70 protein-coding genes, 1 pseudogene and 1 riboswitch (1 of these 72 cut by a window edge) are annotated in these 87,903 nt (G+C 41.9%); of the genes and pseudogenes, 32 read left to right on the forward strand and 39 right to left on the reverse strand.

The annotated features are described in order from the left end of the window. Together HWQ40_RS17435 and HWQ40_RS17440 are read right to left on the reverse strand one after the other, a co-directional pair. Positions 1-769, reverse strand: partial view of a protein kinase family protein gene (locus HWQ40_RS17435; protein WP_292779890.1) — the 5' portion only. The gene continues 116 nt to the left of window position 1, outside the view; the window shows 769 of its 885 coding nt (coding positions 1-769); its start codon is at positions 767-769; its stop codon lies beyond the left edge, outside the window. Between the two features lie 584 nt (positions 770-1,353). Further along, the gene (locus HWQ40_RS17440) at positions 1,354-3,567 is read right to left on the reverse strand and encodes a phosphoketolase (protein WP_292779891.1); all 2,214 of its coding nucleotides are present in this window, start codon (positions 3,565-3,567) and stop codon (positions 1,354-1,356) included. Between the two features lie 186 nt (positions 3,568-3,753). Here HWQ40_RS17440 and HWQ40_RS17445 point away from each other — a divergent pair, with 186 nt between their 5' ends. The 4 genes from HWQ40_RS17445 to crtO all read left to right on the forward strand — a co-directional run bounded on the left by HWQ40_RS17445 (position 3,754) and on the right by crtO (position 9,650). Beyond that, entirely contained in the window at positions 3,754-5,136 is a 1,383-nt protein-coding gene (locus tag HWQ40_RS17445) for a cytochrome P450 (RefSeq protein ID WP_292779892.1), read from the forward strand. A gap of 481 nt (positions 5,137-5,617) precedes the next feature. Continuing rightward, the gene (locus HWQ40_RS17450) at positions 5,618-6,994 is read left to right on the forward strand and encodes a cytochrome P450 (protein ID WP_292779893.1); all 1,377 of its coding nucleotides are present in this window, start codon (positions 5,618-5,620) and stop codon (positions 6,992-6,994) included. A gap of 98 nt (positions 6,995-7,092) precedes the next feature. Continuing rightward, entirely contained in the window at positions 7,093-7,851 is a 759-nt protein-coding gene (locus tag HWQ40_RS17455; RefSeq protein ID WP_292779895.1) for a DUF2993 domain-containing protein, read from the forward strand. Between the two features lie 104 nt (positions 7,852-7,955). Then, positions 7,956-9,650: a beta-carotene ketolase CrtO gene (gene crtO / locus HWQ40_RS17460; RefSeq protein WP_292779897.1), complete on the forward strand. Its 1,695-nt coding sequence runs from the start codon at positions 7,956-7,958 to the stop codon at positions 9,648-9,650. Positions 9,651-9,888: 238 nt separating this feature from the next. Here crtO and HWQ40_RS17465 read toward each other — a convergent pair whose 3' ends face one another. Continuing rightward, positions 9,889-11,649, reverse strand: coding sequence for a trypsin-like serine protease (locus tag HWQ40_RS17465; RefSeq protein ID WP_292779899.1), 1,761 nt, complete (start codon positions 11,647-11,649; stop codon positions 9,889-9,891). Positions 11,650-12,295: 646 nt separating this feature from the next. Here HWQ40_RS17465 and HWQ40_RS17470 point away from each other — a divergent pair. From HWQ40_RS17470 to HWQ40_RS17485, 4 genes are all read left to right on the forward strand, one after another. Next, positions 12,296-13,039 (forward strand): tetratricopeptide repeat protein, encoded by a 744-nt coding sequence (locus HWQ40_RS17470; protein WP_292779901.1) that lies wholly within the window; start codon positions 12,296-12,298, stop codon positions 13,037-13,039. Positions 13,040-13,117: 78 nt separating this feature from the next. Next, positions 13,118-13,990, forward strand: a complete 873-nt coding sequence (locus HWQ40_RS17475; protein ID WP_292779902.1) for an NAD(P)-dependent oxidoreductase — start codon at positions 13,118-13,120, stop codon at positions 13,988-13,990. Positions 13,991-14,581: 591 nt separating this feature from the next. Beyond that, complete coding sequence (locus tag HWQ40_RS17480; RefSeq protein ID WP_292779903.1) at positions 14,582-15,133, forward strand: PEP-CTERM sorting domain-containing protein; 552 nt, start codon at positions 14,582-14,584, stop codon at positions 15,131-15,133. Positions 15,134-15,360: 227 nt separating this feature from the next. Next, on the forward strand, positions 15,361-16,947 hold the full coding sequence (locus HWQ40_RS17485) for an alkaline phosphatase (RefSeq protein ID WP_292779904.1): 1,587 nt from the start codon (positions 15,361-15,363) through the stop codon (positions 16,945-16,947). A 119-nt stretch (positions 16,948-17,066) separates the two neighbouring features. On the opposite strand, the gene gcvP is transcribed toward HWQ40_RS17485, so the two are convergent. The 3 genes from gcvP to gcvT all read right to left on the reverse strand — a co-directional run bounded on the left by gcvP (position 17,067) and on the right by gcvT (position 21,860). After that, positions 17,067-19,997 (reverse strand): aminomethyl-transferring glycine dehydrogenase, encoded by a 2,931-nt coding sequence (gene gcvP / locus HWQ40_RS17490; RefSeq protein WP_292779905.1) that lies wholly within the window; start codon positions 19,995-19,997, stop codon positions 17,067-17,069. A gap of 212 nt (positions 19,998-20,209) precedes the next feature. After that, positions 20,210-20,599, reverse strand: coding sequence for a glycine cleavage system protein GcvH (gene gcvH / locus HWQ40_RS17495; protein ID WP_069072677.1), 390 nt, complete (start codon positions 20,597-20,599; stop codon positions 20,210-20,212). 124 nt (positions 20,600-20,723) lie between these two features. Continuing rightward, entirely contained in the window at positions 20,724-21,860 is a 1,137-nt protein-coding gene (gene gcvT, locus HWQ40_RS17500; protein WP_292779906.1) for a glycine cleavage system aminomethyltransferase GcvT, read from the reverse strand. Between the two features lie 283 nt (positions 21,861-22,143). Between gcvT and HWQ40_RS17505 the strand changes: the two genes are divergently transcribed. Further along, positions 22,144-22,641 carry a pentapeptide repeat-containing protein gene (locus HWQ40_RS17505; protein WP_292779907.1) on the forward strand — a complete coding sequence of 166 codons (498 nt, stop codon included), beginning with the start codon at positions 22,144-22,146 and terminating at the stop codon, positions 22,639-22,641. 69 nt (positions 22,642-22,710) lie between these two features. On the opposite strand, the gene HWQ40_RS17510 is transcribed toward HWQ40_RS17505, so the two are convergent. Then, positions 22,711-24,477: a tetratricopeptide repeat protein gene (locus HWQ40_RS17510; RefSeq protein ID WP_292779908.1), complete on the reverse strand. Its 1,767-nt coding sequence runs from the start codon at positions 24,475-24,477 to the stop codon at positions 22,711-22,713. Between the two features lie 239 nt (positions 24,478-24,716). Between HWQ40_RS17510 and HWQ40_RS17515 the strand changes: the two genes are divergently transcribed. Then, positions 24,717-24,920 (forward strand): hypothetical protein, encoded by a 204-nt coding sequence (locus HWQ40_RS17515; RefSeq protein ID WP_292779910.1) that lies wholly within the window; start codon positions 24,717-24,719, stop codon positions 24,918-24,920. 267 nt (positions 24,921-25,187) lie between these two features. On the opposite strand, the gene HWQ40_RS17520 is transcribed toward HWQ40_RS17515, so the two are convergent. From HWQ40_RS17520 to HWQ40_RS17530, 3 genes and pseudogenes are all read right to left on the reverse strand, one after another. Continuing rightward, positions 25,188-25,322: a hypothetical protein gene (locus HWQ40_RS17520; protein ID WP_292779911.1), complete on the reverse strand. Its 135-nt coding sequence runs from the start codon at positions 25,320-25,322 to the stop codon at positions 25,188-25,190. After that, positions 25,312-25,566 (reverse strand): annotated as a pseudogene (locus HWQ40_RS17525) (UPF0175 family protein). The gene HWQ40_RS17520 and the pseudogene HWQ40_RS17525 overlap by 11 nt, the downstream one beginning before the upstream one ends. 206 nt (positions 25,567-25,772) lie before the next feature. Continuing rightward, complete coding sequence (locus HWQ40_RS17530; protein WP_292779912.1) at positions 25,773-28,163, reverse strand: tetratricopeptide repeat protein; 2,391 nt, start codon at positions 28,161-28,163, stop codon at positions 25,773-25,775. 134 nt (positions 28,164-28,297) lie between these two features. On the opposite strand from HWQ40_RS17530, the gene HWQ40_RS17535 reads away from it, so the two are divergent. After that, the gene (locus HWQ40_RS17535; RefSeq protein ID WP_292779913.1) at positions 28,298-28,546 is read left to right on the forward strand and encodes a hypothetical protein; all 249 of its coding nucleotides are present in this window, start codon (positions 28,298-28,300) and stop codon (positions 28,544-28,546) included. A gap of 534 nt (positions 28,547-29,080) precedes the next feature. Here the strand turns inward: HWQ40_RS17535 and HWQ40_RS17540 are convergent. The 3 genes from HWQ40_RS17540 to nfi all read right to left on the reverse strand — a co-directional run bounded on the left by HWQ40_RS17540 (position 29,081) and on the right by nfi (position 32,520). After that, positions 29,081-31,039 (reverse strand): FHA domain-containing protein, encoded by a 1,959-nt coding sequence (locus HWQ40_RS17540; RefSeq protein WP_292779914.1) that lies wholly within the window; start codon positions 31,037-31,039, stop codon positions 29,081-29,083. A gap of 156 nt (positions 31,040-31,195) precedes the next feature. Then, positions 31,196-31,747, reverse strand: coding sequence for an FHA domain-containing protein (locus HWQ40_RS17545; protein ID WP_292779915.1), 552 nt, complete (start codon positions 31,745-31,747; stop codon positions 31,196-31,198). A gap of 107 nt (positions 31,748-31,854) precedes the next feature. Further along, positions 31,855-32,520: a deoxyribonuclease V gene (gene nfi, locus HWQ40_RS17550; RefSeq protein WP_292779916.1), complete on the reverse strand. Its 666-nt coding sequence runs from the start codon at positions 32,518-32,520 to the stop codon at positions 31,855-31,857. Between the two features lie 242 nt (positions 32,521-32,762). Between nfi and HWQ40_RS17555 the strand changes: the two genes are divergently transcribed. From HWQ40_RS17555 to HWQ40_RS17570, 4 genes are all read left to right on the forward strand, one after another. Beyond that, the gene (locus HWQ40_RS17555) at positions 32,763-33,284 is read left to right on the forward strand and encodes a hypothetical protein (protein ID WP_292779917.1); all 522 of its coding nucleotides are present in this window, start codon (positions 32,763-32,765) and stop codon (positions 33,282-33,284) included. Positions 33,285-33,467: 183 nt separating this feature from the next. Beyond that, on the forward strand, positions 33,468-34,628 hold the full coding sequence (locus HWQ40_RS17560) for a hypothetical protein (protein ID WP_292779919.1): 1,161 nt from the start codon (positions 33,468-33,470) through the stop codon (positions 34,626-34,628). A 312-nt stretch (positions 34,629-34,940) separates the two neighbouring features. Then, entirely contained in the window at positions 34,941-36,449 is a 1,509-nt protein-coding gene (locus HWQ40_RS17565) for a TonB family protein (RefSeq protein WP_292779921.1), read from the forward strand. A 187-nt stretch (positions 36,450-36,636) separates the two neighbouring features. After that, positions 36,637-37,602, forward strand: a complete 966-nt coding sequence (locus HWQ40_RS17570) for an aldo/keto reductase (RefSeq protein ID WP_292779923.1) — start codon at positions 36,637-36,639, stop codon at positions 37,600-37,602. 34 nt (positions 37,603-37,636) lie between these two features. Here HWQ40_RS17570 and HWQ40_RS17575 read toward each other — a convergent pair whose 3' ends face one another. The 7 genes from HWQ40_RS17575 to purC all read right to left on the reverse strand — a co-directional run bounded on the left by HWQ40_RS17575 (position 37,637) and on the right by purC (position 46,601). Further along, positions 37,637-38,902, reverse strand: coding sequence for a DNA cytosine methyltransferase (locus HWQ40_RS17575; RefSeq protein ID WP_292779925.1), 1,266 nt, complete (start codon positions 38,900-38,902; stop codon positions 37,637-37,639). Further along, positions 38,892-40,073, reverse strand: a complete 1,182-nt coding sequence (gene lpxB, locus HWQ40_RS17580) for a lipid-A-disaccharide synthase (RefSeq protein WP_292779927.1) — start codon at positions 40,071-40,073, stop codon at positions 38,892-38,894. The genes HWQ40_RS17575 and lpxB overlap by 11 nt, the downstream gene beginning before the upstream one ends. Before the next feature lie 152 nt (positions 40,074-40,225). Next, complete coding sequence (lpxA, locus tag HWQ40_RS17585) at positions 40,226-41,044, reverse strand: acyl-ACP--UDP-N-acetylglucosamine O-acyltransferase (RefSeq protein WP_292744931.1); 819 nt, start codon at positions 41,042-41,044, stop codon at positions 40,226-40,228. A gap of 312 nt (positions 41,045-41,356) precedes the next feature. Further along, on the reverse strand, positions 41,357-41,887 hold the full coding sequence (gene fabZ / locus HWQ40_RS17590; RefSeq protein ID WP_194046775.1) for a 3-hydroxyacyl-ACP dehydratase FabZ: 531 nt from the start codon (positions 41,885-41,887) through the stop codon (positions 41,357-41,359). Between the two features lie 99 nt (positions 41,888-41,986). After that, a complete protein-coding gene (gene lpxC, locus HWQ40_RS17595; RefSeq protein ID WP_292779928.1) occupies positions 41,987-42,880 on the reverse strand; it encodes a UDP-3-O-acyl-N-acetylglucosamine deacetylase in 894 nt (297 codons plus the stop codon). A gap of 203 nt (positions 42,881-43,083) precedes the next feature. Further along, positions 43,084-45,690: a BamA/TamA family outer membrane protein gene (locus HWQ40_RS17600; protein WP_292779929.1), complete on the reverse strand. Its 2,607-nt coding sequence runs from the start codon at positions 45,688-45,690 to the stop codon at positions 43,084-43,086. 173 nt (positions 45,691-45,863) lie between these two features. Further along, positions 45,864-46,601 carry a phosphoribosylaminoimidazolesuccinocarboxamide synthase gene (purC, locus tag HWQ40_RS17605; RefSeq protein ID WP_292779930.1) on the reverse strand — a complete coding sequence of 246 codons (738 nt, stop codon included), beginning with the start codon at positions 46,599-46,601 and terminating at the stop codon, positions 45,864-45,866. Positions 46,602-47,238: 637 nt separating this feature from the next. Here purC and HWQ40_RS17610 point away from each other — a divergent pair. Then, positions 47,239-47,514, forward strand: a complete 276-nt coding sequence (locus HWQ40_RS17610; protein ID WP_292779932.1) for a hypothetical protein — start codon at positions 47,239-47,241, stop codon at positions 47,512-47,514. Between the two features lie 75 nt (positions 47,515-47,589). On the opposite strand, the gene HWQ40_RS17615 is transcribed toward HWQ40_RS17610, so the two are convergent. From HWQ40_RS17615 to HWQ40_RS17630, 4 genes are all read right to left on the reverse strand, one after another. Continuing rightward, positions 47,590-50,190, reverse strand: coding sequence for an adenylate/guanylate cyclase domain-containing protein (locus tag HWQ40_RS17615; RefSeq protein ID WP_292779933.1), 2,601 nt, complete (start codon positions 50,188-50,190; stop codon positions 47,590-47,592). A 192-nt stretch (positions 50,191-50,382) separates the two neighbouring features. Further along, positions 50,383-51,513, reverse strand: a complete 1,131-nt coding sequence (locus HWQ40_RS17620; protein WP_292779934.1) for a glycosyltransferase family 1 protein — start codon at positions 51,511-51,513, stop codon at positions 50,383-50,385. Positions 51,514-51,747: 234 nt separating this feature from the next. Further along, on the reverse strand, positions 51,748-52,902 hold the full coding sequence (locus HWQ40_RS17625; RefSeq protein WP_292731743.1) for an NAD-dependent epimerase/dehydratase family protein: 1,155 nt from the start codon (positions 52,900-52,902) through the stop codon (positions 51,748-51,750). A 240-nt stretch (positions 52,903-53,142) separates the two neighbouring features. After that, the gene (locus HWQ40_RS17630) at positions 53,143-53,661 is read right to left on the reverse strand and encodes a hypothetical protein (protein WP_292779935.1); all 519 of its coding nucleotides are present in this window, start codon (positions 53,659-53,661) and stop codon (positions 53,143-53,145) included. Positions 53,662-53,883: 222 nt separating this feature from the next. Here HWQ40_RS17630 and HWQ40_RS17635 point away from each other — a divergent pair, with 222 nt between their 5' ends. The 4 genes from HWQ40_RS17635 (at position 53,884) to HWQ40_RS17650 (ending at position 57,329) form a co-directional block, all read left to right on the forward strand. Continuing rightward, positions 53,884-54,672, forward strand: a complete 789-nt coding sequence (locus HWQ40_RS17635; RefSeq protein WP_292779937.1) for an FHA domain-containing protein — start codon at positions 53,884-53,886, stop codon at positions 54,670-54,672. A 221-nt stretch (positions 54,673-54,893) separates the two neighbouring features. Continuing rightward, positions 54,894-55,247, forward strand: a complete 354-nt coding sequence (locus HWQ40_RS17640) for a hypothetical protein (RefSeq protein ID WP_292779939.1) — start codon at positions 54,894-54,896, stop codon at positions 55,245-55,247. Positions 55,248-55,325: 78 nt separating this feature from the next. Continuing rightward, a complete protein-coding gene (locus HWQ40_RS17645; RefSeq protein ID WP_104906609.1) occupies positions 55,326-56,837 on the forward strand; it encodes an AAA family ATPase in 1,512 nt (503 codons plus the stop codon). A 141-nt stretch (positions 56,838-56,978) separates the two neighbouring features. Further along, positions 56,979-57,329, forward strand: a complete 351-nt coding sequence (locus HWQ40_RS17650; protein WP_094350625.1) for a DUF1257 domain-containing protein — start codon at positions 56,979-56,981, stop codon at positions 57,327-57,329. 140 nt (positions 57,330-57,469) lie between these two features. Here HWQ40_RS17650 and HWQ40_RS17655 read toward each other — a convergent pair whose 3' ends face one another. Continuing rightward, positions 57,470-60,004, reverse strand: coding sequence for a DEAD/DEAH box helicase family protein (locus HWQ40_RS17655; protein WP_292779941.1), 2,535 nt, complete (start codon positions 60,002-60,004; stop codon positions 57,470-57,472). A gap of 268 nt (positions 60,005-60,272) precedes the next feature. On the opposite strand from HWQ40_RS17655, the gene HWQ40_RS17660 reads away from it, so the two are divergent. From HWQ40_RS17660 to HWQ40_RS17670, 3 genes are all read left to right on the forward strand, one after another. Further along, complete coding sequence (locus HWQ40_RS17660; protein ID WP_292779942.1) at positions 60,273-61,457, forward strand: AbrB family transcriptional regulator; 1,185 nt, start codon at positions 60,273-60,275, stop codon at positions 61,455-61,457. A 446-nt stretch (positions 61,458-61,903) separates the two neighbouring features. Next, positions 61,904-62,719, forward strand: a complete 816-nt coding sequence (locus HWQ40_RS17665; RefSeq protein WP_292779943.1) for a DUF1838 domain-containing protein — start codon at positions 61,904-61,906, stop codon at positions 62,717-62,719. 43 nt (positions 62,720-62,762) lie between these two features. Further along, complete coding sequence (locus HWQ40_RS17670; RefSeq protein WP_292779944.1) at positions 62,763-63,284, forward strand: GNAT family N-acetyltransferase; 522 nt, start codon at positions 62,763-62,765, stop codon at positions 63,282-63,284. 87 nt (positions 63,285-63,371) lie between these two features. Here the strand turns inward: HWQ40_RS17670 and glsA are convergent, their stop codons facing one another. Continuing rightward, the gene (gene glsA, locus HWQ40_RS17675) at positions 63,372-64,343 is read right to left on the reverse strand and encodes a glutaminase A (RefSeq protein WP_292779946.1); all 972 of its coding nucleotides are present in this window, start codon (positions 64,341-64,343) and stop codon (positions 63,372-63,374) included. A gap of 900 nt (positions 64,344-65,243) precedes the next feature. Between glsA and HWQ40_RS17680 the strand changes: the two genes are divergently transcribed. The 5 genes from HWQ40_RS17680 (at position 65,244) to HWQ40_RS17700 (ending at position 70,978) form a co-directional block, all read left to right on the forward strand. Further along, positions 65,244-66,347, forward strand: coding sequence for a septal ring lytic transglycosylase RlpA family protein (locus tag HWQ40_RS17680; RefSeq protein ID WP_292779948.1), 1,104 nt, complete (start codon positions 65,244-65,246; stop codon positions 66,345-66,347). A gap of 185 nt (positions 66,348-66,532) precedes the next feature. Continuing rightward, the gene (locus tag HWQ40_RS17685; protein WP_292779949.1) at positions 66,533-68,137 is read left to right on the forward strand and encodes a bifunctional pantoate--beta-alanine ligase/(d)CMP kinase; all 1,605 of its coding nucleotides are present in this window, start codon (positions 66,533-66,535) and stop codon (positions 68,135-68,137) included. A gap of 554 nt (positions 68,138-68,691) precedes the next feature. After that, entirely contained in the window at positions 68,692-69,294 is a 603-nt protein-coding gene (locus tag HWQ40_RS17690) for a superoxide dismutase (RefSeq protein ID WP_292779951.1), read from the forward strand. 257 nt (positions 69,295-69,551) lie between these two features. Next, complete coding sequence (locus HWQ40_RS17695; RefSeq protein WP_069070599.1) at positions 69,552-69,758, forward strand: hypothetical protein; 207 nt, start codon at positions 69,552-69,554, stop codon at positions 69,756-69,758. Positions 69,759-69,841: 83 nt separating this feature from the next. Beyond that, on the forward strand, positions 69,842-70,978 hold the full coding sequence (locus HWQ40_RS17700) for an AIR synthase related protein (protein ID WP_292779953.1): 1,137 nt from the start codon (positions 69,842-69,844) through the stop codon (positions 70,976-70,978). A gap of 16 nt (positions 70,979-70,994) precedes the next feature. On the opposite strand, the gene HWQ40_RS17705 is transcribed toward HWQ40_RS17700, so the two are convergent. Then, positions 70,995-71,201 carry a hypothetical protein gene (locus HWQ40_RS17705; protein WP_292779954.1) on the reverse strand — a complete coding sequence of 69 codons (207 nt, stop codon included), beginning with the start codon at positions 71,199-71,201 and terminating at the stop codon, positions 70,995-70,997. Positions 71,202-73,432: 2,231 nt separating this feature from the next. On the opposite strand from HWQ40_RS17705, the gene HWQ40_RS17710 reads away from it, so the two are divergent. Beyond that, positions 73,433-73,687 (forward strand): hypothetical protein, encoded by a 255-nt coding sequence (locus HWQ40_RS17710; protein ID WP_292779955.1) that lies wholly within the window; start codon positions 73,433-73,435, stop codon positions 73,685-73,687. Positions 73,688-73,875: 188 nt separating this feature from the next. Here the strand turns inward: HWQ40_RS17710 and HWQ40_RS17715 are convergent, their stop codons facing one another. Then, complete coding sequence (locus HWQ40_RS17715; protein ID WP_292779956.1) at positions 73,876-74,013, reverse strand: hypothetical protein; 138 nt, start codon at positions 74,011-74,013, stop codon at positions 73,876-73,878. A gap of 1,180 nt (positions 74,014-75,193) precedes the next feature. Between HWQ40_RS17715 and HWQ40_RS17720 the strand changes: the two genes are divergently transcribed. Further along, positions 75,194-75,880 (forward strand): PHP domain-containing protein, encoded by a 687-nt coding sequence (locus HWQ40_RS17720; RefSeq protein ID WP_292779957.1) that lies wholly within the window; start codon positions 75,194-75,196, stop codon positions 75,878-75,880. Positions 75,881-76,064: 184 nt separating this feature from the next. On the opposite strand, the gene HWQ40_RS17725 is transcribed toward HWQ40_RS17720, so the two are convergent. The 9 genes from HWQ40_RS17725 to HWQ40_RS17765 all read right to left on the reverse strand — a co-directional run bounded on the left by HWQ40_RS17725 (position 76,065) and on the right by HWQ40_RS17765 (position 85,946). Beyond that, the gene (locus tag HWQ40_RS17725) at positions 76,065-77,234 is read right to left on the reverse strand and encodes an IS1634 family transposase (protein WP_292779958.1); all 1,170 of its coding nucleotides are present in this window, start codon (positions 77,232-77,234) and stop codon (positions 76,065-76,067) included. Positions 77,235-77,669: 435 nt separating this feature from the next. Continuing rightward, positions 77,670-77,996 (reverse strand): metalloregulator ArsR/SmtB family transcription factor, encoded by a 327-nt coding sequence (locus HWQ40_RS17730; protein ID WP_292779960.1) that lies wholly within the window; start codon positions 77,994-77,996, stop codon positions 77,670-77,672. 80 nt (positions 77,997-78,076) lie between these two features. After that, complete coding sequence (locus tag HWQ40_RS17735) at positions 78,077-78,781, reverse strand: precorrin-2 C(20)-methyltransferase (protein WP_292779979.1); 705 nt, start codon at positions 78,779-78,781, stop codon at positions 78,077-78,079. 2 nt (positions 78,782-78,783) lie between these two features. Then, on the reverse strand, positions 78,784-79,410 hold the full coding sequence (locus tag HWQ40_RS17740) for a precorrin-8X methylmutase (RefSeq protein WP_292779962.1): 627 nt from the start codon (positions 79,408-79,410) through the stop codon (positions 78,784-78,786). A gap of 55 nt (positions 79,411-79,465) precedes the next feature. After that, positions 79,466-81,064, reverse strand: coding sequence for a precorrin-3B synthase (cobG, locus tag HWQ40_RS17745; RefSeq protein ID WP_292779964.1), 1,599 nt, complete (start codon positions 81,062-81,064; stop codon positions 79,466-79,468). Further along, positions 81,023-81,132: riboswitch (cobalamin riboswitch) on the reverse strand. It overlaps the preceding gene by 42 nt. A gap of 199 nt (positions 81,133-81,331) precedes the next feature. Next, positions 81,332-82,699 (reverse strand): LLM class flavin-dependent oxidoreductase, encoded by a 1,368-nt coding sequence (locus HWQ40_RS17750; protein WP_292779965.1) that lies wholly within the window; start codon positions 82,697-82,699, stop codon positions 81,332-81,334. 168 nt (positions 82,700-82,867) lie between these two features. Further along, entirely contained in the window at positions 82,868-84,004 is a 1,137-nt protein-coding gene (gene ssuD, locus HWQ40_RS17755) for an FMNH2-dependent alkanesulfonate monooxygenase (protein ID WP_292779967.1), read from the reverse strand. A gap of 17 nt (positions 84,005-84,021) precedes the next feature. Further along, a complete protein-coding gene (locus HWQ40_RS17760; protein ID WP_292779969.1) occupies positions 84,022-85,068 on the reverse strand; it encodes a sulfonate ABC transporter substrate-binding protein in 1,047 nt (348 codons plus the stop codon). Positions 85,069-85,190: 122 nt separating this feature from the next. Further along, the gene (locus tag HWQ40_RS17765) at positions 85,191-85,946 is read right to left on the reverse strand and encodes a dienelactone hydrolase family protein (RefSeq protein ID WP_292779970.1); all 756 of its coding nucleotides are present in this window, start codon (positions 85,944-85,946) and stop codon (positions 85,191-85,193) included. Positions 85,947-86,096: 150 nt separating this feature from the next. Between HWQ40_RS17765 and HWQ40_RS17770 the strand changes: the two genes are divergently transcribed. Together HWQ40_RS17770 and HWQ40_RS17775 are read left to right on the forward strand one after the other, a co-directional pair. Continuing rightward, positions 86,097-86,510, forward strand: a complete 414-nt coding sequence (locus tag HWQ40_RS17770) for a GNAT family acetyltransferase (protein WP_292779972.1) — start codon at positions 86,097-86,099, stop codon at positions 86,508-86,510. A gap of 103 nt (positions 86,511-86,613) precedes the next feature. Further along, positions 86,614-87,024, forward strand: coding sequence for a VOC family protein (locus HWQ40_RS17775; RefSeq protein ID WP_292779974.1), 411 nt, complete (start codon positions 86,614-86,616; stop codon positions 87,022-87,024). A 177-nt stretch (positions 87,025-87,201) separates the two neighbouring features. Here HWQ40_RS17775 and HWQ40_RS17780 read toward each other — a convergent pair whose 3' ends face one another. Next, the gene (locus tag HWQ40_RS17780; protein WP_292779975.1) at positions 87,202-87,687 is read right to left on the reverse strand and encodes a molybdenum cofactor biosynthesis protein MoaE; all 486 of its coding nucleotides are present in this window, start codon (positions 87,685-87,687) and stop codon (positions 87,202-87,204) included. Beyond that, positions 87,684-87,903 (reverse strand): hypothetical protein (locus tag HWQ40_RS17785; protein ID WP_292779976.1); only part of this gene is annotated, 220 nt, incomplete at its 5' end. The genes HWQ40_RS17785 and HWQ40_RS17780, both read right to left, overlap by 4 nt.

Raw genomic sequence — 87,903 nt, forward strand, 5'->3', positions numbered from 1 at the left:
GACTCTCTGCTATTTGGTGGGGCTTTCCATCCAAGATTTCTTTATAAGTAAATTGTGGAATTTCCCCAAGAAGTAAACTTAATAGTAATAACCCTGTATGGTATATATCTACCTGTCTTCCAATTACTCCATATTTTCCTGGAGCCAGATATTCTGGCGGTAACATCCATTCTGCAAGTATTGTGTTAAATACGTTGATATCTTTCTCTAATCTAGTTATTCCTAAATCACCAATTTTAAACATAAAAACTGGATCATTATTTGGATTCATCTTATCCTGTAACAATGACAAAAAAACATTTCCATGATGGATATCTTTGTGAACATAGCCTGCATTATGTATAAAATTAATTCCTTGTAAGACTTCTCGTGCAACATGTGGTAACCAAAGTTCTAGTTTTAAATTTGGGAATTGAAGAAGGTCATTGAGTGTAAAATTACAGCGTTCTATAATAAGGTAAAAAGTATTACGATATTCAAAAGCAGCATATACAAAGGTAATCTTTGGATGACGAAGTAACACTAGCTTGTTTAGTTCTTCTAACCACTGTTCTCGAACTTGTTCGTATGTTTGATTTCGAGGAACAAGGACTTTAGCTACAAGTTCGTTGCCCCACTCATCTTCACATTGATATACTTTTCCATAGTGTCCTTGACCAATAACTTCACCGATGAAGTATCGCATTCCATTGTAATCAATATAATGACCTTCTTCTGGTGGCTGAAAATTTGGTGGATTAATCACTTGTGTATTTTGGCTAATTATCAAAACCCCATATTAGCAAACCCCCATCCAGTAAAACACTGAGATGGGGGTATCATAATAGATTATATCTAGCCTTAATGCACTAACCCAATCGCACTTTTCCTCAAGTCTCCACATTCCCCACGCTTCCAGATAAAAATATCACCCTTCGTCCTAGCTACAAAAATCAAGTTTTGCGACTTGTAAACTAAGTTTCTGACTCGTAAACTAACTTTTGCGACTCGTAAACTAAGTTTCTGACTTGTAAACTAACTTTTGCGACTTGTAAACTAACTTTTGCGACTTGTAAACTAACTTTCGCGACTCCAAAACTAGCTTTTGCGACTCCAAAACCAGCTTTTGTGACTCCAAAACCAGCTTTTGTCAAAGAATTTCAGCAAATCTACTCCCATTTTTCCTGCCTGCTAAGTTCTCTTCAATAAAAAAACGCAAATATACGCATTCCGACGCAATTTTCAGCGTTTCTATACGTATAAATGCGATAAAAGTAGAAACAATTCCAGCTTTATTTAATGGGCGTTGCTGAATCTAGGGATGAAACGCAAAGGAATATTCAATAAAATCATCCCGCATTTATGCAACATCATTTAATGCACTAATGCGATCGCACGTTTCGTTAACGCCTCAGCTGTCAATCCATTAAACGCCATCAACTCACCAGCACTCGCTGTAGTTTCGCCACGTTTCCACGCAAAGGTGTCGCGCTTCACTGTACTCCGTAACAAAATTGGTTCCAGCATCCCCGCAGCACCACCTGTCACAGCAATTAGCGCATCGCCATCAAATAATTCGGCAAATTTGGCATCATCTAAGAAACCGCCTTTGGCTTGGGAACAAGTATCCCAAGCAGTATCATGGCTACGGTACAATTGCCGAGGATTGATGACAGTAACTATTTTCACACCAATACCTTCAGTTTCCAAGAAAGCAGCAGCTTCAAATACTGGCATTAATGTTAAATCGCCAATCACAGCAAATACAACTTGTTTATCACCAGCAACTTCATGCAATAGCACTGCACCATCGCGCAACCCTTGACGAGTTTGTTCTAAAGTGGTGCGAATTGGTAACGGCGTTTTACTTGCTGTAATCACAATTCCCTTATTCTTGGTTTTCAACGCCCAGTCATAACAAGCTTGAATACTATTAGCATCAGGGGGAAATAATGGGAAAACATTACCATTTCTCATCAACGAAGCAAAGTAAGCTTCAATTTCTGGACGTTGGTGAGTCCAACCATTCCGCCCTTGCTCTAATGCGCCAGCTGTGAATAAAGTAATAGTCGAGGGTGTGGGACGGCGCAATTCTGCCATTGCTTGAGTCACAGTTTGCCAAATTGGTAATCCGTTAATGGCAAAAGATTCGTAGGAACACCACAAAGTTCTTGCACCCATTAACGCCAAACCCGCAGCTAAACCGGCACAAGCATCTTCACTCAATGGTTCATAAACTTGTCCATTTGGTGCTTGATAATATAAGTCGTCGGTTGTGGGGTGGATAATCTTTAATGCTTGGTTGATGTTAGCAATTCCAGATGCTTCATTACCATCGGCGTTGGTGACAAGAAAATTCCGATCTTTATTTCCAACTATTCCTACCAATCGTCCCATCGCGGTTGTAGAAACTTTTGGTTCGCCACCGACTGCATATTCTTCTAAAGGTAATTCGCCTAATTCTGGCAATGGTAATTCAAATTCTGTCACCACAGTTTTTGCTGCTGGCCCACCACCGGCACGTTCTGCATTTGTTCTGACTAATTGCCAAGCTTCCGCAGACAAAGCACGGGTTTGCAATGCACTAATAATATGAGGTGCATCTAGCGTGTCTTTAGGATAGAGGTTGTGAGATTTTGCACCCCGCGCGTGGACTCCTGCACCTTTGAGTTGTTTAATAATGAAGACGGTAAGTTTACCACCAAGGGCCGATCGCGCTGCTTGATCTACACCCGAAAGTACTGCTTGCGTAAATGCTAGGCGCTTCTCGAAGGAAAAGGCAGTACTATCAACGTAATCCCCTGGCTGGTTTTGATCGTCGAAATATTTGGCATCCACTAACACCACTTCATCAAAACCGTTTCCTTGCCAATATGCTTGCATCTGTTCGTTGGTTTTTAGGGAAACCATGCTGTGATGTTCTTGGCTGTAACCGTTCCACACTAATATCGGCAAGAAATTGGTGACAGCAGGATAAGCAGTATGGAAGTGGGCGATCGCACTTACAATATAAGGCTCACCCAATCCACCATCCCCAACTGTAAAGGGGAATAACTTATCTTTGTGCAATAGTGCAGCCGCCATTGCAAAGTGTTGCCCTTGCCCCAAAGGCCCCGCAGGTGCGAGAATACCGGGAATATAACCGGAAAGGTGTCCTAAAAGTCCGTGCTTTTCTCGAAAGCGATCGCGCAATTGTTGAACCGTAAAAATTCCCATGTCCTCTAGCGAACGATCCAAGAACATGGCACTATAAAATCCGGGGGCGTGGTGTCCGACTTCGGTAATAATGTTCTTGTATCCCAGCATGACAAGAGATGCGTAAGCTTCTGCTTGGCTGGCAAATCCGCCGGGATGGCCAGAAGCTTTACTACCAGTAACTTGCAAAGTCAGGTAGCGTAAGGCATCAGCAGCCAGTAAAGTTTGATATACAGCTGCTTTGTCTGTAGGAGATGCGATCGCTATTTTGCCCGACTCAATAGCAGATGTTGCACCATAAGTTTCAAAATCTGGTAGTGCTTCACCAAAATATTGAATTCCTTCAGAAAAATTGGGAAGCGCTGAAGATGCCTTTGGAGAGATTGCAGTCATGCTGAGTACCTTTTGACGATGAGGTGAAACTGTAGATGCTCGTTGAATTTAACAAAAATTTTACATCTTCGAGGTTGTAACAGTTTATTGCTTTTTTACAACGTTAGGATAAGTACTTTAAATGGTCACGCAACTAAAATTTCAGTTAATTGAAGTAGCAAAAAAATATTCAGTAGGAAAAAATTTATGAAATTCCCAAATGGGCCGCAAACTCCAGCAGTTGTACAGGCGCTGCGCTGGATTGTTAATCCGATGTTATTTATGGAAGCTTGTGCCAAAAGCTATGGCGAGATTTTTACTCTCAGATTGGACAAAAATCTTCCTCCTTTGGTGATTGTCAGCAACCCCCAAGCGCAACAGCAAATTTTGACAACTGATACCAAGGAATTAGAAGCGCCTGGTGATGTGAATCAGCTGTTTGAACCTTTACTGGGTAAGCATTCTGTGATTACCATCAGCGGCGCAGAACACCAGCGTCAACGCCAGTTGTTAATGCCTCCGTTTCACGGCGAAAGAATGCGAAACTATAGTCAGGTGATTAGCGATGTCACCAAGCAAGTTATCAGCCAATACCAGATAGGTAAACCCTTTAATATTCGGTCTGCTGCTCAAGCTATTACCCTGCGGGTGATTATGCAAGCTGTATTTGGGCTACATGAAGGGCCTCGCGCCGAAAAACTACAGAATTTTTTGGGCGATCTTTTAGAAAAGGCCAGTTCTCGGTTAAGTGTGGCTTTGCTTTATTTTCCAGCTTTGCAAAGAGATTTTGGCCCGATTAACTTCTGGGGAAACCAGATGCGCCTTCAGCAAGAAGCTGACGAACTCCTGTATGAGGAAATTCGGGAACGTCGAGAACAAGCAGATTCATCACGCACGGATATTCTTAGCTTACTCATGGCTGCTAGAGATGAAGCAGGTCAACCCATGACCGATCAAGAATTGCGCGATGAATTGATGACTCTGTTAGTCGCTGGTCACGAAACTACAGCGACAGCCTTAGCATGGGCATTCTACTGGATTCACAAAATACCATCAGTGCGCCAAAAGCTACTGCAAGAATTAGATAGTTTGGGCAATAATCCAGACCCCAGCACCGTTTTTAAATTACCTTATCTCAACGCTGTTTGTTGCGAGACATTGCGGATTTATCCAGTAGGTATGCTAACTTTTCCCAGAAAAGTAAGAACACCGATATCGCTGGGCGGTTACGAACTAGAACCCGGTACAGTCCTAGTTGGTTCTATTTATCTAACCCATCAACGGGAAGATATTTATCCAGAACCTAAGCAGTTTAAGCCAGAACGCTTTTTAGAACGGCAATTTTCTGCCTATGAATATTTGCCGTTTGGCGGTGGTGCTAGGCGCTGTATTGGGCTAGCATTTGCCCAGTTGGAAATGAAGCTAGCACTTGCTCAAATTCTTTCTAGTAAGGAATTAGAACTAGTTAATAAAGGTGAAGTGCGACCTAAACGCCGTGGTTTGGTGACAGGTCCAGATCGTCCGATTGAGATGGTTGTCACGAGTCAACGTCAGGTGAAGTCTCCCATTCTACAGACAACCACTGTTTGATGCTGGGGGTTTGATGGTTGCGTTCAGCAAACTTACAACTTCTATCTATATATTTAGATAGATTTTCAATGCTTTTAAATAATCCCCCATAGTCCTCTTTTAAGGAGGTTTATGGGGGATTTTAATATACTACAAGTGTAAAAAAATGGATTTCAAGGCTGATAATATACACCAATATAATAAATTTTAATATCACCAAAAGACGTAATTTTAGGTGGTGTATTCCAATATACTTAAGTAAGTTTTTTCTATAAATACCTCTAAAAATCAGAAAAAATATTATTATCCTCGTAAACTTAATAATAATGATTTGCCAGAATGGTTAACTTAGTGGTACATTAAATCCCAAATATCCCGCCAAACTATTAAAAAGGCTTGCGATAATTCCCTGTTTAAAAAGGAAGTTAAGGAGAATCAAGGTTGACCTCAAGCGTATTGGATTATTTGCAGCTTATTAAATTATAAAGGTATAGAATAAACAGTGAAAACACTTAATAGTCTAAGCACACCAGCGTTACTGCAAACTCTGCAATTAATTGCTCAACCCACAAAAACTTTAGAAAATTATGCTGCAAAGTATGGTGGCATTTTCACAATGCGGGTAATGGGTTTAAAGTCGCCACCAATAGTATTTTTTAGCCATCCCCAAGCAATTAGCGATTGTTTTGCTATACCTGCACACCAATTAGATTTTAAGAAAGCAACCCATGTATTTAAACCCTTGTTTGGAGAGAATTCTATTGTATTTCAAGAAGCGCGATCGCACCAACAACAACGGCAGCTATTACTCCCAGCATTTCATGGCGAGAATTTAAAGTCTTATGGACAAACAATTTGCCAAATTACTGAAGAGCTTACACAAACTTGGACATCAGGTACAGATATTTGTATACACAAATTAATGTCAAATATCACTTTAGAAATTATCTTAAAAGTGGTATTTGGGATTACTCAGGGTGTGCGTTACCAACAATTAAAAGAACAATTGAGTTCTTTATTAGAAGATGTAACTAAACCTTGGTATTCCAGCTTGTTTTTCTTTCCTTTGCTGCAAAAAGATTTAGGCGCATGGAGTCCTTGGGGAATTTTCTTAAAAAAACGAGAGCAAATTGACAAACTCATCTATGCAGAAATTTCTGAAAGACGTTGCCAAAAAGATGCTGCGCGTACAGATATTCTCACTCTGCTAATGTCAGCGCATGACATAAATGGGCAACAGATGACAGATGAGGAATTACGCGATCAACTAGTTTCATTATTGCTATTGGGTTACGAAACTACATCTGGTGTATTAGCCTGGATATTTTATTTAATTCACTCTCACCCAGAGGTTAAACATCGGCTAATGCAAGAACTAAATACCGTGGACAATCTCACAAATCCTGAAAAAATTACACAATTACCTTACCTCACCGCCGTCTGTCAAGAAACACTGCGAATTCATCCTATTGCTTTAATTTGCACACCGCGAATGGTAAAAGATAGAGTAGAAATTATGGGGCATGAATTTACATCAGAAACAGTTTTAGTTCCCTGCATTTATTTAGCACATCGCCGAACCGAGACTTACCCAGAACCAGAAAAGTTTCGTCCAGAAAGATTTCTCAACCAAAAATTTTCACCTTACGAATATTTACCCTTTGGTGGAGGTTATCGTGGTTGCATTGGTGGAGCATTTTCTATGTATGAATTAAAATTAGTAACAGCCATAATCTTATCGCATTTTCAACTAACCCTTACTGATAAACGTCCAGTGCATCCAGTCCGTCGTGGCATTACCATTGTCCCTAGCGGCGGTGTAAAAATGGTTGTTACCAAAAAGGCAAAAGTTAAAAGAGAAATAATATCCTTTACTTGATTACTCAATTCTCCGACTATATACCGGAATGTAGATTCGCTCTTTAGTATCTAGCCTTTACAGTAAGTAGTAAGAGGATATTTAGGAGATACTAATCCATGCAAGACGAACATAATCTGGAAGAAAAAGTTCTATCTCAGGGCGCTGAAATGATGGTATCTCAAGGGTTAGATGAAGTAGAAAAAATAGACATAAATGTACAAACTGATTTATTAAAAATACTTCAGGGACAGGCGGATGGAGTTTCCTTTGCAGGTGAAGGATTAGTTATACAAAAAGACATCCGCGTGCAAGAAATTAAACTACAAACAGATAGCATTGACATCAATCCGTTAACTGCTCTTTTTGGTCAAATAAAATTCAATGAGTCAGTAAATGCTATAGGTCACATTGTAGTTACTGAAGTAGATATTAACCGCGCCTTGACCTCAGACTTGATTCGCACCCAGATGCAAAACTTGGAGTTAAATGTAGATGGTGAAATTGTAAGTTTTGAGCCGCAAAAAATTCAGGTATTTTTACCTGGTGAAGGCAAAATAGAATGTAGAGGAAGAGTGTTGTTAAAGGAAATGGGAAATACTCGTCCTTTCGCTTACACTGCGCTGATTCGCCCACGGACTCATTCACAACCTGCGATGGTGGAGAGTTTTAACTGCACTGAGGGAGAGGGTATTTCAATAGAATTAATTACAGCATTAATGCACAAAGCCAAAGAACTGATGAATATACCATCTTTTAAATGGGAGGATATAGAGTTTTCTATTAAAGATATAAAAGTAGAAATCGGTAGTTTAACACTTATGGTAGAAGCTAATGTAAAGCAAATACCCTCATCAATAACCGAACTATCTCTTTAGTAGTATTGACAGTAGTTAAAGATAATTTTTGTAACTCAAGAGTGATGTAAATTTTTGAAAAGTTTTATAGGCTTTTGAAAGCTACTTATTTCTAAATTCCAACTATGCAAGAGTATGATGTTGTCCTAATCGGTGCTGGACATAATGGGCTAGTTTGTGCAGCGTATTTGTTAAAAGCTGGTTATAGCGTTCTGTTACTAGAAAAGCGTTCTGTTATCGGTGGTGCAGCAACAACTGAAGAATGTCTACCCCAAGAAGCTCCAGGATTTAAATTTAACTTGTGTGCTATTGACCATGAATTTATTCACTTGGGGCCAGTTGTTGAAGAATTAGAACTAGAAAAATACGGCTTGCATTATTTGGAGTGCGATCCGGTTGTTTTCTGTCCTCATCCTGATGGCAAGTATTTCTTAGCACATAAGTCAGTGGAAAAGACCTGTGCAGAAATTGCTCGTTACAGTGAACGTGATGCCAAAAAATACGCAGAATTTGTAGATTTTTGGCAGCGAGCGCTAGGTGCAATGATTCCCATGTTTAATGCACCACCAAAGTCAGTTATAGACATCCTTGGTAACTACGACATCACCAAACTGAAAGATTTAGTTTCAGTTATTGGTTCCCCTAACAAAACGCTGGACTTTATTCGTACAATGTTGAACAGCGCTGAGGATTTACTTAACGAGTGGTTTGATGAGGAATTTGTAAAAGCACCACTAGCCAGACTAGCAGCAGAACTTGGGGCACCACCATCGCAAAAAACCCTTGCCATTGGTGCAATCATGATGGCAATGCGTCACAATCCTGGAATGGCCAGACCTCGCGGCGGAACTGGCGCACTTGTGCAAGCTTTGGTGAATTTAGTCACAAGTAAAGGTGGCGTTATTCTCGCAGATCAGCATGTTGAAAAAGTTTTAATTGATGATGGAAAAGCTGTGGGTGTGCGGGTTGCTGGTGGTAAAGAATATCGCGCAAAACACGGGGTTATTTCTAATATTGATGCCAAGCGGTTATTTTTGCAAATGACTGATAAAAGCGAAGTTGATGGAGCCGATCCAGATTTATGGGAAAGATTAGAACGCCGCATCGTTAACAATAACGAAACCATCCTCAAGATAGATTTGGCTTTAGACGAACCACTGCACTTTCCACACCACGCCCACAAAGACGAATATCTTGTTGGATCTATCTTGATTGCAGATTCCGTAACACATGTAGAACAGGCTCATAGTAAATGTACCTTGGGAGAGATTCCTGATGCTGACCCATCAATGTATTTGGTGATGCCTAGCTATTTAGACCCCACATTAGCACCACCAGGTAAGCACACTGTATGGATTGAGTTTTTTGCCCCTTATCAAATTGCTGGTGCAGAAGGTACTGGTTTGAAAGGTACTGGTTGGACAGATGAATTGAAAAACAAAGTTGCAGATAAGGTGATTGATAAATTGGCAGACTATGCACCCAATGTCAAGAATGCAACTATCGCCCGTCGCGTAGAAAGTCCAGCCGAACTAGGAGAAAGATTAGGTGCGTACAAAGGTAATTATTACCATGTTGATATGACCCTAGATCAGATGATATTTTTCCGTCCCTTGCCAGAAATAGCCAATTACAAAACACCAATTGATAATCTATTTTTGACTGGTGCAGGGACTCATCCAGGTGGTTCAATTTCGGGAATGCCGGGACGCAATTGTGCGCGGGCATTTTTGCAGGCGAAACATCCCATTAGCCAGACTTTGAAAGATGCGCGGGATTCGATTAAGTCAACTGTCGAGTCAGTGTTTGGCATTAATTAAGCCTTGCACAGATAAAGTTAGGACTTACGCATAAGTATCATCCAAACCCCTTAAAAACATAGCTTTTAAGGGATTATACCAATTTGAAAAAATAATGCGACAAATAGACCATTTGTAGAGACGCGATTCATTGCGTCTTTGAAAGAAACCCCCGCCACCTTCCCTAACTTGTGGGGAGGTGGCAAGGGGTCAAAATAATGTGCGGTTTCACAGAGAACTGGTATAAATCCTGGATTATTTAGGCAATCACAAAAATATCTGTATTAGTCATGGCTAGACCTATTGCTAGTTGAGCAACTTGGATTTGACCGGATGAGCCTGTACCATCAGCATCAAAGAAGAAACCCCCTGTATTATTGTTATAGATAAAGCGATCGCTGCTATCTTGTGCTACTGAACCGATAAAAAATTGCGTGGCTTGAAGTATACCCTCACTAAGTCCACCTCCAAACCCTATTTTAGAAACATAAATTGTGTCATCTAAGGACGAAAAATCTGTAATATTATCAATATCAGAAGGGGTATTAATAGTAAAAATATCAGATCCAGTGCCTCCCGTTAGGGTATCGTTACCTAAACCTCCAACTAAAGTATCGTTACCACTTCCTCCTATAAGCATGTCATTGCCATTTCCACCATTTAACTCGTTATTACCACTATTACCAGTAATAACATTATTAAGGGAGTTATCAGTCCCATTAATATTATCTGTACCTGTTAAAGTGAGATTTTCTTCATTAGCTGATAAAGGGGAGCTAACGGTTGATGAAACGGTCAGAGATGTCGAAGTGGGCGTACTATTGGCAACAGTGAGTAAAGTTCTAAATACCTTTTGGTTGCTGGTTAGACTCTCATCAAACTCTTGGATTGAATTAGTTGGATCTAGAAATGAAATAACGTAGTAATTTCCAATTGGAATATCAGGAAATGCACCGTTCCAAGTCGCTGTTCCCGAATTGAATGGGTTAATCGAAGAAATAGTTGTATTACCAATTAAATAATGAGAACCAATACTATTAGTGACATTGGTATCAGTAGAAGCGTAAAAAGAAACCGAGAAAGTGCCTGTTGCGGCTGTACCATTGTTGCGAGGATAGACTGTGATGCTGAAATTTTCCCCATTTTTAATAGTGTTATTACTAAAACTTCCAAGAGTTGTGTTAAACCACACGTCAGAATCTACTAAATCAGCTTTGTCAGTGGGTTTGCGGTCAGTAGTGTCTTCGTTGATCCAGTTTTGAATCTCGTTATATCGAGTGCTTGTAATTCGGGCGAACTCGTTGTAAAGCGGAGTTTTGTTGGTGGTTGTCTCATTTGAAGCTACTCCATAAATAGTTGGTTCATTTGTGTTGGAATTATTAAACCAGAGAGGACCTCCACTATTTCCATTTACAATATCTAGCTCATTACTACGCAAGATCGAGTCAGTTGTACTTGTGATTTTTCCACTCTGAGTCCACATATCATAGTTGTCCCATTTTCCATCGCTGTTGGAATCAAACTTATCAGAAGGGTATCCCGTGACATTCATTAAAGTTCCACTGCTGAGATTATCGTCATATCCATAGTTAAACCAGCTAGTGAAGTTTCCAATATTGCGGTCAAGAGTAACCAATCCTATATCGTATTGAAAAGTTTCGCTTTTAGTCTGATCTCCTTGAATCCATCCTTCAAAAGAACGTGTATGAACAGATTTGGCTTCACTATAGTATTCATAGTCAGCCCGATTTGTACCAGCAATGATATTTCCTTTAGAACCAAGCATCACCTCAATTTTATCTGCCCAACCCCCATATCTCGTGTCATACACACAGTGTCCTGCTGTTAAAAAGTGGTAGGAATCAATCATGGCACCAGAACCATTGACGATAATATCATCAGCAGTATCAATAACCCCATCTGGGCCTTTCCAATGTATTCTCATCTTTCCTATAGCACTAAACGGAAAAGTTGTCGTGTTGCTAACTTTTGTCCGACCATCAGGGGAGAAAACAGACATAGTTTTATATCCTTACTAGAAAATGATGAATACAAAATATACAAATTTAATGCCAGTAATTATCTCATGGTATTAGCAATTCACTAGCAATTTCTATGAATAATGCTTCCTATTACTAAGTAAGCTTTTCAGTAATATCAAAGTTATAAATTGCTATATATTTAATATAAATTATTTCTACTATTTATCAATAATATAGAGTTGACTTTCAGTTTTATTTTGAAGAAAAAATAAAACTAATTAATAGAGCTAAAGGTTGGAAAAACTAGCGATTCTGATATTATTTCTGTCCTCACTCCCGTGATCCTGGCTGATTTATACCGTCAGCATCGGCAGATTGAAGAAGTTTTTCATCAGGGTGAATTATTACACAAGTGCGATGTTTACGACGGGTAACAGCTACGCAATATATATAGCAACACAAATAATTGTTTTTTAAGTAAAGTAGGTTCTAAGCAATTGCTTTCTGTGTATTTAATATGATAGTATTATACGCACTTGATTTTAATAAAGTTTTATGCATCGTCAACAAGACTCTTTGTGAAAAGAAATATAAGTAAATTAATGGGTAAAAACTAGTGTATTTTGATAATACTCAAAAAACTAACAAATTGTAACATCATCTAATAATTTTTGTAGGTACAGCATGGTTTTTCGGCACTGCTTCGTTGCATCTGGCTTGATAGCTTTCTTGGCATTTGGCTGTAGTGGTGGGGCAAACTCATCGGCAGAAAATACTACACAGGTTGTCCAAGAAAGCAATGTAACCCAACTTTTCATAGAAGCGAAGGCTACGCAAAAAGCAGAAGATTTCTTTCATCAAGGTAATAATTTATTAGATAGACAAAATTATGAAGATGCCATAAAAGCTTATGATAAAGCGATCGCAATCAAAGTTGAGAGTCCTGAAGCTTGGATTAACCGTGGCATAGCCTTAACATCGTTGCAACGCTACCAAGATGCTCTTGCATCTTATGATAGAGCGATCGCCATCAAACCCGACAAATATGAAGCTTGGTATAATCGTGGCATAGCCCTAACATCGTTGCAACGCTACCAAGACGCTCTTGCATCTTATAATAGAGCGATCGCCATCAAACCCGACAAATATGAAGCCTTAATTAACCGAGGCATAGCTCTGACAAAGCTGCACCGCTACCAAGATGCGATCGCATCATATAATAGAGCGATCGCCATCAAGCAAGATTTGCACCAAGCATATTACAACAAAGCTTGCTCTTATGCTTTACAAAGCAATCTGGAATTAGCAATTGAGAACCTAGACAAAGCAATCAAGCTTGTTCCTGATAAATACAAGAAATTAGCAAAAACTGACCCAGACTTTAGCAAAGTGCGTAGTGAAAAGCAGTTTCAGGAATTACTGCAATAGGATTTTACCACCACCACTCAGTGTAAAATATAAGCCTGCTGTAGAAAGGATTTTTTCTTGAGCGGTTTTCGATTAGACATGAAAAAATTGTTAATCACCGGAGCAAGTGGTTTTTTAGGATGGCATCTTTGCCAGCTTGCAAAACAAGAATGGGATATTTATGGCACTTATTTATCCCATCCTTTAGAGATTCCTGGCATAAAAATTTTAAAAGCGAACTTAACAAATTTTCAGGAATTGAAACGTATCTTTAATGATATCAAACCAGCAGCAGTTATTCATACTGCTGCACATTCGCAACCAAATTTTTGTCAAACTAACCCCAAAGAATCGCACGCAATTAATGTTATAGCATCTTGCAATATTGCCGGACTTTGCGCGGATAATTCTATTCCTTGTGCTTTTACTTCAACCGACTTAGTTTTTGATGGTTTAAATGCTCCATATCGAGAAACAGATGCCGTGTGTCCTGTCAATCTTTACGGTGAGCAAAAAGCGATCGCAGAAGCAGATATGCTAGAAAGATATCCGATGACCGCAGTGTGTCGAATGCCGTTGATGTTTGGTGCAGCAACACCCACAGCTAAAAGCTTTATTCAGCCATTTATTCAAACTTTACAAGCCGAAAAAGAATTAAGTTTATTTATAGATGAATTTCGCACACCAGTAAGTGGAACAACCGCTGCCGAAGGACTTTTATTAGCATTAGAAAAAGTTAATGGCATCATTCACTTAGGTGGCAAAGAACGGATTTCACGTTATGATTTTGGACAGATATTAGTAGAAGTATTTCAACTTCCGGCCATCGGACTCAAATCCTGCCGACAACAAGATGTGAAAATGGCAGCACCTAGACCGGCAGATGTTTCTTTGGATAGTTCCAAAGCTTTTGCATTAGGGTATCAGTCTTTATCTGTAAGAGAAGAATTAGAGGCAATACAATTCAGTTAAGGCTAAGTGTTAAAACTAAAAACGCAAATAGGCTATTTTGGGATGCGATTACCTCCGGTACACGTAGCGATCGCAACAAAAAAACCTGTATTATTGAGAATTTAGTGATGTAATTGATAATTTAACCCCGATCTTACAAAATCGCGTTGCTCCCTTCTTTGACAGCCAAGCGATGGTTTCCTCTAACTTTTCCTCTCTCTCATAATGATTGTCATTGCGATAAAAGTGAACATTTAATTTCCTGAAAGTCATATCTGATTGCAGTCTTGCTGAATTCCACTCTTATTCAGGCCGAGCAATATTTAGATGCGTTTGCCCTGCGGTTATCGGCTAACTTTTTCATTGGCAAACTTAAATTAAATTTTATTTTTACCTTTGATTAAAGTCTGCTTAAACTTGTAATTCTAAAATCGAGTGTCTCAAAATAATTGGAGATTTGTCTCTTTGTCAATAAAAAGAAACAAATCATTGATTTCATTACTGTTCTAACCAGTTATGAATATCCATTTGGAAAATAAGGAAGTTAGGAACAAGTTATTTTTATAGCTTGTAGTGCATTGCTTAGAAAAGTTTATGGTGAGGAAAACAGAGATGAAATTGGTTTCAAAATTATTGATTGCTGCTGCTACTCTTACTTTAGGTTTTGCTACCGTAGATGCAAAATCTGCATCTGCTGCAATTCTGAATTACGCTTTCACAGTTGATAGCCCAGTAACTAAAGGAAATGGCTTTTTTAGCTTTGATGACTCAACTTTCAGTAATGACTATAATCCCGAAGCTGCCATTAAGTCACTTTCTTTTAAATTTGATGGTGACTCTACCGTTTACACGCAAAAAGATGATGCCAACTACCCAGATTTTCCTCTTATCTTTTCAAGCACATCTTTAACAGGAAAAAATTTTTTTGCGTTAGATTATCAGTTCAACGATAAAGCTAATCTTTCCAGTTCTAGAAGTTATGAAATTATTGGTGAGGATTTTACAATTTACTCTAAAACTTCTCCAGATGCTGAACTTATATCAGGTACAGTTTCTTATAGACAAGTACCTGAACCTACACCTTTAGTTGGTGTTATTTTTACTTGTAGCGTTGGCTGGGCGATAAAGAGAAAGGTGGCATCAATGAAAAAGGTTAAAGTCTAACCTTGGTTAAGTTGATATTAACGCTTTCTTTGCCCAGGATTAATCTCTTATTAGTAGGCTTTTCTGTAGGAAAACAATATCTAACACATTGATAGCAGAAGAAAAAATTGGAAATTAAAATCTGATTTTGCTAAGGGAATTAGTTACGAAGTTTTCCTAAGATTACCCTGCCTTCTTTGTGTTAGCTGTTGCTGTACTTTAACTTACCTGTTAGCCAGGAGTAGAGAATGGTAAATTACCGGAATTTTGAGCAGTTCCTGCACAGTCGAATGAAACGACGCAACTTAATTATTGGGGCAGGAGCATTGTCTGGTTTGGCGATCGCTAACCAATTTTCTCCTCAAAGAGTGATCGCCACAAGCAGATTTTCCAATTATCCTTTCTCTTTGGGTGTAGCATCGGGCGATCCCTATCCTACCAGCGTAGTGATTTGGACTCGTCTCGCTCCTGAACCCTTAAATGGAGGTGGAATGCCACCTGCTAATGTGCCAATTCGCTGGGAAGTAGCAACCGATCCTGATATGAGGCGTATTGTCTCCAGAGGTACGGTACTTGCAACTCCACAACTAGCTCATTCAGTTCGAGTTGTGGTAGAAGGCCTGCAATCTGATACTTGGTACTGGTATCGGTTTCTTGTCGGGCAAGACGCTAGCCCCATTGGTCGCACTCGTACAGCTCCTTTAGCAGGTGACTACTTAAATAAATTAAACTTTGCCCTTGTCTCCTGTCAGCACTATGAGCAGGGATACTATACTGCTTACAAATATATTGCCCAGGATGACCTCAGCTTGGTAGTGCATGTTGGAGACTACATCTATGAAGGAGGAATATCAAACAATCGCCCCAGAAAGCACAACAGTGCCGAAATTCTAACCCTGGAAGATTACCGTAACCGTCACGCCCTCTATAAAACCGATACCAATCTGCAAGCAGCTCATGCAGCCTTTCCCTGGATTGTCACCTGGGATGACCACGAGGTAGAAAACAACTACGCCAACGACATCTCGGAAGTCGATACTGAACCAGATCAAAATCGGGCAATCTTCCTTCAACGAAGGGCTGCTGCCTATCAGGCTTACTACGAACACATGCCACTGCGTCCCCTCTCGCGACCCACTGGCCCCGATATGCAACTTTTCCGTCGGCTTTCCTTTGGTAACTTAGCGACCTTCCATGTCCTAGATACCCGCCAATATCGTACCGATCAGCCCTGTGGTGATGGCACTAAAGAACGTCCTTGTGGAGAAGATCCGAATGCAACGATTACTGGCAAGCGTCAGGAAAATTGGCTATATGATGGTTTAAATAGTTCACAGGCTAAGTGGAACGTTTTAGCGCAGCAAGTTGTAGTTGCTCAGATAGACACAAAACCAGGGGAAGGCGAAACTTACAGTATGGATAAGTGGGATGGTTATGTAGCTTCCCGCGATCGCCTTATGCGTTTTTTAGAACAGCGCAAACCATCTAATCCAGTAGTCTTATCAGGCGATATCCATTCCAACTGGGCAATGAATTTAAAGGCTGACTTTAATAACCCAAAATCTGCTACGGTTGGAAGTGAATTTGTCTGTACCTCAATAACCTCTGGTGGAGATGGGGCAGATACCAGCCCAAATGTTGAAGCTTACTTACCCGATAACCCACACATTAAATTCTTCAACGGTCAACGGGGGTATGTTCGCTGTGCGCTGACTCCCACAACCTGTAAGACAGATTATCTAGTTTTATCAAACGTCACAACCCCGAATGGCACGCTTAGTAAGCGGGCTTCATTTGTGGTTGAAGATGGTCGTCCAGAAATACAACAAGCCTAATCGTTTAATTCTCAGGTATCACAACCAGACAATCACAGATAGAAACAGGTAAATCATCAGTGTTTATCGAAGGCAGGAGTTAGGAGTTTAATTCCTAACTCCTAACTCTTCACTTCAGTTTAATAAGCATCCATTGGCAGACAAGAACAAACGAAATTCCTATCCCCAAAAGCTGAGTCAATGCGACCAACAGCAGGCCAGAATTTATACTCACGAGTCCAAAGCGCAGGGTAGGCAGCTTGTTCGCGAGAATAGGGATGCTGCCATTCTCCGGTGATGAGACTTTCGGCAGTGTGGGGTGCGTTCTTCAAAAGATTATCTTGGATATCCACCTTGCCAACTTCTATTTCGGCAATTTCTTGACGAATAGAAATCAACGCATCACAGAAACGATCCAACTCTTGCTTAGATTCACTTTCTGTAGGTTCCACCATGATTGTACCTCCTACAGGCCAGGAGACAGTGGGCGCATGGAAACCATAATCCATGAGACGCTTGGCGACATCATCGATTTCGATCGCAGCTGATTTTTTGAGCGATCGCAAATCTAAAATACACTCATGGGCAACTAGACCATTTTTCCCCTGATACAAAACCGGATAATACGATTCCAGTTTCTTGGCAATGTAGTTAGCGTTGAGAATCGCCACCTTAGTAGCTTGGGTTAAACCATCTGCACCCATCATTGCGATGTACATCCAAGAAATCACCAAGATACTCGCACTACCCCAAGGCGCAGCAGCAACAGCACCAATATTAGAGTGCTGAGTTGAGTTGTCGATAGTGACAACAGGATGTCCGGGCAGAAAAGGCACAAGATGAGATGCAACGCCAATGGGCCCCATACCAGGGCCACCACCACCATGAGGAATACAGAAGGTTTTGTGCAGATTCAAGTGACAGACATCCGCACCAATATCTCCAGGACGGCAAATTCCCACTTGGGCGTTCATATTTGCCCCATCCATGTAAACTTGTCCACCGTGACTATGGACAACAGCGCAGATTTCCTGAATTGGCTCCTCAAAGACACCGTGAGTTGAGGGATATGTCACCATTAAGGCGGCTAATTCATTGCTGTGTTTTTCTGCTTTATTCTTCAGGTCATCAACGTCAATATTACCTTGTGAGTCACAGGCAACAGCCACTACCTTCATCCCACACATCACCGCACTCGCTGGGTTTGTCCCGTGTGCGGAAGTGGGAATCAAACAGACGTTACGGTGTGCTTCACCCCGATTTTCGTGATATTGACGAATTACTAAAAGTCCAGCATATTCGCCCTGAGAACCAGCATTTGGTTGTAGAGAAATTCCCGCAAAACCAGTAATTTCAGCTAACCATGCCTCAAGTTGCTCAAACAGGATTTGATAACCTTGTGTTTGCGACGCTGGGGCAAATGGATGAATCTTGCCAAATTCCTCCCAACTTACCGGAATCATCTCAGCAGTTGCATTCAACTTCATTGTGCAAGAACCCAAAGGAATCATCGATGTCGTTAGCGACAAATCCTTGCTTTCTAACTTGTGCAGATAGCGTAATAACTCAGTTTCTGAGTGATAGCGGTTAAAGACTGGATGAGTGAGATAAGTGCTTTGACGGCTAAATGGTTCACCGCTTAAACCTGATTGCTGAATTATCCATTCCATCTCTTGCACATTCAAAACAAACCGTAGCTCATCTGTCCCTGCAAAAATCTGGCATATATCTCGCACATCATCCAATGTGGTAGTCTCGGCCAGCGAAATACCAACAGTAGATGTATCAAAAATACGTAGATTAATTTGACGAGCTTCAGCAGCTTGTAGAATTTCTTGCAGAGGTTTAGTTCCTAACTCCACCTGTAGCGTATCAAAGAAAGGTTTAGAACTGATGCTGTAACCTAGTCGCTGCAACCACTCTGCCAAAATCAAAGTCAGGGAATGTATCCTCTGAGCTATTGTCTTAAGTCCATCTGGCCCATGATAGACGGCGTACATACTTGCCATTACCGCCAGCAGCACCTGTGCAGTACAAATATTACTAGTAGCTTTTTCGCGGCGGATGTGCTGTTCGCGGGTTTGCAAGGCGAGACGTAACGCAGGCTTACTTTGGGCATCTTTTGATACACCTACAATTCGCCCTGGAACCAGCCGTTTATACTCTTCCTTCGTAGCAAAGTATGCTGCATGGGGCCCACCAAACCCCAAAGGAATACCGAACCGCTGAGTGCTTCCGACAGCAATATCAGCGCCAAATTCCCCAGGAGGGGTCAGTAAAGTTAAACTTAGAGGATCTGCTGCTACCGTCACCAATGCACCCTTAGCATGGGCTTTTTCTATAAAAGCGCGGTAGTCATAAATGGTGCCATCACTTGCAGGGTATTGCAGAACAGCCCCAAAAATTGGTTGATCAAAATCAAATGTTTGATGATCGCCAACAATAATCTTAATCCCCAATGGTTTAGCGCGTGTTTGCAACACATCAATGGTTTGGGGATGGCAGTCACGAGAGACAAAATAGGCATCTGCCTGATTTTTGGAGACACCATAGCTTAGGCTCATCGCTTCAGCGGCTGCTGTGGCTTCATCAAGTAACGAAGCATTGGCAATTTCTAAACCTGTGAGGTCAATAATCAGGGTTTGAAAATTCAGCAGCGCTTCTAGTCGCCCTTGGGCAATTTCTGGCTGATAAGGAGTGTAAGCAGTATACCAACCGGGGTTTTCTAGGATATTACGCCCAATTACAGGCGGAGTAATACTGTCGTAATAGCCCATACCAATGTATGAACGGAAAACCTGATTTTTGGTAGCAACTTTTTTTAACGATGCCAGTGCTGCATACTCACTTTCTGCTGCTGGTAACTTTAGCGGTTGCTTCAGCCGAATTGCCTGTGGAACTGTTTGCTCGATTAGGGAATCCAGGCTGGGAAACCCCAAAACCTTAAGCATTTGCTGGATATCATCGGAGTTAGGGCCAATGTGTCTTGGCACAAAACTACTTAACTTTTGACTTTTTTCGTCCAGCACTTGCTGCTCATTAGACTTGAGAATAGGGGCGTTTAATACCACAAATTACTCTCCAGATAATACTATTTCATATTTTGCAATAAATACTCTTAAACTGGGGGGTGGGGACTGGGGATTTGGAAGATATTGGATAGGTGAATAAGAGTAATTGTTAATTACCTCCTCCACTCACCTACTCCCTTACTCTTCCACGCCCCCACTCAGCACTCAGCACGGACTAAACGCCCCGCTTCCGCTAACAGTACTCAGCACTCCTACTCCCCTTCTACTTGGGCGCGATACTCATCCGCTGTCAAGGCATCCTCAACTTCGCCAGGGTCATTGACACGCACTTTCAAAAACCACCCTTCCCCATAGGGGTCTTCTGACACTTCTTCGGGAGAATTAATTAAGGCTTCGTTGCGTTCTATAACAGTTCCTGTTACTGGTGAATTCAGTTCTTCAACAGCTTTCACTGATTCAATTGTGCCAAAGTTTTCTCCCCTGGTCAGAGCGTCGCCAATTTCTGGCAGTTCCAAAAAGACGATATCACCCAATTCATGTACGGCAAACTCAGTAATGCCAATGGTGGCAATTTCACCATCGATTCGCACGTATTCATGAGAATCCAGGTATCTGAAATCTTGAGGATATTCAAAAGACATATCACTTCCTCTCCCTTATCACAAAAATTATTTCCCTAACAGTCATCCAAGTCATATCTGGTAATGAACCTTAGTGTAGTTGAATAACTCACAACACATTATTCCTCAAAAACCTCGGCGCTTATCAGTTGGCAACACGATTTTTTGACCGATAAAAGGGACGTTTAACTACAACTGCTGGATAAGCTTTGCCGCGAATTTCGACTTCTAGCCGCTGACCGATAGTTGCTAACTGGGTGGGAACGTAGCCTAATGCAACAGGATAACCAAGTGTAGGTGACAGGGTGCCACTAGTAACTTCTCCGACCACTTTACCTGTGGATAACACTTGATAGCCATGACGGGCAATGTTGCGTCCTTGGGTTTGCAAACCTACCAATCGGCGATGCACTCCGGTGGCTTTTTGCTCTGCCAAAACTTCCCGACCAATAAAATCACCTTTGGTATCTAAGTGAACTAGCCACCCCAAACCTGCCTCTAAGGGTGTGGTGATGTCATCGATATCTTGTCCGTAAAGTGCCATCGCTGCTTCTAGCCGCAGAGTGTCTCTCGCACCGAGTCCACAGGGGATAACACCACTTTTATGGAGACTTCGCCACAATTCTACTCCCACATCTGGGTCTACCATCACCTCAAAGCCATCTTCTCCGGTGTAACCTGTGCGGGCCAAAAAGGCAGGTTTACCTAGTAAGGTTGCTTCTAAATGTCCAAAGGCTTTGATTGGTTGTAAGTCTTCTTGCACTAATGGCTGGAGATATTTAATCGCTTTTGGCCCTTGGACGGCAATTAAGACTTTATCTGGTGAAAGGTCTTGGAATTGCAATTTATCTAGGTCAAGGTGTTGTAACAGCCATGCTTTATCTTTATTGGAGGTTGCCGCATTAACTATGATGAATGCCTTTTGTGTACCAGTCGTGTCTTCACCTTGATAATAAACAATGATGTCGTCAATAATTCCCGCTTGGGGATTTAACAATACGGTGTATTGTGCTTGACCAGTTTGCAAACGACTTAAGTCGGAAGGTACTAGTGGCTGGAGTTGGGAAATCAGGTTTTTACCTTGGAGGGTAAATTTGCCCATGTGGGAAATATCGAACATTCCGGCTGTATTTCTTACAGCCTCGTGTTCGCGGCTAATTCCACTAAATTGCACAGGCATTTCCCAACCGCCAAAGCTGGTAAGGCGTGCTTTGAGTTCTACACCCAGTTGATATAAAGGGGTTCGCGCCAGAGATTGGGCGTTGTCTTCTTGATTAGCCACAGGTAATTATTGCGATCGCACCTCAACATCTATCATCCTACGAGATGCTTTCTAGTTTTACAGTCTTTATGTATTGAATTGGTTATAGGGCATAGGGCATAGGGCATAGGGCATAGGGCATAGGGCATAGGGCATAGGGCACACAAGGCAGAGGTGCACAGAGGCTGAAGGGAAAAACTTACTGCAACTTCTCCCCTGCTCCCCACTCCTTCTTCTCCCTTGTCCCCTTCTGTAAGGTTTAATAGTTAATGGTGGAAGTGTTGAGATTTATTAAGAAGAGATTATGAAATATTGGCGACTGTTAGCTAGCTTTGTCTTAGCTATGGTTCTTTTTTTGTTTCCCCTATCAGCGCAAGCTGCAAGTTCTTCCAGTATTACCCGTTCTGTGGGTAATGATGAACTTAAGGGCAAGGATTACTCTGGTCAAAGTTTAATTGGTACTGAGTTTACCAATCTCAAATTAGAGAATGCTAATTTTAGCAATGCTGACTTACGTGGTGGCGTGTTTAACGGTAGCGTATTGGAGGGAGTAAATCTGCATGGAGCTGATTTTAGTGAAGGCATAGCCTATCTAACAAAGTTTAAGGATGCTGATTTTAGTGATGCTGTGTTGACTGATGCAATGATGTTGCGTTCTACTTTTGATGGCGTGGATGTCACAGGTACTGATTTTACGAATGCAATTTTAGATGGGATACAAGTGAAAAAGCTTTGTGTTAAGGCAAGTGGTGTGAATTCTAAAACTGGTGTGGATACTCGCAAATCTTTAGGATGTAAGTAGACTCTCACCCCTCTTCTTCACTGAAGAGGGATATTATTTTAAACCGTTCGAGCACACAGAGAACGATCGCTAGTGATATGCTTCTCTTAAAAAGCTGGCATAATTTGCCCGAACCGTCATAGTTGTCGGATGACTTATACCTAAAGTCCGTTCACAAATTTTCAAAGCTTTCTCAAATAAGGGCTTGGCTTTCCTGTAGCGTCTTGTATAACGGTAGAGTGCTGCTAAATTGTTCAGGCTAATAGCGACATCGGGATGGTTATTTCCCAGCAGGCGTTTACTCAGTTCTAAAGCTTGCTGATACAAAGGTTCGGCTTGTTTGTAACTTCCTATAGATTCGTAAAGTTGTGCTAAATTATTCAGGCTGGTGGCAACATCGGGATGGTTATCTCCCAGCAGGCGCTTTCTCAGTTTTAATGCTTGCTTGAGCAAGGGTTCGGCTTCGCTGTAGCGTCTTGTATAACAGTACAATGCCGCTAAATTGTTCATACTCGTGGCAACATGGGGATGTTCTTCTCCCACTAGGCGTTTCCACAGTTCTAAAGCTTGCTGATACAAAGGTTCGGCTTCGCTATAGCGCCCTGTATATTCGTAGATTAATGCTAAATAGCTCAGGCTAGTGGCGACATCGGTATGTTCTTCTCCTAGCAGGCGTTTTCTCAGTGCTAAAGCTTGCTCAAGCAAGGGTTCGGCTTCCCTGTAGCGTCCTGTAGTTTCGTAGAGTACTGCTAAATTGTTCAGACTAGTGGCGACATCGATATGTTCTAAACCAAGACGATTTTGAGTTAGTTCTACACACCGTTGCAACCAAGGTTCTGCTTGCTGATAAAGTCCTTGACTTTGATAAAACCAGGCTAATTTGGTAAACAGAGTGATTAGATTTTCATCGCCTAGATATTCGGATAGGTGGGTTGCAACTTCTGTAATGTGCGGGATATGTGGAGTGAGGTTGAGAATGTCTTCAGGGTTAAGCTGTTGCGGAATTAGCTTTGCTACCTCTAACATCATGGCTGCAAATTTAGTTTTTGCTTCATCCGCCTCACTTGATTTATCCAACTTCACTTGTAAAAGTTGTCGAATCTGTGGATTTAGACGATAAATTCCTTTACTTTTCTGTTGTAGCAAATGCAATTCCAGTAAATCGGCTATGGCTTTCTCGTTGAGTTCTTGTTTCTTGTTATCTTCTATTGTCTCAACAGATAGGGGAATGTCAGCTAAAGCACACAAACTTAGCAAACAGCCAAAGCTTTGGGCATTTTTATCCAACTGTTCCCAACTCAATTCAAAAGCTTCAACTATACCGTATTCATCAGACATCAATGAGTTAGCATTGACTACTGGTTGATGTTCCACTCGTTTCTTCTCTAGCCGCTTCAGCAGTGTTTCCAGAGACAAATCTGGCATTTTATCCAAATATCGTCCCACTAACTCTAACGCTAAAGGTAAATATCCTAAAAATTTACAAATTCTTCTGGCAACCCAAGCTTCTTGTTGCAGTCGTTCCCGAACCACTAACGATTTGAATAATTTCATCGCCGCCAATGGTTTGAGGGCATCCAATTCGCTATTATATTTTGTGCTTAGGTAAGCTTGTAACTTTTCTAGTTTGTCTCGATTGTTGAAAGTCGCTAACTCAGGATTATTCTGGGCAAACTTGGCATACACCTCACCCATCCACTTTGTGAAAGCAGCAATATCAACGTTTAATTCGCTGGCAAGTTTAACTTTAGTTTTACCTAAGTTTTCTGTCTTAAAATATTTTGCAAAAGCTGCCGTTTGCTCTAGAGATAAGCCATTCGTAACAGCTTCTTCGGCTAGAAAATTAGCCCATTGCATAAAGAGCTTGTAAAATTTATTTTTGATTCTACTTTGTCTGCATTTGGAAATCTACTCTCTTCGGGGTGAAAATACAATTTGTATACAAACATTTAAAAGCAGTGGCTTGCCGTTATACCATTTCACACAAACCCTGATACATATAGATTTCTCGTAGGGGCACAGCATTGCTGTGCCCCTACCAACGTATTTGTATCATTATTAAAGTGAAACGGTATTAGGCATCGCCATTTGAGGCTTTGAACCTCAACGTTGAGCCTTTGAAGCTGACGATTGAGGCTTTGAACCTCAACGTTGAGCCTTTGAACCTCAACGTTGAGCCTTTAAACCTCAACGTTGAACTTTTGAGGCTGACGATTGAGCCTTTGAACCTCAACGTTGAGGCTTTGAGGCTGACACTTGAGCCTTTGAACCTCAAGTTTCGAGTTTTGTACTCAAAATAGACTATGCGATGTCTACGACGGGCTACGTTTACGCTCTATTTTTCGCTGTACTTTGGATATGAGGGGGCATGAGAATCAAACTGCTCCAGGCGCAGAGGATACGGAGAAAGAGATTAAGAGGGAGCGTTAGCGTTCGCGCAGCGTCTCGAAGAGAAGCTTACCGTACCCTTCGGGAAACAAGCTACGCGTAGCGGTAGCGTCTCGCAGAGAAGGTATCGCTGTTTGAAGTTACAATTGATAGCGATCGCTATTCCCCTGCTTCTTGTCTCAATAAATTGACCAAACTATCGGATAACCACAAACCAGCGTCACCCAAAGCTTGAATTCAATTAATTTTGCTTGCTGACTTTTCAAAAGAACAATTAAAGGTGAAGAATTAATAATTACACGATTAATCGACATTTGCCAGTTCCTGGGCTAACTCTTGGGTAGTATATTGCATAAAATCTACTTGATAGCGTGATAAGGCATTAATAAATTCAGCACGAGTTAGCCCAGCAATTTATGCTGCTTTGGCTTGTGAGATGTCGCCTAATTCATACCATTTAACTGCTGCGGCAATTCGCATTTCTTGGATAAATTCTTCTGGATTTTTACGAAGTGCTGAAAATACTGTTTCTGGTAATTGGATTGGTACTGTTCGCATAATTTTATCCTCAAATTTGGCGTTTGGAATTTGAAACCGCAAAGCGATGTCTACGATGGTCACTGAGCTTTGTCGAAGTGCGGGCTACGCCTACCCTCTATTCTTTACTGTACTTTGGTTATGAGGGGAAGATCACTACTAAAATTTGAACTACAACTATTGTGTGGCATCAATTTGGTGTGGTTTTGGGAGAAAGGGTGCGATCGTTAGTGATATGGTTCTTTTAAAAACCTTGCATAATTTCCCCGAACCATTATTGTATCGGGATGACCTACACCTAAAGTACCTTCACAAATTGCTAAAGCTTGCTCAAATAAAGGTTTGCCTTCACTGAAGCGTCCTGTATAACAGTAGAGTCCTGCTAGATTGTTCAAGCTAGTGGCAACATTAGGATGGTTGTCTCCCAGTAAGCGTTTTCTCAGTACCAAAGCTTGCAGATGCAGAGGTTCGGCTTCAGTGTAGCGTCCTGTAGACTGATAAAGTGTTGCTAGATTATCCAGGCTAGCGGCGACATCGGGATGATTATCTCCCAGTAAACGTTTTTTCAGTGCCAAAGCTTGCTGAAACAAAGGTTCGGCTTCGCTGTAGCGTCCTGTAGATTTATACAGTGCTGCTAGATTGTTCAGGTTAATAGCGACATCGGGATGATTATCTCCCAGTAGGTGTTTTTTTAGTTTTAAAGCTTGCTGAAACAACAGTTCGGCTTCGCTGTAGCGTTTTGTAGAACCGTAAAGTAATGCTAAATTGTTCAAGCTATTGGTGAGATCGAGATGGTTGTCTCCCAGCAGGCGTTGTCTTAGTTCTAAAGCTTGCAGATACAGAGGTTCGGCTTCGCTGTAGCGTGCGGTATAACGGTAGAGTTCTGCCAGATTGTTCAAGCTAGTGGCGACAATAGGATGGTCGTCTCCCAGCAGGCGTTTTGTCAGTTCTAAAGCCTGCTTATACAAAGGTTCGGCTTTGCTGTAGCGTCCTGTAGATTTATGAAGTGCTGCTAGATTGTTCAGGCTAGTCGCAACATCGAGATGTTCCAAACCCAGGCGATCTTCAGCAATTTTGACACCCTGCCGCAACCAAGGTTCTGCTTGCTGATAAAGCTCTTGACCTTGATAAAACCAGCCTAAGCGTGTGAACGGTCTGATTAAATCCTCGTCGCTGAGATATTGGGATAAGTGGGTTGCAACTTCTGCAAGGTGGGGGATATGTGGAGTGAGGTTGAGAATATCTTCACGGTTAGGCTGTTGAGGAATTTGCTTTGCCACCTCTACCATCTGCGCTACAAAAGCAGTTTTAACCTCATCTGCATTACTTGACTTATCCAACTTCATTTGGAAAAATAGCCGAATCAGTGGATGTAGACGATATATTCCTTTACTTTGCCATTGTATTAAATGCAGTTTTCGCAAATCAGCTATAGCTTTCTCCCAGAATTCTTGTTCATCGTCATCTTTTATCCACTCAACAGAAAAAAGAATATCAGCCAAAGCATACAAACTCAGCCAACATCCTAAGCCTTGTGCTTTCTCATCCAACTGTTCCCAACTCAATGCAATAGCTTCAGCTACACCGTATTCATAACGCATCAATGGGTTCGCCTTGGCGACTGCTTCGTGTTCCAATCGCTTTTTCTTTAGCCGCTTCAGCAGTTTTTCCAATGACAAATCTGGCATTGTATCCAGATATCGCCCCACTAACTCTAACGCCAAAGGTAAATATCCCAAGAATTTACAAATTTCTCTCGCAACCCAAGGTTCACTTTTAAGTCGTTCTCTGTCAACTGGCAATTTTAATAATTTCATCGCCGCCAATGGTTTGAGAACACCCAAGCGTAATTGCGGCAAAGTTCTATCAAATCCCAGGCGCGTTGTCAGCAGTGCTTTAAACTTGGGTAATTCTGGGGGTAGATAAGGCTGAACCTGTGTTTTGTAGTCAGTGACATTATCAAACACCAGTAGCACTTCACCTTGTTGCCAATTTTGCCAGCAGTATCTCAGCCTATCTGCTGATTCCCAATCGTCTGGTGCAATAAGTTTAAATTTTACTTCAGCAAATCTGAGAATCTGAATTCCGACATCGATTCCCTGTACAGATAACCAGCAAACCCCACCTTGATATTTCTGCAAGTGCTGTTTAGCGTATTGGGTAGCCAGTTCAGTTTTGCCGACACCACCCATACCCGCCACAGCTACAATGGCAACTTGCCGAGATGTTTGTAATTGCTGGTGTAAGTTTTGCAGTTCCGCCTCACGTCCCACAAATTTTTCAAATGGGACAGCAGGGGGAATATTTTGATGAATTTCTTTAATTGTGGGGCGAACATCTTGCCCGCCATTATATTTCCTTGTCAGGCAAGCCCGTAACTTTTCTAGTCTTCCCCGGCTTTTAGAAGCAGCTAACTCAGGATAACTCTGGGCGAATTTGTCATAAACCTCAGTCATCCGCTTTTTGAAAGCAGCAGCGCCGATGTTCAACTCGCTGGCAAGTTTTGCCTCACTCTTACCTGAGTTTTCAGTCTTCAAACGCTCTACAAAAGCTGCCGTTTGCTCTGGGGATAAGCTATGAGTAGCAGCTTCATTGGCTAGAAAATCAGCCCATTGCATAGACAGCTTGTGAGATTTCTTCTCGATTCTACTTAATTTCTACTTTCTCTCTACTTTGTCTCCATTTCTAGGGAATCTCCTCTTCTTCTGGCAGAAATATTATTTGCATAGAAACATTTAGAAGAGGTTCAGCTGTGAAAACTGTCTTAACAACTCCAGTCAACTCCAATCAAACCACCCAAACTTCGCAATTAATCCCCGCCTCGCCAACATCGGTAGAGAATCCATCTACTTGGATGCGAGATGGATACAGTCCTACCGAAATCATCCTCGCGGTGGCAATTTTAACTTCATTGTCGATTGGGGGAATTGCCTCTGTGATTGTGGCGATTACGGATTTAGTTAAAACTTTAGTACGCCCGACAAGCGAAAAAACAAAGTAGGGGTACTGGCAAAGGCAAATTCTTCACTTCGTTGCTATCCCGCCTCGGAATCAATTCCGAGGCTAATAGCCTAAGTCCATTCAAACGGACTAAATTTTAGTTAATTTGAGTCAGTTTTAACTGACTTATGGTCTTAGCCTACGATTTGAATCGCACGCAGGCTGAAGGTATCGCCCGTCACTTGAGACTTTGAGCTTTTGAACTCCAACGTTGAGCTTCTGAACCCGAATGTTGAGCCTTTGAACCTCGACGTTGAGCCTTTGAACCTCGACGTTGAGCCTTTGAACCTGAATGTTGAGCCTTTGAACCTGAATGTTGAGCCTCTGAACTTGAATGTTGAGCCTTTTAACCTCGACGTTGAGCCTTTTATCCTCGACGTTGCACCTTTTAACCTCAACGTTGAGCCTTTTAACCTCGACGTTGAGCCTTTTATCCTCGAAGTTGCACCTTTTAACCTCGAAGTTGGGATTTGCTACTCAAAACAGCCAGATAAATACTCTATCCCTCCTGCCTCCTGCCTCCTGCCTCCTAATACTAAGGTGACTGATTTAACACCCACTTCAACCACTGCCCAAAGGAACTTACAACATTCAACCTTTGGACTCCAGGCGCACGAGCGGCGGCGAGTCCATCAACAGCGACTAATGCGGCGTACTGCAAGCCCAAGAAACTATCAACTGCGGCATAAGGGCCACCTAAAGTAATCGCCCCAGCAGCATACATTTGACCTCTATCACTACGCATTTCTACTAATTCAAAATTGTTCGCTACAGTCAATCGCCCCAAGTGATTCACTGGGAGGTTGTAATGTTTCACCAAATCTGCTAACAGGGGATTGGCATCTACCTTGGCATCCAGTCCGGTAGCATCAACAATAAAATCAGCTAGCAATTTCATTTCCCCAAAGCTTTGCTCTCGGATACGGGTAATAGTGCGGTTTTGGGCATCTCGTTCCACATCCAGCACCTCACCGAAGGTAATTTGATACCAGCCTTCGCTAATCCCTTGGGCAGTAATTTGCTGCCAATCTCGGCGGTCGGCGGTGGTAGTTCCACCCCAGTCTGCTAGTAAACGCTTGCGTTCATCAGGACTAGCTTTTTCTAACATTGCCCGGAGTTCGCCGCCCCAACAGGCTTTCGGCCAGTTAAAGGGTTGAAATTCGTAATGATTTTTGACTAAGCGTTGGGCATTTTGAAATTTGTTACCTTGGGGCTTAGGCGATCGCATTAAATGCAAAACTGCAATATTCCGATTTCGCTTTCTAGCTTCGTAAATGCGCTGCACAATCCGCGAGGCCACAATTCCCCGCCCCCGAATCAATACCGTACCACCATGTTGCTCTAGTTGCTCATAAACATGATCGTGAGCTTCATAAGCATTGACGACAGATTTAAAGTCTTGATATTTTTCCCTATAAGCTTGCAAATCTGGGAGAAACTGAATAGCTGGATACCCAGTAGCTAAATGTAAATAACGACTAACTAAAAAAGCATAATTTCCTGGGCCGCGAGAATAGGCTACGCAATATCTACCGTCATCAGTTTTGCGAATTACCCTAACTCGCCCATAGCGATAAATTTGATTCCAGCCTATGCGCTTCGTCTCCCGGTCGATGGAATCAAAGACATTACCCGCACGAGGAGTATAAGTTTCTGCAAATGTTGGTTCGGCAAACACTTGCCATAAATACTTGAATGCTGATTTTATCTCTCCCTTGGCTAAGTCACCCCAAGCTTCTCGCAAGGCATAACTAGGCCAACCCCAAATATTATCAGGACAGGAGTCAGAATTAGAACGCAATCTTTCATATAAGGGAATTTGCGAATTCAAACAGAGGCGCTTGTAACGGGCATAAGGTTTTGCCTCTAATCCCAAAGCCACAATTTTGTCAGCACGCACACCACTAATTCTCAGCAAATCAGCCCATAAAAAGCTACCCAATCCCGCCCCGATCGCTAGATAATCAGATTCATCTACTGGTAATCCCGTAGCATGAAGTGCTTGTACAGCGACTTTCTCCGCCTGAAATGCTAATGGCGGGAAATTATTTGCCACGGGCGTTAGTGGCTGAATTACAGGCAAGCTGGGGTCTGGACGATTGCTATTTGCGTTGAAGTGAATCGTTGAAGGGGGGCTAGTATCTGGTGCAGAGGCGTTAGCACCAAATGTCACTGCGATCAAATAGGGGCCAATTTGCAATGTATCGCCATTAACCAGAACACTGCGCGTTTGTGGTTGACCATTGACATAGACACCGTTAACACTGCCTTGGTCAATCACTACTAAATGGTCTTGTTCCCAGTCAATTAGGGCATGGTAGCGAGAAACTTCATTACTGTTAAGCAGCATCCGAGAAACGCGTACTCCCCTGAGTTCAGCAGGTAAGCGAGCGAATTCTCGACCAAAAGCGATTGGCATATTCAATAGTGGTTCTCGCCGTTCACCCGTCGCTGGTTCTTCCCAACTCAATTGGATTTGTAAGTCATTTGTCATTTGTCATTTGTCATTGGACATTTGTCATTTGTCATTGGTCATTTGTCATTGGACATGGGGCATTGGGCATGGTTATTCTGCTTGTTCCCTTGTCTCCCTTGTCTCCCTCATCTCCCTCATCTCCCTCATCTCCCTCATCTCCCCCTGCCCTCCTTCTCAACTACCCCGTGCTACCAACACACTCACAGCCGCAGCTAAAGATGTCCCACACCAATGACAGCCAATTTGTAGATTCTCTCCTGGGGAAACTTTATGACATTTGGGGCATTCTAAGCCATAAACCCCTGGCGGTGATGCGGGGGGTGTTGGTGGGTGATGGTGATGTTCGAGATTTACTGCTGGATTGGGTGGTAGCAAAATTGTTGCTGGAATGCTAGCTGTGGAAACGCTAGTAACGTTGAGTTTTATTTGTCCCAAAGAGATGCTAGTACCCTCAGTTAAAGGCATTTCACCTTGGACTAATTGCCGTCCATCGATAACGGGGGGATTTTGCGATCGCAAATTCCTGATATAAAAGCGTTGTTGCTGGTGATGAAAAAATATTTCAACGTGCAGACCAGACACAGTAGGGTGACTCAGAACAATATCGCACTGGAGGGGGTCACGACCGATGCGGACAGTGCCATAATTTTGACTTGGCTGTTGTTCGTAAATGTTCTGAGTTTTATCTTGACCTGCATCGTGCCACTGTAAAGTTAGTGCGTTCATGGTTCTAACTTCGTAAATCGTATTTAGCTACTTCAACTTCTTTCTGTGCGATTCCTAACACGATTGAGTCGGTGCAAGCAAGTATTTAGAAAAAACTTCAACAAGCTTTATTTTGCCGATGCTAATTTATCAGCAATGCGTGTAGTTTCTGGCAGCCGATATTTAGGAGTACAGCGTAATACATAGTCAATCGCTGTCGGTAAACTAATTCGATGACCACTGGAGATATACAGAGGTTTTACTCCTGTGCGCGATCGCAAAACTGCCCCAATGGTTTCACCGTTATATATCAGTGGTTGTCTGCTACCTTTAGTTTCTGCCAATTCTTCATGCTTACCTACCAACCTGGACTTAGCTACCCCAATTGTAGGCATATCTATAAGTAACCCTAAATGGCTAGCTATACCTAATCTGCGGGGATGAGCAATTCCCTGACCATCACACAAGATAATATTTGGTGTTGTTTTAATCTTTTCCAGGGCATCGAGAACAGCTGGAATTTCCCGAAATGAGAGGAACCCAGGAACATAAGGAAAGGTTGTAGGACGATGTGCTAGGCTTGTCTCGATTACTTGCAAATCAGGAAAACTCAGTACTGCGACAGCGGCACGGCTAATAGTCCCATCAGCTTCAAAACCCATATCCACTCCAGCAACGTACTGAATAGGTTCTTGCAGTTGATCTTCAGTAATTACTTGATTTTGCAGCGTTTCTTGGATAACTATGGCTTCTTCTAGCGTCGAAGGCCAAGCATGATCTCGATAAAACTTCATATTGAAAATTTAAATTAAACTGATTAATATTAATCCTGTTAATTTGGCAACCACAAAAACAAGAGTTTTTAATGTTGAGACAGGGAAAATATATTTTTGCGAAAGTCTGTGAAAGACTATCTTTATACTAAATATTTTAGCCCAAGTTAGCTGATATCTTGCATCATAATGTTACTTAAGGCTGTCAAGAGGGAATCCTGAGAATATAAGTTTATTTTTCTAGATTTTCTCTTTTACTGGTTATGACACAGCCAAATATTCTAAAACTTGCAAAGCAGGGGGATGCAGAAGCGATCGCATCTCTGATGAATCGCCACCTACACCCCAAAGCGATCGCTGCAAAGGTTACTTTCCACGATGCTTGCTTGGAGGTCATGCTAGAATCTGCCGAAGTACCAAATCAGCAAATTTTAGTTGCATTTATCCGCAAAGGGTTAACGGCTTTAGGGGCTGCATCTATTGAAAGAGTGAAAGTTTATGGACAACAAACAGGTAAAGATTTTCCAGTTTGGAGTCAAGAGTTTGATTTGAGCATAGCAAAAGCTGAAGTAGAAGCAGTGGATAATGAACAGTCTGCCAATAATCCTCAAAATCTAACTATTTGTATTAACTTAAGTGGTGATACTGCACAGGGATTAACAAACCAGGATTTTGAATTTATTGCCAATCAAATCAGTACTGATATTTTATCATCTTGCACTGGCATTTTTATCCAAAAAGTAAATGTTAGTAATGGTAGTTCTATGATTACAAAGGAACGTTAGGATTTAATTTACCTTATGTAATCATGTGGATAAAATCTCAAATCTGTCTTTTTATAATAGATACAACAAATCTGGATAAATTTCAAACATATGGCTATGAATTTTCTAAAAATGTTGCTTATAGGTGTAGATGGGGAATCATAAAATAGGCGAAAACTTATCATTTTTTTGCATTTATTGGTTATGAAACAGCCGAATAATCAAGACGTTACTAAGCAAGAACTACAAAGGTTTTACTGGCCATTATGGTTTCCTTATCCTAGTTCTTGGTTAAAAGCATTGATTTTGACTTTATTTTTGAGAATTATTATATTTGTAGTCAAAAATACTGGAAAGTTAGGCTATAACATTGCATATTTTGTACACAGCCCGGAATTATTTTCTATATTTACAATATTGTTAATCTTATCTCCAATTCCGATAATTTCTTTGACTCATCACTGCTTACACTTACTTACTAGTCGCTTTTTATCAGAAATTCAAGCACCCGAAATAGGTAGAACACAAGGATTATTACCAGGAATAATGAGTTGGTGGGAAGGATTATACGCTTGGCTTGTAATTGCCATTTCTACACTGATAGCAACTTTCTTTTCTATAATACTTCTACCATTGTTTTATCCTAGTTACGACAGACAAATTGAATACTATACACAAATAGAAAATATCAACAGTATAATATTAATATTTGGATTGTTCTATATTTCTGCTGGTGCATTGATTTATCAAATTGAATATTTGGTAAGACACCGAATAATATCTGCTTCTTATGGCAACAAAGAAAAAGATACCGATAAATCAAATATTGGTTCAAATACAGAGAAAGAACTCAATATATTGCGTGGACAAATGGGTTTACACAAAATGAAATCAAATGTTTTATCGAATAATGAACAAACTACAATTGTCGAGACTAGACGGAAGTATCGTAATTTAAATAAAAAGTGGCTACTCGTTTTTCTTATATTGTCAATTTCTATAGGAATATACTTTTCTTCAATATTTTTAGAAATATTCCCCCTAACTTCTAAAATTTCAACACAAATACCATCAAAATCTGTATTAGTTACGCCCTCACCAGTGACTTCAGAATCACCGACTGCTTTACTTAAAACTGATACATTTCGAGAGGCAGTAAGTAAAGCAATTAATGCAGCGAACCTGACTCAATCAGCAAAATCTTCAGATGAGTGGAAAACAGTTGTGAGTCAGTGGGAAGCTGCGATCGCACTTATGAAAGCCGTGCCATCTTCTAGCCCAAATTATGTAGTAGCTCAACAAAAAATCAGTGAATATCAAAGAAATTTCAACTACGCTCAGAAAAATTCCCTTGGTAATAAGTAAAGCGATCCCACCTCAAAGCTAAACTAGAAAAAGCAGTGCGTAGCTTGCCGCCGCAGGCATCGCTCGACTGTCCGGATCAAAATAAAACCCTATAAAGACCAAAACATTAACTGCCATTCTTCACAAAGAAGATTTGTCTGTTGCTGAATGTCCTGAAGTCGCCACTGTTGACCATTTAGGCTTGATCGAGTTGAAAGAAGATATTATCCAATATCTCGTTTGTTTTGCTTGAATCAGATGCGATATCCTCTAAGTTAGAAGACAGTAAATAGACTGTTGAGGCTGTTATCTATCACGCAAAAGCACAATAACATGGCTTTTTCTCACGAATTTCAGCGCTATCGGAGCGTGCGTCCCTTCGATATCCTCCCAGGTCTAGTTAGTTCCATCCTTCTACACTCTATTTTACTGATCGGGAGCAAATATTGGTTCACAGCTTTTATGCCTGGGCCTAAGCAAGAGATTCCAATTGAGGTAGTTGAAGTTTATCCCAATGAAACACACATACCCCAAAAAACCTCATTCCGGGCTACTAAAAATTCAATTGCAGGTGGTAAAGCTTTACCGAAAAGACCTGTTTCTGCTGTGAAGTCAGTTAATTCAGATGCACATAAAGCCTCTAGCAAGAGTCCTTTTGACTCAACAACCTTATCTTCAGCAGAGGTATTCCAGCCAGAACCAAAGCAGCAGAAAGCGGAATCACCAAATCTATCTCTTCAACAACCCAAAGTTGAGCCAACTGCGATCGCAAAAGCAACTATACCACCAGCACCCAAAGTTCAGCCAACTGCGATCGCAAAAGCAACTATACCACCAGCACCCAAAGTTCAGCCAACTGCGATCAAAAGAGCAACTATACCAACAACACCCAAAGTTCAGCCAACTGTGATCGCCAGAGCAACTATACCAACAACACCCAAAGTTCAGCCAACTGCGATCGCCAGAGCAACTATACCAACAACACCCAAAGTTCAGCCAACTGTGATCGCCAGAGCAACTATACCAACAACACCCAAAGTTCAGCCAACTGCGATCGCCAGAGCAACTATACCAACAACACCCAAAGTTCAGCCAACTGTGATCGCCAGAGCAACTATACCAACAACACCCAAAGTTCAGCCAACTGCGATCGCCAGAGCAACTATACCAACAACACCCAAAGTTCAGCCAACTGTGATCGCCAGAGCAACTATACCAACAACACCCAAACCTAAAAAAATGGCAGTAGCCCCTAATACCACACCACCGCCAGCCCTAACCCGAAAAACAGCGCCTGCACCTGCTATTACATCACCAATACCCAATCCTAAGAAATTAGACCAGTCGAGAACACTCTTAAGTGGGCGAACACCGTATAGAGCTCAGTCATCTCGGAAAACAGATGCAGCAAGCTTGCTGGGTGGTACTCAGAGTGTATCTAGTCGGAATTTTAGCGGTGATTATCTGGCAGCCTTACCTAATTCCAACCGAGATAACCAAGCTCCTTCTGGTATTGATGCCAGCAGTCAAGATATAGATATCACCTCTTACTTAAACCAACTACAGCAACAAGTCAAGCAGCAGTGGCTACCAGAAGTGAGCCAATCTTCCCGGCGAACAGTGCTTAACTTCACTATTAACCGTTCCGGGCAACTAAGCAATCTCCAGCTCGCACAAACCTCTGGATTCAGCGTCACCGATCAAGCGGCGCTCAACGCTATACAGCGATCTGCACCCTTTGCACCTTTACCGACAGGATATACCAGTAACCAGCTCCCTATTCAATTTACATTTGATATCAATGTCTATGGGCAGCTAAATTTATCGGGGGACGGTGGCTAACAACAGGTAAGCAATTAATTCAATCATGTATTATACCGACTTTACCTTAACGTTAAATAGCGTACTTTTTTAGCCAATGATCGGCGGTTTCGGAGTGTTCCTGATCTATTAGTAATTTTACTTTCTTAAATTAAATCTCCCTAGCTAAGATATTAGAATAAAAGTAATATCGCCCCCGAAACCAATCATGACAGAAGGAAAGACGCGGCGTAATTTCCTAATTACCAGCATTGCTGTAACTGGAGGTATTGTGGCAACAAATGCTTTACAGCAAAATACTACCAACACTGCAACACCGCCAGCAACCATGCCAGAACGTGTACTGGGACGCACGGAAGTAAAACTGCCTATCTTCGGGTTAGGAGGAGCAGGACAAACGCCGCTATCCTGGGAAGGAAAAGAGGGTGATGCTGCGGCAATTATTCAAAGAGCGCTGGAACTTGGCATTCGCTACTTTGATACAGCACCTAGTTATGGGCCGAGTGAAGATTATTTAGGCAAAGTGCTACCACCCCATCGCTCAAAGCTGTTTTTAGCAAGCAAGACCGATAAAAGAGATCGGGATGGAGCATGGCGAGAATTGGAGCGATCGCTTAAACGTCTCAATACAGATTATCTTGATTTGTGGCAGTTGCATCACGTTTCTTTTTCCGAAGAACTCGACACTATCTTTAGTCCATCTGGTGCAATTAAAGCTTTAGAAGAAGCCATACAACAAAAATTGGTGCGCTTTGCTGGTATTACCGGACATCACGACCCTCAAGTAATTGCCGAAGGGTTGCGTCGCTATCCTTTCCACACTACACTGATTCCTGTGAATGCCGCCGACAAACACCACCCACATCCATTTATTCCGGTAGTTTTGCCAGTTGCTCGAGAAAAAAATGTCGGTGTGATTGCGATGAAAGTCCCGGCTTATGGTCGGCTGTTTAAATCAGGTGGGTTGACTGGTATAGAGGAAGCTTTAGGTTACACACTGTCTCAGCCTGGAGTTCATTGTTGCGTGATTGCAGCAGAGACAGTTGCACAATTAGAGAATAATGTCAAGATAGTGCGGGCTTTTGTACCCCTGAAGGAGCAAGAATTGACAGCGATCGCACAGGCGGCTGCTAATATCTGGGAAGATAGTACATTCTTCCGTGCTTGGACTTAGCCCAACCTTGCACATATTACAAAGTGTATTCTTACTAGCCCCGCTGATAATATTGTGCCGCTTGCGACATATTAAATTGTAGTAGCTTCTCCTGTGGCAACTTGTATCCCAAACTCGGCTTAAAAGGCGAAATATTCAAACTGCGAATAATTTCTGTCGCCACAGCCTTTGCTAGTAGCGGTGGTACAGAGTTACCGACTTGTCGAAATCCGTGCCATTTAGTTACATGAAATCTAAACCAATCGGGGTAAGAATGCAATCTCGCCGCTTCTCTGACGGTGATACAGCGTGGCGTAGATGGATGAATCGGTCTCGGAGATGTGAAAGAACCCCTATACTTGTCTGTTCCGGCTCTTAAAGTATTACAGACACCAGCAGGATGCAGTTTATAAAAACGACTAATTTTTTCTCTCTCACCTTGTTGAGTCTCCTGAAAACGTTGAATAGTTTCCGTAGAATGTTTTGTTCTTAAACTTGAAGAAAGTATTCGCAAATCATATTCTCGTTTGTAAGAATAATCATCATTTAAGCATTTGATACCGCGAAGTACAAGAGCATAGTTACTAGGCTTTTCGTAGTCTGCAACAACCCAATCTCTTGTTAGTAACTCTGGATATTTTTCTATTTCAGGTAAATCTCCAATTGCATCCCATACTGTAGGACTCAATGGAATGTCAGATATTTTTTGAGAATTTAAATTATTTAGTAACGCTTGTTTAGTAATCGGCTGAGGATATTTCGGTAACTCTATATCCTCCCTTGCGCCTATCAGAAATAATCTCTCGCGGGACTGTGGTACTCCGTAATTTGCAGCGTTGAGAATTTGGTAATTTTCTTCTACTTTATAGCCAGATATTTTAAATTCACTAATTAAGATTTGGAGGATTTGCTTATGTTCGCCAACTGTAATCCCTCGGACATTTTCCATCACAAAGAATTTTGGTTTTAGCTCAAAAACCAGCCGATGAAAGTGAAACACCAAAGAGTTTCGGGGATCGTTAACAGCCCGTTTACCAATTAGGGAAAATCCTTGACATGGTGAGCCACAAATTACCACATCAATTTCACGATCGCCAATCTCAGACCGATTCCTAATTTCTTCCCCGGTTGTATCCACAACACTTTTACATAACACTGAGCAATAAGGGAAGTTAAACTCATGTGTTGCACAGTGGATCGGGTCGATTTCCACAGACGCCAGCACATCAAAACCAGCTTGCTCAAAGCCAAGAGTCATACCGCCCGCACCAGCGAATAAATCAACTGCGATCGCTCTTTGTTTTTTCATCTCATAAGCCATGACACCTCAATATATTTGGTCGCATTTGCAAAATTTCTTGAGCCGCGCGATCGCAAACCCCAACTTCTCCTAAACTTTGCCGCATTTCTTCATAATCTAGCAAAGTTTGCTCTCTGCGACTGGGATTGAGTAGCAGTTCCATCGCTGCTTGGATAATATTTTCTGCTGTGGCTTGCTCTTGTAAAAATTCTGGCACAATCGGCTTCATCACTACTAAATTAGGTGGTGATGCGAAGGTTATTGAACCTTTGAGGATTTTCCGAGCTATCCACGCAGTCAGACGACTGAGGCGGTAAATTACAACTTGTGGCACATTTAACAGAGCAAGTTCTAGGTTGACAGTACCAGATTTGCTAATAGCTAAATCAGCTGCGGCAAAAACTTCCATTTGTTGACCTGATATAACTGTCGCCCGCAAACCGTAACGCTCAATAGCCTTTTCAATTGGCTGTCTATAGACTTCCAGCGATAGGGGAATCCAGAAACAAACTTCAGGTAATTTAGCTTGAATAGTTTGGGCAGCTTGAAAAATTACTGGTAAAAGATATTTTAGTTCTTGGCGGCGAGAGGCGGGGAGGAGTGCGATCGCAATTTCTTCTGGAGCAATCCCCAATGTTGCACGAGCTGCTTCCCTACTAGGAGCGTCCTGCATTCGGTCAACCAAAGGATGCCCTACCCAAATAACTTTTGCCCCTTGTTCGCGAAAGTAACGGGCTTCTTGTGGAAAGATTGCCAACAGCTTATCTGTAAAGCCAACAATCCTATTAGTCCTACGCAAATTGACTGACCAAGCCCACTCTTGGGGAGCAATATAATAGACCACTGGCACATCTGGCAGATGCTGTTTCATATAAGTCCCAATTTCCAGATTGGGAGTCATATAATCGATCAGCACCACCAAGTCAGGTGGATTTTGCTTTAGGAAAGCGATCGCCTGACGTTGCACCTGGAGAGTTGGTAAAACATAGGGCAGACCTTCTTGAATACCCATTGAGCCAATACCACTAGTATTTCCCAGCAGAATTGCCCCAGCCTCTACCATTTTTTCGCCACCCAACGCCACAATCTCTAATTCCAACCCAATCGCCACAGCTTGACGCTTCAGCGCTGAAATTAGTAGCGACCCTTGTAAATCGCCAGATACTTCACCAGTGCTGATAAATATCCGCATTTGATAATTAAAGTTAGGAGTTAGCTGTTATAGACGCGATTAATAGCGTCTGTACAGGAGTTAGCAGTTAAAAATTAGGAATAAGGAGTGAAGAGTTAAAAAATTTAATTTATCAACTCATAACTCATAATTCCTAACTCCTAACTTCTAACTCACGATTCATCACTTGCGCCTTTTTTCCCTTTACTGGGAATCAAGCCACGTCTTCCAGGCATCTGAGAAAGTAGAAGGAAGCGTCGCAGATGCTGCAATTCTTCGCTATCCCCTAACAATTCCAACTGTTCCAAAGCATCCTTAAAAGACAAATCAGAACGGTAGAGAATGCGAAAGGCTTTTTTCAGCATAAGCAAATCTGCTGAGTCCATACCAGACCGTTTGAGTCCAACAAGATTGAGGGTTCGCACCCGCGCTGGATTTCCCTCCACCAGCATATATGGGGCCACATCCCGGTCAATACGTGCCATACCTCCCACCATTGCTTGTCTACCAATATGCACAAATTGATGGACACCTAAAACTCCACTGAGCCTAGCACGTGACTCTATATGGACATGACCAGCCAACGCCACAGAGTTAGCAATCACTACTTGGTCTTCAATGACACAGTTATGAGCCACATGGACATAAGCCATCAAAAGATTACCGTCACCAATTACCGTCGCTTCACCAGCACCGGTAGCGCGGTTAATGGTAACGTACTCACGAATCAAGTTGTTATCACCAATTTTGACCCAAGTTGGTTCTCCTACAAACTTCAGATCCTGGGGTTCCATACCGATGGCTGCACCTGTAAAAATCTGATTTTGCGCCCCAATTTCACAAGGTCCCTCTAGCACTGCATGAGCGCCGATTATTGTTTCAGGGCCCACTTTGACATGCGCTCCAATCACAGCATAGGCACCGACTTGCACTGTATGGTGGAGTTCCGATTTCGGATGAATTACAGCAGTTGGATGAATTAGCGTTTTCAAGGGTGAATCTCCAGAACTGTCTTAATAATCCAGCGCCAGGCGGGGTTTCTGAGGCAGCGCGTTACTCTGGTTAAGAGAGTTGTACCGACTACCACCCCATTGAGGCGACTGGCGTTGTTGAGCGTGAAGTATTTCAGTGAACGAAAGTGTCGGGCAAAGCAAGTTAAGTGTGTTTGTGAGTGCGTCTCGTACAGAGGGCGGCGAAAATCAAGAAATTATCAGATGCTATTGTGGATTTCTTTTAACTGTTATCCTGAAACAGGATTCAGTAGGGGCATTTCACGGCTATACCCATACCACGAAAGCAAACTTTTAGCTAACTAAAGAAAACATTAATTCCCCTTCACAAGCAAGTTGACCATCAACTTCGGCACGACCTTGCATCTTACCGAAACGACGTTGTTTTACCCATAACAGTTCCACCGTCATAACTAGTTGATCCCCCGGCACGACCTGGCGACGAAAGCGAACTTTATCGATACCAGCAAAGACGAAGAGTCCGCCTTCTACCGAAGACATTTGAGTTAGGACAATGCCTCCAACTTGTGCCATTGCTTCAACAATTAGCACCCCTGGCATCAGTGGACGTTCAGGGAAATGTCCTTGAAAATGGGGTTCGTTGATAGTGACATTTTTAACCCCAACAGCTTTTTTACCTGGAACGTAGTCAATTATTTTGTCTACAAGTAAAAATGGGTAGCGATGGGGTAGCAATTTCTGAATTTCTTCAGATGTGAAAGTTGTTTTAATCTCAGAACTGATTGTAATCTCATTTATACCCTGTGGTTCGGTAGATGTAGGTGTAGTCGTATCGATGGTATTCACTTCAGTGAGGATTGACATTGGCCGTGTAGTTGATTTTTTATCTAAAAGTTGAGTAGGCAGGCGTATATCCAAAGCCTTAATAATCCTAGATTTTAGGCTTTGACTCTAATCCAGAATCTAAAATCCTTCGACTGAGCGATCGCCTAGCGTCTCGTAGACAAGCCGAAGTCCCAAATCTAAAATTCTTTGGGCCAGTTGAATGTGTAAATTATGACTGGCTTTATACGCTAAAAAATGAGCACGAGGAAAAGTCCCTAGTAGACTCAAATCTCCTACTAAATCCAAGATTTTATGACGGACTGGCTCATTTGCAAATCTCAATGGTGGATTTAGCCAGCCTTCTGGGCCACAAACGAGTGCATTATCCAAACTACCACCTTTAATTAACCCTGTTTTTTGTAAGTGTTCAATTTGATGCAGTAACCCAAAAGTACGAGCAGGAGCAATTTCCGTAGCAAAGCTAGCAGAAGCTTTTCCTAGATCGTCACTCAGTGACCAACTATACCATTGATTACCGATTGCAGGTAAGTCAAAATTAATACCGTAACTAAAGCGGGTTTCTGGTGCTGGGAGGGCACATACAAAGGCATCCCCTTGATAGACCCATAAGGGTTCTGTAATAGCCAAGGGAACTTGGTTGTTAACGAGTTGTGAGACTAAGCCAACTTGGGCAATATTAGCTGTCCACACACTTGCTGAACCATCTAAAAGTGGGACTTCTGGGCCATCAATTTCAATCCGGGCATTATCCACACCCATACTCGAAAGTGCTGCCAACAAATGCTCTACCGTGCGAACATACACCTCACCCTTACCCAACTGAGTTGAGAGAACAGTGTGACTAACTGCTGCAACTTGGGCTGGAATTATCGGCAAATCCGGTAAATCCACCCGCACAAAGTAGCGTCCACTTCCCGCCTCAGCTGGTAGTATCCGCACTTGGGTATTCACACCGCTATGCAATCCCACCCCTATTTGGGTGATTTGGGCTGCTAGAGTGTGCTGTCGCATAGCCGAAAAGTCAATATATTTCCTTTAGTATTGTTCATTGTCTATTTTGGTAAAATCCCTGATATTCCCTGAAAAATCTCATTAATCCCTTTATCGGAACAGTATTGAGGTAAATGTAAAAATTAGCAAGCTCATTAAGAAAGAGAATTGTCATTAGTCCTTTGTTATTCACTAATGACCAATAACTAATGACTAATGACAAATTAAAATCTTTCGCCAATACCGAAATTAATCCGGCTATCACCATCATCGTTGATACCGTAATCAATCCGAATTGGCCCCAGTGGAGACTGGACGCGAACGCCAAGACCATAACCATAGCCACTGCCATTTTTGTTCAACACTTCAGCGGCCCTAGTACTAGTTCCCAGGTCACTGCCGAGATCAAAAAATAGTGCGCCACTGACTACTGAAAAAACTGGAAACCGATACTCAACTGATGCTTGCACATAAGAGCGTCCACTACCTAATGCTCCTTCTTCATAACCCCGGACGGAGTTGCTACCCCCAAGGGTAAAAGCTTCGTAGGGAGGCAAGTCACCGAGAATGGTTCCTGCTTGCAGGTTAAATGCTAAGGTTTGTGCCCCTTTGCTGAGGCTAATCAGCTTAATGGGTAAATATTGGCTGTAGCTACCCCGGAATCTGGTAAGGAAGATGTTGCCTAGCCCCACAGGGACTGACTGATCGACTCCAAAGCGGAGATAAGAACCACTAGTGGGTTGCAGCGGGTTATTACGGAGATCGCGCTGTGCCCCCACTTGCAACAGTAGTAAATCGTCTTGACCGCCGCTAGAGAGGGTCAATGGAATTTCATCACTGATGCGGTTTCCAGTATCATCATCAAATACCGCTCCTGTTTTTCTAAGATTGCCATCAGCATCACGGGCGGAAACTCGTTGATACTGTAAACCCGCTGAGGCAGTCCAGACAGAAGTTTTATAAGGATTGGCAGACAAAGGACGGGTAAAGGTGACACCACCGCCTACACGGAGAATCCGGGGGCGATCCTGAGAATCTACATCGGTGGGATTATCTGGATTAAACGTCCTAATGTCTTCATCTTGACCATCAAAAATCAACGAAATAGAACTGCGGCGGAAAATATTGGTTGTGTAGGAAGTCCGGTAAGGATCTCCTGCGATCCAGGGGTCGGTATACCGCACGTCAAACAGCAGTTCTCGTTCTCCCACCTGTATTTCTGTCCCCAGTTTTTGGTTCCTACCGTTCAGGTTTTGCTGTTGATAGCTAACTGTTCCAAAAAGTCCGCTAGCAGAACTAATCCCTGCCCCAGCAGCAATAGAACCGCTGCTGCGTTCAGCTACATTCACTACTACATCCACCTTGCTGGGGTCGGTACCAGGGTCAAGGGAGACATTCACATCTTCAAACAGTCCCAGTCCATACACGCGCTGTAGGTCTTTTTGCACTGTGTTGCGATTGAATACTTGTCCTGGCTTCAACTCCACTTCTCGTGTAATGATGTAATCCTGTGTCCGTCCCCGAATTGGTTGTCCCTTCTCGTCTGTTTCCTGACCATCTTTGTTGCGGAACCGGACTCTAATGTTTTCTACTACCCCTTCTGCGACTTGTAAGGTAACAACTCCGCTTTCAGAGACTTGTGGCGCTCCAATCACGTTGGCTAGGACGTAACCTTGGTCTTGATACCGCTTGTTTAACTGCTTGATGCCTTCTTGCAAGTCACGCAAATTGAGAATTTTGCCATACTGCTCCCGAAATACTTCATCCACAGTGTTAGCTGGTAGTACAGAAGGGACACCAGTGCCAGGATTGGCTTGCACTTCTACTTTGCTGAGGACGGGATTAGGCTGCACAACAAAGCTCACCCGCACTCCCAAGGGGGTATCTTCTGGCGCTGCTTGGACGTTGGAGAAGAAGCCAGTACCAAAGATAGCGTTAATATCTTCTTGCAGTTGGCTGCGGGTTGTCGTTTGTCCTGGTTGGGTACGAATTACTCTGTAAACTTGGCTTTCCAGTTCTGGTGATAGTTGGCCAGCCTGGGATCTAACTACTACTTCCGATACCAGTACGCGGGGGTCATTGGCTTCTGGGGCTGCGTTGGGTTGAGTATTGCCCGGAGTTGTCGGTGGATTAACATTCTGCGGACTGGGAGTAGCACCTGGGAATGGAGTATTGCCTGGAGTTGTCGGTGGATTAACATTCTGCGGACTGGGAGTAGCGCCTGGGAATGGAGTATTGCCCGGAGTTGTCGGTGGATTAACATTCTGCGGACTGGGAGTAGCGCCTGGGAATGGCGCAGGTGTTCTTTGTTGACTAGCTGGGGGGGGAATATCTGGAGTAGCTGATGGTTCTGGAGTTGTGGGTAATAAAGGTTCCGTTGTGGGTGGATTTACATTTTCTGGAACTGGAGTGGTCTCAGGAGTTGGGGAAGGCGTTGGTTGTTGAATTTCTGGCGGTGGAATGTCTGGAGCCGGAGACGGCTGTTGAGTAGGGCTAGGATTGATTTCAAGGGTTTGTGCAGTTGTTGTCGTTGTGGAGGTTGGCACAATTACCTTTGGGGTCGCGCTTGCTGCTGGGTTGGCAGGGTAAATTGCGACGACGCGGGATTCTAGACGCTCTGCCTCTATAGTTGCTATAGATTTAGGTTGAGATTCTAGACTTTTACTAGAGTTAACCTGACCAGTGTCCTTTTCTGAGTGCTGATTTTTTTCTAGTGTCAAAACTTCTGTTGTCTGTTTGGAATTGTTGGCGGTTTCTGCATTCGCACTCAATGAGCCACCCAAAGGGGCTGCAATTGCTACTGCTGCCAGCAATACGGGAGATAAACGCATTTTTCTTATATTCCTCTTCACGACCACACACACCATCACAAGGCAATAATGCCCTTATGCCCAAGGTAAAACTCAAAACATAATTTTTTTCTTTTGCTTTTTTACTTTACAAGGCAAAAGGCAAAAGGCAAAAGTTAAATATAATTCCTTCTCACCTTTTGGTTTTTACCTGGTTAACTTATAGTTTCTACTGCTTTTAGCACTCTTTGTAAAACCTCCTGGTAGGCATCCTCTACATTTCCTAAGTCTCGGCGAAAGCGATCTTTGTCCATTACCCGCTGATTTGTGTCCTTTTCTGCGGTATCCCACAAACGGCAGGTGTCGGGGCTAATTTCATCTGCCAAGAGCAACTGCTGTTGTGAGTCCAAACCAAACTCTAGTTTGAAGTCTACTAGGGTAATGCCACACCGCTGCCAAAAGTTATTGAGAAATTCATTGATTTTCAATGCTAGATGTGTAATTACGTCTACTTGTTCCGCAGTCGCTAGTTCTAGCAAGTACAAGCGATCGCGTGTCAACAAAGGATCTCCTAATTGATCGTTTTTGTAATAAAATTCAACCAAAGGCTGTTTCAGAATTGTACCCACTGGTAATCCTGTTTGCTGACACAGACTGCCAGCAGCAATATTTCTGATCACTACTTCTAAGGGTAAAATCTTTACAGCCCTCACCCGCATTTGATTCGGGGCAGGGCTGTCAATGAAGTGAGTCTTTATACCATAAGCCTCCAACTGTTTAAAAAGCTGGCTGGAAATGCTACAATTAATTTTTCCTTTGCCTTCGATGTTGCCACGCTTTTGGGCGTTAAACGCTGTGGCATCGTCCTTAAAATCAGCCAACAAGACTTCTGGATCGTCCGTTGTATAAAGAATTTTCGCTTTGCCTTCGTATAACTTAGAATTAACAGACATAGTGGCAGGTAAAGTTTTAGGCGATGGACAAAAGTTGTCCTTTGAGGCTTCACCATTTTATCTTTAGTTATTAACTATTAGCCATTGGTGATTATTTAAGAGGAAGCAAGAGCAGGGTAAAATAATTAATAACCAATACCCAGACCAATTTTCTCTTCTTGATCGCTTCTTAATAGCCAGTTGCCAAATATTTAGAACTAAATCTCTAACTTTTAACAGAGGACGATGGACTTTCATATCTAGTATCCTCACGTAAGTAGTTTTACTATCAGGATTATAATTATTTTTGAGATAATAAGTTACCAAGACATACTAGTATGTCATAATAATTTGTAACTCAAGGTCTCGACCGAAGCTAATTACAATTTGAATTTCATAAATTAAGATGAGATAAATTGACAACAGGGAGGAAAATCAAATATTCTCCTAGTTACTTTAGTGGAAATTATTTTTGTAATATTTACAACACAAGTATTTCAAGCTTTATCCTCTAGTCGCAAAATCTGAATCAACCAATTCCTGCATCAACAATTGGAAAAGGAATTGGATCATCTGATTTACCCCAATCTGACAAAAAAAAGATTAGGTTAGCTAGTAATTCAGCTTCAGAAACCCAAACACAAGGTGAATTGAATAAATGGAGAAAAAAATAGTGAACAAAGATGATTTTCTCTACCCTCGCGGCCGCTACTACGGTCAGGTTAAGCCAGAAAACTTGGTTTTTAATGCAAATCTCCAGGAATTTGCTCAACGGGTAAGTTACATTTGCAACTTAGAAACGGGTGGAAAAGTGCCTCCAGGTGCAGCTTACGAACAAATAAAGGATTTGTGGAAACAGTTGAAACGCTCAAAAAAAGAGCTAGGAATTGGCGAAGATCCCTTTCAAGATGACCAGGGAGAGACTCAAGGTTGAATGGGGAATGGGGCATGGGGCATTGGGAACTGATAAATGACCAATTACCAATGACCAATGACAAATGACCGATGACTACTTAGTAAGCATTGTCCAGACACCATCCCAGGACTCTGGAGGCGGCGTTTGTTGATAATTACGCGCACGCTCTAGGTGGATATCAACAGCTTGGTCTTGGGGTTGGATGGATTTGGCAGACTCGAAACAAGCGATCGCTTGTGAGAAGTTGCGGGATAAATAAGCATCGCGTCCAGTATGATAGTGAAATAAAAACTCTTGAGTGTTGGCATCTAAGGGAGTAGTGCGATCGCTAATTAACTCATAGATATTAACTGCCTGGTGTTTCCCTTTGACTCGGATTTTATCTAACTGGCGTACCCAAATGTGATCGCTGCACAATTGGTAAGTAAATTCACTTAAAAGAATATCGCAACCGTAATCCTTTGTTACCGCTTCCAAGCGCGAACTCAAATTTACACCATCTCCAATGACGGTATAATCCATCCGTTTGCGGGAACCAATATTACCCGAAACCACATCCCCAGAACTAATCCCAATGCCAATACGAATTTGCGGCTGCGCCTGGATAATTCGCCGTTGGTTAAATTCCTCTAAGCGGCGTCTCATATCTAACGCTGACTGTACAGCCCTCCAAGCATGATTTTCTGTCAATGGTAGCGGCGCACCAAATACCGCCATTAAGGCATCACCAATAAATTTATCGAGAGTGCCTTCGTGGTTAAAAACTGCCTCTACCATCGTTTCAAAATACTGATTGAGCAGCAATACCACCTCAGCTGCACCGAGATTTTCTGTAAGTGTTGTGTAGCCCCGGATGTCAGAAAACAAGATAGTTACTTCCTTCCGTTCGCCTACCATTAAAGCATCTTCCCCTAATGCCATAACTTGTTCAGCTACATGGGGCGTCAGGTAACGGGACATGGTAGTTTTCATCCGTTTTTCCTGAGTAATGTCTTCTAAGACCACCAAACCACCGCGTACACCGCCTTCTGGGTTAGTCAGGGGATTAACAGTAAGATTGATATTGCGCTCTAATGTTTGTACTTCATTAGAAGTGAGAAACTCAGATTGGGGAGTGAGGGGTTGATTCCAAGGAATAAAAATATCGGGGTTAGTGCGATCGCGCAGTGTTAAAATTGAGTACTGATTCCTAAGTCCTGTTAACGGTAGCGGAGCGTTTAGCCCGTCCTGATTTTCACTCAGCACTTGGTAAAGTCCCAGCATCAAACTTTGCTCTGGCACATAATGTTTAGCTCCAGTTTTTAGACTATCTTCTAGTCGCATTTGGAGATTTTCAATTGGCACAACTTCCCAAACTAGGCGACCAATCAAATTTTGTTCCCACAAAAGCTTGTTGTTCTTACTATTAGCGTCTCCTATCGGACAACCCAGAAACTCTAGGGCTGCATCATTAATCGTGACAATCTGTCCTGCCATATCTGTAGAAATCACAGCATCTGACAGACTTTGTAAAATATCTTTTTGATACTGTTTTTCTAACAACACATTTTCAAACAGGCGAGCATTTTCTAAGGCAATTCCTGCCTGATTATTAAAAGCCCGCATAAACTCTTCATCAGAAGCAGTAAAACTGCTTTGTTGCTTATTAATTAATTGTGTAACGCCAATCAATTCATTTGCAGAATTAAATACTGGTAAACACAGGATATTGCGAGTTATATAACCAGTTTTTTTATCTGTAGTCGGGTCAAAGCGGGGGTCTTTATAAGCATCGGAAATATTTAAGGCTTCACCAGTGGAAGCAACATATCCAGCAATGCCACGGTTAGCGGGAATGCGAATTTCTATCAAGTTTGTGCCATCTGCTGCCACTGCAACTTTCGTCCAGAGTTCTTTCAGCTCTTTACGATATAAAAATAGTGTGCTGCGGTCTGCTTGCATTAAAATTCGAGCTTGTTCCATGACTATCTGCAAAGTTGCTTCTAAATCTAAACTTTGCCCCAGTGTCTGAGTTGCCCGCAATAAAGCCGTTGCGCCTCTTTGATTACGAGCCGCTACATAAAAAGATTGGCAGCTTTCCAGGATAATACCAATCGAAGCGGCAAAGTCTCGAAAACGTTCTTCATCATCATGATTAAACGGAACATTCCCGGTTTTATTAGCTAGTTGCACTACCGCTACAGTCTGGTTTTTGCTACTGATAACAGGCATACATAAAATATTACGGATTTTGTAGCCCATTTGTTTTTCAAGTTCTGGGCTAAATAGGGGGTGAGTATAAGTTTCAGATATGTTGAGATATTGACCTGTACTGGCAACATGACCAGGGATACCCACTGTGATGGGAGTACGAATTTCTAAGAATTTTTGAGTATTATCTTGAGGAACTTTTGACCACAGTTGACCTTTGTCATAATCAACTAAAAAAATGGCTGTATGTTCTGCTTGGAGAATTTGACCAATTTTGAGTGTGATAGCTTCTAATACTTTCTCCAACATAGTTTCTAGAGCTTCATTATTGATGAGTTCAATAGCTCTCAGAAATTGCTGGAACTCGGCAGTTATGAAATCGAGTAAGCAAACAAATTCATTAACAGATAAGTCTTTAACACGACGCAGTAGGGCGTGAGTACGATTAACTTGAGTCAGTTCAGTTAATGTAGCCAAGACGCTGCCAGGGTTGGGGAGTGTCACGTCGCTTCGCTCCGAATTAAAAATTCACGCATTCAAAATTAATAATCCCCATAAATAAATGGGCTTGTATCATGAGTCTGTTTCGGTCATGGGAATTTTAGGTTTTAGATTTTAGATTTTGGGCATAGGGTATGGTTATTAATTCTTCTTCCCTTGCCTCCCCTGCTCCCTCATCTCCCCACTCTCTACCTCTTATTTTGCCAACAGTTCAGAAAATATCACCTTTTGATAGTAATCTTGTAGCTGCCTGGTGGCAGCTGTCCAACCCCAACTTTCTGCTTCCTGGCGGGCATTTTGACGGATGATATCTCGTTGTTGTTTTTGTTCTAAGAGGCGAACAGTAGCAGCTAACGCTCCTTGAACATCTGCTGTTGGCTCAAAAAGATATCCATTTACCCCATCTGTCACAATATCGGGAATTCCCCCCGAACGGGCTGCTACCACCGGACAGCCAGCTGCCATTGCTTCTAGTAGTACTAAGCCTAGTGTTTCTGTACGGGAAGGAAAAATAAAGGCATCAGCACTCGCAAAGGCAGAACCTAACTCTTGCCCCATAAGATAGCCAACAAAATAAGTGTTTGTGCCAGCAAAGTGTTTTTGCAATGCTTGACGGTGGGGACCATCTCCAACCAATGCCAACCGCGCTTGGGGAATTGCTTCTAAGATTGGTTTGATACGCTCAATTTCTTTTTCAGCGGAAAGCCGTCCCACGTAAAGTAGCAATGGACTTTCTGGATGATTTTTTGATAGGCGCGATCGCATCTCTACACTAGCTAAATTGGGGTGAAATAATTCTGTATCCACCCCACGTTGCCATAAATCTACACGTTCAATACCGTGTGCTGTCAGTTCCTCTATCATTGCTGTGGAGGTACACAGATTTAAAGCTGCTTGATTATGAACGCCTTTGAGTAGTTCCCAAAGAAAACCTTCCAGCATCCCTAAGCCGTAATGCTGGAGATATTGGGGTAAATGCGTGTGATAAGACGCTACTAAGGGTATTTTGAGGATTTTGCTATAAAATATGCCAGATAAACCTAAAACGGCTGGATTCACAACATGAATAATATCTGGCTTAAACTCTTCTAAAGCGTAACCAATGGCTGGGCGGGGAAGTGCCATTTTTAATTCTGGATACAATGGCAGAGGAAAGCCAGTAACGCCGTAAACTTTAGCGCCTTTGTGTTCTGTGATGCCTCCATCAGGGGCAATCACCAACACTTGATTACCACTGCGCTGGAGATGGTCAACAGTGTGGCGCAGGCGCGTTACAATGCCGTCAACCTTGGGTAAAAAGGTTTCGGTAAATAGGGCAATTCTCATAAAAAACTATTCAGTCCAGGCAGATAATCTCAGCTTAAGAGTGCATTTTGCTATTAAACACAGAGTAAACTGTCTCACGTCCTGTAATCAATTCTGCAAAATCAAAATCACTGTAGTAAACGGCAAATTTAGCAGTAGCTGGACGATACACCTGATAAATAATAACTGTTTGGTCGTCATATTGTGCTAGAATACAACGACCAATTTTAGACCCACGATTTACTGGGGTTTACGCTAATTTCTGTGCCAAGAGACTTTAGGCAGAATTTGTTTGTGATCGACTCGCGTCTGATACTTGATGGCAAAGTTTAACAGAGAATCGAGGAGAGAATCAGAGAGCAGGTGCGGCTGTAAACCTAAATCAAGCAATTTTGTATTTTTAGCATTGAAGTAATGTTCTTCTTTTTCAACTCTGGGATTATCTAAATGATTGATTTCTACGTTCAATCCGATAGCATTACCAGCTTTTTTCACCATCAATGCCAAATCGCCGACGCTAAATTGTTCAGTAAATTGGTTAAATACGCGGAATTCACCAGCTTCGGCAGGGTTAGCGATCGCTAATTCCACACATCTTACTGTATCCCGAATATCCAAAAATCCGCGAGTTTGTCCACCTTTACCATAAACAGTTAAGGGGTGTCCGATCGCTGCTTGAATACAAAAGCGGTTTAGTGCAGTACCAAACACACCATCGTAATCCAGCCGATTAATCAATAGTTCGTCTATCCCCGTCTCTTCGGTTAAGACGCCATAAACTACACCCTGATTTAAATCAGTTGCCCGCAATCCCCAAATCCGGCAAGCAAAGTGGATGTTATGACTATCATGGACTTTGCTTAAGTGGTACATCGAACCGGGCTGCTTGGGATAAGGTAGGGTATCCTTGCGTCCATTGTGTTCAATGGTGATATACCCTTCTTCGATATCAATGTTGGGTGTACCGTATTCGCCCATCGTCCCCAGCTTCACCAAATGACAGTCGGGGAAATCTTCCCGCATGGCGTACAGCAAGTTCAACGTACCAACTACATTATTGACCTGGGTAACAACTGCATGTTCTCGGTCAATCATGGAAAATGGGGCCGAACGCTGTTCGCCAAAATGCACTAGGGCATTTGGCTGAAATTGCTGTAATGTTTTATGGAGAAATTCGTAATTCGTAATATCGCCGATGAACAAGTCGATAGATTTACCCGTCAAATCTTGCCAGCGCTGGAGACGTTGTTGAATGAGTGCGATCGGAGTGAGAGTTTCGACACCAAGTTCATTATCCCAGTGCCGTCGCACCAAACTATCTAGAATTCCAACTTCATAACCTCGATTGGAAAGGTAAAGAGCAGTTGCCCAACCGCAATATCCATCACCACCAATAACCAGGACTTTCATCTTCACCAGTTTTTACTCGCTGATAGCTAAATCTATCAGGTTTCTGTACCCTCTTAATCATTATTATGGGGGAGATATGGATTTTGGGGGCAGATGAGGGAGATGAGGGAGATGAGGGAGATAGGGGGACAAGGGGGTAAACAAAACTCCTAACTCTTAACTCTTAACTCCTAACTCAGCACGGGCTAAACGCCCCGCTACCGCTAACAGCACTCCTAACGCCCCATGCCCCATGCCCCATTAAAACTTTGAAATCCGATACTGCTGGGCAATGTAATAAAACAAACGATAGTAATTTTGAAATTCTTGGCTCTTGCTGCGTCCCTTTAAATAGTATTTCACTTGACTTTGAGTTAGAGTCAGTGTCATCGAACTTATTCCTCGCTCAACTTCTACGACCAGCACCCCAGATACTCCTTGAGCGGTCTGAAAGTTGGATTTTATCTTTTTCACAGACTCTTGATCGTTTGGTAGCTGATGACTTGCCCACCCGCGAATTTCCACTGAGTTATCCTGTGGTGAAATAAACGCAATTCCATCACCATTTTCTGATGCTGCTAATGAAGTCCAGTTACTCGGATATGGAAATTCAAAGCCATAACGGGAGTTGCTATAAGTTTTCCAGGCGATCGCTCTGGCGTTAAAATCATTTGCAGTACAACCCGACAGCATTATTAACAGGGCAATGACTCCGCTAACGCTGGCGGCAAACCGATAAATTCTTCGCCCCAAACTACAGATTTTATTAGCAGTAGCCATTTACATCACACATTTTGCCAAAGTCACTGATTTTATAGAAATACCAGAAACTCAGATCAATACCTTCGCCAATTTACTAGTTATTCCCAAATCCGTAAACTGCTGAATAAACTGCACCAAAAGAGCGTTGATTAAAAATTCAATATTTTTTCAGGATATTTACTATTCTCTTTTGAGTTCCCGGTAGAGGAAGCTCAGAGAAAGTGCTTTATCACACAATTCATGTACAGTGCATCTCAGACAGCCGAGCTAACTTTGGAGCTTTTTCACTTCCAAACCAACACATCTTTGCAATTTCCACCAAATCTTTCTGTAATTTGCATCGGTAAGCCAAACGACCAAAAACCACCAGATATTGATATCTCTGGCTTACCAGAATCAGATGTGGTATCTCGCATCCACGCGCAAATTTGGATAAATGGGGATGAATACCATATTACCGATTTGGGCAGTTCTAATGGTACATACATTAACGGTGTGAAACTTCAACCTCAAGTTTTTTGTCCACTGCATCCAGGAGACAGAGTTTCGTTAGGGCAGGGAGACAAAATAACTTTCATGTTTAGGGTGCAGCAGCACTCTACATCTGCCACAAAAAATCCTATGCCAAACTCCCCGCCCACAAAAATTACAGCGCCTACCATCGGTAAAGAAGAAGAACAAGTAATCCTTGCCACTAAGCTTATTGGCTTAGGACTAATCCTAGCAGGCGTTACATTTTTAAGTACAAGTATTTATGTGAGCGTCTACTTACGCAGCACACCTGGAATTTTGCTGTGTATGGGAGGTGTAGTAGCTCTAAATTGGGGTGGGCGCGATAATCGGAAACTGGGATGGGTGCTGATTGGCATAGGAATTGCTCTGTTCATCGCCAGTGGTGTTGTAATCGGCTCAGTGTCCCTTTTTTCGATGCTAGTGTCATTTGCTGGCATCTCATGTGGATATCAGTTGTTTACAACCGGAAAGGTATTCAACTTTAATCCGCTTACGCTTCAAATAATCAAAAAATAAGCCAAGTCAGGTAATCGTTGGTTTAGCGATCGCTAATTTCCATCAAGAATTAATTCTGAGAGCTTTGTATTGAGCGATCAATCAATCAATAAACAGCATTTTATTCCCAATTTGTAAATAAATGTAACAAAATTAGCGTTAAAACGTTTTACTGTCTTGACAACCAATAAAAGAACCTATAACTTGATATACATACCCGGGTAAGACCGTTAAAGAGTTATATGCAAACGCAAACTAAGCAAAAGGTCACTTTGTATTTATCGCCAGAGTTGCACAGAAAACTGAAGATTCGTTCAGCAGTTGATTCCGAGCCAATGTCAGAACTTGCCGAACGTGCCCTTGGTTTTTACCTATCTAATCAAGAATTAGTTGATGAGTTAGAAGATTCTACTTATGGGCGGACTCATAGAGTTTATTCATGCCCAACTTGTGATAGCTCACTAGTCTTACGTGATGGGGAACTGGTTACTTTAGGCAATCAACCAGGAGTAGTTGGTCAAGAGCATCTTTCTCTCGATGAGATGGATGAAGATCAAACCAATTCCAAGGGTAAGGAAGAATTAGTTCCTTGCTAGATAGATATTCATGATTCGGTTGTCTTTACCAGAAGCAATGTCTCTACTGTCTCTATAAGGTCTCAAGTAGGTCGAAGTATGAACGAAGAGCTCAAGATCCTAATTCAAGCTCAATACCCTTTAATCTACCTTGTTACCTCCGAGGAAGAGCGGGCCGAGCAAGCAATTTCCACAATCGCCCAGTTGTTAAAGCCCCAGCGCCGAGTATTTGTTTGGACAGTAACACACGGGATTGTTGAATATGGTCAACCCCGAAATGTCACCCAACATAATACCGTGTCTCCAGAGGCGGCAATTGAGTGGATCATCCGGCAGAAAGAACCAAGTATATTTATTCTTAAAGATTTACATCCCTTTATAGATGCGCCTGCAACTAACCGATCTTTGCGTGATGCGATCGCTAGTTTCAAAGGTATGCAAAAGAACATCATTTTGATGTCTCCGATGCAGCAAGTACCTATAGAACTGGAAAAGGAAGTTGTCGTTCTCGACTTTACATTGCCAGATATGGCTGAGTTGAATAAAGTCTTAACTCACCATATAGAGCAAAATCGTGGTCGGCGACTGACAACAGAAGCCAGAGAAAAACTTCTCAGAGCTGCTTTGGGTCTAACTAAAGATGAAGCTGAGAAAGTCTACCGTAAGGCACAGGTAACTAAAGAGCGTTTGACGGAAGATGAAGTAGACATCGTTTTATCTGAGAAAAAGCAACTAATTCGGCGCAATGGCATCTTAGAATACATTGAAGAAGATGAAACTATTGATGCTGTAGGTGGCTTAGAAGAGTTAAAAAGATGGCTAAAGCAACGCTCTAACGCTTTCACAGAAAGAGCGAGAGAGTATGGTTTGCCTCAACCAAAGGGGATGTTAATTTTAGGAGTTCCGGGTTGCGGTAAGTCATTGATTGCCAAAACTACTTCCCGGCTGTGGGGTTTACCACTGTTACGGTTAGATATGGGGCGAGTCTACGACGGCTCAATGGTGGGACGAAGTGAGGCAAATCTGCGAAACGCCCTGAAAACAGCAGAGTCTATTTCCCCGGCGATTTTGTTTATTGATGAATTAGATAAATCCTTTGCTGGTAGTGGAGGTTCATCTGATTCTGATGGGGGGACTTCAAGTAGAATTTTCGGCTCTTTCCTCACATGGATGCAAGATAAAAAATCACCAGTGTTCGTGATGGCAACTGCCAACCGAGTAGAACGCTTACCTGGCGAATTCTTGAGGAAAGGACGCTTTGATGAAATTTTCTTTGTCGATCTGCCAACACCAGAAGAACGGCAAGATATTTTTAATATTCATCTGACCAAACGCCGTGAAGACATTTCTCGCTTTGATCTTGAGCAACTAGCTAAGATGTCTGATGGCTTTTCTGGGGCAGAAGTTGAACAAGCGATCGTTGCGGCAATGTATGAAGCTTTTGCCCAAGATCGGGAGTTCACCCAACTAGATATTATTGCTGCACTGAAGGCAACATTGCCGCTGTCTCGAACGATGCAAGAACAAGTAACGGCTCTGAGAGATTGGGCCAGACAGCGCGCACGCCCCGCAGCATCCTCCGTAGCTGAATATCAGCGAATGGAGTTTTAAAAGCTTTCCTCTGCCATCCCAGGGGGAAAGGCTAGCTGAAAATGCTAGCAGTTATAAGAAAAGCCGCATCCTGTTAAGCGCGGCTTCGCCCAAAACAAACCGTTGTCGTTTTTCTCAATCTTCTCATTGGAGGAAACCCAAATGTCTCACTTTAGCACCCTGCGTACCAAAATCACCGATGCCGAAATCCTCAAGGCTTCCTTGCGCGACCTCGGTATCAGCGTAAAGACTGAAGCTGATGTCCGTGGTTATAACGGTCAGCGTGTCCGTTCTGACATCGTTGCCGTGTTGGAAGGCGAATATGATCTCGGCTGGTCTCGCAATGGCGATGGTTCTTTTGACCTAATCGCTGACCTGTGGGGCGTTGCTAAGAAGCACAACCAAACCGAGTTGATCAACTCAATCAACCAAAAGTATGCCGTTAACAAAACTTTGGCTGAAGTGAAACAGCGCGGTCTGCAAAACGCCAATGTGAAGTTGGTATTGCAATAACAATTTCTGTGCGCGTTCCCAAAGCTGCACGGGTTAACCATATAAATAGCGGTTAGCCCGCTTTTTTATCGGGACTGAGATGTATTTCTCAGTCCCGATTTTTGATTAGTCTAGTCAATACTAATTTAAAATTAGTAATTTTATTTCATCGTAGTAACATTGATGTGTTCAGCATGACAACCAGGCTTATTTTTAATTAACTTAAGAAGTTCTGCTTTATGTTGAAGCAACCATTCAGGATTGTTACTAGGGTACAAATATATGTTGTAAGTGTAAGTATATACCTCCCAATCAATTTTGGAAACTGCTTTGCAATGGTAAAAGAAGTTAACCACTCTTGTTAGAGCCTTTATAGCCTTTTCACTTTCTGATGTAAATGATAAATCAAGATTTTTTTGATCCCTCAATTTTGTTGTATTACACCGAAAATCAATTTCATTCTGACCTTTACATCTATTGCAAGTAACACACAATGTTTGTAAGTTTTCTATAGATGTTTTACCACCCATAGAAAACGGTTTAATATGATCTATTTGTAATTTACCTTTGGTATTGATTCCACAACATAAGCAAGCATACTTGTCTCGTTTTTTAACTTCTTCTTTTTTTGCTTCGGTTGGTTCTCTATCATCTTCTTCTGATGAAATAATCACAATTTGAGTAGTTTTACCTACAGGCTTAGGATTAATAATGTTTCTAATTGCTGCATCAACGGCTGTTTCAAATCGAATCAAGCTTTTGTAAAAAACTTTCCACAATGTTTCAGGTTGAGAAAACTCTTTGCCTAAATATTCGTATTTTAAGCGAGATGAAAAATCAATTAATTTATAAGCAAGTTTGTCTAAGTCGTAAAGTTCTCTTTCTTCAAATGAATGATATGACGGTGCAGATTGATCTGGATTTCGAGCGATGTGCCGTACAATCTTAATTAAATCAGACTGGAGCTTTTGTCCTATGTCATCAACTTTGCGGTCAAAATATTTATCTATCCACTCTTCAACTTGAGGCCGCATCAATTTATCATCAACATATTCTTTAGACCATTTATCTCGTAAGTTTGCGAAAGGAATGGATTTAATAAAAGCCTCAAATTTGTATTTTGTATGTTCATATACCATAATAAATTCAGTAAATGCTTCCGTGGATTCATGTTTATTGTCAGCATCAGCATATACAATTTCAGTTTTATACCAACCAATAGGACATATTTTTGAGAATTCAGGTATTGGGTATTCTCCACCACTCTCAATTGACTTCGATAATTCTTCAACTAAACGAATAGAAATATATTCAAATGGATGATAGCCTTTTACAGACGGTTCTGAACCTCCAGTATCACCATCTTTTGGGTTAGTCCAATCAATTAAACGTTTCCATTCATCGAAGAATAAAACAATATTTGCCTCACTGCTACCTCCTACTTTTTCACCCCGTAATGCTCTACCAATCATTTGAGTCATCAAGATAGAGCTTGTTGTTTGGCGAGTAATAAATACAGTTTGAACGCTAGGAACGTCAGCCCCTTCTGTTAACATTCGTACATTGATTAAAACATCAAGCTTACCATTCTTAAATTCATCCAAAATCCTTTGATTATCACTTTGAGTACGTTTGTTTCGTGCTTCAGCAGAGCCGGGATCGGCATCTATATGTGAATAAATTGCGTCTACTTTTATACCCTTTTCGATAAGCTTGTCTTTGATATAGATGCATTGAAACCAACGGTCAGCAAAAATAATGGTTTTACCATAAGCATCTTTATTTGATACATAAGTGTGTACTATAAAATCGTTTCTCTGTTTATCATTTGCAAGTTTTTCAATAATTGATTCTGGGAGGTCTTGATGTTGCTTAACTAGCCGATCGTATAATTTATCATCAACTTCTAATTCTTTTCCAGTTGCAACTTCAATGTATTTAGGTCTAGCTAAAACTCCTTGTAATATTAAACTTTCTTTTTTCGCTTCATAAATAATTTCATTTTCAAAAATTTTCCAAAGCCAACCCCTTCTAGCCTTATCATTATAAGTTGGTGTAGCTGTTAAACCTAACAGATGTAATCCTGGAAATAACCCTCGAAGTCCTAAAGCAGAATCTTTTTCACCAATTAATAAGTTTCTGCAACCATAGGCTGGTGAGTGATGAGCTTCATCAACTACTACAAAAAGTCCTGTTTTTCTACAACTATCAATAAATTTTCTGAAAGCTGTCTCAAACTTTTTACCATATATGTCTTTACCTTCAGTATGTAAATTATTGATAGCTGTTTGTATTGTCATAATGACAATATCATCAGTCAGTTGTATAGATGAGGCTTTTGCATGAGAAGGATTACTAGAAACGCACCGAATATTTAACGTTTTCTTTGGCTCTGGAATATCCTTAGCAGCTTTAAAAAAGGTATCAGATGCTTGATCCAATAGGTAAAATGAAGGAGCTAACCAAAGAATCTTAATATTTTTAGGAATTACATGGTCAGATAACCATCTGACAGCCGTAAATGTCTTGCCAGCACCTGTAGGAAGTACTAAAATTCCACTACCAGGTTTTTCACTACCAAATTTAAACGTTTTACTCAGGGCTTCAAATGCTTCAATTTGATGCTGGAAAGGTGTTTTAGAGTGGTAGTTAACAGATTGATCTCTTAATTGATCAAGATTGATAGATTCGTACATAATGGTGTTGTCCGATTCGGTTTTACCTAGTGATAATAATTTGACCACTAGGTTAGTTTGCCCATAATGTATGCTTCAAACTCTTATGCTTTGAAATTTTTCTCTGTCAAACCTGACTTAAATCTAAATCTAAAATCAACTCACCATTAGAATTAAACCCTACACCTGTAACATTTTGCTTGTTTCTGGTAATGTGTAGTGTGCGATCGCATCGCCGGAGATCCACTTTTGCACCTATGGCTTAGACTTAAAAAAAAGCTTAGTATCGATGAACCAAAGTCTAAGTGGTACTCCCAGTCTGGAAAAACACACTCATGAAAATCTTGTTGTTACCAAACAACAGCTATTTAGCAAGCAACTAATTGTCCTTGCCTTGGAAATGCTTCTGGCATTACCTCTAGGTTTACTTCTCGCAAAGTTGCAAATTGGCAGGATTGCCTGGATATTTGGCGGGATTGCGGCTGGTACAGTGGTTCTCCAAGGGTGTCGAATTTTTTATGAATATTCTCCCCAACCTAACCGCACTGCTAGAAAAGTGGGAATGGCACTTGTCGGCTTAACTGTCGGCGCTTCCAATGCCCACGCTAATCTAGCTAGTATTGCTTCTTGTATTCCCATATTTATTTTTCTTACCTTATTTCTGCTGCTAAGTGGAAGCTGTATCGGTTACATTTACTCCCGCGTCAGCAAAACTAACCTGTTTACAGCGATGCTGGCTACGGTTCCTGGTGGTGTAGGAATTATGGCCGCGATCGCTGCCGATTACAATAAAAATGTTAGCTTGGTTGCCTTAGTTCAGGCGATTCGCGTCACCTCTGTAGTTGTTCTAATTCCCTTCATCGCTAGGACATCAGCTAGTAATTACTATCCGCAAACACTCCCAATCAACGCTGCTTGGCTCAATCTCGATCCATCTCAACTAGAATTACTCTTGTTAGTACTCCTAATTACTGGATTAGTAGTTTATCCAGCTATATTATTTAAAATTCCCGCCGGCGATTTCTTTGGTGCATTGTTGATTGGTATTGGGTTTAATCCTTTGCTACATTGGCTGCCTTTTGTAGGTGATATTAGCTTTAGTCCGCCGCCTTTAATAAACTTATTGGGTCAAATGCTCCTGGGAATTACTATTGGTGAATATTGGGGAGATAAACCTAACTTTAGAAAGCGGACTGTCGCCTATGCCTTAATGTCTGTAGGGATGACTCTCGTAGCCGGAGCGATCGCTGCTATATTTGCGATGCAATTAACCTCTTGGGACTGGTTAACCTGTCTTTTAGTCACAGCACCAGGAGGATCAGCGGAAATGATCCTGGTTTCCCTGGCACTAAATCATAATGTTGAAATTGTCACAACTGGTCATTTAGTGCGACTAATTGCGATTAATAGTTCTCTACCTCTTTGGGTGTTTTTGTTTCGCCGTCTAGATGAGCAAGTTTCTGAACCAGTTTAATTGATAAAGGCATGGGGTATTGGGGATTGAGCAAAAGAGTAGAGTTTTTATGCTTCTTCATGAGTATCAAAGGCTCATTCACAAGTATCAAAGGCTCATTAATGGAGTTCAAAGGCTCATTCACAAGTATCAAAGGCTCATTAATGGAGTTCAAAGGCTCATTCACAAGTATCAAAGGCTCATTAATGGAGTTCAAAGGCTCATTCACAAGTATCAAAGGCTCATTAATGGAGTTCAAAGGCTCATTCACAAGTATCAAAGACTCATTAATGGAGTTCAAAGACTCATTCACGAGTATCAAAGGCTCATTAATGGAGTTCAAAGGCTCATTAATGGAGTTCAAAATATATTTCTTATACCTCTCCCCTACCTTTTAACTTCTAAAGATGCAACTTGAATGCTGGTTAGCTTATCCTTTTGTTATCCAAATACGAAGGATGCTTTAGATGGTTGCCCAAATCCAAGAACTTGAAGCCCAGCACTGGGTTAAAACTCGTTCTTCCCTCGACCCTACCGAATCGACTTTCCTGATTTGGAAAGGTAAAATTTACGCCTTTATCCCCGGTGAAAAAAGACAACTCCTGTTTAAGATGCTGGGATTGAGCGTTAGCCGATGTATTCCCACAACAGAAGGTAGCTGGGATTTTACTTCTAGGGAACTGACTTACTACCTCAACCCAAAAACAGATGAGGTTTTATCCAAATGGGAGAATCCTTGGACAGACGAGACAGTTCCGGTGCTTCACGTTGCCAATAATCCAGTGCAGGGTAAGTTTGAGGGAAATTTTCCCGCACAAGTAGATGGTGACAGCACAACCTTCGTTTTTGATATATTTCCTTATTACCCCAATCCCTTAGCAGACGATCGCAAATTTGCCGAATACAGCCCAAATCCAATTTATCAAGCAGCAGAATTGTTTAAATTAACTGTGCCAACCGCAGATTTATTCAACCCAGCACTTAAATCAGTTTCTGAACTCAAACTGAGTTGGGATCGGATTGGTCAATGGCTTCCTTGGATGAAAATGGGCGATCGCCCCGGTCAACTTATCTACAGTGCTGTTGGCAGCAAAGTCAATGGTTTAACAGAACTTCCCCCAGTGCTACAAGACGAAATTAATAACCGTATTCCTCTATATAAACAAGCCCCAAAAGCATTGATAGATGGAGAAGATATGACTTCCTGGTTGTACTTCCAAAAGCACTTTCAAGCTTACTTAGCTGGTGAAATCTTCCCACTTCCCCAAGCAGAAGAATTGTAAACTAGCTGGAAAGAAATATCGAACTCTTGCCAGGAGATAGCTGATGGCGATCCGAGAAGCAAACTTAACCGATGCACCTGCGATTGCTAGAGTGCATGTAGACGCTTGGCGGACAACCTACAACAACTTATTGCCAGCAAAGTTCCTGGCAGATTTATCCTATGAAGAACGAGAGACAAAATGGGTAAAAATTTTCAGCAATATAGCTCAGGATAATTTTACCTATATTGCTGAGGATGAAATCGGACAAATAGTTGGTTTTGCCAGTGGAGGTGAAGAGAGGACAGGCGATCGCCTTTATCAAGGTGAGTTGTACGCTATCTATATTCTGGAGAAGTACCAGCGCCAAGGTTTAGGATATCGCCTGGTTTCCAGCATCGCCACCAGGTTGATCGAGTCAGGTATTAGTTCAATGTTAGTGTGGGTTTTAGCTGATAATCCCGCAGTCCATTTCTATCAAAGGCTTGGTGGTCAGCAGGTGTACCAGAAGCAAATCGAGATTGGCACAGTGCAGCTGGTTGAGGTTGCATACGGTTGGAAGGATACGCGAAGAGGGATAATTTAAAGTCTGGCGATCGCTAAATTGGGGATTGCGGACTGAGGACTGGGGAAGAGTTTTTCAATGCCCAATGCCCAATGCCTAATGCCCACTTCACTCTTGACCTGAACAATCAAAAAGATGTAAACCTAACCGTTGGGAAAGTTCTTCACACACCTTTACCCCCCGCACACTATTACCACGCATATCCAGAAGCGGCGAAAAAACTCCGATGCCCATCTTATTGGGTACAACGGCAATAATCCCACCACAAATACCGCTTTTCGCCGGAATCCCAATTTTATAAGCCCACTCACCTGCAAAGTTGTACATCCCACAGGTATACATAACACTCAGAATATCTTTAATGTAACGCTTATCTACCGCCCGTTCTTTGGTGATGGGGTTAATACCTCTGTTAGCCAGAGTAGCCGCCATCACCGCTAAGTCTTGGCAATTCACCATCACAGCACACTGCTGAAAATAAAGATCCAGCGCCTCTTCAATGTTTCGGTCAATCATGCCAAAATTCAGCATCAAATGCGCCATTGCGCGGTTGCGATGCCCTGTACTCCGTTCTGAGGTAAAAACTGAAATGTCAACGAATACGTCACGGCCAATATATCGGCGAAACATATCTAGCATCCGATTGAGGCGTTCGGTGGGGCCGGAACCTTTGATTAAGCTAGTGGTGGCGATCGCTCCAGCGTTTACCATTGGATTATAAGGTCGCTTCGATTGCTCATCCAAAATAATCGCGTTGAATGCATCTCCCGTTGGTTCCACGCCAACTCTAGTTAAAACATAATCCAGTCCATGATCTTCTAAGGCAAGTCCATAAGCAAACACCTTAGAAATTGACTGAATAGTAAAAAGTTGCTCGTAGTCCCCAACTTTGTAAACCTGACCATCTACTGTCACAATGCAAATGCTGAACAAATCCGGGTTTGCCTTTGCCAGTTCGGGAATGTATTTCGCTACAGCACCCTCCCGCAGTGACTTGTACTGGGAATGCAACTCGTGGAGAAAAGCTTTTAATGGCGATGGCTCTATTTCTAAATCTCCTTGATGCACTTGATTTGTCATTAGGCTGATGGCATTTCCCAAAATACCTACTATATATAGAAGAGGTACAGCTGTACATCCCTACAGTTACAAAGATTTTGTCAAAAACAGCTTGCTCTCAAAAATCATACTTGAGCAATTACTGAAAGTAAACAAGATAAGCTGTAATTTTTAGTACACGCAACATCTGTTATCTAAGCGATCGCAAAGTTTTCTTAAATTTTAAGTGATTAATCCTGAAAAATATTAACTTGAGTATTGTCCTTTTTTTTATACTCAGCAATACTGTACTAGTAAGTTATATTTATCACTAATATCGGTCTAGTTGTGGAGAATAAAAGTAATGATTGATGTAAGTAGAAAAAACTTTCAAAAAAGATATTAGACTCAAACTAATTTGCATAATTATTTAACACGTAACTCATATCACGACTTATTCATAGTTAAATCTAAATATTTCATTAAATAAATGATTTTAAGTATTTATGCCGTTGCTATTTAATTAAAGTTATATTACCTTCTTATAGGAAATAGCCAAAAAGTATGTGATCTAGAATACACGGGTAGTTGCGAGCCTTTAGAAGTGATGTGAATAGGGTATCGCTACTTTAGTGTGAAATAAGCGTAAAGTTTTTTTAAGAAATTTTTGACTTACGGAAAAAAGCGTTACATAGCCAAAGTCCGCTTTTGAGAAAGGTTTCGACCTTCAAATTGGAATGGGAATTTGAAAAAGTGGCCGATAGTTACGCTAAAACCCTGATCCCCAAGCCAAAAGGTTCGTGTTAGTCTGTTGCAGTTATAAAGAACAAAGTGAAAACGGAACGAGTTCGAGTTTTTCAAATAGGGAAATCACTTTCATTTAGTGAAAAATCCCGCAAGTTATAAAACTTAAGTTCTACAGTCGCTTTCAAAAACGGACGCATGAATCAAAGACATTTGTGGACTATTGTTGCCCTGTTTATGACTGTTTTGGGAGTACCCTCAGTCGGTTGCACTCAAACCACCAAGGGAAATGCGCTAGCATCCCAAAAATCACCCGCCCCTGATGTCGTTAAGGTGGGAGAGTACCAATCAACAGCAGGGAAACAAACCTTGGATGCTGTGATTACAGAAATTCATCTTCACAACATTAAAGGACGTAAGGCGGCAACCCTTTTTATCAAAAATATACCTGTTCTCACCTTTGTGAGTTCTGTATCAAATACGAATCTTGAGACTAAAAAAGTTGGTGCAATTGACAATACTGGGGGCGTACAATCGTACGCCCTTATTGCTAGCAATTCATCAAATGCATTAAATACTGGGAACCTAACAGATGCGAGTAACCAGATTAGCTCCGCTGACAATGACCCGGTTCAGATAGCTGGTGTAATAGCAGCTAAGATCAACCAGTTGAATCGGGAAAATGTGGATGGGAGTAAGATTACCGTCAGTTGGAAAGCAGGGGAAAAATCTACTGCCAATCAAGCGCAAAACAAAAGTGTCCCTGTCCAACAAGATGGCGATCGCTATGTAATTAAAATTAATGGCGAAGAGTTGGTAGAAATCAACGAAGGTACGCGATTAGCAGGTACTACCAACGATCTAGCGCAAGATGCATTGCAAGCAACCAATCGCTTGCGGAGACTACTAGGCAATGCATCTCCCCTAAAAGAGATTGCGAATTTACCAGTACGTCAACAAATATCAATACCAAAGCTACCCCAACAAATTGCCGTCGGAGTAGTGCGAGCCACCTTGAGAGGCATGGCTTCTTATTACGGCTATGACGGTTCTGGTAATCGTACTGCTAGCGGTCAGAGATTTAATCCCGAAGCAATGACTGCCGCCCATCGCAGCTTACCCTTTGGTACGCAAGTGCGTGTAACTAACACCCACAACGGTCGTTCTGTAGTGCTGCGGATTAATGACCGAGGTCCATTCATTCGGGGTCGAATTATTGACGTGTCTGCCGGCGCGGCTCGAATTTTGGGAATGATGGGCAGTGGCGTTGCACCAGTGCATATAGAAGTTTTAGGGAAATAATCATTAGGCAATAGGCAATAAGCAATAGGGAGTAGAGATTTTCCCAATGCTCAATGCCCAATGCCCAATGCCCAATTCCCAATCCCAGTTCCGTATCACTTAATTCCCCTAGTTCAATCATCTCTTCCCTCTATTTCGGATATAAACTAACGGGGGAGGGATCGATAAGAACTAGGGGTATTTTTGTGCGCCTGCTGACAACAGTCGCAGCTTTACGCTGCTATTTAACTAAATGCTCAGAAAACAAGCTAATTGCGGTTACTGAGGATCTGAGACTAGATGAGATGACTGGCTGGTATCAGACGGCAGTGGGTCTGGTGCCAACTATGGGGAATTTGCATCAAGGTCATTTAAGCTTAATCCAACGGGCGCGGCAAGAAAATTCTACGGTGATTGTGAGTATTTTCGTTAATCCCCTGCAATTTGCTCCCAATGAGGATTATCAACGCTATCCCCGCACTTTAGAGCAAGACCAACAACTTTGCGAACAAGCTGGGGTAGATGCCATTTTTGCACCGACTCCGGAAGAAATGGCAGTTCCTCAGAAGAGTATACAAGAATCAAAGGTTACACAAGTTATCCCCCCATCTGCTATGATAACAGGCTTGTGTGGTCGTTCTCGGCAAGGTCACTTTCAGGGTGTCGCTACGATTGTTACCAAACTTTTCAATTTGGTACAGCCTGACCGTGCCTACTTTGGTGAAAAGGATGGTCAGCAACTAGCAATTATTAAACGCTTAGTAGCTGACTTAAATTTGCCAGTAGAGATTGTTGTTTGTCCAACAGTACGGGAAGCGTCGGGTCTTGCCTTCAGTTCTCGCAATCAATATTTGACTGCAACGGCAAAAGAGCAAGCAGCGGTGTTGTATCGGGGCTTGCGACGAGCTGAAGCTGCATTCATTGCAGGCGATCGCAATAGCAACAAGTTGATAGCAGTGGTACAGCAAGAAGTGGCAATGGTCAGCACGGTCTCAGTGGAATATATTGAATTGGTTGAACCGACTACGTTGATGTCTTTAGAAAAAGTTGAGGAGGAAGGAATGTTGGCGATCGCAGCTCGTCTTGGTGCTACACGTTTGATTGACAATATCATATTGCGCGATCGTCAACCCATTATCGCCATTGATGGTCCAGCTGGTGCTGGAAAATCTACAGTAGCGCGGCAAGTGGCAGCAAACCTGAGTCTAGTGTATTTAGATACAGGAGCAATGTACCGTGCTGTCACTTGGTTAGTACTGCAAAAGGGAATTGCTATTGACGATGAGTGTGCGATCGCCCAATTAGCTAATCAGTGTAAAATTGAACTTACTCCCACCGAGGATTTACAATCGTCCGTGCGGGTTTGGATTGATGGTGCTGATGTTACCCAGGTGATTCGCACCATTGAGGTAACATCTCAAGTATCGGCGATCGCGGCACAAAGCGCTGTGCGTCAAGCACTAGTTAAACAACAGCAAAACTGGGGTAAAAAAGGTGGTTTAGTAGCTGAAGGTCGGGATATTGGTACTCACGTATTTCCCGATGCCGAAGTGAAAATCTTCTTAACCGCTTCTGTAAGTGAACGCGCCCGTCGCCGTCAGCAAGACTTTAACACCCAAGGTCAACCGGAAGTGAGTTTAGAGCAGCTGGAACACGACATCGCCGAACGTGACTGGAAAGATAGTACACGCAAAGTTTCTCCTTTGCAGAAAGCAGCAGATGCGATCGAACTTCAAACTGATGGTTTGGAAGTGTCTGAAGTCACGGCACAAATCGTTAACTATTACCAACAGCGTTTATCTCAGTATTAATTACTGCTATTTGTTGTTAGTTTTTTAGTTTCAAAGGGTGGTGGGTGAATGATTATTCACTTACCATCCTCAAAACTGTATTTGAAAATAAAATAGATAATTTGACTATTGGCTATCTTCTTTAAGAACTAGCATTTGGAAAGTGTAAATAAATCTTACATTTATTGAAATATTAAATTTTTTCTTACATTTTTTTTCTTACATTTATTTAATATTAAATCATCTCGCTTTTGACTGATTTTTCACATTCTAATTAATCCTACTAAAGATAGAAGTATGAAAGCTTTAATTGCTAAATGCTAGTTAGTTATTAGCCCTTTGCTATAAAATATTAGTCATTTTTATTTATAGTTAGGAATTGCTAGCGATTTGACTTATCACCGAAGTACTTTCGTTTCCGTCTTCACTTTATCTTCACTTTGGTAGTAGAATGACGATGTTAAGTTTTATGTTCCATGATTAAAGACATAAAACCACTAAAAATAAAAGCTATTAATTTCCTAAGCTTCTGCAATAGCTTTCAACTGGAAACCGGTAAAGAGAGGATTTCACAAATGGCATTTGTACAAGAACCACTACCCTACGACTTTAATGCTTTAGAGCCTTATGGCGTAAAAGCTGAGACTTTTGAGTATCATTATGGCAAACATCACAAGGCTTATGTAGATAACCTAAATAAGCTCACTGAGGGTACAGAACTTGCTGATAAGTCTTTGGAAGAGGTGATTAAAACTTCCTTCAAAGACTCCTCTAAAACGGGAATCTTTAATAACGCTGCTCAAGTTTGGAACCACACCTTCTTCTGGAACTCCTTGAAGCCCGCGGGTGGTGGCGCACCTACTGGTGAACTCGCAGCCAAAATCGATCAAGCTTTTGGCAGCTTCGATAAATTCAAGGAAGAGTTCTCTAACGCAGCTGCAACTCAGTTCGGCAGTGGTTGGGCTTGGTTGATTGATGATGGCGGTACGCTGAAGGTGATCAAGACACCGAATGCAGAGAACCCTCTAGCTCATGGTCAGAAAGCACTCTTAACCTTAGATGTTTGGGAACACGCCTATTACATCGATTTTAGAAATGCCCGTCCTGCATACATTAAGAACTTCCTAGACCAGGTAGTCAACTGGGACTTCGCTGCTGAAAACTTGGCTAAAGCTTAATTAATTGCCAGTTTTGAACTGAGTTCGATGCCTCTTAGTAAGCTGCTTCCTACCTTTTGAGAATGACAAAGCTAAATGCGTCTGTGTAGCTTGTGCCAGACTATGTAAAGGAAAAGCAATAAGTTAATTTACAAAAGTTGAGGCAGAAAGCCCACCAGCAAAGGGAGAAGTTCTTTTTAATTTCTCTCTTTTCTGTTTTCCAGTAGTGGGACGGGCATCGCCGAAATAAAAGTAGTGAAAATCAAAATATAAAATATATGGATAGCAAAGAACTAGCACAATACATCGAAGCAACAAATAGCATCTCTAAACCTTGGGTATTGGTACAACTGCGTCTCAAGAAATTGCAAGAGCGTCGAGCTACCCTGACAAATGATGTCTACACCAAAGAATTAGAAGATATTTACCAAGACTTGATGAATTTGGGGGAATGGTGGCGCGGTATTGAAGATGAGGTATTTTAAAGTGAGGAGTTAGGAGTTCTGAGTTATGAGTTTTCCTCACTTTTAACTCCTAACTCCTAACTCCTAACTTAAAACGCAACCTGATGGCTCAAGCTCTCGATCAAGTCGATTACGATACTCTCGATGCTGCAAAACGACGCTTCATCGATGCCGCAAAACGCACACTTGGCTTTGCAAGCGCTTATGGCATCGTGCCCGCGTCAGGTCTGGGAGCAAGCGCTAACGCTTTCAGTTTCAACCTCGCTCCGTTTCTGGAGGCGGGGGCTAGAGAGCTTTCTATGACACTTGTGCCCGAAGGACTGGGCACCGCAGACGATACCCGCCCTGATGATCTTTCCGAAGAAGAACTTAGACGATTCTGGTGGAATATTGGGATCAAGATCATCTCGTGTCTGACGAACGATGCCGCAACTTCAGGTATGCAGACTATACTTCTCGGTCTTTATCTGCCGTCGAGTACTCCTGAAACAATCTTTACCCCCGCTTTTCTTGATGGGTTTCTTGATGGAGTAGTTGAGGGCTGCAAACGAGTGGGATGTGTCTATCTCTCAGGGGAAACTCCTCAACTAAAAACCAAGATGATTCCAGGGCGGCTCGACATCGCCGGCTCAGTTTTTGGGGTTATGCCAGCTGATGTCGCTCCCATTGATAGCTCGCGTCTGGATGCCGGAAATACCATTGTTCTCGTCGAAAGTTCGGGCCCCCATGAGAACGGCTTTACCCCACTGCGAAAGCTTTCTGAGTCGCTTCCTGATGGTTACAGAACAAAACTTCCTAGTGGGCAGGAGTTCTGGGAAGCGATGAATGCTGCTTCGTATCTTTACACGCCCCTTGTACAGGCGGTGCTTGGTGAGGGAATTCGGCCCACGGCGATGGAGAATATTACTGGTCATGGCTGGCAAAAGCTGATGCGGTCGGTGAAGCCGCTTCGGTATGTCATCGAAATGATGCTCCCAGTGCCGGAGATATTTACATTTGTTGAGAGTCAGCTTGAGGGCGGGGCTGAGACGATGCTTTCGGTGTTCAATTACGGTGCAGGATTCGCATTCTATACAGAGTCAGTGCAGGATGCAGAGAGAATTGTCCTGCTTGCAAGAGAACATCAACTCTCGGCTGTGATTGCAGGAAGGGTTGAAGCGTCCCTTACCCGCGAAGTGGTGGTAGAACCCCTTGGAGTCACCTTGAAGGGAGATTCTTTTGGAATTGCACGAGGGGTATAATGATTCACCTGACTTTTCACCTGATCTGGAAAAGACCACGAAAAACATAACCCTTTTCCCGACACTCTAAAGGGGAAAATTCCAAGTCTGTAATGCGATCGCTTGCTAATACTGTTGATTCTCCAAACTGGAAGGCAAATAAATCTGCGCCTTGGTCGCCAGTTAAAGTATCAGCACCACCAAACAAAGGATCATTTCCGAATGGCACTAAGTTAAGATACAATGCTTGTCCTCACGGGTTAAGAGCCTCTAGGCTCTTAACCCATTCTGGGAGGCTCCGCCTCCAGTGGCTTGACCAGAGGCAGAGCCTATGAGAATACATTCCCAGCCTCCAGGCTGGGAACGAGGCGACACGAGCTTTTGAGGTTTTCTTAGTGCCAGTCTCAACCAGCCAGCACTCAAAATGCTAACTCTGATTGGGACTCAGTCATCTAATAAACAGCTAATAGCTATATGGTTGGGGTAAAAATTATTTATTATCATCAGATTTCAGAAAATTTACATGAAAAAACTATAAATTGTTCATGTAAATTTTCAGTTGATCAGTGTAAGCTTATTACATTGATATCGAATGCCCATTGATTGCGTGAAAACACTTCAGTACACATCTGTTCTCTTCTTTCGTGTTCCCTGTTCCCTGTTCCCTGTATACCCCAGTAAATTCAGGAATAAAATCGCGTTTGTATATGCCTCTGGCAAAAGTCTAGACATCTTTGAAAAAGAATGTAGAGACGTAGCACTGCTACGTCTCTACAAGGGTTCTGGGTAATGCATATTTAATTTCTGGAGATGTCTTCTCTTAACCACTCGCAATCATTACGCTCTCGGAGGTGTAATAAAACTTACATAATTGTTTGAACGTTACCTTAAAGATGCTAGACACGGCAAGAAAAAGATTAACTTTGGTATCTTGCAAGAAAAACAAGCAGTTATTGTATTTTTTCAGTGAGAGTTTAGTTGATTGGTAATAATATCTTAAAAAGATGTACTTTCTAGTTTTTCTTGTCTCTTTACTTTAGATGGCTCGAAGCCAGCTTTTTAATCCTGGAGGTTAAAGGCTTGAGACTGAAGCTACTCCCGCAGGTAGTATGCCTGTTTCATTGGATCAGGTAAAGGTTTTGTTAAGACTTATGAGCGTGAAATTTGAAGAAGTGGGAAAAATAAAAATTACCCTTTCAACAAATTTAAGTGCCTTTGCATAGCCTTTTGCAGAGAAGTCATAGACATGAGAATAATCAGATCAGATTCTTGAATCACCTGATTTTTTCGTGTTAGACGCTTATCAAGTTAGTGCTTTTTAGGCAATTAAATAGCTATGCTCAAGATAGTATCCCAGAATCAGCGAAATTCCAGGACACTACCGAGACCTTAAATGCACCTCGTGTAAACCTCTGATTAACCTTTTATGGTTAATCATATAGTGCAGTTGTGATCTTTTTACTGTCAGGTATTGATCACACAACTGCTATGGCTTCCGTTTGCCCATAATTTACGACTTAATACAAGGTAGATACAATTATGTCACACAATGTTACTAACGACAAGGCTGTTGACCACAAGGCTGTCGAAAAGCGTCAGGTTTTATTCAAGAGCATGGAAACTAATTTTCAGTCAGGAAATTTTGCTCACAATTAACATCTGGATAAAATACCGGGGGCTGGTGATTGGGATTCGGGAGAATTTACACAGGGATCAACTCACGAAAGCTTTGATCTAAAAAGAATTCCTTTTACAGCAGATTGCGATCGCTCCATTCTCAAATCAGCGTTGTTACCAAGATACTTTTCTGTTTGGTGGGACTATTAGTAAAAACATTGCGATCCTCACAATTATCATAAGCTTTGCGATCGCATATTTCGTAATCTTTACCCAGAAGAGGTTTCGATACTTTTTGGTGGCTAATAATTTGGGCACAGTCCGAAACACATAAATCTAGGTTTTATAAGGTTTTGAGAGATGTGGTCAGGATATCTTGGACTCCAGTACCGCAAAGATTGTCGTCCTAATATTGCAGCAGCTGTATTTGCTGCTGCACCACTACCATCTCTCAAACCGATTACGACAAATCAGTGGAGGTATTTATAGATTTAAAAAATATCATCAACACTGGTATTTTCTACTTACAAATTTAATAGGTTTTTCTTTTTAGCATTTTATAAACGCATTTAAATGGTGCTATTTAACGTGATTTAAAATTAATTTAAATCGCTAAAAGTCTTTTTGGGCAGGACTAATTTTAAAATCTGCCTGATTTTGCTATGCGATTTTTGATAATTATTAAATAATGTATATACAATGAAAAATAAACGAAGATATATTGGTTTTTTAAATCAAAAATTATTCAAAAAAGATTGACTTTTCGGAAAAATAAACTATAGTAATTATGTAGGCAACAAAACAAGTTGATTACGACAAAAAGACCCAAAAAGATTACAATTCCCAGGAGAAACTCAAATGATTATTTCTGATCTAAAATACTTGGAAAATACCTCTGAAGAAGTTATTGGTGGTACCTTTACTTTTTTTGAAAACTTGTTCGTTAAGAAAACTGTTACGTCTACCTTCAAAGCAACTGGCAACCTAGGTACTTCTGAAGGCAGTGCTAATGCAACTGGTCCAAACACCTTGACTCAATCGATTCTTGGCGCGTCTGCCAATGAGGGTAATTCTAGTTCTGGTGGTTTCGTCTTAGCTGGTAGTAGTAAGTAGTAGTAGTCCTAGTCCTCGGCGGTAGTCGTTAAACTCTACTCACAAAGAGTATTAACTCCTGCAAATAGAGTTAGGCTCGAAAGGCTAGTAGATTCATAAATCGCCGAAGGCTCTTTGCTCATTTGAGCCTTCGGCTTTTAGCTAAAACACATCTTTGAAAAGTATCAAAGCCTCTTTTTAACTAGGTTCTAATGAGAAGCACCCAAGACTAAATTAGGCGCACCCATTAAAATAATTCGTAATTCGTAATTCGTAATTAAGTTTTGTGACGAACGCGAGAGCGTCTCTAAGAGTTGAGTGCTGTTGTGGGGACGGTTTGGGTCCACAAAACTTCTCTTGATTTAGCTGAGGCTTCAATTCGCGCTGCTTACAGCACTTTGCAAGTAAATGAAGTACACCCTTCGCTTGCTTGGGGCTATGGTGAATTACCCCCCTTAAAACAATTCGCAATTCGCTTTTTCGCCCATTCGCAATTACGTTTTGGGTCGGGGTCTGTCTTGCTGGGGACTTAAACCCCCAAAGTTCGTTAATCCCCCCGTTTATTGGGGGAAAAAGAAATCTAGTTCCCTCCCCAATACATACCTACGGTGTACACACAAGTAGAATTACCCCCCTTAATCCCCCCGATGTATTGGGGGGAAACCAGAAAATCTAGTTCCCTCCCAATGCATCGGGGAGGGTTAGGGTGGGGTATTTTTGTACCTCACCAACTCGCAATCTGCTGTAATAGAAGCAGGGGACTTAAGAGGGTGTTTGAAAAGTATTTTTCGTAACATCAAAGCCTCGGAAACCTAACCCCCCAGCCCCCCTTCCCTACGAGGGAATGGGGGTTTCAAAGCCTCTCTCCTTTGAGGAGAGAGACTTTCTAGATCCGGTGAAAAGTCAGAGTGATTTGCAACCGATCGCTAGTTTTATTGTGAACTATTGTAGATAATTAGGGACTTCTAAGAAATAAATTATCCAATCTTGTGGGGTGGGCAACATGAGCGCCTTTGGCTACTGGGCGCTCGTGTCGCCCACCCCAAAATAAATAGTTGGATATTTTTTTATTTGTCAGTCCCTTATCTGTTTTCAATCACAGAATTTTCTGACTTTGGCGATGCCTGCGGCGGGCTACGCCTACGCTGAATTCATTATTGATTAGACAAAAGTTGTAATTACTGAGATAAATAATGTTTTTTATACGCAATATATAGTTGCATTTCCGGCTGATTATAGATAATTACTCTACTAAACCTATAGTATCTAAGTCATTTACCACAGATACTACAGGTGTAGTTATGGAATTTTGGATGCAATATTTATTACTACTTAAATATAAAGTACTCGAAAACACCCATGACTACTGAGATTAAGATTTGCTAACGTAGTCTTAACATATTGAAAAATTTGCTGAGAAAGCTGAGAAAGTAGCAGCCGAGACTAATTTTTAGTGTTGGTTCTTTCTCATCCAGAGATGTAGCATTTTGGTGTGTTAAGAATATATATTTTTCTTCAGAGGGGGTTATGGTTGTAAATTTGGCCCGTACTACAACTTCGGCAGAACTTTTAAAGCAAGTATTCCGTAACATTGATGCACATAGTTGTCCAAAGTTATTCAACTTTCACATGCACACTGTCTTCTCGGATGGCAAATTGCAGCCGAGTGGATTGATGGAGCAGGCGATCGCTATTGGGCTAAAAGGGTTAGCCATCACCGATCATCATGGCATTATCGGCTATCAGGCTGCACTTGCTTGGTTAGAAGATTGGAAGTGGAATAATTCTCATGCAACCACTCCTCACCTGTGGAGTGGCGTGGAAATCAATGCCAACCTTTTGAATATAGAAGTTCACATTTTGGCTTACGCTTTTGCAACAGAACACCCTAGTATGAAACCCTATCTGCAAAGAAGACCGACTACAGGGCAAGAATATCAGGCAAGGAACGTGATTGCCGCTATTCATGAAGCTGGGGGATTGGCAGTTCTGGCTCATCCAGCTCGTTACAAGCGATCGCTTTTCGATTTAATTCCAGCTGCGGCGCAAAAGGGCATCGATGGTGTGGAAACTTTCTACGCTTACAATAACCCTAACCCCTGGAAACCCAGCGTATTAGAATCAGAACAAGTGCAAAAGTTAGCTGATGAATACTTTCTTTTCAATACCTGTGGTACTGATAGCCACGGTTTGAGCCTGCTACAACGTTTGTAAAGATGAATCAATTTTTTTAAATCTCCTGGTTCAATCTGCCAGGAGGTTATCTTTTTTTGGATGCTCAATAGTCAATTTGTTTTAGCCTACATTCCGCACTTCAATTAGTAGTATAAGTAAACTACGTTGAGAGAAAATATAAAATTATAATTTGGACGCCCAAGTAACTATAAAGAAAAATAAATTATGGACTATTTTGATTTTCCGTAATTAATTGCTGATTTTCTCTCAGTTCACCTACAACTTTATAAATTACTTTTTTATCTTTAATTTCCTTCTCAATAATTTTGACTTCCGAGATTTTATGATATTTTAGTTGGGACTCAAGTTCTTTAATTTTACATATTGCTGACGATGGCTGTTCAAATTCATATGCAGCTAACTTAGCTATTTGTTTTCCAATTTTTAGGAATTCTGACTTGATTTTCTGTGTTAACTTTTTCAGGTCTGCTTTTTTTCTGTCTTCACTTTCTACTAATAACCATCTTTGTTCTATTCCCCCATAAGTCACTTTTTCTAATTGATAGCTACATCCTTTTATTTCAGTTTTATTTAGTTCTTTACTGAAGAATGCTTTTACCAAATTTTTAGCTTTTTTAATCGATAATGGTACTCGACTTATCCATTTTATGTTCTCCATTAATTTCAATTTCTTCTCGCTATATAAAGCACTATCAGCTACCATGATGCTTTCAAAATCTATTTGTTTAGAATACTCTACTAAAATTTTGCCAAAAACAGCTTTATCTGATTCATTTCCTGACCCTCCCCTAAAAAATAATGGAATATCTCCATCACTACTTACTATTAAATCTAAGAGACATTGCTTTAAATCTGGTCTGTGGTCACGAGAATATCCCTGTGTGATTAAAATCGGATTATATGAAATTATTTCTAATTCTTTTTCCTGATTATCTAGGCGATTATTATATTCTCCATGCAAATGCAAGGAAGTTGAATCTAAGTGAGAATATTTGGTCGATATTTTATATTTTTTTACTAACTCTAAGGCAATTATTAAAAATAATTTACTCAGTCCATATCTATATAGTTTATCCATAACTCTTCCCAGTTTATCATCGTTTAAATCTTCTGGTTTAATTCCTTCTCCTAATAAATGTTCTATGGCTTTATCTTCAAAAAATTGAGAAAACAAATATAATGGTTTTGAGACAAAACCAAGCCCATTCAGAATGATTGCTTTGACTACTTCTCCTGTATTGATTTTTTCTCTACTATCAATTAAAAATATCTCATTGATTTTTTCAACAATTCCTATATCATCAATTATTCCTGCTACTATTCCCAAGTGATCCAAGTTTTTACTCTCAAACTCTTCTTTTTGGTAATCCATCTTTTTTGCTCAATTTTATTTTATGAAAACTAATTATCATTTATTCTCTCACCTTTTTTCTTTTGCATTTAGTGTCAATACCTTACTAATTTCGAGCAGTTAGCAAGATTTGCAATACTGCCTATATTAATTACTAAATAAATTAAGTATTTTTATTTAAGGGTTATAAAAAAGTTTCATACTAGTATGTATATTACAAAATGAAGTGCGGAATGTGGGTTTAAAGTCTTTTTGTTCATTACAATTAACCCCATATATGAATGCAGGAGCTTCGAGCAGGAATTTCAGATTATTCAATCCAACATCCAAAATTGAAAATCTAAAATTCGGTAAGTTCTATAAAGAGTATATCTCCATCATTTCAAAAAAAATTGATTTGATAATCCGTATATAACTATAAGTAAACAAAACATTACAAAAAAAATTGATGAATTTTCAAGTCTCGCAGGGGGGACGAATAGGCAATATTGGGCTAAAGCAACGGAATTCTGCTAAATACTGCTCTAAGGCAACAAACTGTGGCAGATTGAGGCTGTAGTAAATCCAGCGCCCTTCTTGACGAGCGCAAACTAAACCCGCTTCTTTCAGGGTTTTGAGGTGAAAAGACAGTTTAGACTGAGTGGTTCCCAGGTGGTCACAAAGGTCACACACGCATAGTTCTTGAGAGCGCAGCAGTTCTAATATCTTAATCCGTAGGGGGTCAGACAGGGCATGAAAGCCAGCAGCGATCGTATCAGGAGTGAAGGTGCTATTAGAAGGCATCAACTTTTTTTGAAGTATTTCTTTATGGTAAAGTCTAAATCATAGGTTAAACAATACCTTTACCAAAAAGAAAAGTAGGTTTATAGTCGATTCTTGGTAGGAATCACAATCATCGAGAAATAGGGTACTTCGGCTGGATCAACTTCATCTAGGGGGATAATGCGTTGCTGTGATGTTGATGCCCGCTCAATATATCTTGCCCGTGATGCTAAGCCTAATTTATGCAGGATATCTCGTACTTTGGTAAAGTGACGACCTAATTTCATAATCGCCGCTGCATCGGTCATCAGCAGATGAGTAGTCAGTTCTTCTGCTGGCAATGGGGCGGGTAAGACGGTGAGAATATCGGTGTAGTAGGTGAAAGGTACACCCAAAGCTACCGGACAAGCCATTAGCGAGGAAACTCCGGGGACAACTTCTGTTTCGTATTGATCGCATAACCGCGTGAACAGGTACATAAATGAGCCATAGAAAAATGGATCGCCCTCACATAGCACCACGACATCTCGACCTGCTGCTAAATGGTCGGTGATTGGTTCAATTTCCTTGTCATAAATAGACTTTGCCTTTTCTGGTTCCAAAGCGCGGGGGAGGTGAAATAGTACCTCGATTTGATTACCAAGAAGATACTGCGCCACGATCGCTCTAGCGATACTTTGTTTATCTGTGGCTGATTGATAAGCTACCACAGGAGCAGCACGTAATAGCCGCAGCGCTTTCAGAGTCAATAGTTCGGGATCGCCTGGGCCGACACCAATTCCATAAAGACGACCTTTTGGTTGCATATTCATTCTTCCTCCGTTGCCAGGGCGTTAACTGCTGCTGCCGCGATCGCACTTCCACCGCGCCGACCGTGTAAGGTTAAAAATGGTACATTTCTACTATCTGCTGCCAGTGCGGCTTTCGATTCCACTGCACCGACAAACCCCACTGGAAAGCCCAAGATAATCGCAGGTTTGGGCGCTCCCTCATCGAGCATTTCTAATAGTCTGAATAGGGCTGTGGGCGCATTGCCAATTGCAATTACCGCTCCTTCTAGGTGCGATCGCCATAACTCTAAAGCTGCTGCCGACCTTGTAGTACCCATACGCTGGGCAAGTTCTGGCACTTCTGGTTCGTTGAGGGTACAGATAACTTGATTGTTTGCAGACAACCTCCGTCTGGTAACGCCATCGGCAACCATTCGGCAATCGCAGAGAATTGGCGCTCCTGCTGCCAGTGCTGCCCTTGCGGATTGCACTGCTGTTGGTGAATATCCCAAGTCTGTGACAATATCCGTCATCCCACAGGCATGAATGAGACGTACAGCAACTTTTGCTACATCTGGTGGGAGCACATCTAGGTTTGCTTCTGACCGGATGATTGCAAAAGAATTACGGTAAATTTCGTTGGCATCTCGGATATAGTCGGGCATTCAATTTTGGATTTTAGATTTTAAATTTTGGATTGACATATAAAAATCGAAAGGCTCAGATTGCCCACTTTTCTGAAAAGGTGGCAATCTTGTTGTTCGCAATTGATTGAGGGATTATATTAAATAATTGCTGTAATTGTTCCAGTGCAAATCGATTAGCAAATTCTCCAAAGGACTCATCAGAATTTAAGCGTTGAATTTGATATACATATAGCATCCGCTCTATTAATGTAGGTAGTTCAGCAAAAGTTACATATTGATATAGTTCACGTCCGAATTTCTGATTGCTGTCACCAACATAAACGTGATAGCTTTCCACAGTTCTATTTTCACCCTCAATGCTGACGCCGAGGAGAGTAATATCACTTTTGCTATGCTGGGCACAAGATTTTTCGCAGCCAGTGAAGTGGATATTAACTGGGTAATCGAGAGTAACGCGAGTTTCAAGATACTCTGCCAATGCCAACGCATGACTTTTAGTGTCAGTGGCAGAAGCGGCGCAACCTTTTTTTCCAGAACAGGCAACTAATCCACCCTTGATGTTGGTTGCAGAGGAATCTAATTCTAATAAAGCAATTTCACTTTGGACATCAGCAACCCATTGCCGAGGAATATCTGTAAGGAGCAAATTTTGCCAAGGGGTTAGCCTGAGAGTTCCACTACCGTATTTTGCTGCTAAATCTGCTAAACCCCGCATCTGTCTACTCTCCAATCGGCCAAGAGGCAAGATGACACCAATGTAAAATAAGCCTTGCTGACGTTGGGGATGGATGCCAATATGCTGATATTTCTCTCCCTTGCCTTGCTGAGGGAGTAGGTCTTTTCTTATTTCACTGTACAAAAGAGAAAAAGGTAGACGCTGCTCAACTTTTTGGAGATAATTTTCACAACCTAAAGTGTTCAATAACTCTCTCAAACGTAGCCGCCGCTTACTCGTAGTATGACTATAAGCTAGATAGACATCCGCCAAAGCTGCTAAGACGGGCAAACAGTCCTCTGGTGATAACAAAATTCCCGTATCACTGGGCGGTTGACCCTTCTCGCCGACACTGAGATAGAGGCGGAAGTAAACATTATCGTTAAGTAAGACAGCTGCAAAGGCGATATCATTCAAGCGATCGCACACCTGAATTATCCCACCACCATCAAAGCAAACGCTAAATTTGGCCGACAGTCCCGAAAGCGCCGGATGTGCAGCAATATAATCATCCCAACCTTGGACAAAAGGGCGAGTGTCGATTAATTCTTGGGGATCGATACCAGCTGTTGGACTGGTCATAATATTGCGGATTTGGTCTACAACAGTATTGTCAGAACCCAATCCCATATTTTGTAGGTACTTCAGAACCTCAACATTTATCCCCGTGCGGATTTCACGAACTTGTAGGTTGGCTCGATTAGTCACATCTATATAACCGCCACCGTGCTGTTCTGCTATATCTGCGATCGCACGGCACTGCTGACTACTAATAATTCCACCTGGTATTCTAACGCGAGATAATATACCATCTGCGGCGGGAGTAGCATAAAACAAGCCAGGACAAGTGGCAAATCCAGAAACCAAACTTAGAACTCCTTCCCCGTGCAACGCAGGGAGTAGACGGTGAGTGTGTCTTGAGGACATCCTGAGAGTTGGCATTCTGACTTGGGTCATCCCATCACAGCTGCGGCACAGTCCCGGAATTTCACCGGAGTTTCCCAACTCCCAGCTTTAGTAATTTAGATTTTGTTGAGGTTATAGATTTCAACCAGACATCATCCAGATAATCATCTTACATTACTATAGCCAGAAATTTTAACTGAGCTTATCCACTACCGATCAAAAAATATAGCTCTTGAAGCTAGTCTATAAATTGAATTTAGTCATGGCTCAGGCAGGAATGCTTGAGCCTTTTTGCTGCTAAACTTGCTTTAGAAAAAGTTAGGCGATCGCCGCTTCACGAGTAGCAACTTTGCTAAACTGATTTACTGGACGAGGTAAACCGAGATTCTCGCGCAGAGTTCGTGCTTCATACTCTGTACGGAACAGACCGCGACGTTGCAATTCAGGAATTACCAAGTCTACAAACTCATCCAATCCTCCGGGCAACCAGGGCGGCATGATATTAAAGCCATCTGCCCCGCCATTGACAAACCAATCTTCTAGCTGATCGGCAATTTGTTCTGGTGTGCCCAGAATCTGACGATGCCCACGCGCTCCAGCTATCCATAAATACAGTTGTCGAATCGTTAAATTCTCTCTCTTAGCTAGGTCAGTCAAAAGTTGCTGACGGCTTTTACCCCCGTTAGTCTCTGGTAGCTCCGGCAACGATCCGTCCAATGGATAGCCGGATAGGTCAAATCCACCGATCATTGAGCCAAGCAAATTTAAGCCGACTACCGGATCTATCAACTCCTGAATTCGATCAAATTTGTCCTTAGCTTCTTGCTCAGTTTTGCCAATGACTGGGAATACACCTGGCATGATTTTGAGATGGTCAGGTGAGCGCCCGTATTGAGCCAGTCTCCCCTTCACATCTGCATAGAATGCCTGAGCTTCTGCCAAGGTCTGCTGGGCAGTGAAAATTACCTCCGCCGTTTGTGCAGCAAGATCCTTACCGTCCTCGGAAGATCCAGCTTGAATGATCACCGGATAACCCTGGATGGGACGCGCCACATTTAGGGGGCCGCGTACTGAAAAATGTTCGCCTTTGTGGTTGGGAACATGCAGTTTATTTGGATCGAAGTAAATACCCGATTCCTTGTCATGTAAGAAGGCATCGTCCTCCCAACTATCCCAAAGCTTGGTGACGACATCCACAAACTCTTTGGCACGCTGATAACGTAGGGTATGCTCCATGTGCTTTTCCCGATTGAAGTTTAGCGCTTCAGCTTCAGTAGCAGAAGTCACGAGATTCCAACCGGCACGACCGCCGCTGAGATAATCCAGTGATGCAAACTTACGGGCGAGGTGATAAGGCTCGTTGTATGTAGTCGATACTGTCGCTGTCAAACCAATGTTTTCCGTTACTACAGACAGAGCTGACAACAGGGTGAGAGGTTCAAAGTGGACGAGTTTGCCATTCCGGCTCAAAAGGTCGGCGCTTTGATTGCGGTCGCGCACAGCCACACCGTCTGCAAAGAATATCATGTCAAATTTGCCGCGTTCTGCCGTCTGTGCCAGCCTTTTATGATGCTGAAAGTTCAAACCAGCATTAGCCTGTGCTTCGGGGTGTCGCCATGATGCTACATGATGGCCAGTGCTGGACAAGAATGCACCTAGTCTAAGTTGAGGTTTTTTCGTACTCATGCTTTTTTCTGTTTGGTAAGAATTGGATGCGCGTAAAATCGTAGTGTTTTTAAACGCATAGGCACGCAAAGTAAGCGCAGAGGAACGCAGAGTTTTGCAGAATTTATGCAATGTTGTACTAAGGTGTCATGAGTTAAATACACGCTAGTTTTTTGGATTTTGAATTGCTTACACAGGTTGCGGTTTGAGTAAATCTGTTTTGGTAACAAATTCACTAAATGTACTTGCAACCTGCTGCGGTAATGCGATCGCTGGAGTTTGTAATGGCAACCTGGGAAATAATAATTCTGCGACTCTATAGGCTTCTTCTAGATGGGGATAACCTGAAAAAACGAAGGTATCAATTCCTAAATCGGCATATTCCAGCATCCGCGTTGCAACTGTGTCTGGATCTCCAACTAAGGCAGTCCCAGCACCTCCACGCACTAAGCCAACACCTGCCCATAAGTTGGGGCTAATTTCTAAGTTTTTGCGATTACCTTTATGCAGTTGGGCCATGCGGCGTTGTCCTTCTGATTCCGAATCAGCAAACCGCCGATGTGCAGCTGCTATGGTTTCATCATCCACATACTGAATCAGTTCATTAGCTGCATCCCAAGCTTTTTGTGTAGTTTCGCGGACTATGACATGCATCCGAATCCCAAAGCGGACTGTTCTACCTTGTTCTGCTGCTAATCGGCGTACTTTTGTAATCTTTTGAGCAACTCGATCTGGTGGTTCACCCCAAGTTAAATACACATCAATGTGTTTGGCAGCAACTTGGAGAGCAGCATCTGAAGAACCACCAAAATATAAGGTGGGATAAGGCTTTTGTATGGGAGGAAATTGGAGTTTTGCGCCTTGAACTTGCAAGTGGCGACCACTATAGCTTACTTCTTCACCTTGCATGAGCGATCGCCAAATTGTCAAAAACTCATCTGTGAGTTCATAACGCTGATCGTGATCTAAGAAAATCCCATCTTTTGCAAGTTCTTTTGTGTCGCCACCAGTGACAACATTCAGAATAATTCGACCATTAGAAATCTGGTCAAAAGTAGCAGCCATTCTAACTGCTAAAGAAGGCGACATAATTGCCGGACGAAAGGCTACAAGAAACCGTAAGCGTTCTGTAACTGAAATTAACGAAGTAGCTACAATCCAAGTATCTTGTTTTTGTCCAGTACCAATCAACATCCCGCCATAGCCCAATTTATCAACAGCTTGGGCGATTTGCTGCATATAGGGATAAGTGGCTGGTCGCCTGCCGATTGTAGTACCTAAATAACGCTCATCTCCCTGTGTCGGCAAATACCAAAAAACTTCCATTTTCCTATCTCCTGGCGCTATTTCTGGCTAATGGTTTCCGGTGTGATGGCTGCATATTGTTCGCTAGTCAGCATCGCTTCTTTAATATTAATTGGCTTAGGTATCACTTTTTCTTTGGCAAACAAATCTGCAATCTTCTGTTGCTTTTCCATTATTTCAGGTGTGATTGGTCTTAACCCGTAAGTTCGCCTTCCAACCATTGTTGTTAAAATATCTTCATCAATTTTGAGGTGAGGAATAGTCAGTTTTACAACTTCCGATCGGTTTTTCTCACTCCATTGACCTGTGTTATCTATCTCCTCAAGAACTAATCGCACTAATTTCGGATTTTCTGTGGTAAATTTTCGCGCAGCCATGTAATATCCGCCCTGAGTAGAAATGCCGCTAGCATCTCGCAAAACACGAGCATTGGCCTTTTTTTGGGCCACGGCTAAATAAGGGTCCCAAGTTACCCAAGCATCTATTTTGCCTTGAATAAAAGCATCACGGGCTTCTGAAGGAGGGAGGCTAATAGCTTGAATATCACTATATTTCAAACCAGCCTCTTCCAAAGCTTTTATTAATAAGTAATGGGAAGCAGAACCCTTTTGAAAAACTACTTTTTTACCTTTGAGATCAGCTAAAGTCCGAATCGGTGAATTATTTTGGACGATAATTCCGCTTCCTTTACCAGTACTGGGTTTATTACTAGCAACATAAACTAAAGATGTACCAGCTGCTTGGGCAAATATGGGGGGAGTCTCGCCTACAGAGCCAATATCAACCCTACCCACATTCATCGCTTCCATCAGTTGTGGCCCGGCGGCAAATTGCGCCCATTCCACGGAAACACCTAAAGGCTTGAGACGTTTTTCGATCAATCCTTTAAGTCTGACAATATCCCCAGAACTTTGATATCCCATGCGGACAACTTTAGTTTTCAAACCAGTGGTTTGATTTTCTGAATTTGGGGTTTGGACTGAGCAACTGATTAAGGTTGTTGAGATTGTTAATAATCCAGGTAAAAGGAATAGTGAAAAACGTTGGAAAATCTTAACTCGTGGCTGTTTGAAGGTGGGAATCATGGACGTGATATTTTGTTTTTTATTTGCTTTTGACTTATTTGGTGGCTAATATTTGCCTATGTTCAGTCGTAGAGGCGCACAGATGTGCGCCTCTAGTGTTGTATTGCTTCTAATTTAAAGATTTAGACTTTTTGAAGCTGAAGGTTCTTTTGGAACAGTTCTTGAACATTTTTCCAAGCATCGGCAGCAGCTTCGGCATTGTAGCTGGCGCGATGATTGCAGAAAAAGCCATGTCCTGCACCGGGATAACGGAAGATAGCATGAGTAATCTGATTTTTCTTCAATTCAGCCTCAATCTGTTCTGTATGTTCTAAGGGGATTCCCTGATCATCAAGACCAAAGAAGGCATAAATGGGGCCTTTAATCTCTGAAGTGCGGGTGATGGTTGGTTCTCCACCGCCGGGAGTTGAGTTGGGAATACCGCCACCATAGAAGGAAGCTGTAACTTTAATATCTGGTAAGGTGGCAGCTAGATAAACGACATGACCACCAAAGCAGAAACCAATAGAGCCGATCGCATCTCCTTGCACATTTGGTAAGGTTCTTAAATAAGCGATCGCAGCCTTAATATCACTCAATATTTCATCTGCTGTAGTCTGCTCCTTATACCCTCTCCCTTGCTGGATATCTTCAGGGGTGTATCCACCTTCGTAACCTGGGGCGGTGCGTTGAAATAAAGTCGGTGCGATCGCCACATACCCTTCTTTGGCAAATTTCTCAGCAACTTCCCGAATGTGAATATTAACCCCAAAAATTTCCTGAATCACGATCACCGCTGGGAAGGTTCCCTTTTGTGCTGGTTCAGCTAAGTAAGCATCAATTTGCAAATCTCCGTTAGGGACTTTAACTTGAGCAGTGCGAATTTCTGTGTTTGTCATCTTAGGATTAGCCTGTAATTGCTTTCAGGACGCGATATTTTATGGTAATTTTTGTGCAATACTACTTAAAATATATCGATTTATCGTAGTTTCAAGAGTAGTATTTCACAAACAATGTGCAAAGGCAAGTCTTTCGATTTAGAGATGTAGATGAATATAAGACCATACCAACAATCTGATGCTGAATTAGTCAGTGCTTTGTGGGATGAGGTGTTTCCTAATAATCCGTCGCACAGCAGCCCAAAATTGGTAATCAGTCAGAAGCTTGCTGTACAGCCAGAGTTATTTTTCGTTACTGAGATTAACTCTGTAATTGTGGGCACTATCATGGCAGGATATGACGGGCATCGCGGTTGGCTATACACAGTTGCAGTCAGTCCTCAGTATCAACGGCAAGGTATTGGTAGCAAGCTAGTGCAGCACGCAGAGAAGGTATTAATAGCGATGGGATGCCTCAAAATCAATCTCCAAGTTCGTGTCTCCAACGCAGAAGTAGTTGAGTTTTATAGAAAACTTGGCTATCTCATTGAAGAACGCATCAGTATGGGAAAACTTGTCGCATAGATGTTTGGTGAGTTGGAACAGAAAAACTTTAGAAATACGCCAGTATTACGGCAAAAGGTGATTGTAGCGTTACCAAATTTAACTCAAATTAGGAGAAAAATTTATGAAGCTTAATGCAGTTCATCATATTCAAGTAACCTATCCTTTTGAAGTGGAGGAAGTAATGCTATCTTTCTACAGCGAAGTTTTGGGACTGACTGAAATTGCCAGACCTGATGTCATCAAAAATGATTCAGGAGCGTGGTACAAGTTGGGAGACATTGAACTGCACGTTAGTAGAGAGAAAAACGCCAATAACCAAGCATCTAGACGGCATTTTTGTTTCCAAGTCGATAACTTGAACGCCTTTGAAGAACACCTAAAAGAGCATGGGATAGAAATTATTCCCGATCAACGACCACTTCCAGGATGCGTGCGGTTTTTCCTTCGAGATCCCGGTGGGAATCGTATAGAAATTGCAGAGTTCGTTAAGAGTACTTTTGCACAGCGACAAACAATCGATTTTGTAGCCTGAAACCCTTACTGTGGAAACAATCGACACCAATCAACGAAGTGATGCGGTTTTCAAGGTTTTGGCGAGTGGTGTCGATAAGTTCAACACATTTGGAAAAAGAGCATAACATTTTACCTGTGCTTATCAAGATTTTGTCAATCTGACTCCTGAATTCTGATTTCTGAATTCTTTGTCAAATCAACAATTTTCTCCTGATGTTTCACACGCACCAATACTCACCCAGGTGCTAGAACCATCTTCCCAATGTTCTTTCTTCCATATAGGGGCATTGTGTTTGAGCGTATCAATAGCATATTGGCAAGCTTCAAACGCCTCACTCCGATGAGGAGAACCCACAGCTACTAAAACGCTGATTTCCCCAACTCGCAAACGTCCAACACGATGATAAATCGCGACTCGATTCACATCAGACATAGATAAGCGAATATCAGCAGCAATTTGATAAAATATCCGCAACGCCATCGGTTCATAAGCTTGATACTCTAGAGCAATCACAGGTTTACCATCGGTTTGATTGCGAACCATACCACTCATCACAACCACAGCACCATTAGCTGGATCGTCAGATTTGGCGTAGATTTCTTCCAGAGATAATGGTGCAAAGGTAATGGCAAAACTATCTTCGGCTCTTGGTTTAACAGCAGAGGTAAGTGTGGTTGTCATAACTGCGTTGATATTATATGGGTTTTTTCTATTGTCTCTGAAGAAAGCATTACTAGTCTACGTTTAGTGGCTTTAGTTAATGCTTGTGGGCAAAAGAGGATTTTTGAAGTTGATAAATTTTGTTGTCTATCAGGATAGCGTTCCAACCCAATCGTTACAAGATATAGGACTCCTATTTGATTTTTGAACAAAACTAGGAGAAAATACGCAGGAAAG

It is taken from the genome of Nostoc sp. NMS9 (assembly GCF_017114995.1).
Lineage (GTDB): Bacteria > Cyanobacteriota > Cyanobacteriia > Cyanobacteriales > Nostocaceae > Nostoc.

Excerpts from the sequence above, each read along its gene's own strand:
- HWQ40_RS17440 (WP_292779891.1), bottom strand. The coding sequence starts at position 3,567 with ATGACTGCAATCTCTCCAAAGGCATCTTCAGCGCTTCCCAATTTTTCT.
- HWQ40_RS17445 (WP_292779892.1), top strand. The coding sequence starts at position 3,754 with ATGAAATTCCCAAATGGGCCGCAAACTCCAGCAGTTGTACAGGCGCTG.
- HWQ40_RS17455 (WP_292779895.1), top strand. The coding sequence starts at position 7,093 with ATGCAAGACGAACATAATCTGGAAGAAAAAGTTCTATCTCAGGGCGCT.
- crtO (WP_292779897.1), top strand. The coding sequence starts at position 7,956 with ATGCAAGAGTATGATGTTGTCCTAATCGGTGCTGGACATAATGGGCTA.
- HWQ40_RS17465 (WP_292779899.1), bottom strand. The coding sequence starts at position 11,649 with ATGTCTGTTTTCTCCCCTGATGGTCGGACAAAAGTTAGCAACACGACA.
- HWQ40_RS17470 (WP_292779901.1), top strand. The coding sequence starts at position 12,296 with ATGGTTTTTCGGCACTGCTTCGTTGCATCTGGCTTGATAGCTTTCTTG.
- HWQ40_RS17475 (WP_292779902.1), top strand. The coding sequence starts at position 13,118 with ATGAAAAAATTGTTAATCACCGGAGCAAGTGGTTTTTTAGGATGGCAT.
- HWQ40_RS17480 (WP_292779903.1), top strand. The coding sequence starts at position 14,582 with ATGAAATTGGTTTCAAAATTATTGATTGCTGCTGCTACTCTTACTTTA.
- HWQ40_RS17485 (WP_292779904.1), top strand. The coding sequence starts at position 15,361 with ATGGTAAATTACCGGAATTTTGAGCAGTTCCTGCACAGTCGAATGAAA.
- gcvH (WP_069072677.1), bottom strand. The coding sequence starts at position 20,599 with ATGTCTTTTGAATATCCTCAAGATTTCAGATACCTGGATTCTCATGAA.
- HWQ40_RS17505 (WP_292779907.1), top strand. The coding sequence starts at position 22,144 with ATGAAATATTGGCGACTGTTAGCTAGCTTTGTCTTAGCTATGGTTCTT.
- HWQ40_RS17510 (WP_292779908.1), bottom strand. The coding sequence starts at position 24,477 with ATGCAATGGGCTAATTTTCTAGCCGAAGAAGCTGTTACGAATGGCTTA.
- HWQ40_RS17520 (WP_292779911.1), bottom strand. The coding sequence starts at position 25,322 with ATGTCGATTAATCGTGTAATTATTAATTCTTCACCTTTAATTGTTCTT.
- HWQ40_RS17530 (WP_292779912.1), bottom strand. The coding sequence starts at position 28,163 with ATGCAATGGGCTGATTTTCTAGCCAATGAAGCTGCTACTCATAGCTTA.
- HWQ40_RS17540 (WP_292779914.1), bottom strand. The coding sequence starts at position 31,039 with ATGACAAATGACTTACAAATCCAATTGAGTTGGGAAGAACCAGCGACG.
- HWQ40_RS17545 (WP_292779915.1), bottom strand. The coding sequence starts at position 31,747 with ATGAACGCACTAACTTTACAGTGGCACGATGCAGGTCAAGATAAAACT.
- nfi (WP_292779916.1), bottom strand. The coding sequence starts at position 32,520 with ATGAAGTTTTATCGAGATCATGCTTGGCCTTCGACGCTAGAAGAAGCC.
- HWQ40_RS17555 (WP_292779917.1), top strand. The coding sequence starts at position 32,763 with ATGACACAGCCAAATATTCTAAAACTTGCAAAGCAGGGGGATGCAGAA.
- HWQ40_RS17560 (WP_292779919.1), top strand. The coding sequence starts at position 33,468 with ATGAAACAGCCGAATAATCAAGACGTTACTAAGCAAGAACTACAAAGG.
- HWQ40_RS17565 (WP_292779921.1), top strand. The coding sequence starts at position 34,941 with ATGGCTTTTTCTCACGAATTTCAGCGCTATCGGAGCGTGCGTCCCTTC.
- HWQ40_RS17570 (WP_292779923.1), top strand. The coding sequence starts at position 36,637 with ATGACAGAAGGAAAGACGCGGCGTAATTTCCTAATTACCAGCATTGCT.
- HWQ40_RS17575 (WP_292779925.1), bottom strand. The coding sequence starts at position 38,902 with ATGGCTTATGAGATGAAAAAACAAAGAGCGATCGCAGTTGATTTATTC.
- lpxB (WP_292779927.1), bottom strand. The coding sequence starts at position 40,073 with ATGCGGATATTTATCAGCACTGGTGAAGTATCTGGCGATTTACAAGGG.
- fabZ (WP_194046775.1), bottom strand. The coding sequence starts at position 41,887 with ATGTCAATCCTCACTGAAGTGAATACCATCGATACGACTACACCTACA.
- lpxC (WP_292779928.1), bottom strand. The coding sequence starts at position 42,880 with ATGCGACAGCACACTCTAGCAGCCCAAATCACCCAAATAGGGGTGGGA.
- HWQ40_RS17600 (WP_292779929.1), bottom strand. The coding sequence starts at position 45,690 with ATGCGTTTATCTCCCGTATTGCTGGCAGCAGTAGCAATTGCAGCCCCT.
- purC (WP_292779930.1), bottom strand. The coding sequence starts at position 46,601 with ATGTCTGTTAATTCTAAGTTATACGAAGGCAAAGCGAAAATTCTTTAT.
- HWQ40_RS17610 (WP_292779932.1), top strand. The coding sequence starts at position 47,239 with ATGGAGAAAAAAATAGTGAACAAAGATGATTTTCTCTACCCTCGCGGC.
- HWQ40_RS17620 (WP_292779934.1), bottom strand. The coding sequence starts at position 51,513 with ATGAGAATTGCCCTATTTACCGAAACCTTTTTACCCAAGGTTGACGGC.
- HWQ40_RS17625 (WP_292731743.1), bottom strand. The coding sequence starts at position 52,902 with ATGAAAGTCCTGGTTATTGGTGGTGATGGATATTGCGGTTGGGCAACT.
- HWQ40_RS17630 (WP_292779935.1), bottom strand. The coding sequence starts at position 53,661 with ATGGCTACTGCTAATAAAATCTGTAGTTTGGGGCGAAGAATTTATCGG.
- HWQ40_RS17635 (WP_292779937.1), top strand. The coding sequence starts at position 53,884 with ATGTACAGTGCATCTCAGACAGCCGAGCTAACTTTGGAGCTTTTTCAC.
- HWQ40_RS17640 (WP_292779939.1), top strand. The coding sequence starts at position 54,894 with ATGCAAACGCAAACTAAGCAAAAGGTCACTTTGTATTTATCGCCAGAG.
- HWQ40_RS17645 (WP_104906609.1), top strand. The coding sequence starts at position 55,326 with ATGAACGAAGAGCTCAAGATCCTAATTCAAGCTCAATACCCTTTAATC.
- HWQ40_RS17650 (WP_094350625.1), top strand. The coding sequence starts at position 56,979 with ATGTCTCACTTTAGCACCCTGCGTACCAAAATCACCGATGCCGAAATC.
- HWQ40_RS17655 (WP_292779941.1), bottom strand. The coding sequence starts at position 60,004 with ATGTACGAATCTATCAATCTTGATCAATTAAGAGATCAATCTGTTAAC.
- HWQ40_RS17660 (WP_292779942.1), top strand. The coding sequence starts at position 60,273 with ATGAACCAAAGTCTAAGTGGTACTCCCAGTCTGGAAAAACACACTCAT.
- HWQ40_RS17665 (WP_292779943.1), top strand. The coding sequence starts at position 61,904 with ATGGTTGCCCAAATCCAAGAACTTGAAGCCCAGCACTGGGTTAAAACT.
- HWQ40_RS17670 (WP_292779944.1), top strand. The coding sequence starts at position 62,763 with ATGGCGATCCGAGAAGCAAACTTAACCGATGCACCTGCGATTGCTAGA.
- glsA (WP_292779946.1), bottom strand. The coding sequence starts at position 64,343 with ATGACAAATCAAGTGCATCAAGGAGATTTAGAAATAGAGCCATCGCCA.
- HWQ40_RS17680 (WP_292779948.1), top strand. The coding sequence starts at position 65,244 with ATGAATCAAAGACATTTGTGGACTATTGTTGCCCTGTTTATGACTGTT.
- HWQ40_RS17690 (WP_292779951.1), top strand. The coding sequence starts at position 68,692 with ATGGCATTTGTACAAGAACCACTACCCTACGACTTTAATGCTTTAGAG.
- HWQ40_RS17695 (WP_069070599.1), top strand. The coding sequence starts at position 69,552 with ATGGATAGCAAAGAACTAGCACAATACATCGAAGCAACAAATAGCATC.
- HWQ40_RS17700 (WP_292779953.1), top strand. The coding sequence starts at position 69,842 with ATGGCTCAAGCTCTCGATCAAGTCGATTACGATACTCTCGATGCTGCA.
- HWQ40_RS17710 (WP_292779955.1), top strand. The coding sequence starts at position 73,433 with ATGATTATTTCTGATCTAAAATACTTGGAAAATACCTCTGAAGAAGTT.
- HWQ40_RS17720 (WP_292779957.1), top strand. The coding sequence starts at position 75,194 with ATGGTTGTAAATTTGGCCCGTACTACAACTTCGGCAGAACTTTTAAAG.
- HWQ40_RS17725 (WP_292779958.1), bottom strand. The coding sequence starts at position 77,234 with ATGGATTACCAAAAAGAAGAGTTTGAGAGTAAAAACTTGGATCACTTG.
- HWQ40_RS17730 (WP_292779960.1), bottom strand. The coding sequence starts at position 77,996 with ATGCCTTCTAATAGCACCTTCACTCCTGATACGATCGCTGCTGGCTTT.
- HWQ40_RS17735 (WP_292779979.1), bottom strand. The coding sequence starts at position 78,781 with ATGCAACCAAAAGGTCGTCTTTATGGAATTGGTGTCGGCCCAGGCGAT.
- HWQ40_RS17740 (WP_292779962.1), bottom strand. The coding sequence starts at position 79,410 with ATGCCCGACTATATCCGAGATGCCAACGAAATTTACCGTAATTCTTTT.
- cobG (WP_292779964.1), bottom strand. The coding sequence starts at position 81,064 with ATGACCCAAGTCAGAATGCCAACTCTCAGGATGTCCTCAAGACACACT.
- HWQ40_RS17750 (WP_292779965.1), bottom strand. The coding sequence starts at position 82,699 with ATGAGTACGAAAAAACCTCAACTTAGACTAGGTGCATTCTTGTCCAGC.
- ssuD (WP_292779967.1), bottom strand. The coding sequence starts at position 84,004 with ATGGAAGTTTTTTGGTATTTGCCGACACAGGGAGATGAGCGTTATTTA.
- HWQ40_RS17760 (WP_292779969.1), bottom strand. The coding sequence starts at position 85,068 with ATGATTCCCACCTTCAAACAGCCACGAGTTAAGATTTTCCAACGTTTT.
- HWQ40_RS17765 (WP_292779970.1), bottom strand. The coding sequence starts at position 85,946 with ATGACAAACACAGAAATTCGCACTGCTCAAGTTAAAGTCCCTAACGGA.
- HWQ40_RS17770 (WP_292779972.1), top strand. The coding sequence starts at position 86,097 with ATGAATATAAGACCATACCAACAATCTGATGCTGAATTAGTCAGTGCT.
- HWQ40_RS17775 (WP_292779974.1), top strand. The coding sequence starts at position 86,614 with ATGAAGCTTAATGCAGTTCATCATATTCAAGTAACCTATCCTTTTGAA.
- HWQ40_RS17780 (WP_292779975.1), bottom strand. The coding sequence starts at position 87,687 with ATGACAACCACACTTACCTCTGCTGTTAAACCAAGAGCCGAAGATAGT.